This window comes from Pseudarthrobacter sp. Pseusp20 (assembly GCF_059492155.1).
This window is the reverse complement of the sequence record NZ_CP168521.1, coordinates 167269-281730: the sequence shown is the minus strand read 5'-3', so window position 1 is coordinate 281730 and position 114462 is coordinate 167269. Positions and strand designations below refer to the sequence as shown.

The window sequence follows — 114462 nt, the reverse complement described above, 5'->3', positions numbered from 1 at the left end:
GACGACTTCGCATGGACCAGGCTCACCACGCCGCCCCTGACGGTCATCGCCCAGCCGGTCTACAACATGGGCGTGGCGGCAGCCAAGGCACTGATCCGCCAGATGGAGGGGCTGCCGCCCGCCGCTCCGGCGCAGTTCACGGCCACCCTGGTGCGCCGCGGTTCAGTGGGCCCGCGCCGGACGGGCGACGATCCACAGCGGGAAAAGCTGGCGGCCTCGCTCAACTGATACGCGGGAACCTACTGCGAGGCGTCGAAACCGGCCAGCAGGCGCCGGGACGCGGTCTGCATATGCGATCGCATGGTGGCCGTGACGGCCTCCGCATCGCGGACCGCCAGAGCCTCATAGATCTCCGTGTGTTCCTTCAGCGCAGCTGGGAAGCCTGGACTTCCAGGCCGCCGCGCAGCTCAACGAGTTCACGCGTCCGCGGCGCACCCAGCATCAGTCCCCAACTGAGGGTCCGGGGCAGGAGTTCGGAGACGCCGTCCCTAAGATAGGTGTCGGAGCCGGGACGGACCACCACGATGCCCAGGATTTCCAAGGCGCCCCAGGGAGCCCAGGGCGGCACTGATCTTGGCCGTCGAGGCGGCAGATTCTACGGACACCTCCCAAGCGAAACAATCTGAAGTCCGGCGCCTCCCGTGACTCTGCCGAGGCCGTCATCCGCACCATCTACGCTCCCGTCATCGACGTGCACTGGGTCACCGTCAAGCAGCACGCCATCCTGGAGCCAACCCTGGTACGGCAAGGACAGCATCATCAAGGACGACTGGAAGAAGATCTTCGACGACTCCGAACTCGACGGCGTTATCGCCAAGCTGCTCAAGCTCGAGGCGGTCAAGCGCTAGGCACACCCGCAGCGGCGGCCTCCGTCCGGTTATTAGGCCGGGCGGACGCCGCCGTTTTTTCGTTGTCCGACGCGTCAGCGGACGCCTGCGCCTGCGAGGTTGAAGTAGGACCGGGCGTCCGGCGGCCGGATATCGGCCACCACGTCGCTGAAGATCCGCATGGGATGCGGCGTGAAAGGATGCTCCGCGATCGCGTCATAGTCGAGGTCGATGCCCAGCCCAACGCCTTCGGGGATCATGACATCGCCGTCTGCCGTCAGCTGAAGGCGCTCACTGGAGATGTCGCTGCGCCACGGCACGTCCGTGGCCATGATCTCCAGGTACCGGAAATTCGGCAGTGTGGCCCCGAGCTGCAGGGTTGCCGCAGTGCTGAGTGGCCCGCTGGGGTTGTGCGGTGCGAACGGCACATAATGGGCTGCCGCCAGAGTGGAAATGAATGACAGTTCCAGCAGCCCGCCGGCGTGCGTGACGTCCGGCTGGATGTAATCCACGGCGTTGCGGGCCAGGGCGGGAATGAAGGTGTTCCGGCCCATCCACCTCTCCCCCGCGGCAATGGGAACAGGGGACCTGCTGCGCACCTCCACGAGGGCGTCGATCCCGTCCGGCGGGCACGGTTCCTCGAAAAACACCGGCTGGAACCGTTCAAGTTCGCGGGCCACCCGGATGGCTGTGGGGACATCAAAGCGGCCATGGCCTTCTATGAACAGTTCAACGTCGTCGCCCACTGCCGCCCGCACTGCCTCAACAGGTTCAAGCATGCGCCCCAGGTCCCGCGGTTCCAGGAAAAGGTCCGCGGCCTCGAAAGGGTCCCACTTTAGGCCGCGGAAGCCTTGGCCGACCGTCCGTACAGCGGCCTCGGCGAAATCCTCCGGAGTGATGGCCCCGGAAAACCAGCCGTTGGCGTAGGCGCGGACCCGGTCGCGGACCTGTCCCCCCAGCATCCGGTGGACCGGGACGCCCAATGCCCGCGCCGAAACATCCCACATCGCCATCTCAAGGGCGCTCAGGGCTGTCATGGATACCGGACCGCCGCGCCAGTAGGCGTCGCGGTTGAGTTCATAAATGGTCTGGGTAATCCGCGTGGGGTCCTTGCCCCTGACGGCTTCGGCAAGGACAGCCACCGCCCCGAGGACAGCATGTTCCTGCCCTTCGAGGGTCGCCTCGGCGATACCGGTGAGCCCCTCGTCAGTTGTAAGCCGGACGAAGATGAGGTTCGTGCGGTAGAAGTCCACGACCACGGTGTCGAGATGGGTGATTTTCATGGTTGTCTTTCAGTCCGCGGGAGGGGCGGTGGATTCCCGCACGATTACCTGGGTTGCCAGTTCCACTCGGTGGGAATCGAGGACTTCGCCTTGCACCTGCCGCAGCAGCGACCTTAGGGCCGCGCGCCCCATCTCCTCCAGGGGCTGGGCCACGGAACTCAGCGATGGAACGGACTGCTCACCCTGGTTGGTGCCGTCGAAGCCGATGAGGCTGATGTCCTCGGGAACCCTGATTCCGTGGCGCCGCGCTTCGCTGAGGACGCCCAGGGCAATGGTGTCGCTTCCGGCGAAGATCGCCGTGGGGCGCGGGTCAAGCTTCAGCAGCTCTTTGAATCCATTGACCCCACTCTCCGTCCGGAACCGGCCGCCGGAAACAACGTACTGGGGGTCCACCTTGATCCCTTGTGCCATCAGGGCTGCCATGTATCCGTGCAGCCGCGCCTGGTTGCATTCAGCGCCCTCTATGCCGCCGATGTAGGCAATGCGGCGGTGTCCCAGTCCCAGCAGGTGCTCGGTGGCAGCTTTGCCGCCGGCCCAGTTGGTGGCCCCAACGCTGACGACGTCGGCGGAGGGCGGGTTAAGCGGGTCGATGACGACGACGGGGATGTGGCGGCGCCTGAACGCGTGCAGTTGCGCCTCGCTGAAGGCCGAGGTCACCACGATCATCCCGGCCCTGCCCTCTTCGAGCATCCGCTGCGCCCGGCGCTCGGGGGTGTGGCGGGCGGGGGTGGACTGGCCGGTCACGCTGACCAGGATTTCGACGTCGGCGGCGGCAGCGAACTGCAGGATGCCGTTGAGGACCTGGATGGTGTATGCGGAGTCGAGCACGTCGATCACTACTTCCACCACGGTCCCGCTTTCGGCGGCCGCCCGGCGCTGGACAGGCGACTGGTAGCCCGCCTGCTCCAGTGCGGCAAGGATCCGGGCCCTGGTTTCGGGGGCCACGTCCTCACGCCCGTTCACCACTTTGGACACCGTAGGCGCCGAAACCCCTGCCTGCCTGGCCACGGTAGCGAGCGTGGGTTTGGTCCGCTCCTGCAATTTGCTCGTCATCGGTTCGCAATCTTTCGAAAGTGGGGAAACGTTTTCATTGTGCAGAGTGGGGCCTTCTCCGGTCAAGAGCACCGGGACATAGGGAGTAGACAGAAAAGATCCTCTACGATCCCTTGACGCCGCCGATAATTAGGGCTTTAGTTTACAGCGTGACTTATATCACCGTTCGAAATGTTTCGAACGAACGGCGGAGCTGACGCCCCGTACCCCGACGCAAATTCACAATGGAGAAGCAATGAAGCAACCCCAGTCCTCCCGGCGGTCTTTTCTCGCCCTCGCTGCCCTCACTCCCTTTGCCGTTGCCGCGACCACTGCCTGCGGGACGTCCGGCCCCGGTGCCTCCAGCGGCGGCGGGGGCGCCAGCATGTGGTACCTGTCCGGCGAGCCGAACCAGACCACCATGCAGAAAGCCGTGGATGCCTTTAACTCGGCAAACTCCGCCGACAAGATCACGGTCACGTACTTCCAGAACGACGCCTACAAGACCAAGATCAAGACCGCCATCGGCGCCAACCAGGCACCCACGATCATCTACGGCTGGGGCGGCGGTGGCCTGAAGACCTACGCCGAGGCCAACCAGGTTGAGGACCTCACCAGCTGGTTCGACCAGAATCCGGACCTGAAGAAGAAGTTCTTCCCGTCCGTGTTCGGTGCAGCCACCGTCAACGGCAAGATCTACGCCCTGCCCAACCAGTACGTCGCCCCGATCGTGCTGTTCTACAACAAGGAACTGTTCCAGAAGGCAGGCGTCCAGCCGCCCAAGACCTGGGACGACATCATGTCCTTGGTCAAGACCTTCAACGGCATGGGCGTAGCCCCGTTCTCCCTGGGCGGCCAGTCGCGCTGGACCTCCATGATGTGGCTTGAATACCTCCTGGACCGCATCGGCGGGCCGGACGTCTTCAAGGCGATCTTCGAGGGCAAGCCCAATTCCTGGATGGACCCGGCCGTGATCGAGACCGGCACCAAGATCCAGGAGCTGGTCTCTGCTGACGGCTTCATCAAGGGCTTCTCCTCCATCACTGCCGACTCGCAGGCAGACCAGGCCCTCCTGTTCTCCGGCAAGGCAGCCATGATGCTGCACGGTTCCTGGACCTATGGCGCCATGAAGAAGGCCGGCCAGAACTTTGTGCAGGACGGAAAGCTGGGCTTCGTCCCCTTCCCCACGGTTGCCGGCGGCAAGGGCGACCCGAAGAACGGCGTCGGAAACCCCGCGGCGTACATGTCAATCTCTTCCAAGGCCAGCGACAAGGAAAAGGAATCCGCCAAGAAGTTCTTCAAGGACGGGATCCTGACCGATACCGTGGTCGACGCCTACATCAACTCCGGCTCCGTGCCGATTGTCAACGGCATCGAAGACAAGCTGAACACCTCCCCGGACAAGGAGTTCCTGAACTTCGTCTACGACATGGCCAAGAACGCACCCAACTTCCAGCAGTCCTGGGACCAGGCGCTGAGCCCCACCGCAGCTGAGGCCCTGCTGAACAACATCGACCAGCTGTTCCTGAAGTCGATCACGCCGCAGCAGTTCGCCGAGAACATGAACGGCACCCTAGGGAAATGAGCAACGCCGTCTCCACTGCCCCGCGGGCCGCCACGAGGGCGAAAGATTCCAAGCAGACCGAACAGCGCAGGGCCGCCCTGGCGTGGCTGACCCTGCCGGCACTGTTCTTCTTCCTGGTGTTCGCAGTCATCCCGCTGGCCGGGGTGCTCATCCTCAGCTTCAGCAGCTGGGACGGAATCGGTGCCATCGGGGCAGCTGGACTGGACAACTGGTTCTCTGTGCTGGCGGATCCGGGACTGTACAACGCCCTGGGCCTGACCTTCCTGATCATGATCGTTTCGTGGCTGGTCCAGACTCCCATCAGCCTGCTCCTGGGGGTGTTCACGGCGGGAAGCCAGCGCTACCGGGCTGCCCTTGCCGTCCTGTACTTCCTGCCCCTCTTGCTGTCCTCAGCCGCCGTCGCCATCGCCTTCAAGGCCCTTTTGGACCCGAATTTCGGCCTGGCAACCGGCCTGGGGCTGCCCTTCCTGGCACAGGACTGGCTGGGGGTACCCCAACTGGCCGTAGGCCTGGTCATCTTCGTCATCGCCTGGCAGTTCGTCCCGTTCCACACCCTCATCTACCAGGGCGGGGTGCGGCAGATCCCGAAGTCCCTTTACGAGGCAGCGCAGATCGACGGTGCCGGAACCATCAAGCAGTTCTTCCACATCACCCTGCCCCAGCTGAAATACACCATCATCACGTCCTCCACGCTGATGGTGGTGGGTTCGCTGACCTACTTCGACCTGATCTTCGTCCTCACGGGCGGCGGACCGGGAAACTCCACGCGGATCCTGGCCCTGGACATGTACCTGCGGGGCTTCCGGGCCAACCTCATGGGCCCGGCCAGCGTCATCGCCGTCATTCTCGTCATCATCGGCCTTGCACTGGCCTTGTTCCTCCAGCGTCTTGGCGGCAAGGACAAACAAGGCAGCCAATTGGAAGGTTTGTAGGGTGAGTACCGTCCTGAAAAGCAATTCGCAGGAGGCCCGGACCGGAACCACGGCCGGTTCCGCCGCACCCAAGCAGGGACTCGGCCAACGGCTGAGGCGGCTCAACATCCCCGGCGGCCTCGGTGGGTGGATCTGGCTGGCCATTATCATCCTCCCGATCTACTACGTGGTGATCACCAGCCTGAAGACGCAGGCGGGATACTTCGGCCAGAATCCCCTGGCCGTTCCCACCTCGCCCACGCTGGAGAACTACCAACTGGTCCTTGAGAAAGACTTCGCCACATATTTCATGAACAGCGTCATCGTCACGCTCGGTTCCGTAATTCCCACGGTGCTGATCTCGTTCATGGCCTCGTTCGCGATCGTCCGGGGCAGCGGAAGGTTCCTCAAGCTGGTCAACGGCATGTTCCTCATGGGGCTGGCCATCCCGCTCCAGGCGACGATCATCCCGATCTACCTGATGATCATCCGGCTCAACCTGTACGACAGCCTGCTGGCACTGATGCTGCCGTCCATTGCCTTTGCCATCCCCCTCACAGTGCTGATCCTGTCCAACTTCATCCGCGACGTCCCGAACGAATTGTTCGAGTCCATGCGGCTGGACGGCTGCAGCGAGTGGCAGACCATGTGGCGGCTCGCCCTGCCCCTGACCCGCCCGGCTATTGTGACCGTTGCCATCTACAACGGCCTGCATGTCTGGAACGGGTTCCTGCTCCCGCTGGTCCTGACCCAGAGCCCCAGCCTGCGCGTCCTGCCCCTGGGCCTGTGGAGCTTCCAGGGTGAATTCAGCGTCAATATCCCGGCCGTTCTCGCCTCGGTGATGCTCAGCACGCTGCCCATCCTGGTGCTTTACGTCATCGGCCGCCGCCAACTGCTGGCAGGCCTGACGGCCGGCTTCAGCAAGTAGAAAGGACACGTCCATGACCACCGCCAAACCCCTGCGGGTCGGCATGGTGGGCTACGCCTTCATGGGTGCCGCCCACTCCCACGCCTGGCGGACCGCGCCACGGTTCTTCGACCTGCCGCTGCAGCCACAGCTCACCGCGGTCGCCGGCAGGAATGCCGACGGCGTCCGCGCGGCAGCTGACAAGCTGGGCTGGGAGTCGGTGGAGACCGACTGGCGGCGCCTGATCGAGCGCGACGACATCGACCTCATCGACATCTGCACGCCCGGCAACACCCACGCAGAGATTGCCATCGCAGCCCTCGAGGCCGGAAAGCACGTGCTGTGCGAAAAGCCGCTGGCCAACTCCGTGGAGGAAGCCGAGCGGATGACACTGGCAGCGGAGACCGCCGCAAAGCATGGCGTCTTCTCCATGTGCGGCTTCAGCTACCGCCGCACCCCGGCACTGGCACTGGCCAAGCGGTTCGTGGAGCAAGGACGGATTGGCGACATCCGGCACGTCCGGGCCCAGTACCTGCAGGACTGGCTCTCCGACGCCAACGCCCCCATGACCTGGCGGCTGGACAAGGACAAGTCCGGTTCCGGCTCCCTGGGCGACATCGGCGCACACAGCATCGACGCCGCCCAGTGGGTCACGGGGCAGAACATCAGCGGGGTGTCGGCAATGCTGGAAACGTTTGTCCGGGAACGTCCGCTGGCAGGCGACCTGGTGGGCCTTGGGGGCCACGGCGACCTCAGCAGTGACACCCCCCGCGGGACCGTCACCGTTGATGATGCGGCCATCTTCAGCGCAAAGTTCGACGGCGGCGCCTCCGCGGGCGCGATCGGCGTCTTTGAGGCAACGCGCTACGCCCTGGGCCGGAAAAATGCCATGCGGCTGGAGGTCAACGGCACCAAGGGTTCCCTCGCCTTTGATTTCGAGGACATGAACGTCCTGTCCTTCTACGATTCGGCCGAATCGCCGGACGCCGGCTTCCGCCGGATTTTCGTCACCGAGCCCGAGCACCCGTACGTGGGGCATTGGTGGCCCACGGGCCACGGCCTGGGGTACGAGCACGGTTTCACCCACCAGGTGGTGGACCTGGTCACGGCCATCGGCGAGGGCCGCCAACCGGAACCGTCGTTCGGCGACGCCTTGCAGGTACAGCGGGTCCTCGCCGCAGTGGAGTCCAGCGCCGCGAATTCCAGCCAGTGGCAAAAAGTCTGAGCGACCTACAGCTTCAAGAAACCAAGGAACACCCAATGACACGACCAATCACGCTGTTCACCGGCCAGTGGGCCGACCGGCCCTTCGAGGAAGTGGCCCGGCTTGCCGGCGAGTGGGGCTTTGACGGGCTGGAAATCGCCTGCTGGGGCGACCACCTGGACCCCCGCCGGGCTGCGGAGGACGACAACTACCTCCAGGGCCGGCTGGACATCCTCGAGAAGAACAACCTCAAGGTCTTCGCCATCGCCAACCACCTCACGGGCCAGGCCGTCTGCGATGACCCTATCGATGAGCGCCACCAGGGCATCCTGTCCGCGGAAGTCTGGGGCAATGGCGAGCCTGAAGGGGTGCGCCGGCGGGCGGCGGAGGCCATGAAGGACACCGCGCGGGCGGCCGCACGGCTTGGCGTCAAGACCGTGACGGGGTTCACCGGTTCGTCCATCTGGAAGGCCGTCGCCATGTTCCCGCCGGCCTCGCAGGCAATGATCGACGCCGGTTACCAGGACTTCGCGGACCGGTGGAACCCCATCCTGGACGTCTTCGACGAGGCAGGTGTCCGGTTCGCACTCGAGGTCCACCCGTCTGAAATCGCCTACGACTACTGGACGGCGAAACGGACCCTTGAGGCTATTGGCCACAGGGCGAACTTTGGCCTGAACTTCGACCCCTCCCACTTCATCTGGCAGGACCTGGATCCCGTGATGTTCCTGCAGGACTTCGCGGACAAGATCTTCCATGTGCATGTAAAGGAATCCGTCCGGCAGCTGGATGGCCGCAACGGCCGCCTGGGTTCGCACCTCGCCTGGGCGGATCCCCGGCGGGGCTGGGACTTCGTCACGGCAGGACACGGTGACGTGCAGTGGAACCGGATCTTCCGGACCCTGAATGCCATTGGCTACGACGGCCCCACCAGCATCGAATGGGAGGATGCCGGAATGGACCGCCTCATCGGCGCCCCGCAGGCCCTTGCCATGGTCCAGGAACTGGCCCGCATCGCCCCGCCCGCAGCGGCGTTCGACGCCGCCTTCGCCAGCCGCTGACCCCCTGCTCTTTCCGGCCCGCAAGGCCGGTAGCCAAACAAAGGAAATTCAATGACAGAACGAAAGAATGCACTGGTGGTCCGCGGCGGCTGGGACGGCCACCAGCCCTACGAGGCCACCGAGCTCTTCATTCCCTATCTCAAAGACAACGGCTATGACGTCCGGGTGGAGGAATCCCCCAAGGTCTACGCCGACGCCGCCTACATGGCCGGTGTGGACCTGATCATGCAGTGCATGACCATGTCCACCATCGAAAAGGACGAGTTCGCCGGACTGCGGGCCGCCGTGGAGAACGGCACCGGCCTGGCCGGCTGGCACGGTGGAATCGCCGATTCCTACCGGAACACCTCCGACTACCTGCACCTGATCGGCGGCCAGTTCGCCTGCCACCCTGGCAAGCACCCAGATGAGTGCATCGGCGAGCAGTCGGACAACTACGTGCCCTATACCGTCAACATGCTGCCCGCGGCCGCCGAACACCCCATCACCCGGGGCATCCAGGACTTCGACCTGGTCACCGAGCAGTACTGGGTCCTCTCCGACGACTACATCGATGTCCTGGCCACCACCACCCAGAAGGTCCGTGAATGGGACCCGTGGAACCGTGAAGTGACCTCCCCCGCCATCTGGACCCGCCAGTGGGGCAAGGGCCGCATCTTCGTCGCCACCCCCGGCCATCGGGTCGAAATCCTCCAGGACACCAATGTCCGCACCATCATCGAAAGGGGCCTGCTGTGGGCAAGCCGTTGAAAGTCGGAATCATTGGCTGCGGAGCCATCATCGCGCAGTACCTGGCGAACTTCCGCAAACTCAGCCAGATCGACCTGGTGGCCGTGGCGGACCTGGACCCCGCACGTGCCCAGGCCGTGGCGGATGGCTACGAAGGTGTCCGCGCCATCTCCGTGGAGGAACTCCTCGCCGCGGACGACGTCGAACTTGTCCTGAACCTGACCATCCCCGCCGCCCACGCCGAGGTGGCACTGAAGGCCATCGCCGCCGGAAAGAGCGTCTACGGCGAGAAGCCCCTTGCTGCCACGACTGAGGAGGCGCGCCAGGTGCTGGACGCGGCACGCGAGGCCGGCGTCGCCGTCGGCTGCGCTCCTGACACCGTACTGGGCACCGGCATCCAGACCGCCCGCAAGGCGATCGACGACGGGCTGGTCGGCGCCCCCATCTCGGCGTCGGCAACCATGGTGACCCCAGGCCACGAGCGCTGGCACCCGAACCCGGACTTCTACTACCAGCCCGGCGGCGGCCCGCTGCTGGACATGGGCCCCTACTACGTCACCGCCCTGGTGACCCTGCTGGGTCCGGTCGTCTCCGTGATGGGCGCGGCCAGCCACACCCGGAATGAGCGCACCATCGGCTCGGGGCCGCGCCAGGGCGAGAAAGTGCCGGTCACCATCGACTCCCACGTGACCGGCGTCCTGGTCCACGCCTCCGGTGCGCTGTCCACCCTCTTCATGAGCTTCGATGCCGTGAAGTCGAAGTCGCCCAACATCGAGATCCATGGCGAGCGCGGTTCCCTGGTGGTGCCGGATCCGAACCACTTTGACGGCGACGTCCAACTGTTCTCCCTCGGCGCCGAGGACTGGGAGACCCTTCCCGCCTCCGCAGGGTACGTCGACGCCGGACGCGGGTTCGGCATCGCGGACCTTGCCGCCACCCCGCAAGGCAAGGAGCCCAGGGCGGGTGGCGCACTTGCCTTCCACGTCCTGGAAGTCATGGAATCCGTCCTCAAAGCCGCACGCAGCGGCATGACGGTCGGCATCCGGAGCACGGTGGAGCGGCCGGAAAGCGTGGCCCTCACCGTCCTGGCCGAACAGGCGGATGCGCTCCAGTCCCAGTAGCCGGCTGTCCGGAACCGTGCCGCTTTGGGCAGTAAAGCTACCGCAGCCCGTCGCTGCGGGCGGCGCGGTTCCGGCCCAGCGATTTGGCCCGGTACAGGGCGGCATCCGCTGCGGCGATAAGTTGATCAACATCGGAGGTCACGCCGTCGTAGGTGGAAATGCCGTAACTCGCGGTGGGCATCTCCATGCCGGCCGGCGTGTCCGCGCCGGCCATGCGCCTGCTGATCTCCTCGGCAATCGTCTCGGCCCGTTCGGCGCTTGCTCCGGGAACCAGGATGACGAACTCTTCCCCGCCGTACCTCCCCGTCAGATCTGTGGAGCGCACGGTGGCAGCGCAGGCGTCGGCGAAGGCCTGCAGCGCCAGGTCGCCGGCGGCATGCCCATAGGTGTCGTTGACAGTCTTGAAGTGGTCAAGGTCGGCAAGGATCAGGGCTCCCGAGCCGCCGGTGATGGTGCGGTCGGCCAACTGCTCGGTGGCCAGGTCCAGGAAGGCCTTGCGGTTCAGGAGCCCGGTGAGGTCGTCGCGGCTGGCCACCACGCGCAGGGCACGCGTCTGCTGTTCGGTGCTCAAGGCCGCCATGCTGAAGGACACCACCACCAGCAGGACCATGGTCACCAGGGTGGTGATGGCGGACCCAAAAACGGTGACGAAGACAGGCCCGTTCTGGCCCTCCACCAGGAACGCCAGCCAACGGAAGAAGTAGAAGACACTGAGCCCTCCTGCCGCCACAGCCATGGGGATCCGGACCCGCGAATACCCGGGCTCAAGGCGCCAGAGCTCACGGGACGCCAATCCGACGGTCAGGCTCATGGCGGCGAGGAACACCGTGCCGCCGGACCAGGTGTTGGTGGCGGGTTGGTCCAGCAGGGAGGCCACCAGGGTGACCAAGGGAATGCCGGTAAAGGCCCACCTGGGAGGCCGTACGGTCCGCAGGGAGCGCGCCCCGGCCCACACTGCAACGCCGCCGTGCACCAGCAGGGTGTTTCCCAGGGGGTTGGCCCACACCTGATGCACTGTGCCGTCAAACAGGAAGCAGCCTGATCCGGCCAGGAAGAACAGCAGGGCACCGCACCACCAGGCGCTGTATGGCGAACGCGTCAGCCGGTAGGCGGAAAAGTAGAAGAGAACCACCAGGACCAGGGCCATGAGGCCGAAAGCGATGCGCAGGGTCGCCGTGTCCAGAACCATGTGCCAGAAGTCCCCCCAGAAGGCCCGATGTTGCCCAGCACAGTATGGCATCCACGCACACCGTACAGAAGCGTCCGTACCCCTGAAGGACAGCCGTCAAACTCACCTAGGGTGGCAGGTACCACCCAGGCAATGAAAGGCCCGCCCATGCTCCTCCTTTTCGGCTTCAAGACCGTCCACCAGGCCCTGCCGGGCCGGACGGCAACCTGCCAGCACTGCGGCGCCTTCGTCCACCATGCCCTGGACGAACAGGCCACCAAGTTCACGCTGTTCTTCATCCCTGTCCTCACGGTGTCCCGGAAATACCTGATCACCTGCACCAACTGCGGCTACGCTTCGTCCATCAGCGGACGGCAGAAGCGGGCGCAGGAACTTCGGCGGTAGCACGCGGCAATCCCCTGCGGAAGATGCCAACCTCTAGCCTCCGGCGTTGGCGGCCGCTAAAGTGGGAGACGGTCCCGCCCCGCCGCTTCCGGCAGGAGGACGGGAAACCGCACAAGGGAATGGAGGTGGTTTTGATGACTGCAGTTGCCGCGCGCCCTGGGCGCCCCGCATCCATCACACCCACCATCCCTCCCGGCTGCCTTCGCGGTTCCTGACGCTGCGCGTCCAGCCGCACTGCACCGGGGACAGCCCAAGGAACCACAGTGCATACTTCTTCAGGCAACCCCCTGGACACCACCAACACCACAGAAACAGACAGCGCTGCTGGCACTCGTCCGCTGCCCGGCCCCTCCGCATACGGCTACACGCCCGCCGTTGCCGGCTATTTCGATCAGCATCCCTGTCCGCCGGCAACTGAACGGGGCCGGGTGGTCCGCGTGGACCGCACCCTGCTGCTCGTTGCGGTCCATGACGGTCTCCTCCACCTGCCCTACCCGCTCTCGGGCGAGCCGGCCGTCACCGGAGACTGGGTCTGGATCGGCCCCAACCGGGGCGGCGACCGGCAAATCCTGGCCGTCCTCCCCCGCCGCTCGGAACTCAGCCGCAAACGTGCCTTCGAGGATTCGTCCGCCGCGCAGGTCCTGGCCGCGAACGTGGACACCGTGGGCGTGGTGGTGCCCGTGGACCGGCCCCTCACACACAACCGGTTGGAACGCACCCTCGTCGCCGCATGGGATTCCGGCGCCACCCCCCTGGTGATCATCACCAAGGCGGACCTGGCCGAGGTGGCGGACGACGTCGTCGGAAAAGTTATCCTTCAGGCGGCGGGCGTGGAGGTGGTCACCACATCCGCCGAAAACGGCGACGGTATCGACGAACTGATGGCACGGATTCCGCCGGGCGGAACCATCGTGCTGCTGGGACCGTCCGGTGCTGGCAAATCCACCTTGATCAATGCCCTGGTGGGCCGCGACGTCCAGCAGACCGCCGAAGTGCGGTCCGGAGACTTCAAGGGCAAGCACACCACCACCGTCCGCGAGCTGGTTCCGCTGTCCAACGGGACGGTGCTGATGGACACTCCCGGCGTGCGCGGATTTGGCCTGTTCGATGCCGGGGACGGCCTGGACGGGATGTTCGGCGACGTCGAGGAACTGGCTGCCGGCTGCCGGTTCGCTGACTGCTCACACGGGAGCGAGCCTGGCTGCGCTGTCCGCGAAGCAATCGACACCGGCGTCCTGGCCGCGCGCCGCTGGAACTCGTATCTGAAGATGCAGCGGGAACTGGCGGCGCTGGCGCGCCGCTCCGATGTCGCCGCCCAGCGCGCCTACCACCGGGAGTGGCACCAGAAGGTGGTTTCGGCGGGGAAGTCGCAACGCTGGGCTGAGCGCGAGGCCTCCGAACGCGGAAGCCGGAACGGAGACAAGGACCGGAAGCGCAAGCGGTAGGAGAACGCCTATTCCGTGTCATGGGTGGGGAGTAGGGTTCGGTCATGGACATCATCCTGGTACCCGGTTTCTGGTTGGACGCCTCGTCATGGGAGGGGGTAACACCTGCCCTGGAAGCAGCCGGGCACCGCCCCCATCCCCTCACGCTTCCCGGCAAGGACTCGGTGGATGCCAGCCGCGCAGGCATCAGCCTGCAGGACCATATCAATGCGGTGGTGGAGGTCCTGGACGGGCTGCCGGGCAGGGTGGTCCTGGTGGGCCACTCCGGCGGCGGGGCAATCATTCACGGGGTAGTGGATGCGCGGCCGGACAGGGTGGAACGCGCCATCTACGTGGACAGCGGGCCGCTGGCTGACGGCAGCGCCATCTACGTGGACAGCGGGCCGCTGGCTGACGGCAGCGTCATCAACGACCAGTTGCCTGCCCACGGGGACGATGTCCCGCTGCCGCCCTGGCAGAGTTTTGACGACGCCGAACCGGTGGACCTCAACGACCGGCTGCGCCAGTCATTCCGCGCCCGCGCCATTCCCGAACCCCGCGGCGTGGCGTACGGCAGGCAGCGCCTGCATGACGGGCGCCGCTACGACGTTCCCGCCACCGTCATCTCGTGCGGGTTCCCCTCGGCCATGCTCCGGGAGTGGATCGCGGCAAACCATCCCTTCGTGGCGGAACTGGCCAAGGTGCGGGACGTGGAATTCATCGACCTGCCCACCGGGCACTGGCCGCAGTTCACCAAACCGGACCAACTGGCCCAGGCCATCCTGTCGGCGGTGGACCGGACAGGCAGGGACTGAAACGAAATACTCTTGCGCGCTGCCAGTACGGTCCCCATAATAAATGAATGGCATTCATTTATTCGACCGCAGTCCGGGACAGCGCCGCCCCTGACCATGTATCCACCGGCACCGCAGGCCACATGCCCGCAGAGTGGGAGGCCCACCAGCGCACATGGATGGCGTTTCCACCACCCAACGACACCTTCGGCCCCATAGGCAGCCCCACCCTTGACCGGGCCCGGGCCGCCTGGACCACGGTGGCCCAGACCATCGCCCGGCACGAGCCCGTGACGGTGGTGGCTGACCCCAGGGACGCCACGGCCGCACGGGAATGGCTCGGCAGCGGCATCGACGTCGTGGAGGTCCCGCTCGATGACGCCTGGCTGCGGGACAGCGGCCCCACGTTCGTGCACCAGCCCAACGGCGCACTGGCAGCCGTCGACTGGATCTTCAATGGATGGGGGGCCCAGGAGTGGGCGGCGTGGGCCAAGGACCAGGACGTTGCCCGGACTGTTGCAATAGGCACCGGAGTTCCCGTCTGGCCGAGCCCCTTGGTGAATGAGGGCGGCGGGTTCCATGTGGACGGCGAAGGGACCGTCCTGCTTACCGAAACGGTTCAATTGGATCCCCGCCGCAATCCCGGCGCCACCAAGGAATCGGTTGAAGCAGAAGTCCACGCCGCCCTGGGCACCACCAAAGCCATCTGGCTTCCACGCGGACTGACCCGGGATTACGACGAATTCGGCACCCGGGGACACGTGGACATCGTGGCAGCCTTCGCCGGCGCCGGCACCATCCTGCTGCACCGCCAGGACGATCCCGCCCACCCCGACCATGCCGTCTACCTGCAGCTGAAGGCCGTCCTCGCGGGCCAGCTGGATGCCAAAGGCCGGCCGCTGCGCATTATCGACGTCCCGGCACCCACGGTGTTGCGCGATGCTGATGGCTGGGTGGATTGGTCCTACATCAACCACTACGTCGGCAACGACGTGGTGGTGCTGTGCAGCTTTGACGATCCCAACGACACCATCGCCGCGGGGATCCTGGAACGCGCGTATCCGGGCAGGGCCGTGGAACTGGTGGATGCCAGGGACATCTTCGCTTTCGGCGGCGGCATCCACTGCATCACGCAGCAGCAGCCGGCTGCCAAGGATGGAGGCACACTGTGAAGCTCGCCGAAACGGAGGTTCCGCTGCCGGTGGGGCAGACGTTCGATGTCGTGGAGGCCGGCATCGCACAGCTGCGCGCCGCCCTCGACTCCGGCCAGGTCACCAGCGAGGAACTGGTCCGTCTCTACCTTGACCGCATCGAGAAGTATGACTCGCACGGCATACGCCTCAGCGCCCTCGTCGTGATGAACCCGGATGCAGTTGCCGAAGCACAGGCGTCAGACCGGCGCCGCGCTGCCGGCTTCACCCTGGGACCCCTCGACGGTATCCCCTACACGGCTAAGGACAGCTACCAGGTAAAGGGGCTTACCGTAGCCGCGGGCTCACCGGCCTTCAAGGACCTGGTGGCACAGCGGGATGCCTTCACCATCGAACGGCTGCGGGCAGGCGGGGCGGTCCTGATCGGGCTCACCAACATGCCGCCCATGGCCAACGGAGGTATGCAGCGCGGCGTATATGGCCGGGCAGAGAGCCCCTATAACGCGGAATACCTCACCGCCGCCTTCGCCTCCGGATCATCCAACGGCTCCGGTACCGCCACGGCCGCCAGCTTCGCGGCATTCGGCCTCGCCGAGGAAACCTGGTCCTCGGGGCGGGCACCGGCGTCGAACAATGCCCTGTGCGCCTACACACCCTCGCGCGGCATCATCTCCGTACGTGGCAACTGGCCCCTGGTACCCACCATGGACGTGGTGGTGCCGCACACCCGCACCATGGCGGACCTGCTGGAGGTCCTGGATGTGGTGGTGGCGGATGACGCCGAGGCCCGCGGGGATTTCTGGCGCGTCCAGCCGTGGATCCCGCTGCCCAAGGCATCCGCCGTCCGCCCGCCGTCGTACGTTGGCCTCGCGGTCCGGGACGCTTCGGCGGCCGCGGGCGTGCTTGCGGGACAAAGGCTTGGCATCCCCCGGATGTACATCAATGCCGATCCCGCCGCCGGTACGGCCGAAGCACCTGGCATCGGCGGTCCCACGGGGCAACGGATCGAGACGCGCGGGTCCATCCTGGACCTCTGGAACGCGGCGCGGCGTGCTCTGGAAGCCGCGGGCGCGGAAGTGGTGGAAGTGGACTTCCCCGTGGTGTCCAACTATGAGGGCGACCGGCCCGGTTCGCCCACCATCGCCACCCGCGGACTAGTGTCGCCGGAGTATCTGCGGCGGGAGATCGTGGACCTGTCGGCCTGGGCGTGGCATGACTTCCTCGACGCCAACGGCGACCCGCGGCTGAACCGCCTTGCCGACGTCGACGGTTCCGCGATCTTCCCCGCCCCCCAGGGCGCGCTGCCGGACCGCTACGACGGGTTCGACGACGACATCGCCGACTATCCTTCCTGGATCCGCGACAACGGGGTTCCCGTCCTGGCCGACATTCCGCACCTGCCCGAAGGCCTGGCGGGACTTGAGGAAACCCGCCGGGTGGACCTGGAGGAATGGATGGACCGGCTGGGACTGGATGCCGTGGTGTTCCCGGCGGCGGCCGACGTGGCACCTGCCGACGCGGATACCAATGAACGCTCGGCGGACATCGCTTGGCGCAATGGCGTCTGGGTGGCCAATGGAAACCTGGTACCCCGCCACCTCGGCATCCCGACTGTCACGGTTCCGATGGGCATCGCTGCGGATATCGCGATGCCCGTTGGCCTCACCATCGCCGGCCGCGCCTACAGTGACACCCACGTGCTGCGGCTGGCCGCGGCCTTCGAAGCCACCGGGAGCCGCCGCGTTCCACCGCCGCGCACCACGCCCACAGGAAAAGCCTCAGGAAAGGGCACGGTAAACACGAACAGCGACTGACCATTCCCGCCCGATGCGGATATTCTGGACGCAGTGATTCTCCTTCATTGCCTTTGATGTCCAGCCGTCCGCAGTTCCCGTCATTCCCGGCAGGAACGGTGATTCCGCGTGCCACGGAGGGGAACCCCACCATGGGTTCCCCTCCGTCCCGCGCCCCTACCGGAACCACCCTCGGGAGCAATCATGAAACCCACCAACCCTCCTTCCGCCGCCACCCCCACCGGCCCGGCCGCCCTCAGGCCTGACTGTTCGCAGTGCTTTGCCCTGTGCTGCACGGCTTTCGGGTTCACCCGCTCGGCCGACTTCGCCATCGACAAACCGCCCGCCACGCCATGCCCCAACCTGGCGCCGGACTTCTCCTGCACCATCCATGACCGGCTCCGGCCCCGCGGGTTTGCGGGCTGCACGGTTTTCGACTGCTTCGGCGCAGGCCAGGCAGTCAGCCAGCGGCTGTTCAGGGGCATCAGCTGGCGGGAAGACCCGGAATCGGCGCCGGACATGTTCGGCGCCTTTAAAGTCCTGCGCCAATTGCACGAAATGCTGTGGCTCCTGGCCCAGGCTGGGGCGAAAGCCTACGGCCCGGATACCGCGGAGGATGTCCGCCGCTTGCAGGCGAAGGTCAGGGCAGTTGCAGCGGGCGCCCTTGAGGAGGTCCTCGCAGCCGACATCGCATCCCTGCACCTCCAGGTGGGCGGCGCACTCCGCGAGGTCAGTGAGGAGGTCCGCGCGGGCTACTTCGGCGCCGGCCCCTCCGGCGACGATCCGCGCCTGGTCCGCCTGGCGCCGGGCGCCGACCTCGCGGGAGCAAACCTGCGCGGCCTGCCGCTGTGCGCTGCGGACCTTCGCGGTGCCTGCCTGATCGCCGCGGACCTCCGGGGCGCCGACCTGACGGCAGCGGACCTCCTTGGTGCCGACCTGCGGGATGCAAAGCTCGACGACGCCGACCTCACCGGGGCGCTCTTCCTCACCCAGGCGCAAATCACCGCGGCCCACGGCAGCGCTTCCACCCTCCTCCCCGCCGGGCTTGAGCAGCCCGGGCACTGGCATGCTGCCACTCCTGCGGCCCCCGCCCGTCCCGTGGAAGCGCCTTGACAGCGAAGATTGTTAGCGCTGACAGTTGGAGGAAACCGATGTCAAACGAAAGCCACCCGATGAAGAACTGGGCAGGAAACCTCGAATACTCCTCCGCGGACGTGCGGAGGCCGGAATCCGTAGCGGAGCTGGCGGACATCGTGGCGGACTCGCCGCGGGTCAAGGCCCTGGGCTCCCGGCACTCCTTTAACCGGGTGGGCGACACTGACGGCGTCCACATCCTCCTCGATGCCCTGCCGCAGCAGGTGGAACTGGATGCCGGGCGGGGAACCGTGCGGGTCAGCGGCGGGGTGAGCTACGGGGCACTGTGCCGGACCTTGGAGGAGTCCGGGGTTGCCATCCACAACCTGGCCTCGCTGCCGCACATTTCGGTAGCCGGTGCGGTCCAGACCGGCACGCACGGCTCCGGGGTGGACAACCCGTCCCTCGCCGGCGCCGTGGAATCCATCGACCTGGTGCGGGCCTCGGGCGAGCAGGTGACACTTACCCGGGCGGACGGCGATGAGTTCCTTGCCAGCGTGGTGGGCATCGGCGCCCTGGGCATCGTCACCGGACTGGAACTGGCGGTACGTCCCAGCTTCACAGTGCGCCAGCGTGTCCTGGAGGACCTTCCCTGGGACAACGCCCTGTCGGATTTCACCGCCATCGTCTCCAGCGCCTACAGCGTGAGCCTGTTTACGGACTACGCCGGCGACCGGATCAACCAGGTCTGGCTCAAAGCACTCGACGGGGAGCAACCACCCGCCAACCTGTTTGGTGCCACCGCCGCCCTCCGTCCCCGGCACCCGCTGCCGGACATGTCCGCCGAGAATTGCACTGCACAGCTGGACGAACCCGGGCCTTGGCTGGACCGGCTGCCGCACTTCCGGCACGAGTTCACTCCCAGCAACGGGGACGAACTGCAAAGCGAATTCATCCTTCCCCTGGAGCACGCCCCCGCCGCCCTCCAGGCAGTCCGCGGGCTGGCCGGCCAACTTGCACCCCTGCTCTTCGTCTCGGAGATCCGCACCGGAGCCGCCGACGAGTTCTGGCTCAGCCCTTTCTACCGCCAGCAGAGCGTTGCCCTGCACTTCACCTGGAAACCGCTGCAGCCGGAGGTGGAAGCCTTCCTCCCATTCCTGGAAGACGCCCTCCGGCCCTTCGGGGCGCGCCCGCACTGGGGCAAACTGTTCACAGCGGACGCCCATGACTGGGAAAAGCTGTACCCGCGCTTCGCCGACTTCCGTTCCTTTGCTGCCGGGCACGACCCGGAGGGCAAGTTCCGGAACGGACTCCTGGACAGCATCCTCGGCGTCCCGGCCCGCCGGTAGGCACCGCCGGTACGCTTGAGGCATGACCTTCCGCGCCGCCGTCGTTACTGCCGCCTCCCTGTCCACCGCCCTGTTGCTGCTGACCGGATGTGGCGGGGTGGAGGAGGCTGCGGGCAATGCCGCCAGCGATGCCGCATCCAAAGTTGCCTCCGCCGCCGCACAGGAAGTCAACCGGCAAATCTGCGCGGTGGTGCAGGACGGCCTGGTCAGCGTGGAGGACCGACAGGCGCTGGCCGGGCTCGTCTCGGCGGCACGCACGGCAGGGGTACCGGCGGAAATTACGACGCCGTTGGGCCAGATCGCCGAAGCCGGAGACCAGGTGCCGGCAGACTCAGTCCGGGCCTTGAAGGACGCCTGCCAGGCCTGACGGACGGGCTGACTGTCGGGGGGCCGGAAGACCCTTCAGCCGCCTCTTCCCCGGTGCTAGCGTGAAGTGACGAACCAATAAGCCTGTGACACCACGTCACGCGCGAAGGAGATCGTCATGGCAGAACGCGGCAATACCACCCACGGTTCCGGCCTGAAGGCATACGCGGACCTGTACCGCCTGCCCGGCCCCTGGTGCACAGCCTACGTGGATGCCGGAACCGGAACAGTGGACAGCCTGGAAGCCGGCGACGTCCGGGCCGGAAACACCCGCGCCCAGCTCGAGGCCCAGGGAGCAACGTCCGCTGACATCGACGCCATGGAACAGGCCCTCACGCCCGCAACGGGGATGCCCTCCCCCGTGTCCAGGTTCGTGCTGGTCCACGGCGGGAAAGCCGAACTCAACGAGGTGCTCCCGGGCCGGCTGGTCTTGCCGGAGAGGATGGTCGTCGAGCCCGTCCCGGACCTGCTCCCGCTGCTGAAACACCAGCCCGAAGAGTTTCCGTACGTTGTGGCCGAGGTCAGCCGCGAACATGGGGAAATCCGGTTGTACCGTGCCGGGGCGGGGGCCCCTGCCAGCGTCCGGGAGGTGGAGGGCGAGTCCGAACACATTCACAAATTCCATGGCGGCGGCTGGTCGGAGCTGCGGTTCCAGCACCACACCGAGGACGTGTGGCGCCGGAACGCCGACGAAGTGGCGGGCGAAATAGACAGGGTGGCCAGTGCGGGCGGCGCCCGGCTGATTGTTCTCGCCGGCGATATCCGCGCCCGCGGGCTGGTCAGGGAAAGCCTCTCCGAGGCCGGCAGGGCACTGTTGTCGGAGGTCGATTCCCACACGCACACTGCCGGGGCGGACAGCGCCAACCTGGAGGACCAGGTCAGCCAGCGGGTGGCGGAGGTCTGGGCTGAAGAACAGCAGGCGGTCATGGACAGGCTGGCAGTCCAGGAGGGCCAGGCAAATCCGGAAGCGGCCCACGGGGCGGGAGCTGTGGTCCACGCGCTCCAGCAGGGACAGGTTGAGGTCCTGATCCTTGATGACGCCGCCCTGTCCCGGCGGACCATGCTGGCCTTGGATGCCGAACCGTGGATCGCCACGGCCAAAGAGGAAGCCCTGGCGGCAGGAATACTTGGCGAAGTTCCGGCCCCTGCCGCCCTGTTGCGGGCAGCTGCCCTGACTGACGCCCGCGTTCTCCTGGTCCCTGGACCTGTCCTGCCGGAGGGCGTGGATGTGGCGGCACTGCTCCGCTGGTCCCCGGGCCCGGGCGTCCCGTCGTCGTAATCAGCCTATGCAGCCCACCTGGTGCAAGGGGGACTGCTGGAGGAGGAACGGGAAGCCGAAGGTTGGACAAAACAGTGGCCGGTCCGAAAGGTCCGGCCACTGCTTTTTAGACTTCCCGTCAATTCTGGCGGGGCTGGTCCCATCCCCGCAGGCCGCCTGCACGCCCGGCCTGCGGCCGGTGACCGTGCGCGGCCCGGTGTTCGGGAGGGGCAAACGGAACCACGCCGGTGTCGTGGCTGAGCGGTGCGGCGCGGACAAACTTTGTCAGCTCCTCGCGGAGTGCCTTCCATGCGATGTCCGGATCGTCAGGATAGGCCTTGACCTCTGCCTCCCGCGCCGCTTCAACGGCGGCAACACCGGCATCGGTGAGTTCCACTTTCAGCTGCCTTCGGTCTGTGGCATGGCGCATCCTGGTGATGAGTCCTGTGGATTCAAGCCGGGTCAGGACACGGCCCAACGTCTGGCTTTGGACCCTGATCGCGTCGGCAAGCTGTTCCTGGTTCAGTGGGCCCCCCATCAGGCCTTCCAATGCAATAACAGCGGCACGGGTGAGGCCAAGGGGGGCCAGTGCATCGTCCTGCCGCCGCTGGATCAGCCGTGCCGCCAGAGTGATCAGGCGGTAGCTGCTCCGGGCGTCCGGATCGAGATTGCTGGTCATCGGCCGCAGCCTTCCTGTAGGTGGCGAAAGTGCTGGTCACCATGCGTCGCTACACCCCTACAATAAGCATGCTTAGCAACACATTCGCAAGTAGGCTTACTAACCGCCCACCTTCACGCCCTTGCATAGGCGCAGCCATTGGAAGCCGAACACCACTACCCCTTGCAATCGAAATGGGAAGTGTGCTTAGTATCTAATTAGTAACCTTGCTTACTAAGTTGCCAGCACTGCTGGTTCTTGTTCGCCAGCTAACCCTTTCTGAAAGAGAGCGATGATGACAGAGAACCAATGGCCCCAGACTCCACATACCCCCGCCGCCCCCGGTGTTGCCGATCCGTACGGCGCAACGGAAACAGCGCCCCAGCATGACTCTTACACGGGGGTTTCAACCGATTCCTCCAAGTCGCAGGCAGCCAAGGAAGAGGCTTCCAACGTTGCTGGTGAAGCCGCATCAGCCGCCCAGAATGTAGCGGAGACCGCCAAGGGCGAGGCCGCGAATGTGGCCCACGAGGCCAAGCTCAATGCCCAGGACCTGCTCCACCAGGCCAAGTCGGGCCTGACCACCCAGGCCGGCACGCAGCAGCAGAAGGCCGCCGAGGGCATCCGCAACATTTCCAGCCAGCTGCACAGCATGGCCAGCGCCCCGGACCAGCAGGGCATGGCCAGCGACCTTGTCCGGCAGGCAGCCGAGCGGACGTCTTCCATCGCGTCCTGGCTGGAGAACCGGGAACCCGGTGACCTCCTGACCGAGGTCCAGCGGTACGCCCGCAACAATCCCGGCACGTTCCTGCTCCTCGCCGCCGGCGCCGGTGTCCTTGCCGGACGCCTCACCCGCGGCCTCACCGCAGGCGCCCCCGACTCGCAGGGGCAGGTCCAGGCTTCGGGCCAGCACCGCGCGGCGCAGACACCCCCGGCAGTGCAGTCACCGGTAGCGCCGCTGCGGCAGGAGACCGTGTACGCCGCGGGTAACGATGACCTCTTCAATGAGCCCACCGTCACAGGCGCAACCCCGGTATCCACCAGCACGCTTCCCTCGGGTACCGCGGAGGAAACCCCGCTCCGGTTCGACGACGACCCCTACCGGGCCGAAAACGGCGTGTACACCGGTGACGAGGCGTTCGGCACCGAGGGAACCTCCGGGACTGGCCGCCGCGGCACGGGTGGCCTGTAATGAGTAGCCAGATTCCGGAAATGCCGCCGAGTGCGGCGCATGTGAAAGCGGACAACGCGTCCCTGGGCGAGCTGCTGGGCGACGTAACCCGGGACCTGTCCACCCTGATGCGCCAGGAAGTGGAACTGGCCAAGGCCGAACTCAAACAATCCACCTCCCGCGCAGGGAAAGGCGCCGGCATGCTCGCCGGCGCCGGCGTCGGCGGACACTTCGTCCTGCTCTTCCTCTCCCTGGCCCTGATGTGGGCCCTGGGCGCCATCATGCCCCTGGGCTGGTCCGCACTGATCGTCGCCGTCATCTGGGCCATCATCGCCGCCGTCCTGGCCTCCATCGGCCGCAACGAACTCAAGCAGATCAAAGGCCTGCCCCAAACCGGGGAAACCCTCTCAGAAATTCCCCCAACCCTAAAACCAGGTGAGGTAAACCGATGAGCGAAAACCCTGACGTCATCCGCGCAGACATAGAAGCCACCCGGGCACGCCTGGGCACCAACGTGGACGCCGTGGCAGACAAGGTCACCCCGTCCAACATCGTCCACCGCCAAACCGACAAGGTCAAAGACGCCGTCACCGGCGTCAAGGAGAAAATCATGGGCGCCGCAGACAACGCCACCACCAATGTCCACGACACCACCGCCACCGGCGCCGGGCACACCACCAACGCCATGCACACCGCCGGCGACAGCCTCCACCAGGCAGGCGACACCGTCTCAGCAAAACTCAGCGACGCCGGCCACGCCGTCTCCGCCGCCCCGGACCAGGTCAAAGCCAAAACCGCCGGCAACCCCCTCGCCGCCGGCCTGATCGCCTTCGGCGCCGGACTCCTGGTCTCCTCGCTGATCCCGGCAAGCCAGAAGGAACGCGAAGCCGCGGACCAGCTCAAAACCGCAGCCCAGCCCCTGGCAACCCAGGTCACCGACGCCGCCAAAACCATGGCCCAGGACCTCAAGGAACCAGCCCAGGAAGCCATGGAAAACGTCAAGGCCACCGCCACCGACGCCGCCCAAAACGTCAAACTCGAAGGCCAACAAGCCGCCACCGACGTCAAAGACCGCGCCACCGACGCCAAAGACCACGTCCAAAACACGTAACCCGCGTGGGTATCCACGTACCAAAGCAAAGCCGGCTCCGCATCCCGCGGGCCGGCTTTGCCGTTGCCGGGCCTGGACTCCTGCCTAGCGCTTGCCCTTCTTTCGGGACCCTTTCCCCCGGCCCTTGTCCGGGTTGGGGGCGTATCTCTGGGCTACCTTGGGCGCCTTTTTGGCGCCGGTGCCGCGGCGGTCCGGCTTCGGATCCTTCTTGACCTTGACCGGCTGGGCCGAGGGCTGGCGTGAGCTTTGGGCAGTGCGTCCGCGCACGATGCCGATGAACTCCTCCAGCACCTCATCCGTGGCCTCCGTCGGCCAGGCCAGCGCGATCTCAGTTCCGTCCGCGCCGGTGAGCCTGCGCGCCACCGTGTCCTTGACGTTGAAGTGGCGGGCCACCGACATGGGGAGGACCACCAGGCCGGCGCCGGCGGCAACCACCTGGAGCGCGGCCTCCGGTCCGCCCAGGGCAGCAACATCGAGGAATGACTCCTGCGCCAGGTCGGCCAGGGCCACTTCCTCGAACACTGAAATCTCGTGCCCCTTCGGCGCCACCACCACCGGCTGTTCCTCGTAGAGCGGTATGACGCTGAGCCCTTCCCGCTCGATGGGAAGGCGGACAAAACCCATGTCCGCCGCGCCGTCCCGCAGCTTCCCAAGCTGCGCGCCGTCGTCGACCATGAATGCCTCAAGGGGAATATGCGGCATCCGCTCTTCCCAGCGGCGGATCCATTTGCCCGGCGTCACGCCGGCCACGTATGCGATGCGCAGCACCCGGGGTGCCGCCTGGTCGGCCGGCCCGTCAGGGGCGGATTGGGCATCAGGCGAGGGGGTATTGTCGGAGGGCACGTCTTCACAGTACCCGCCGCCCGGATACCCTTGAAGCATGACCTCTGCAAACTCCCAGTCCATGAAGCCGGCCACCGTTGCCAAGAAACTTGGCATCTATCTCCCGGCCACGCCGCAGGAGTTCCAGGATTCAACCATCACCCGCGAGGAGTTCGCCGAACTGCAGGCCAACCCGCCGGAATGGCTCGCCGAGCTCCGCCGCAACGGCCCGCACCCCCGCCCCGTGGTGGCACAGAAGCTGAACGTGTCCATCAGCGGCCTAACCCGCGGCGGCGTGGAGGAAGCACTGACGACGGCGGAAATCACCGCGCTGCTGCAGGCTCCGCCGCAGTGGCTGGTCACCGAACGTGCCACCCACGCGGCTGTCCGCGCCGAGGCCCAGCGGGTCAAGGAAGAGGCCGCGAAGAAGCAGGCGAAGAAGGACCGCACCCAGGCCCGTTAGCCCTCAGTCCTGGTGGATCTGGATGTAGTTTCCGCAGCCGTCGTCGAACACTGCACTGGTCCCGAACGGATCCGTGGTGGGCGGGGTCTTGAAGCTGACTCCGGCGGCCACCAGCCTGTCGTATTCCGCCTGCACATCGGGAACCCCGAAGACTATCGCGGGTAGGCCCGCCTCGCGCACGGCTTTCATGTAGTTCGCGCCGATTGGGTTGTCGCTGGGCTCGAGGAGGAGTCCTACTGAACTGTCGTCCGCTCCCGGGTCTTTGATGATGTAGAGGTTGTACTCCGGCATGGCCATGAGCGTGTCAAAGCCGAGCGTTCCCGTATAGAAGGCATGGGCGGCGGCGGGGTCCTGGACGTGGATGCTGCACATTTTGAGTCGCATGCCTTCACCGTACCGCTCAGCTCCTGACGGTTTGCAGTGCCTTGGACCAGGAAATGACCTGATCAAGCAGCGGCTGCAGCGCCTCTTCCGCCCCTTCTGACGGTGTGAAGGTGGTGTATTCCTGGAAATCCGCGGCGAACGGCCACTCCGCGTAGCCGTAATCCAGCGTGTTCTTGAGGGCGCCCGGAACGGAATGGTTGTATTCGGCGGTGACAAAAATGAACCCGTCGAACCCCTTTACCGCCGCGGCCCACCGTTTCGTGTGGTCCTGCTGGTACTTGCCCAAAGAGGGCGGCAACGGCTCATCAAGCAAGGGCAGGGCGAAATCGGCAACGTCCAGCATCCCGAACTCGGCGCCGCCGTGCTCCTGTGCGTGCTTGAGGACCCACTCGGCTACCTGCCTACTGCGCCGCCCCGGCCGCGTACTGCCGACAACCACGGCGATCCTGACCATTGCCTTCCTCCTTGGCCTGCGGATGGCACCTTTGTAACTCAGGTGAAGGCATCCCCATGTCCTTTTATTCCGGCCGCTCCGGTTATTCCGGCTGCTCCGGGAGGTTGTGGCACGCCTTCTCCGCCATTGACGCTGCGCCCGGGAGACGGTGCAATGGAAGGACCAGCCCGGCCTCTTCCGGCCGGGGGCTGGGCGCTGGAGGTGCAGGATGTCAGTTGTGGCGGAGTCTCTGATGCAGGGGCTGCTTCAAGGTGCGTGGGCGGTCCTGCTGTGCGGTCCCGTGCTGGTGGCCAGCGTGGCCGCCACGGTCTTTGTTGTCCGACGCCGGGCTTTGGCTTCCGGAGGCAGCGCACCAGCCGGCAACGCACTGGCCGGCCGCGCAGCGGAGGCTCCGGACCAGCTGTTTTGGGACCTGTTCCTGGGTGCCTGTGTCGCCCTTCCCGCGTTGATTATCCCCGCCCTGGTCTCGCCGTGGGCTGGACTGCTGTTGACAGGGGCAGCTGCCGCTGCCGGCATCGCCGCCTACCGTGGCAGCCCCCGGTTCCTGGCCTGGCGCACCGTCCGCCGGGAAGGGCGGCGGCAGCGTTCGGCCCACCAGGCCGCCAGCGCGCATCACGACGAGCTCATGGTCCGGTGGCGGCGCTACGAACTTGATCCGGCGTACAGCATCGACTACCCGGCACTGACTGACGTGCGGCTGCCCGAAACGTCGGCACTGATCAAGGCGATGCGGACGGCGGACCAGTTGCGGACGGCCGCGCACAAGGGTTACCCGGACGCCGTCGGAAGGCTGGCTGCGTCATTGGCAGCGGCGGAACGGGCGGCGGGAATCCCGGCCGCGCTGCCTGCGGAGCAGGCCACCTGAGGTTAACTGCTGTGTCGCCGGCGGTGGATCAGCGGAGAGCCCGGCGGTAGCATCCCAGGATGAAGCCTGAGGAACTGCCTGTCCACGATCAGTATGGCCGCCTGCTGGAGGACCGCGGAGTCTGGCGGCAGGCCACCACACTGGAAGCGGCCGGCGAACTGACTGCCCGGTGGCTGGAGGGCGGGAGTTCTTACCAGCCTGGACACTTTGCGCCGGGCTCCGACGACGAGACCAAACCCATCGCCACAGACTTGGCAGAGCTGAACCGTCACGGGTTGTTCACCAAGGAATCCCAGCCCGGCATCCGTAACGGGGCCGCGGCCCAACGGGAGTACGTCACCGGATTCTGCAGCGCCGCCACCGCCGGTGAACTGCTGGCGCTGTCCACCCGCACCGAACTGGTGACCGTGGCACATGCACCGGGCGAGGCAAGCAGTGCAGCCATCCCGGTAACCCTTGCCGGATCGGAAGTCACCACCGTGCTCGGCTCCAGCGAGAACCCCGTTGAGGAGGAACAGATCCGGGACTGGGCAGAGGAAACCAATGATGCCCTGGCCCTGCTCCTGGCCGACTCCTGGTACGTGGAAATCCTGGATCCGGTCTGGGGAAGGAACGGCGTACTGTTTCCGGCGGTCTTGCAGGCACTGAAAGGGGCGGAGCAGCCCTAGCCGCTCCGCCCCGTTCGCTTACCCGGCGCTCCCGGGAACTACAGCTCCACGGTGCCGCTTTCACCGACACTCATCCGGCTGTTGGTGACCTTTGCCTTCACCCACTGCAGCACCGTGGCGGCCGTGCCGCCGGGGCTGGTCCAGTACTCGGCAGAATCCGAATCGACGCGCAGCAGGCACACCTCGGGGGTATCCGGGCCATCAGGGAACCAGGCTTCAACCGCCTGGTTCCACAGTTCACGGATTTTTGCTCGGTCTGTGACCACTTCGGCGGTCCCGGCCACGGAAACCCATTCGGTCTTCCTGCCAAAGGCGACGTTCACGCGCGGATCAGCCCGGACATGCGCAACCTGGGAAGTGCCAAGGCCGGTGAAGAACCACATGTCGCCGTCGTCCTTTACCTCCTGGACGGCCAGCGGCCGGCTGACGAGGGCGCCTTCTTCGTTGATGGTGGTGACCATCCCGATCCTGGAATCGTTGATGATCTCAGTAACCTTGCTGATGCTCTGGGCGTCAGTCATGCCTCACCTCGTTCGTCGAAAGTCGGGGACGCTCCCCGCCGCCAGCCTATTAGTAAGCATGCTTATTTACCAGCCGGCGGCCACCGGCACCTTTGCCACCTCGGCGATGCGTGCAGCGGTAATCCGGCCCATGCGGACCGCGCCGTCCACGTGCTGGTAGCCCTCGGCAGCAAGGTCGGACGATGACCAGTAGATGGGGCCCACGGGTGCATGCTGGTCCTTGCCGTAACGGTGCAGTCCGCCCAGGTCGTAGCTGGCGGCGTAGGCGCCGCGGGTCCACTCCTCCGAGCCCCAGTCGGACTCGTAGTAGACCTCCGGCGCCAGGGCCTCGTCGCCAAGGTAGCCGGCGATCGATTCCAGGATGGCCTTCCGGCGTTCTTCGGCGCTGAGTTCGAAGACGGCGTCCGCCTTCTCATCCGACACGAAGCCCACCAGGGTGCCGCGCGGATCGCCGTGGTTGGTGTTGTCGTAGACCTCCTGGACCAGGGCGTCCGCCCCGAAGCAGGTGCCGGAGAGTCCCTTGTCCCGCCAGAAGGGCGTGCTGTAGACGGCGTGCACCTTGATCACCAGGCCCAGGGACTGGTGCTGGTGCATCTGGTGCTGGCGGCGCGGCAGCGGCGGGTTGAAGGAGACGCGGGAGTAGAGGTTCGGCGGTACGGCCATGATCACAAACCGGGCGTTGACCGTGGCCCGGTCGGATTCAACGGTGACCCGGTGGCCGCCGTCGGAATCCGGCTCCCAGTTGACGGTGCGCACCGGGGAGTTAAGGATTACGTCGTCACCCAGCTGCTGCGCCTGCAGCAGCGAGACCTGCTGCATTCCGCCCACCACGCGGCGGTCCAGGATGAAATCCTCGTCCGTCAGGTGGGTGAACGAACCTGCGGAGGCTGCCATCAGGACGGCCTGCAGGGCAGAGAAGGCGTGGGCCGGCTTGGTCAGCATGCCGCCGGCGATAAAGAGGCCAATGTTCTTGCATGCTTCCTCGTTGCCCGAGTTCTGCCGGAGCCAGTGATGGAAGGAAATGGTGTCCAGTTCACGCGCCTTGGGATGCGCCCAGGGCTCTGTGGGGCCGATTTCCGCCGCAAGGCCGTCCAGCAGAGCCACCAGGCGGTCCATTTCGACGGCGGTGTCCGGATCCACCGGGAACGTGTCACCCGTATAGCGCACGGGTGCGCCGTCCGCGCCGATGTAGATGGACTCCCCTTCGCGGTAGCGCGGGTACGTTTCCAGGTTCAGCTCCTGGAGCAGGTCCAGGAGTACGGTCTGGTCCGGGGAAACCCACTGGCCGCCGATTTCGAGCATGGCACCGTCCACCGTGTCGGTCCAGGTGCGGCCGCCCACGCGGTCACGGGCCTCGAGCACGGCGACCGTGAGGCCGGCCTTTTTCAGTTCGCGGGCGGCGGTGAGTCCGGACGGCCCGGCTCCGACGACCACGACGTCGCGGTTCAGGTTCAGCATGATGTCCTCTCTGGGCCCCTTAGTGACGGGGACCACTAAATGAATGCCATTCATTTATGAGAACTATAGCGGGTGCCTGCCGGGAGGGGAAGTGCCGGGTGGAATAATGCAGGGGACATCGACGAAAGGGCAGCAATGCCGGCAGTATCAGCCGCACAGGGACGCTCCACCAGCAACGGCGGAGCACAAAGGAGGCGGGCAGGCAGGCCGTCTGCGGCCGTGCTGGCCAAGTCCGGAATTACCGAAGCCGCACTGGAACTGATCAGCCGCAAGGGATATGACGGGCTGACCATGGCCGCCCTGGCAAAGGTGCTGGACGTCGCTCCCTCCGCCCTCTACAACCATGTGGCATCAAAGCAGGACGTCCTGCTGCTGGTGGAGGACCACCTGATGTCCCTGGTGGACGTTACGGGTTTCGGCGGCGGGAGCTGGGAGGACGCCGTCCGGACCTGGGCGTGGAGCTACCGGGATGTCTTCGCCGAGCACACACCGCTGATTCCCGTGATCGCCGTCCTGCCCGTGACGGACGCGCCGCAGACCCTTGCCATGTACGAAACCGTGAGCAAGGGGTTCCTCGACGCCGGCTTCCCCCAGGAGCGCATCATCCCCGCCATCGTGGCGCTGGAGTCCTTCATCTTCGGCTCCGCTTACGACGTCACCGCTCCGGAGGACATTTTCGATTCCGGCTCCATGGCCGGCTCCACCCCCAACTTCTCCGCCGCGGTGCGCAGTTCGGCAGCCGGCCGGGAGCGTGGCCGACCTGCCGACACCGCCTTCAGCCTGGGGCTTGATGCGCTGATCTCCGGGCTGGGGGCTCTGCGAACACAGGACGCCACATCCGGTTCATAGCGCTGGCAGCCGTGCCGCAAAAGCCCTGAATCAGGCTTCTCCGTCCACGGCCACCACGATCTTGCCCCGGGTATGGCCCTCCATGTTCAGGCGGAAAGCCTCCGCGGACTGAGCCAACGGAAGAACCTTGGCAACCTCTACCCTGATGTTGTTCCGGTCCACCAACCCGGCGAGCTCCTGCAGGTCTGCTCCCACCGGACTGACCCACATCCAGGTGCCGCCGTGCTCCTCCACTTCGCTGTCGGCGATGGATGCATGCCTGCCCCCTTCAGCCAGTACGGCCAGCGTCGCCTCAAGATTGCCTCCAGCGAAGTCGGCAACGACCTCCACGCCGGCGGGACGCAATGCACGAACACGCTCCACGAGTCCTTCCCCATAGGCAACCGGCTCGGCCCCCAAGGAGCGGAGGAATTCATGGTTCTTTTCGGAGGCCGTTGCAATGACCTTCGCACCCAGTGCCACCGCAATCTGGATGCCCAGCGACCCCACTCCACCGGCGCCACCGTGGATAAGGACAGTCTCACCGGACGCGAGGCCCAGGCGGTTCAGGACCTGGTAAGCAGTCAGTCCGGCCAGCGGAAGCCCCGCCGATTCGTTCCATCCCAGAGACTCGGGCTTGCGGGCCAGCAGCCGTTCCGGCAATGCGATGTACTCGGCAAAACTTCCGCCATGGACATAGTCTTTCCGGCCGTAGGCAATGACCTCGTCACCGGGCTGGAACGCCCGGGCGTCGATCCCCACCGACTCGACGACCCCCGCCACGTCCCATCCCGGGATCGCGGGAAACTGCAGGTCCATTGCCGCATCCAGGTAACCGGCCATGATCTTCCAGTCCACGGGGTTCACCGAGGCTGCCTTCACTTTGACCAGGACCATCCCCGGCCCCACCTTCGGCATCGGCCTCTCGGTCAATTCAAGGACGTCCGGGCTTCCGTATTCGCTGTAGGTAATTGCCTGCATGCCTGCGACAACGGCGCAGCGGTCCGCCACTATTCCTGCTCCGGCCCGGGAGTGTCGCACCACACCTCCGGCGGATGTACTTGTAATACAAGTCTGATACTTATATCCTAAGCAGGTGGGGCGAAGGAGCCCTATCCCGCCTCCAGGAGAACTTATGAGCACCGTTGATCTGATCCGGCACGTCAAACTGTCCACCGCCCGCCTTCCCCTCGCCGTTCCCATCAGCGACGCCAAGGTCTTCACCGGGCGGCAGAAGCCCATGACCGAGGTGGTCTTCCTGTTCGCGGAGATCACCACGGAGCTGGGCCACTCCGGCATCGGCTTCAGCTACTCCAAGCGCGCGGGGGGTCCGGCGCAGTACGCCCACGCCAAGGAAGTCGCCGAAGGCCTCATCGGCGAGGACCCCAACGACATCGCGAAGATCTACACCAAGCTACTGTGGGCAGGTGCCTCGGTGGGCCGGTCCGGCGTCGCCACCCAGGCTCTCGCCGCCGTCGACATTGCTTTGTACGACCTCAAGGCCAAGCGCGCAGGCCTGCCGCTGGCGAAGTTCCTGGGCTCATACCGCGACTCCGTCCGGACGTACAACACTTCCGGCGGCTTCCTGAGTGCCACCCTGGACGAAGTTAAGGCCCGGGCCACGCAGTCCGTCGAGGAAGGCATCGGTGGCATCAAAATCAAGGTTGGCCTTCCCGACAGCAAGGAAGACCTCCGCCGCGTGGCAGGGATCCGCGAACACATCGGCTGGGACGTGCCGCTCATGGTGGACGCAAACCAGCAATGGGACCGTGCCACCGCCTTGCGGATGGGCCGCCGCCTCGAGGAATTCGACCTGGTCTGGATCGAGGAGCCCTTGGACGCCTACGACTTCGAAGGCCATGCCCATCTGGCACAGGTCCTGGACACGCCCATTGCCACCGGCGAGATGCTGGCGTCCGTGGCCGAGCACAAGGGCTTGATCACCGCCAATGGCTGCGACATCATCCAGCCCGACGCCCCGCGCGTGGGCGGCATCACCCAGTTCCTGCGCCTCGCCGCCCTCGCAGACGAACGCGGGCTGGGCCTGGCACCGCACTTCGCCATGGAAATCCACCTCCACCTCGCGGCGGCCTACCCCCGTGAACCCTGGGTGGAGCACTTCGACTGGCTGGACCCGCTGTTCAACGAACGGCTGGAAACCAAAGACGGCCGCATGATCGTTCCGGACCGCCCGGGCCTTGGCATCACGCTCAGCGATCAGGCCCGTGCCTGGACCACCGAGCGCGTAGAGTTCGGCGCGTAATCTTGAGCCATGAGCCGGAACCTCACCGCGGACCTTGCCGCTGACCTTCGCAACCGCATCGTCGACGGCGTGATCCAGCCGGGCGAGAAGCTGCCCAGCGAGAACACGCTCATCAACGACTTTGGCGTCAGCCGCACGGTCGTCCGCGCCGCCCTCACCCGGCTCCAGGCCGAAGGGCTTGTCGAAACCGAGCGGGGGCGGGGAAGCTTCGCCCTCACTCCCCCCACCGACGTGCCCCCGGCAGTGCCGGGTGGCCGCCCGGTGGCCACCACGGAGGACCGGCTGCACCTGCTGGCATTCCGGATGGGAGTGGAGGCCGAAGCCGCCGCACTGGCGGCGCGGAACCGCACGGACCGCCAGTTGCGGGCCGTCAGTGCCGCACTGGAATCCTTCACCAAAAGCGCAGGCCACCCTGCCCACGCCATGAAGTCGGATTTCGAGTTCCACCGCGCTGTGGCGGCGGCATCCGGCAACCCCTATTACTCAGATTGCCTGGCGGCGCTGGGGCAAACCATGATCGCCATGCCGCGCACCCGCCTGATGACCGGCGTCGAACACTACGCCCTGGACCATTTCGACCAGGTGGTGCTGGAGCACCGGTCCATCCGGGACGCCATCGCAGATGGTGACGAGGCTGCGGCCGCGGCAGCCATGCGCTGCCACCTGGCCAACTCACGACGCCGGTTCAAGGCATCGGCGCGCCCGTCCAGTCAGGAGGACGCAGCCAGGACCGCCGGGTCCTAAGCCTGTTCGCGGATCCAGGCCCTCGAGGGCCGGATCTGCGAACAAGCCCCTGACGTTTCCAGACCCAGCCCGGTGTTAAATAGGTAAGGGCCCCAATCGTGTGATTGGGGCCCTTACCATTTGCGTGCGCGAGGGGGGATTTGAACCCCCACGCCCTTTCGGACACTGGCACCTGAAGCCAGCGCGTCTGCCGTTCCGCCACTCGCGCGCAACTTCTTCCACTCAGCCGGTCCGGTTTCCCGTTTCCGCGCCTCGTAAAAGCAGCGAAATCAAGCATAACGGACAGATGCCGCAAATTACCAATTGGCCGTCGGCACCCTTTCCCCATGCCCTTAAAGGCGGCATAACAGAGGGGCCTCACCGGCCGGAGACGGAGGGCCGGAGCCGCCGCCGGTTTGCGCGGGTTGGGACCGGACCAGTCACAGATCTGAACTTTTGCCGGCGCCCGGCCGTTGTGGATTAAGGTCATTCGCAGGGGTGCCCAGTAGTATCGGATGTAGGAGTGGCCGCTGCCGGCGGGCATGCCGCGCAGTGCCGGACCGCCCTGCAGGTGCTGGTCAGCAACAACTACTGCCCCGGAACCGGGGGGAAAGGAGAAGAACCATGGGTCTGCTGGACAAGGTTGAACGTGGCATTGAAAAGGCCGTCCGCGGTGTCTTCTCCACCGGTTCCAAGGCCCAGGTCGAACCTGTGGAGATCGCCAGCAGGCTCCGCCGCGAGGTGGACCATAAAGCGATCACCATTGCGGCCGGACGTACGCTGGTGCCCAACGTCTTCGACGTCCAGCTCAGCGATGAGGACTTCGGACGCGCACAGGAGTGGGGCACGCCGCTGGCCGAAGAACTCTGCGACGTGGTCATCAACCACGTCCGGAGCCAGGGCTACACCCTCCAGGGGCCCGTCCGGATCTCCTTCCGCCGCGAAACGGCACTCCGCCCCGGTGATTTCGAAATTGCCTCCTCCACCGAAAAGTCCCAAGGCTCCGGCGGCGCCACGCCGCCCCGGCCGAACGTGCCGGCAGCTCCCAGCCGGCCGCCCGTGAGGCTGCAGCCTGTGCTGGACATCGAGGGCCAGCGTTATTCGCTGAACGCCCCGTCCATCGTCCTGGGCAGGTCGTCCGAGGCGGACATCCACATTGATGACACAGGCGTATCGCGGCGCCACCTGGAAATCCGAACGGCCAACGGCGCCACCAGCGCCGTGGACCTGGGATCCACCAACGGCAGCTACGTCAACGGGCAGAAGGTCTCCGGAAGCATCGAACTCACAGACGGCTCCACCATCACGATGGGACGGACAAAGATCATCTTCCGCCTGCTTCCTGCCAACCCGGGTGGCCACGCATGAGCGACCTGACCATCACCGCGCTGCGGTTCGGCTTCCTGCTGCTCCTCTGGGTACTCATCTTCAGCATCGTCTCCGCCATGCGCCGGGACCTCATGTTGGGCCGGAAGGCCGCATCCGGCGTGCCCACCGCCCGCCAGGTCCGCCGGAACCCGGAACTTGCCGAGACCCCGCAGCCCGTAAAGCAGCAGGCCCGGCAACTGGTGGTGGTCGAAGGCCCGCTCAAGGGCAGGACCCTGCCCCTGGCGGCCAGCCCCATCCTGCTGGGCCGCGCCCAGGAAGCCACCCTGGTGCTGGAAGACGACTACGCTTCCGGCCGCCACGCCCGGCTCTTCCCGCAGGGCAGCCGTTGGTTCATCGAAGACCTTGGCTCCACCAACGGAACCTACCTGGGAGACCAGCAACTGACCCGTGCCCTGCCCGTGGAGCCAGGGGTCCCCGTGAGAATCGGCAAGACGGTCATTGAATTGAGGCCGTGACCGTGGCCGAGGCTGAAAACCCCGCAACCGGCTCCAGCCCGGCGCAGCGGCCCCTCATCATGCGCTTCGCGGCGCGGTCCGACGTCGGCCGGATCCGTTCGAAGAATGACGATTCCGCCTACGCGGGCCGTCACCTCGCCGTCGTCGCCGACGGCATGGGCGGCCACGCGGGCGGTGACGTTGCCTCAGCCGCGACCGTCCTGGACATGATCCACCTGGACAGCCCCGACCACGGCGATGAGGCCGGGACGATCCTTGCCGACGAAATCCAGACCGCCAACTCACTGCTCTCCGAACTGGTGCACATCAACCCCAAGCTGGCCGGCATGGGCACCACCGTGACGGCCCTCCTGCTGGCAGACGGCAAGCTGCACTTCGCGCACATCGGCGACTCCCGGGCCTACCGGCTCCGCGACGGTGAATTCAAGCAGGTCAGCGTGGACCACACCTTCGTTCAGCGGCTCATCGACGAAGGCCGGCTCAGGCCTGAGGAAGCGGAAACGCACCCGCACAAGAATGTCCTCATGCGGGTCCTGGGCGACGTCGATGCCAGCCCCGAACTCGATCTGGACACCCTGGACGCCCGTCCCGGCGACCGGTGGCTGCTGTGCTCCGACGGGCTGAACTACGTCGCCGCGCACGCCGTGGAGCGGACGGTCCGGGAAACCCACAACCTGCACGAATGCGCTGACACCCTCGTTGAACTGACTCTTGAGGCCGGTTCGCCGGATAACGTCACCGTGGTCATGGTGGACATCGTGGAGGAAACGCCCGACGACGTCAGCACGGCCGCCGTCGAAATCGTTCCGCCGGTGCAGGGCGGCAAGTCCGCTGCCGCGGCAGCTGGCGGGCAAGGCGCCACCGCCGCGTCCCCTGTTCCGGCCGGCGGGACGGAACCGGCCAAGTCCGGTTCAGCCACTGACGATGCCGGGCAGGAACGGGCGCCCGAAAAGAAGACGGCCGTCGGCGGCACCAGGGATCCGGAGGCCGGCTCCTCCGAGGCCGGCAGTACAGACCCCCACCTGGGCGAACATCTTTCCGCTGAAGTCCTCCGCGAAGAACTTGCCTCCCGCCCGCATGAACTGGTGGGTGCTGCCGCTGCCGCCGCCGAATCGGGCTCCATCCCCACCGTGGCCGGACGTACCGTGGCACGGCGGGCAGCCACGCTCCTCACCCATAAGGCAGAACCGGCCGTCGATCCCGAGGACACTTTGCCGACGCTGCGTCCGCGCCGCTGGGTGGCCTGGTCCGTTGCAGCCGCCGTGCTGGTTGTCGTTGCCGTCGGCCTGTGGCTGGGGTACGCCTGGACCCAGACCCGCTACTACGTCGGCGAGTTCGATTCCCGGGTGGCCATCTACAACGGGGTCTCCCAACGGTTGGGACCCATCCAGCTGTCCTCCCTTGAGGCTGTGACGGACATCCGCATGGACTCGCTCCCGCCGTTCTCGCAGCAACGGGTCCGCCAGACCGTGCCCGCCAATGACCTCTATGACGCGCAGCGGATCGTCAAGAACCTGGAGCTCACGGGAACAACCTCCCCCGAGGAGGAGTGCCCCAGGCCATCTACCTCCGCCGCTGCGCCTGCCCCGTCGGCAAGCACAGGCACGTCGGCAAGTGCAGCGCCGCCCGCCAGCGCAGCCGCCCCGCCGCCCGCACCAGATGCCGCCGCGCCCGCACCCTCCGCGGCTTCTCCGTCCCCCACTCCGACTATCACCTGCGAGGCGGCCAAATGAGCCAGGTAAGCACTTTGCCAAAGCCCCGCCGCAACGTTGAACTTGCCCTCCTGCTCCTGGCCCTCGCCGTTGGCATCGGCGCCAACATGATGGTGGGCGTGGACCAGGAGAAGGCCTTCGATTCCGACTTCTGGTTCCAGTCCAGCCTGCTGGCGGCGGCAGCCCTGGCCTTCCACGGTGTCCTGCGCTTCCGCGCAAAGTATGCCGATCCGGTAATACTTCCGATTGTCGTCGCCCTTAACGGCTTGGGTCTTGCGATGATCCACCGCCTGGATGCTCCGGGCGAGGACACGGGAAACAACCAGCTCCGGTGGACCCTCATCGCCATGGCGGTGGCCATCGCCGTCGTGTTCTTCCTGAAGGACCACCGCATCCTGCGCCGGTTCACCTTCATTTCCCTGGCTGCGTCCGCCCTGCTGCTGATCCTGCCCCTGGTCCCGGGAATCAGCGCCGGCGAAATCCTCGGCGCACGGGTGTGGATCAGGTTTGGCCCCATGACGTTCCAGCCGGGCGAAGTAGCCAAGATTACGCTCGCCATATTCTTCGCCGGGTATCTTTCCTCCAACCGTGACCTCATCCTGCTGGCAGGCCGCAAGATCGGCCCCCTGCAGTTTCCCCGGTTCAAGGACATGGGCCCCATGATCACCGCGTGGCTGGTCAGCATCGGTGTCCTGATCTTCCAGCGGGACCTTGGTTCCTCCCTGCTCTTCTTCGGGCTTTTCATCGTCATGATCTACGTGGCAACCAGCCGCATCAGCTGGGTCGTGATTGGCCTGGCCCTGATCCTCGGCGGCGGTTTCGTGGCCGCCCAGGTGTTCTCCCACGTCCAGCAGCGCGTCTACGGCTGGCTCAACGCCTTCTCCCCCGATGTCTACGAGAACGGCAGCCGGCAGGTCATCGAGGGCCTGTTCGGCATGGCCAACGGCGGCCTGGTGGGCACCGGCCTTGGCCAGGGCCGCCCGGACCTGGTCCCGTTCGCCAACAGCGACATGATCATCGCCTCCCTGGGCGAGGAACTGGGCCTCATCGGCCTGTTCGCCGTCGTCCTGCTGTACCTGCTGCTGATCACCCGCGGATTCCGCGCCGCCCTGGGCACACGGGACGCGTTCGGAAAGCTGCTCGCCTGCGGCCTTTCCTTCGCGGTGGCGCTTCAGTGCTTCGTGGTCATCGGCGGGGTCACCCGGCTCATTCCACTGACCGGGCTTACCACGCCGTTCCTGGCGGCCGGCGGTTCGTCCCTTCTGGCCAACTGGATCATTGTGGGACTGCTCCTGATGATCTCGCATGCGGCCCGCGGGCCGGTGGACACTACACCGTTGCCGCCGGCCGGGACGGCAGCGGCAACAGGCATTGACACTCCAACCGAGGCGGTGAAGCAGGCATGAACCAGGCAATCCGGCATTCATGGGTAGCCGCAGTGGCCATGTTTGCACTGCTGTTCGGGGCCATCAGCTACGTGCAGGTGGTAGGCGCCGACGACCTCAAGACCAACCCCCTGAACCAGCGTGCCATCCTGCAGAACTACTGCAACGACCGCGGCGCCATCATCGTTGGGGGCACCCCCGTTGCCGAGTCGGTGGAAACCGGTTCGGAGACCTGCAAGTTCCAGCGCACCTACCCGCAGCCGGAACTGTATGCGGGAATCACCGGCTACTTCTCGAAGAACTATGGCGCCACCGGCCTGGAACAGGCCATGGGCGCCGAACTGGCAGGGAACTCGGACCAGCTCTTCCTTGACCGGGTGGGCCAGCTCTTCCTGGGCAACCAGCCCAAGGGCGCGTCCGTGGAACTCACCATCGACCCCCAGATCCAGAAGCTTGCCTACAGCCTGATCCCGGACGGACAGCGCGGCTCGATTGTGGTGACCAACCCCAAGACCGGCGCCATCCTGGCCATGGTGTCCAAGCCGTCCTACAACCCCAACGTTGTGGCCACCCAGGACGCTGCCGCGGAGCGCGCCGGCATGAACGAGCTGGTCAAGGTTCCGGGCATCAACCTGAACCAGAACGTCAGCGGCCCCACCGGCGAGCTGCTCGCACCGGGATCGGTCTTCAAGCTCGTGGACACCGCGGCGGCGCTTGCCTCCGGCAAGTACAACAAGGACAGTGTCCTCCCCAACCCGGCGGAGATGCCCTTTGACGGCATCCAGTACAAACTGCCCAACTACGCGGGCGGCAACTGCTACACCAGGGACACCGCCAGCTTCGCCTTCGCGCTGCAGCAGTCCTGCAATACCCCCTTCGCCAGCATTGCCCTGGATCTTGGCCGCGACGCCATCGCCGACCAGGCCAAGAAGTTCGGCTTCGGCGAGGACGTCGGCGGCCAGCTGAAGCTGGGCCACGCGCTGGGCAATGGTTTCCCCGGAAACCTGGACGCACCCGGCCTTGCCCAGTCGGCAATCGGACAGAAGGATGTCCGCGCCACGCCGCTGCAGATCAACATGATGACCTCCGCCATCGCCAACGGCGGCAAGCAGATGCAGCCTAACCTCATCAAGACCCTGCGCTCTCCGGACCTTCGTGTCATCGACGAACCGCAGCCGCAGCAACTGCGCACCTCCACCACCCCGCAGATCGCCAGCCAGATCACCGAGTGGATGGCAAGCGCAGTCAGCGAGGGCATTGCCAAGGGCGCAGCGGTCCCCGGCGTCCAGGTGGCGGGCAAGACAGGAACCGCAGAGCTCGGGAACGGAACCAATAACTCCTGGTTCACCGGCTTCGCGCCCGCAAACAATCCGCAGGTGAGTGTCACGATCGTCATGGAGGGCGTGAACATCACCACCGGCGCACAGCTGACCAGTCCTAACGCGAAGAAGATTTTTGAGGCGGTGTTGAATAAGTGAGGCCTACAACCGGAATCACCCTCGGCGGCAGATTCCAGCTGACCACGCGGATTGCGATCGGCGGCATGGGGGAAGTCTGGAAAGCCAAAGACCTCGTCCTGGGCCGCATCGTCGCCATCAAGGTGCTGAAGGAGGAGTACACGGGGGACCCCGGATTCCTCCAGCGCTTCCGTGCGGAGGCCCGCCACACTGCCCTGCTGAACCATGTGGGGATCGCCAACGTCTTTGACTACGGCGAAGAAGAAGGCTCGGCCTACCTGGTCATGGAACTGGTCCCGGGCCAGCCCCTGAGCAGCATCATCGAGCACGAACAAGTGCTGTCGCCGGACCGCACGCTGTCCATCATTGCGCAGACCGCCCGCGCCCTGGCCGTCGCCCACGCCCAGGGCCTGGTCCACCGCGACGTCAAGCCCGGCAACCTCCTGATCACCCCGGACGGACGGGTCAAAGTCACGGACTTCGGCATCGCCCGACTCGCCGACCAGGTGCCCCTCACGCAGACCGGCCAGGTCATGGGAACGGCGCAGTACCTGGCACCCGAGCAGGCGACCGGCCAGACCGCCACGGGATCCTCGGACATCTACTCGCTCGGCGTTATCGGCTACGAGTGCCTCAGCGGGCACCGTCCTTTCTCCGGCGAATCGCAGATCGCCATTGCCCTGGCCCAGGTGAACGACGCTCCGCCGCCTCTTTCGGAGACCTTGCCGGCCCCGGTCCGGGCCCTCCTGATGTCAATGCTGGCCAAGGACCCCAAGGACCGTCCCGCCAACGCCATCAAGCTGGCCGAGGCTGCGGAGGCCATCCGCAACGGCGACATCAGCGCAGCACGCGCCGCCGTTCCCGGCATGCTTCTTTTCGACGCCGACACAGGGCCCATCACGGCCCCCGTTGACACTGCCACTGCCCCCACCGGAGTCATTGGCGCCCAGCATGACTCCACTCCGGCTGCCACATCAGCCCTTCCAGTGCTGGGTGCCGGCGCGGCGGGCGCCGCGGCCGGGCTGGCTGCGGGCGCCGCGGGCGCTTCCGCCGACGGGGATGTTCCCAAGGGGCCACTGGCCCGGGCCGATGCGCTGGCTGCCGAGCGGAACTGGGACCAGGAGGAGGAAACGTACGACGACGGTCCCTCCGATGAGCCCCGGCGCAAGGGACGCAGTCCATGGACCTGGCCCCTGGTCGCCCTGATCCTGCTGCTCCTGTTTGCGCTGGTGGGTTTCCTGCTGAACCAAATGGGACTCTTCTCGCCCTCCGGCAACCCGACATCCGGCATCACCACCAGCAGCGCGCCGCCGTCGTCGGCAACGCCCACGCGGACCACTGCGTCAGCCACGCCGACGCAGACGCGCAGCACACCGACGCCGACGCCTACTTCCGAGCCCACCCAGGACACTGTCAACGTGATCCCGGCCGCCTACCTCGGCAAGGACTACCGCCAGGTCCAGACTGCCCTTGCCAACCTGGGACTCCAGGTGACGGTCCTGCCGCAGGAGAGCCGGACGGCCGCCCCCGGCACCGTCCTGGAGCTCAATCCGACCGGCGTGGTGCCCAAGGGTTCGCTGATTACCGTCATCTACGCGACCGCTCCATCACCCGCGCCCACGACGGCGGCACCCACGCCTGCTCCCACCACGTCCTCACCCGTGGCGGGCCCCACGCCCCTCTCGCCCCTGCCAACCTGTGCGGCCGGCCAGACGCCCGGAACGCCTGCGACCTGCACGCCGTAAACGTCGGGACCACCAGTGAATGAGTCACCACGCACACCGTTGCACCGGGAGGACAGCCTGCCGGTGGACAACCGGCGTGTCCTGAGCGGCCGCTACGAACTGGGCAGCCTCATTGGCCGGGGCGGCATGGCGGATGTCTACCGGGGAACCGACACCCGCCTGGGCAGGACTGTTGCCATCAAACTGCTCAGGCCGGATATGGCCCGCGACCCGCAGTTCCAGGCACGGTTCAAGCGTGAGGCACAGGCGGTGGCGGCCCTGAACCACCCCTCGATCGTGGCCATCTTCGATACCGGTGAACACCTGGTCCACGACGGCACCGGCGAGGACGTCCGCGTGCCCTATATCGTGATGGAGTACGTCGAGGGGAAGACCCTGCGCGATCTGATCCGCGCCCATGAGGTCAGCATCGACCAGGCCATCGAGTACTGCCTGGGGGTCCTGGGCGCCCTGGAATACAGCCACAAGGCCGGAATCGTGCATCGGGACATCAAGCCCGCCAATGTGATGTATTGCCCGGGCAGCAATTCCGTCAAGGTGATGGACTTCGGCATTGCCCGCGCGATTGCCGATTCCTCCGCCACTATGACCCAGACCCAGGCAGTGGTGGGAACAGCGCAGTACCTGTCACCGGAACAGGCCCGGGGCGAAACCGTCGACGCCCGCAGTGACCTTTATTCCGCCGCATGCCTGCTCTACGAAATGCTGACCTCGCGCCCTCCGTTCGTCGGGGACAGCCCGGTGTCCGTGGCTTACCAGCACGTGCGGGAAATTCCGGAGCCCGCCAGCAGCCTGAATCCGGATGTGTCACCGGCCCTGGACACCGTACTGGCCAAGGCCCTGCAAAAGAACCGGGCCGACAGGTTCCAGGATGCCGCAGCCTTCCGGCGCGCCCTGAGGGCGGCAAAGGCCGGGGTCCCTGTCCCTGCCGTGCCTGTGTCCGAGGCGCCCACCGATCCCAACGACCACGTTCCCGAAGCGTCCCCGCCAACGGAGGCGTTCGCCGCATCGGGGACCAACTTCCTTGATGACGCGCCCACCGGCCGCCTGGCAGCCCCCTCCCTCCATGACGACGGAGCAGCAGGTCCGCTGGAACTTGCGGATGAGCAGGAGATGGACGGGTACAGGCCGGGCGGATACAGGGCAGACGATTACGGGTCGGCTGCGCCGCTCCCGCTTGGCTTCCCTCCGGAACGTGAGCGGACCACCCGGCAAAAGTCCCGCCGTCGTGCGTGGATCGCCACCCTGGTGATCTTCACCCTGCTGGTACTGGCAGGCGGTGGCCTGTGGCTCTACCAAACGGTCAACCGCCCAGCCCCCGCTGCACCCAAAGTGTCAATCCCCTCGGTGTCGTCGATGACGGAGACCGCGGCGCTTCAGGCACTGTACAACGCCGGCCTGCGCCCCAGGATCGCGCGGGCGGTGAATGACACAGTGCCCAAGGGAACCGCCATTGGGACTGATCCCGCGGCGGGCGGGTCACTGGAGCCGGGGGCGGAGGTCATCCTCAACATCTCCGAGGGCCCCAGTTCGGTTAAGGTCCCGGACAGCATCCCCGGCAAGACCGAGGCAGCCGCCCGGGATATCCTGCGGCAGGTGGGACTGGTGGGCGCGCCGTCAACCAGCACGGCCAACAGCGCCACCGTTCCGGCAGGAATAGTGATCACCTCCAATCCGGCGCCCGGGCAAAGCGTTGGCGTCGGCACCAGCGTGGAACTCATCGTTTCCACGGGCAAGGTGGTTGTCCCCGAACTGCGCGGCCTGGCCCGTGATGAGGCCGAGGCGGCCCTGAAGGGGCTTGGCCTGGTGCCGTCGGTGATGGAGGCGGAGAATTCCCAGGTAGAGCCGGGCAAGGTGACGGACCAGAGCGACCCCGCCAACGCCGCCGTCGACCAGGGAAAGACCATCGGCATCGTTGTGGCCAAGGCTCCGCCCCCACCGGCTCCGACCGAAACGGCGACGCCGACGCCCACTCCCACTCCCACGCCGAAGCCCACCAGGAAGGGCTGACGTCCTCCCTGGACCTGTTTTCGGTTGGTGGAGGGCGCCGGCCTAGTGCTGGATGAGGGGGCTCAGTTTCGCCGCCCGCGCGGCTGCGCCTTTCATGCCCAGGGACTCCAGCCAGTTGCCGAGCATCTGGTAGCCGCCTTCGGTAAGGACCGATTCGGGATGGAACTGCACACCGCAGAGCGGCGCGGTCCGGTGCTGCAGCCCCATGACCACGCCGGATGCGGTCTGCGCGGTGACTTCCAGGACGTCAGGAATGGACTCCCGGACCGCGGCCAGGGAATGGTAGCGGGTGGCCGTGATGGGGGAGGGGAGCCCGGCGAAAACGCTGGTGCCGATGTGCTCCACCTGGGACGTCTTGCCGTGCATGAGTTCCGGGGCGTGCGTCACCTTGCCGCCGAAGGCCTCGGCCAGTGCCTGGTGGCCCAGGCATACGCCGAACATGGGGACGCTGTTTTCGCCACACCACTTGATCAGCTCGATGCAGATGCCCGCTTCAGCAGGATTACCCGGACCCGGGGAGATGAGGACGCCGTCGCGGGTGCTGGCAAGCTCAATCGCCTCCGCCAGCGTCACGTCGTCATTCCGGACAACTGTGGTCTCGGCGCCCAGCTCCTGGAGGTAGCCCACCAGGGTGTAGACAAAGCTGTCGTAGTTATCCACTACAAGGATCTTGGTTGTGGTCATGGCTGGTCTGTGGAACCAATCGTCGAGTCGGTGAATTGGGTGAAATGGGACATCCAGGGAAACAGGAACTGGACCATCAATACCAGGGCAATGAAGATCAGAACCAGCGAGATGAAGATCCGGAGCCAGAGCGGTCCGGGCAGGTGGCGGAAAATCCAGGCGTACACAGTCAGTTCCTTCCGGTGGCTGCCGCAACCTGCGCCGCGATTTCGGCCGGCGGGCCCGCTGCAGCCGGACGCCAGCTGTCCAGGAGGGCGTAGGCGATGATGCGTTCTTCCGCCCCGAAGCGGGGGTTGCAGCTGGTCATGGTGAGGTAGCTTTCGGTGGGCGTGGCGCCGGGCTGGGTGGGCACCGGTTCCAGGACGTCCGTGCGCGAAGGCATCACAATCTGGTTGTTCCGGAAGACGTAGACGTAATAACCGTCCTTGGTCTGGACGTAGATCTTGTCGCCGGGCACCAGGGTGTGGATGTTATCCAGCACTGCACCGTGCGTCTGGCGGTGCCCAGCCACCGCAAAGTTGCCTACCGCACCGGGCATGGCCGTGTTGCCGTAGTGCCCAAGGCCCAGGGTGTCCAGGACATCCTGGCTGGTCCCCTCGACAATGGGGCGGGTGTAGCCGGGGCCGAACCGGGGGATGTACATGATGCCGATCGTTCCCGCGTGGCCGGGGGCGGTACCCACCACGGGCTTGCCAAAATCCTCACCGGCGGCGGGTGCCGCGGCGGGCGCAGTTGGTGCGGGAGCGGGGGCGGCAGTGCCCAGGTCCTGGGCGAATTCCTTGATGACCTGGCTCTGCCTGGCATCGGACTCGACGTTGGTCCACCACAGCTGCCATGCCACAAAGAGAAGGAGGATAACGCCGGCGGTTATCAACAGCTCGCCCAGAACCTGGATGGTGCCGCGCAGCAGGGCACGACGGGGGGCGGGCGCAGTGGCGGGCCCCGCCTTCTCCTGCAATACCACGCGTTCTCCTCCGGGCGTTTACCCTGGGCACCGGCTGCCCATCAACTGCGGCTAGAATTGGCTGCTAGTAAGAATCCAGATTTGACCAAGATCGCGCAGACCGCTGGAAATTTCCTTCTTGCAGGATACCAAGCCCGGGGCGCCGGTCTTGCCCCATCCCGCCAAGGAGAGCCAGTGCCCGAGTCAAAGCCTCGCAAGAAGACCGCCAGCACCGCCCAGCCGGCTTCCCCCCAGGCTTACAAGCCCAATCCCGTCTGGTTCAAGCCGGTCATGTTTGGACTCATGATTATTGGCCTCTTCTGGATCATCACGTTCTACATCAGCGAGGGACGCTTCCCTGTGCAGGCCTGGCAGTCGTGGAACATCGTTGCCGGCTTTGGCATTGCCATCGTCGGCTTCCTGATGACTACCCGCTGGCGCTCCTGAGCGGCGTCCCGCGACTGTTCCGGGGAGGACTGCCGTGGCTCCCGAATCCGCCGGCGTAGTTATCGGCGAGGATGGCCTCGCGCGGCCGGCGTGGGCCGCGACGGACCCGCTCATGCGGAACTACTACGACCAGGAATGGGGCATGCCCGTCACCGACGAGCAGGGCCTGTATGAACGCATCTGCCTGGAGGGCTTCCAGGCCGGGCTTTCATGGGCCACCATCCTGCGCAAACGCCCCGCGTTCCGCGCCGCCTTTGCCGGCTTCGATCCGGAGGCTGTGGCCCTGTTCAGCAACGCGGACGTGGAGCGGCTGTTGCAGGATCCGGGCATCATCAGAAACAGGCTGAAGATCCTTGCCACGGTTAAGAACGCACAGGCCACCCTGGAGCTTCGGAACGACGGCGGCCTGGTGGACTTTGTCTGGGGCTTCCGGCCGGACAGCACCCCGGAGCCCCGGGTTGCCGCGGAGATTCCCACCCAGTCTGCAGAGTCCATTGCCTTGTCCAAGGCACTTAGGAAGCGCGGCTTTTCCTTCGTGGGACCCACCACCATGTTCGCCCTGATGGAGGCGGTGGGAATCGTGGACACCCACCTCCTGGCGAGCCATCGGCGGGGATCTTCCGGCGTCTGGCAGGTGTGAGGCCGGTCGGGGCAGAACCGGTCCGCGGCACACCGTTATCCCCAATTGTTGGGAAAGTTATCCACAGTGTGGAAAAGCCTCCCTGGCAGCTCCAGATGTGGCAGCCGGCCCCCGGGGCCGTGCTGATAAGGCTAAGTCTGCCGGGCAGATGCGGTTATTAACAGTGTGGAATACCTGTGGATAATCCCTACGTGCCCGGTGGATACCCGCGGGGTCCGGGGGTCCGGGGGTCCGGGGGTCCGGGAGGCTACAGGCGGTCCCGCTTGACGGGATGGTGGCTGGTAATGGAAACCCGGTTGAACGCGTTCATCGTCACCGCAACCCAGCTCACGGCCGAAAATTCCTCTGCCGTGAGGCATTCGCGGGCGGCCGCCTCCGCATGCTCCTGCGTCCGCTGGTCCGGGAGTTCAGTGATGCTCTCCACCAACGCCAGGGCCGCCCGCTCCTTGCCGGTGAACAAGGCCGTGTCACGCCACGCGGGCAATACTGCCAGCCGCTGCGGGGTTTCCCCTGCCTCGCCCGCCTTCCGCACGTGTAGGTCCAGGCAGTAGGCGCATCCGTTGATCTGGGAGATCCGGACGTTGAGGAGTTCCAGCAGGCCGCGCCCGATTCCAGCCTCCTCTGCTGCTTCCTGCACCCTGAGGCCCAGGCCGCTGATTGACTTCCAGAGAGCGGGGTGCTGTTTGTCCAGGTATAGATGCTCGGTGACGCTCACGGGGGTCCTTGTCGATAGAACGGCTTGGCAGGCAACCATCATAGGCAGGACGCGGAGGGCCCGCCGGGGATGTTATCCACTTACCAACAGCGCAATACCCACAAGTTATCCACAACTGTGGGTAAGCCCGTGGAAATCCTCCCGCCGCCGGGCGCTGCGCCTACTCCCGCGGGTTTTCCAACGCGGAAACTACACCTCTGTCAGTTATTAACACTGTGTATAAGGGTGTCGATAACGCCCCTCCGGGGTGGTGCACTGGGCCAACATGACGCTGCCGGTGCGTAGTTGTCCACAAAATCCCGTGGAATCCCCTGCTTATCCACTTACACACAGCAATATCCCCACAGGTTATCCACAGATGTGGAGAAAGTGGCGCAGCCTTCCAGCCCATCCCCGGACGCAGGCCATAAACGGGAGGACGCGCATATGAACTACAGCTGTGTAAGTTACCAACATTGTGGATAAGCCCTGTGGAAAACAACTCTGCCCCCGACACCATTGGTGGCGGGGGCAGAGTGCCGTTGCGGTTTGGGCGGGATCCTAGAGAGTTACCCGCACCCAGCTCACAGCGATGAGCAGGGCCAGCACGGCCGCCAGCCCCAAGGCCTGGATGACACCCTGGCGGCGTCCGCGCGGAGTGTAGGCGAGGACGGCCGCACACAGTCCGCCCGTAATGAGGCCGCCCAGGTGGGCCTGCCAGGCGATGTGGGGGATCAGGAAGCCAATGACGCCGTTAATGGCAATCAGGACCCACAGCTGGCGGGTGTCGCCGCCGCGCTGCCGTTGAACCAACAGCATGGCGCCGAAAAGGCCGAAGATGGCTCCGGAAGCACCTACCAGCCCCACGAGCCCTTGGCCGGGCACCAACACGGGATTGAGCAGCAGGTAGCCGACTGAACCACCAACCGCTGAAATCAGGTACAGCGCCAGGAACCGGACGCGGCCCAGAACGGGTTCGAGGGCCTGGCCGAAAATCCAGAGCGTATACATGTTAAGGAGGATGTGCAGCAGCGAATCCGGGGAATGGAGGAAGGCTGATGTCAGCATCCGCCAAGGCTCGAAAGCACCGTACTGCGGGGCAACAAAAATGTTGTTATAGGCGAACTGCTTGTATACGAAGTCGCCCGGGATGAGCATCTGCAGTGCGTAAACAACAACGCAGGCCGCGATGATGCCGAACGTCGCCAATGGCTTGCCGGTGGCAACGGCGCCGCCATAGACGGTCCGCACTTCCGGCGTCGAACGTCCTGTTTCGTTGACGCAGTCAACGCATTGGAATCCGACGGCGGCCGCCCGCTGGCAGTCAGGGCATGCCGGGCGCCCGCAGCGCTGGCAGCGCACGTAGGACGGCCGGTCCGGGTGCCGGGGACAGACCGGGACCTGGGCGGACGGCTCGGCCGACGGAATTCCGTAACTCATGCTGGGGTGTTACAGCTGCTCGATGTCGATGCTGTTGATGGTGACGTCTTCAACCGGGCGGTCGCCCATGCCGGTGCGGACACCCTCAATGGCGTCGACGACCTTCCTGGATTCCTCGTCAGCCACTTCACCGAAGATGGTGTGCTTGCCCTGGAGCCAGTCAGTGGGAATGGTGGTGATGAAGAACTGTGAACCGTTGGTGCCCTTGCCCATCTGGATTCCCGCGTTGGCCATGGCGAGCTTGTAGGGCTGGTTGAAGCTCAGCTCCGGGTGGATTTCGTCGTCGAAGCGGTAGCCGGGGCCACCGGTTCCACGGCCCAGGGGGTCGCCCGCCTGGATCATGAAGTCCTTGATGATGCGGTGGAAGATGGTTCCGTTGTAAAGCGGGGTGCCGGCCTTGTCCTCGCCGGTTTCCGGGTGGGTCCATGCCTGTTCACCCGTGGCAAGGCCAACGAAGTTCTTGACAGTCTTGGGCGCGTGGTTGCCGAAGAGGTTAACCACGATGTCGCCGAGGCTGGTGTGGATGGTTGCTTTTGCAGTTGCGATGGCAGTCATAGGCCCCATTCTCCCATGTCGGTTATTTGCGGCCACGGCTGCGGGGGCAGTTCCGCGCTGGGTGAAATCCCCCTAAAATCCGCAGAGTGAATAGCCCGGGGTGATCTGGGCACGTAGGCTAGCGACAGAACCGTCACATTAATCGGGAGGTAGTTGTGAAGAAATCGGATCGTATTACCCGTGACCTTGAGCAGTCGGTCACCAGTGCGGTGGAAAATGCCAAGGATTGGGCGGCGCCGCGGGTGGAAGCTGCAGTGGACTGGGCTGTTCCCCGTCTCCAGCACGGCCTGGATACCGCTTCTCCCAAGATCCAGGAAGGCCTGAAGACGGCCGCGCACTCCCTGGCCGACGGTGTTGCCACCGTGACTCCCCGGATCCAGGACGGTCTGGCCCAGCTGGCCCCCAAGATCAATGACGTCGTCGAAGGCGCCTCACCCAGGCTGCACGAGGCTTTGGACAAAGCCACGCCCGTTGTCCTGAATGCCCGCGACCGGGTGGTGGTGGAATACCTGCCCAAGCTTTCGGACCAGATCGGCGTGGCATCCGGTGCAGTCCACCGCACCCTGGAAAACACTCCGGCACGGGTGGATGCCGTGGCACAGAAGCTGGGCGATGTGGGAATCATCCACGCCCTCCAGGAACAGGCCCAGGCAACCGGTGCACAGCTGAAGGCAGCCGCAGCAGGTGCCGGCCGTGCCGCTGAACTCCAGCTGGCCCAGCCCGAAAAGCCCAAGAAGCGCGGCTGGCTGGTCTTCGGAGTTGTTGCTGCTGCCGTTGCCGCCGGTGTCGCCGCGTGGAAGGCATCCAAGCCTGTGGAGGACCCCTGGAAGACTCCTTCACCGGTCACGCCGACTCCTGCCCCGGTGCCCGCCACCACTGTCAGTGATGTCAAGGAAAGCACGGCAAACGCTGCCGGCGGCGCTGCCTCTGCTGCCGGATCTGCCTCAGCCGCCGCAGCGGAGAAGGCAGGTGAGGCAGCGGATACGGCCACTGAAAAGTCCGCAGACGCCGCTGACAAGGCCAAGCACGTGGCCGCCGACACCTCGGAGGCTGCCAAGAGCACAGCCGATGACGCAAAGCCGGCCACGGAGACTGACAAGGGCAGCAGCCAGGCCTAGTTTTCCCGCAACGCACCAAGGGGCTCCGTTTCACCGCGGGGCCCCTTTTGCGTACCAGAGCCATTCCTCCCGCCGATTTTGCTGACTGCCCTCCACAGACTCCCGGGCCGCCGCAGAAGCGCGGCCACCGCATAAGGCAGGCGGTGGCCCGGGTGCTAGATTTGTAGTGATGCCAGCCAATCGACCCTCTGGGGATGCCTTGAACGACGCAGCCGAACAGCTCCGCGTGTCCATCGTCATCCCGGCCTACAACGAGGAAAGCGTGATCAGGCAGTGCCTCATCGCTGCCATCTACCAGTCCGTTCCCGCCCACGAGATCATCGTGGTGGACAACCTTTCCAAAGACCGCACTGCCGACATTGTCCGCCAGATGCAGCTTGAGTACCCGGAAAGTCCCATCATCCTGCTGAGCCAGGACCGGGAGCAGGGACTGATCCCCACCCGGAACTTCGGTCTGGACAGCGCCACCGGGGACATCCTGGGTCGCATTGACGCGGACTCCATCGTGGAACCGGACTGGGTTGAGCAGGTCCAGAAGGCTTTCGCTGACTGGTCCGTCCAGGCTGCCACGGGCCCTGTGGTGTACTACGACATGCCGATGCGCCGCTTTGGGCTCAAGGCCGACGACAAAATGCGCCAGCTGATGCTCAAGCTGGCCAAGCACCAGTACCATTTCCTGTTCGGCTCCAATATGGCCCTGCGTGCCAGTGCCTGGGAGACCATCCGCTCCGAGACCTGCCGCGACGAAAAGGACGAAATGCACGAGGACATCGATTTGTCCCTGCACCTGGCCGATCATGAGCTTCCGGTGCGGTACTGGCCGCAAATGGTGTCCGGGATGTCGGCACGCCGGCTGGAGGATTCCCCGCGCGACTACCGCTACTACGTCACCCGTTTTGACCGGACCTATAAAGCCCACAATGTCAGGAAGATGGCGTTGAAGGCCCCCATGGTGGTCTTCTTCTCGGTATATTTCCCGGCCAAGCTCCTCCGGGCCATCCACACGGTCAACACAGCCCAGCCCGTGCGCCGCGGCGGGCAGTAGCTCAGTCCGTCCCCAACTCCGCGAGCCGGTCCGGCGGCGGGGCCGTTCCGCGCCGCGTTGCCATTGCGGCCCTCTGGCCCAGGACCACGACGGCGAGTCCAGCCAGGATCAGGCCGAGTCCGGCGTACGTGCCGGCCGGCAGGGTCTCGTGCAGGAACACGGCAGCCAGCAGGGCTGCGCCGGGGATCTCCAGGAGGATGATCATGGAGACGATGAGCGGGCTCATGGTGGCCAGCAGGTGGTTGAATGCGGTGTGGCCCACCAGCTGCGCACAGACGGTGATGGCTGCGATTCCCAGCCAGCCTGCGGGCTCGAACCCGGCCAGGGGTTGGCCGGCGAACAGCGCCAGTACTGCCACGAGGGCGGCGCACATCCCGTAGCAAAGCGTGGTGTAGGTTCCGGTGGTCATGCTTTGCCGCGCCTTGCCCCCGGCCAGGGTGTAGAGGCCTGCCAGTGCGCCACCGGCCACCGCCAGCAGGTCTCCCGTGAGTGCCTGCGGTGAGGTTCCGAGGTCGAAGCCGGTGATGGCAACGACCCCGCCGAAGGCGATGCCCAGACCGGCCAGGACCTGCCAGCGGTGCCGGGTGCCGCGGAAGAGCTGGAAGACCGCAATCCAGGCCGACTGCAGGCAGACCAGGGCTGTTGCGGCGGCTACGGAGGTGAGCTGCAGGGAAGTGATGAAGCAGGCAAAGTGCAGTGCGAGGGCGACCGCGGCCAGGGACGACCAGCCGAACTCGCGGCGGGAAATCCTGCCGAACTGGCGGGGCTCCCGGACCAGGGTGGGCGTGGCCATGACGGCCGCTCCGATGGCGTTCCGCCAAAAGGCAATGGCCAGGGCGCTGACGCTGGTTGCGCCAAGTGTGGCCGCTATCAGGGGGCCCGATGAGGCGACGCCGAGAACGCCGAGGGCCGCGATGATCAGATTCACGGCAACCCCCTGAAGCTCGTCCCTGACAGAGATGGAAAGCGAAAAGTCCCGGCCAGCGTTTCCGCTGACCGGGACTTCCTTATGGTGGAGGCACGGGGACTCGAACCCCGAACCCCCTGCTTGCAAAGCAGGTGCGCTACCAATTGCGCCATGCCCCCATAAGAAGCAACCCGTCAATCATACCCTAGAACCGTGGAGCCGCTGACAGGCTCCCGGTGCGGGCTCCCGGGCTAGTCCACCGTATCGGTTGACTTGCTCCAGACTGTTTTCCGGGCTTCGGATTCCTGTGCTTTCCGGTAGACCAGGATGCCTGCGATTGCCGCTGCCAGTACAAGCAACTTCTTCACATGCTCCCCGTTCCAGCCAGGTAATGGATGAATCCATCCCTGACCCTTGTTTGAAACCTGCACAGGTTCCGTGGGCGTACCAGGACTTGAACCTGGGACCTCTTCGTTATCAGCGAAGCGCTCTAACCGCCTGAGCTATACGCCCCGATCCCTCATCGGGCCGAGACATGACTTTACAGCACACCCCGGCCCGATCTCAAATCGGGCCTTTCCGCCGGTTTTGGGCCGGCGGAAATGGCTTCCTAGTCGTCGGTGAGGGTAACGCCAATGCCGCCCACCAGGGTGGCAGAAATGTTGTAGAGGACAGCTGACAGCATGGACAGCGCCGTCAACAGGACGACGTTGACCACGGCAATGATGGTGGCGAACGAGGCGACCTGTCCCAGTGAGGCCACCTTCTTCAGTTCGAAGCCGCCGCTTTCAGAACCTGCGAGCGTACCGAGCAGGCTGTCCACCTGGTCGAAGATCCCGGTCAGGTCCAGAACAGTCCAGAGGACAATGGCGGCCACCACGGTAACGATTCCCAGTGCCACGGAGAGCAGGAACGCCATCTTCAAGACGGACCACGGGTCCACCTTGCTGATCAGAAGACGGGCCCGGCGGACCTTGGCCTTCGGCGCCGGCTTGACCAGGCCGGGCGTCCCCTGGCCCGGGGCCCCTTGGGCGGGACGCTGCCCCGCCGGTGCCGGGCGCTGCCCCTGAGGGCCCTGGAAGGGGCGTTGGCCGGGCTGCGCGGGACGGTCTCCCTGCTGCGGCCGCTGGCCCGGGACAGCAGGTCGCTGGCCGGGAGCGCCGGCAGGGGCTGCCGGCCGCTGCTGCGGACGTACGGGGGCGTTCACGCGGGGAGCCCCTGCAGGCCGGTTCCCGTCGGGAACAGTACTGTTCGGCTTGGGAAATGAGTCGGAATTACTCACTCGTTACCTCCGTGTTGTCTTCGTTCGGCTCAGCGTCGCCCGAGGCGTCCTCTGACTCAACGGCCGGTGATTCTTCTGCCACTGCTGGCTCGGCGGATTCCCCAGCGGTCCCGCCATCTTCAGCCAACGTTACGTCATCCCCCGAGGATTCCTCGTCCTCAAGACCGCGTTCGCTGTTGCGTGCCACCTCAATGATCCGGTCGTTCTTGTCCGGCTTGGCGAAGATGACGCCCATGGTGTCACGGCCCTTGGCCGGGACACCGGCAACGGAGGAGCGGACAACCTTGCCGCCCTCCATGACCACCAGGACTTCATCCTCCTCCTGGACAATGAGCGCCCCCACGAGGTGCCCGCGTTCTTCCTGGTACTTGCCCACCTTGATGCCCAGGCCCCCGCGGCCCTGGAGGCGGTATTCCTCCACGGCCGTACGCTTGGCGTAGCCGCCCTCAGTTACGACGAACACGAATGAGCCGTCGGTGACCACGTCGGCAGCCAGGAGTTCATCGTCCTCACGGAACTTCATGCCGGTCACACCCGAGGTGGCACGTCCCATGGGGCGCAGCGCGTCGTCCGTAGCGGTGAAGCGGATGGACTGGCCCTTGCGGGACACCAGGAAGAGGTCGTCGGTTTCCGACACAAGCTGGGCGGAGACCAGTTCATCGCCGTCGCGCAGGTTGATGGCGATTACGCCTGCGGAACGGTTGGTGTCATAGTCCTCCAGCCTGGTCTTCTTCACCAGGCCCCTCTTGGTGGCCAGGACCAGGTACGGCGCCTGCTGGTAGTCCTTCAGGTCAAGGACCTGGGCAATGTGCTCATCCGGCTGGAATGCCAGCAGGTTGGCCACGTGCTGGCCCTTGGCATCCCGGCCCGCTTCCATCAACTCGTATGCCTTGGCACGGTAGACCCGGCCCAGGTTGGTGAAGAACAACAGCCAGTGGTGGGTGGTGGTCACGAAGAAGTGTTCCACTACATCGTCACCCCGAAGCTGGGCACCCTTGATACCCTTGCCACCGCGCTGCTGCGACCGGTAGTTGTCGCTGCGGGTGCGCTTGACGTAGCCGCCGCGGGTGATGGTGACCACCATCTCCTCTTCGGGGATGAGGTCCTCCATGGACATGTCGCCATCAAAGCCCATCAGGATCTTGGTCCGGCGGTCGTCACCGTGCTTGTCAACGATTTCGCCCAGTTCGACGCTGATGATCTCGCGCTGGCGCTGCTCGGAGCCCAGGATCGCGTTGTACTCCTCGATCAGGGCTTCAAGTTCGGCGTGCCGGTCCTGGATCTTTTGGCGTTCCAGGGCGGCCAGGCGCCGCAGCTGCATGTCCAGGATGGCCCGGGCCTGCAGCTCGTCGATATCCAGCAGTTCCATCAATCCGTCGCGTGCGGCTTCGGTGGTGTTGGAGGCACGGATCAGGGCAATGACCTCGTCCAGCATGTCCAGTGCCTTAAGGAGGGCACGGAGGATGTGGGCTTCCTCTTCCGCCTTGCGCAGGCGGTAACGGGTACGGCGCGCAATGACGTCCATTTGGTGGGTTACCCAGTGCCGGATGAACGCATCGAGGCTGAGTGTCCGCGGAACGCCGTCCACGATGGCGAGCATGTTGGCGGAGAAGTTGCTCTGCAGCTCTGTGTGTTTGTAAAGGTTGTTGAGCACCACCTTGGGCACTGCATCGCGCTTGAGGACGATCACCAGGCGCTGGCCGGTGCGGCCGGAGGTTTCGTCCCGGAGGTCGGCGATGCCTGAGATCTTGCCGTCCTTGACCAGTTCGGCGATCTTGATGGCCAGGTTGTCAGGGTTGGCCTGGTACGGGAGCTCCGTGACCACCAGGCAGGTGCGGCCCTGCAGTTCCTCAACCGCAACCACTGCGCGCATGGTGACCGAACCGCGGCCGGTCCGGTAGGCGTCCTCGATGCCCTTGTGGCCCAGGATGGTGGCGCCGGTTGGGAAGTCGGGGCCCTTGACCCGCACCAGCAGTTCCTCGAGCAGTTCTTCCCGGGTGGCGCCGGGGTTGGCCAGGTACCACTGCACGCCGTCGGCAACTTCCCGGAGGTTGTGCGGCGGGATGTTGGTGGCCATGCCAACGGCAATGCCCGAGGAGCCATTCACCAGCAGGTTGGGGAACCTTGCCGGCAGGATGGTGGGTTCCTGGTTCTTGCCGTCGTAGTTGTCCTGGAAGTCGACGGTTTCCTCGTCGATATCCCGGACCATTTCCATGGCGAGCGGTGCCATCTTGGTTTCGGTGTACCGGGGTGCCGCTGCGCCGTCGTTGCCGGGCGAACCGAAGTTGCCCTGGCCAAGGGCCAGCGGGTAGCGCATGGTCCAGTCCTGGATGAGGCGGACCAGGGCGTCGTAGATGGCGGTGTCGCCATGCGGGTGGTACTGGCCCATGACCTCGCCCACCACGCGGGCGCACTTGTTGAAGGACCGGTCGGGGCGGTAGCCGCCGTCGAACATCGCGTACAGGACTCGGCGGTGCACGGGCTTGAGGCCGTCGCGGACGTCCGGAAGGGCACGGCCCACGATGACGGCCATGGCGTAGTCCAGGTAGGAACGCTGCATTTCGGTCTGCAGGTCCACCTGTTCCACACGGTCGATCAGCACGTCGCCTTCAAGAACGGTGTCCGGAGTCCCGGCCTCGGGGGCGGGAATCTCGGGGGTTTCGTCGCTCATTCTTTATTTTCCGTTTCAGGTATATGTCTGGTTCCGAATACTTTGGAGCGGGTCCTTAGATGTCCAGGAACCTGACGTCCTTGGCGTTCTGCTGGATGAAGTTGCGGCGTGATTCCACGTCCTCGCCCATGAGGACGGAGAAGATCTGGTCGGCGGCAAGGGCATCGTCCATGGTCACCTGCAGCAGCGTGCGGTGGTCGGGATCCATGGTGGTGTCCCACAGCTCGGTGTAGTCCATCTCGCCCAGGCCCTTGTAGCGCTGGATGCCGTTATCCTTGGGGATGCGGCGACCGGCGGCCTGTCCCGCCACCAGCTTGGCGTCGCGTTCGCGGTCGCTGTAGACGTAGTCATGCGGCGCGTTGGACCATTTGATCCGGTACAGCGGCGGCTGCGCCAGGTACACGTAGCCGTTCTCGATCAGGGGACGCATGTAGCGGAACAGCAGGGTCATCAGCAGGGTGGTGATGTGCTGGCCATCCACGTCGGCATCTGCCATGAGCACAATCTTGTGGTACCGCAGCTTGGCGAGGTCGAAGTCCTCACCGATGCCGGTTCCGAAGGCGGTGATCATGGACTGGACCTCCGCGTTGCCCAGGGCTTTGTCCAGGCGCGCGCGTTCCACGTTCAGGATCTTGCCGCGCAGCGGCAGGATGGCCTGTGTCTCGGGGTTGCGGCCGCGCTTGGCGGAACCACCGGCGGAGTCACCCTCCACGATGTAGACCTCGCACTTTTCCGGATCCTTGGAGGAGCAGTCGGAAAGCTTGCCAGGCATGCCAAAGGACTCCAGCGGGCTCTTGCGCCGGGCGTTGTCCCGGGCCTTGCGCGCTGCCATCCTTGCCTGGGCGGCGGAGATCGCCTTGCGGATGACGTCGCGGGCGGGGCCTGGGTTGCGCTCCAGCCAGTCGCCCAGGCCGTCGGTGACAACGCGCTGGACGAAGCCCTTGACCTCGGAGTTGCCCAGCTTGGTTTTGGTCTGGCCTTCGAACTGGGGTTCAGCCAGTTTGACGGAGATGACGGCGGTGAGGCCCTCACGGATGTCGTCACCCGTGAGGTTGTCTTCCTTCTCCTTGATGATGCCCTTCTCCCGGGCGTACCGGTTGATGAGGGATGTCAGGGCAGCGCGGAAACCTTCTTCGTGGGTGCCGCCCTCGTGGGTGTTGATGGTGTTGGCGTAGGTGTGCACGCTCTCGGAGTACGCGCTGGTCCACTGCATGGCCATTTCCAGGGCGATGCGGCGTTCCGTATCCTCGGTTTCGAAGGCGATGACGTCTTCGTGGACAACCTCCACCTTCTTGCCCGAGTTCAGGTGCTTGACGTAGTCCAGCAGGCCTTCGTCGTACTGGTACACCACTGTGCGGTGCTCTGCGCTGACCTCGCCCTCGGTGCTGAGGTCGTCGAGGTCCAGGTCGCCGTCCGAGTCGTCGGCTGCCGTGCGCTCGTCCGTCAAGGTGATACGCAGGCCCTTGTTCAGGAAGGCCATCTGCTGGAAACGGGCGCGGAGCGTCTCGAAATCGAACTCGGTGGATTCAAAGATCGCAGGATCGGGGTAGAAGGTCTGGGTGGTGCCGGTGGCGTCCGTCTCCTCGCCCTTCACCAGGCTGCCCTGGGGCTTGCCGCCGTCGGCAAACGACATCCGCCATACGTGCCCCTGGCGCCGCACTTCGGTGTCCACGCGGCTGGAGAGGGCGTTGACCACGGAAATGCCGACACCGTGCAGGCCACCGGAGACGGCATAACCGCCGCCGCCGAACTTGCCGCCGGCGTGCAGGATGGTCATGACCACCTCGACGGTGGGCTTATGTTCAGTGGGGTGCATGTCCACGGGAATGCCGCGGCCGTCGTCCACCACCTTCACGCCGCCGTCGGCCTGAAGGACCACCTCGATATGGCTGCAGTAGCCGGCCAGCGCCTCATCCACTGAGTTGTCCACCACTTCATAGACCAGGTGGTGCAGGCCGCGGGGCCCTGTGGAGCCGATGTACATGCCGGGACGCTTGCGGACAGCTTCCAGGCCTTCAAGCACAGTGATATCGCTGGCGCCGTATTCCCTTTGGGTGCTGGGCGCAGCCGGGGTATCAGGGGTGCGGCCATCCTCGACTGCTGTATCTGCTGCCAGAATATCTGTATTGTCGTTAGCCACAGGCGCTGCGACTCCTCTGTTCTCGATGATGGCCGGCCGGTTTCTTTTCCCAAGGAAAAGCCACCCGCCAACAGGCACAAACTTATGGCGCCGGTGACTTGCTGACGGTTGGTGCTCCACGCTCCGCACGCGGATAGCGCGCGGAGAACGGACTGGTGTCAACGTTTCATCCGCGCCCAGTTATCTGCATCGATTCTACCGCGAACAGGTCCAGATCCCTGCATTCGGAGGGCCTTCGCCGCCAGTGAACATGGCCCTCCGAGGCTCTGGGTCCCGCCTAGGGCGGCCCCGCGGTACGCCCTCCGGGTGCCTATACACGCTGCGGTCCTTACAGCGCCCTACACGCCCTCGGGCGCAGTTTCAAGAGCTGGGTGCCGGCTATCCGTACGTGTCCCGCGGCCCACGGCCGTTGACGCTGCGTCCACCCTTGCGCCAGCTGGGTGCCGAGGGGCCGAGTACCTGGATGCTGGTCACCACGCCGTCGCCCAGTTCCCGGCGGAATTTATCGAGGAGGCTGCTGCTCAAAAGCCGCAGCTGCGTGGCCCAGGCAGTGGAATCACACCGCACGTGGAGTGTGGTGTCGGTAAAGCTTTCGGGAGTGCAGTGGGCCGAGATTTCCGGCCCCACCAGTGTGGCCCACTCCGCCATGACGGAACCGACGGCCACCGGTGACGTCCAGCCGCGCTCTGCCACCAGCCGGCCAACAACTTTTCCCAGGCCCAGGGGGTCGCGGCCCGTGGAGTGGAACTGGCTGAAGCCGCGCGTGTCACGGATACCGCCCTTGGCCTTCTGCGAACCAGGCCGGGCCACCCTGCGCCGGACTTCACCGCGCGCGGCCGCGGCTTCGCGCATCCGGTTCAGCGCAGCCTGCGGGGCATCGATGTTGTCAGGCTCGCGGCCGGGCTGCGGCCCCCCGCCCTGCTCAGTGCTCATCGATACCTCCCGGGATGACCTTCACCCGCCGCCCGGACAGCTCTTCCGGAATATCGGCGTCGACGGCGGCGGTCACCAGGACCTGTTCCGCGCCGGAGACTATTGCCGCCAGTTTACGCCGCCGCTGGACATCAAGTTCGGCAAACACATCGTCCAGGATGAGGATGGGCGCCGAGCCTCCGGTCCGGGCATCGTCCAGCATCACGTAGTACGAGGCCAGCCGGAGCGACAGGCACATGGACCATGTTTCCCCATGCGAGGCATACCCCTTGGCCGGCGCCTGGCCCAGCATCAGCTCCAGTTCGTCACGGTGCGGCCCAACCAGCGATATGCCCCGTTCCAGTTCCTTCTTCCGCGACTCCGCAAAGGCTTGGACATACCGTTCCGTGAGTTGTTCCACCGAGAGAAGTCGCAGGTCATCCTGCCCGTCCGAAGTACCCCCGGCAGCGGCGCGCTGCACGCCGCCGGCCGGGACGCCGTCGTCGTCCATTTGGTTCTGGAGCGTTGAACGGTAGGTGGCGTCGGCGGGCTTGGTGGCGTCCGTGAGCTCAGCATAGGCGCGGGCCAGGTGCGGGCGGAGCCGTTCCACCAGCTCCAGCCGGGCGTGCAACAGTTCCGCGCCGGCGCGGGCCATGTGCTGGTCCCATACGTCGAGGGTGGATTCATGCGCTGCGGTGAATTTTCCGGCGCGGGCCGATTTCAGCAGGGCATTGCGCTGTTTCAGGACACGGTCGTAGTCACTGCGGGTGGCGGCATGATGCGGAATAAGGCTGGCCAGCAGCTCATCAAGGAAGCGGCGGCGGTTGGACGGATCGCCCTTGACCAATGCCAGGTCTTCCGGCGCGAACAGGACGGTCTGGCAGATGCCGAGAAGATCGCGGGCACGGACCGGGTTGCTGCGGTTGATGCGGCCACGGTTGGCGCGGCCGGCATTGATTTCCAGCTCTAGGACCGTGACCTGGGTTCCGCGGACCAGCCGGGCACGCACCAGGGCACGCTCCGTGCCGAACCGCAGCAGCGGCGCATCGGAACCCACCCGGTGCGAGCTGAGCGTGGCCAGGTAGCCGATGGCCTCCATGAGGTTGGTCTTGCCGATGCCGTTGTATCCCACCAGGACGGTGACGCCCGGGCCCAGGGCAAGGTCAACCTGGGCGTAACTGCGGAAGTCGGTCAGTGAAAGGTGTTCCAGGTACACGCGGTTTTCGGCAATTCTGGGAACGCTGCTGGTTCCCGGTGGGTGCTACTTGGCGGGACGGGTTGCGTGGCCGCCAAACTGGTGGCGGAGCGCGGAAACCATCTTCATGGCAGGAGAGGTGTCTTCGCGCGATGCGAACCGGGCGAACAGCGCGGCGGTGATGGCCGGAGCGGGCACTGCGTTGGCAATGGCCTCTTCCACGGTCCAGCGGCCCTCGCCCGAGTCCTCTACGTAGTCGTCGATCGAGGACAGTCCCGGGTCCTCGTCAAGTGCCTTGACCATGAGGTCCAGCAGCCACGAGCGGACCACCGTTCCCTTCTGCCATGCCCGGAAGGTGCCGGGCAGGTCGGTGACGATGTCCTTGGCCGCGAGCAGTTCGTAGCCTTCGGCATATGCCTGCATCAGGCCGTACTCGATTCCGTTGTGGACCATCTTGGCGTAATGGCCGGCACCGATGCCGCCCACGTGGACGAAACTGTCCGCCCGTTCGCCCTCGGGGCGCAGGGCGTCAAAGACGGGCAGTGCGCGTTCGATGTCGGCGGCGTCACCGCCGGCCATCAGTCCATAGCCGTTCTGCAGGCCCCAGACTCCGCCCGAGACGCCGCAGTCCGCAAAGCGGATCCCCTTGGCGGCAAGCAGTTCGCCGTGTTTCTGGTCTTCGGTGAACCGGGAGTTCCCGCCGTCGATGACCAGGTCGCCCTGTTCCAGTTTTTCACTGAGTTCGCTGATTACCGCGTCCGTGATGGCCCCCGACGGCACCATCACCCAAATAATCCTGGGCACCGGGACGGCAGCGATCAGGTCATCGACGCTGGCGGCATCAGTGACGTCCGGGTTCCGGTCATAGCCGGTGACCTCCACGCCACTTTTGCGCAGCCGCTCGCGCATGTTGAATCCCATTTTGCCAAGGCCAATCAGTCCAATGTGCATTATGCGGGTTCTCTTTTCTGCGCTGGTGGGGGATGGGTAGCCCAACTGCGTGCGCCCACGCCGCCAGGGTTCCGTGGCTGAGCTTGCGAAGGCTGGGAGCCGATGGGGACTAGTTGGGAAGGCGGACCGGCATCACCAGGTAGCGGTAGTCATCCTGGTCCTCGCCGTCGGCGTCTGCCTGGGCCGTGATCATGGCCGGCTTGGGCGCCGTGGTGAAGGAGAAACGGACGAACTTGGTCTCGATGACGCTGAGGCCTTCAATCAGGTAATGCGGGTTGAAGGCAACCGTGATGTCGTCACCGGAAAGCTGGGCCTCCAGCTCCTCGGAGGCCTGGGCGTCCTCACCGGTGCCGGCGTCCAGGTTCAGCAGGCCTGAGGTGAAAGCAAGCCGGACCGGGGTGTTGCGTTCGGCCACGAGCGAGACGCGCCGGACGGCCTCCACCAGTTCCTGCGTCTGGACGGTGGCGTGGATGGGCGTGGACTCCGGGAACAGCGAACGGATTTTCGGGTAGTCACCGTCCACCAGCAGTGACGTTGTGGTGCGGCCGCCGCTTTCGAAGCCGATAAGCCGGCTGTCGTCGTCGGACAGGGCCAGGTTGATGTCACCGCTGTTGCCCAGCGTCTTGGCCACCTCGTTGAGGGTCTTGGCCTTGACCAGGGCACTGGTGGAGATGCCCGGGGTAACCGGCTTCCACGGTACTTCGCGCATGGCGAGCCGGTACCGGTCCGTTGCCAGAAGCGTTATCAGGTCGTCTTCGATCTCCATCCGCACGCCGGTGAGGATGGGGAGGGTGTCGTCCTTGCTCGCAGCGATGATGACCTGGGAAACGGCCTGGGCAAAGGCGTCGCCCGGAACGGTTCCACTGATGGCCGGCAGGGCAGGCAGCGGGGGGTACTCGGCTTCGGGCATGGTGGCCAGGTGGAAGCTGCTTCGGCGGCAGGTGAGCGTGACTTTGTTGCCATCCGTTTCGACATCCACCGGAGCGGAAGGCAGGCTGCGGCAGATGTCGGCGAGCAGGCGGCCCGACACGAGGATGGTTCCTTCATCCCTGATGTCCGCCGTGATTTCAAGCCGTGCCGAGGTCTCGTAGTCGAAGCTGGAGAGGCTGACCGTTCCCGCTTCAGCCTTCAACAGCAGGCCGGAGAGGACAGGCACCGGCGGCCGCGGAGACAACGAGCGGGCTGTCCAGGTGACGGCTTCTGCCAGGACGTCCCGATCGACTCTGAACTTCACGGAAGGGTGCCGCCTTTCATTGCTGCTGCCAGGTAAACCCGGGAATTTCGCAGGGAAACTCCGGAAGAAGTGGGGCGCACCCTGGCTGGTGCATGGTTCGTCGAGCTCGCAACCACGCAGAAACCCAGGGATGGGAGCGCTGCTGACAGCTTAGCCGGAAGATCCTCGATTAACCCATCCCCCGGTGTACAGCCCGGCCCGCTTTGGGGCCGGCAGGCCCCTCGGCGGGCGTTCGGATCGATCTTGTTGTTTGAGGGAATTCAATTTTTTGGGATTCGTAGTGTTAATAACTGCTGTGGAAACTGTGGATAACCCTGTCCTGCCCCACCGTTCCGCGGTTAAGGCCTGTTCACGGACTGTGCGTTAACTGGGTTTTAAACAGGGTGTGGATGGGGACAACGTGAAGGCCGGTTTTTAACGATCCACAGACGGCTTAAGGGTTTTAAGCCCATTAACCGCGCTTGTCCCCTGAACTATCCACAGGCTTATCCACATGCCCCTGTTAATAAGGTATGGAGTGCCGGGGGCGGTGTGGATTCAGGAGTCGCGCTGTTGCTGTTTGATCCGGTTGGTCAGCTCTGTCACCTGGTTGTAAATCACACGGCGTTCGGCCATCAGTTCGCGGATCTTCCGGTCGGCGTGGATGACCGTCGTATGATCGCGGCCGCCAAGTTCCTGCCCGATCTTGGGAAGCGACATGTCAGTCAGCTCCCGGCAGAGGTACATGGCGATCTGCCGGGCGGTGACCAGCGTCCGGGTCCGGGACTTGCTGCACAGTTCTTCCATGCTGAGCTTGAAGTAGTCCGCCGTCTGTTGGAGGATCTGGGCGGACGTGATCTCCTGCGCGCCGTCGTCGGTAATCAGGTCCTTCAGGACCATTTCGGCAAGTGCCACGTCCACGGGCTGGCGGTTCAGGCTTGCGAAGGCCGTTACCCGGATCAGGGCACCTTCAAGCTCGCGGATATTGCTGGAAATCTTGGAAGCGATGTACTCCAGGGCATCATCCGGTGCCGACAATCCCTCGCTCAGTGCCTTCTTGCGGAGGATGGCGATACGGGTTTCGAGTTCCGGCGGCTGGATGTCCGTCAGCAGGCCCCACTCGAACCGGGACTTCATGCGGTCCTCGAACCCTGCCAGCAGCTTGGGCGGCTGGTCCGAGGTGATGACTACCTGCTTGTTGTTGTTGTGGAGCGAGTTGAATGTGTGGAAGAACTCCTCCAGCGTCCGGTCCTTGCCCGCCAGGAACTGGATGTCGTCGATGAGCAGCACGTCCACGTTCCGGTACGTGGTCTTGAAGCTGGCGCCCTCGTCGTCACGGATGGAGTTGATGAAGTCGTTGGTGAACTCTTCGGAGTTGACGTAGCGGACACGGATCCCGCTGTAGAGCCGCCGGGCGTAGTGGCCGATTGCGTGCAGGAGGTGGGTCTTGCCCAGTCCGGAGTCACCGTAGATGAAGAGCGGGTTGTACGCCTTGGCAGGAGCTTCGGCGACAGCGACGGCGGCTGCGTGGGCAAAGCGGTTCGAGGAACCGATCACGAAGGTGTCGAAGACGTACTTGGGGTTCAACCGGCCGAATTCATGCGACGTGCTGGGCAGCATGGGCTGCGGCTTCTGCTCGATGAGCTGGTCAGGTGCGTAGGCGGGCTCGACGACGGGCTCAGGCTCCTCATGGATGGGAACCAGATCCGTGTCGACGTCGATGGCGCAGCGGATGTCCTCGGAGAAGACGTTGTGCAGGGCATCGTCCAGGGCGTCCTTGACCTGGGTCTGCAGCACTTCCCGGGTGAGTTCATTGGGCACGGCCACCAGGAGGGTGGAACCGATGAGCCCCTGCGCCTGGGCAAGGATGACAAAGCCCCTCTGGCGGGGTGATACGCGGTGGTCCTGTTCCAGCAGGCTGACAACCCGGCGCCAGGAACTTCCGACAGTATTGGCGTGGTTGGCTTCGTCTACTGTCATCAATCGGTTCCCTCAAAACTTGCTTTGCCTGCATTGCCTGCAGCCCAAGTCCGGAACCAGGGTGCTGGCCCCACTTAATCCACAGGGTTATGCACAGTCCGTGGATAATCGGCTACTGGGACACTCTAGGGGATGAAAAGCCTAGAAGATAGCTGGCTATCCGGCTGTGGATAATTACACTGTTGTGGTTCCCGGAACGCCCCTGTGAGCCACTTCATCCACAGGCTGTTGGGGATACTTAGGCACAGCTGGGGACAGCCGCCAAGGCGCCTTCCGGTTTGACTCCGGCCTGCAGATTGCCCTAACGTTGTGAAGTCCTTTGTGTCCGCTTTTTGGCCCCATCTGAACTCTCCAGGCGCAGTGCGTCCGGACAGCCGGGGGAAGCGTGCATATACAAAACTTAGCGTCGGCCAGTTCTTCCCCATACTGATCGGGTGGGCGCACCTTTGATCCACTGGAGTAACTAACGTGAGCAAGCGGACTTTTCAGCCGAATAACCGCCGTCGAGCCAAGAAGCACGGCTTCCGCCTTCGTATGCGTACCCGTGCCGGCCGTGCCATCCTGGCAGCCCGTCGTGGCAAGGGCCGCACCGAACTGTCGGCCTAGATAACTGGCTTGTCGGTAGACATCCCTTTGCGAGTTTAAGGTGCTGGCCGCCCGCAACCGCTTGAGGACCTCAACCGATTTTTCAACAACCGTACGTTCCGGTGTCCGCAATGGGCGCCGGAACGTAGTGTTATATGCGGCAGCCATTGCTGCCGACGAACCCAGCCGGATCGGGTTCATTGTTTCCAAGGGTGTAGGGAACGCTGTGGTCAGGAACCTCGTTAAGAGGAGACTGAGAGAAGCAGCTGCTGCCTCGTTGCGAGAGCACGGTACAGGACTGGCTATTGTGGTGCGGGCGCTTCCGGCGTCCGCGTCCGCCAGTTGGGACCAGCTGCTGTCGGACTACAACGCTGCATTGGAATCCACGCTGAACCGGCTGGCTGGCCGCCCTCCACGGGCTGCCGCGACAGGTTCGGCCGGTACAACACAGGAGGGGACAACGCGTGTCTAACGCCACCGCCGTCGTCGCCCGTTTCCGCAACGTGCCTGCCGCCGTCGGCAAGTTCCTCTGGAACCTGCCCCGCAACGTCCTCATTCTTCTGCTGATGGCCTACCGCAAGGTGGTTTCTCCCTTGTACGGGCCGGTCTGCCGATTCTTCCCTTCCTGCTCGGCCTACGCCCTTGAAGCGGTCACTGTCCATGGCGCCGTCAAGGGGAGCTGGCTCGCGGTCCGGCGCCTTGGCCACTGCCATCCATGGAATGCCGGCGGAGTGGACCACGTCCCCGCCGGCCACAGGGAATGGCCCGCAGGCCAGACCCCCACAATTGTTGTGCTGAACAATCCGGACAGGTACCTGGTTGCTCGGACTGATGAAGAAGGCCGCAGTGCGGCCTGACGAATAGGGATAAGTATGGACTTCTTTGGAACAATCATGGCCCCGTTCAAGTGGCTGGTTTCCATCATCATGATCGGATTCCACGATGGCTTGAGCGCCATCGGGATGCCTGCTGCGAACGGCTGGACCTGGACTTTGTCCATCATCGGACTCGTGCTGGTGATCCGTGCCGCCCTGATCCCGGTATTCGTCAAGCAGATCAAGGCCCAGCGCGGCATGCAGCTGCTGCAGCCCGACCTGAAGAAGCTCCAGGACAAGTACAAGGGCAAGACCGACCAGCTGTCCCGCCAGGCCATGGCCCAGGAACAGATGGCCATGTACAAGAAGCATGGGACCAACCCGTTCTCGGCCTGCCTGCCCATGCTGATCCAGATGCCGTTCTTCTTTGCACTGTTCCAGGTGCTCTCCGGTATCTCCGCCGCAAAGGACCAGGGCGCCGGCATTGGTGCCATGAGCCATGAGCAGGTTGTGGAATTCGACGCGTCGAGCATTTTTGGTGCTCCGCTGTCTGCCTCCCTGCTGCATGGCGGGGGTGGCGGCAACCAGGTTGCTGTGTGGATCCTTTCCATCGTGATGATCCTGGCCATGACGGCCTCGCAGTTCATTACCCAGAAGCAGATCATGGCCAAGAACATGTCCGAAGAGGCCATGGCCAGCCCGTTCATGCGGCAGCAGAAGATGATGCTTTACATCCTGCCCATCGTCTTCGGTGTGGGCGGCATCAACTTCCCCATCGGTGTGCTCATCTACTGGACCACCACCAACCTGTGGACCATGGGCCAGCAGTTCTTCGTCATCCGCCGCATGCCGACGCCGGGATCCCCCGCAGCCAAGGCCCTCGCCGAACGCCGTGCCGCCAAGGGCCTCCCCGCCCTTTCCGTCCTCACCGGCAAGCGGGATGAAGAAACCGACGCCGCCGCGGCCGCCGCACTTGAGACCAAGGGACAGCGCGTCCAGCCCCAGCGCAAGAACAGGAAGAAGAAGTAATGTCAGCCGAGAGCACCGAACACGCCCTTTCTGAAGAGATTGAAGATCAGGACGAGTCCGTGAACCAGGATGCTTCGTCCGCCAAGGTCTCTGCCGTCAGCCGCCTCGAGGAGGAGGGGGACGTGGCTGCCGACTACCTTGAGGAACTGCTGGACATCGCCGACATCGACGGCGACATTGACATCGAGGTCCGCAACGGCCGGACGTACATTTCCATCGTTGCCGACGAGGAAGCCGAGGGGCTGGAGAGCCTTGTCGGCGAGGACGGCGAGGTCCTCGAGGCCCTCCAGGAGCTCACCCGGCTGGCGGTCCTGTCCGCCACGGAAAACCGCTCCCGGCTTGTCCTGGACATCAATGGCTACCGGCAGGAACGCACCGGCCATCTGCAGAAGATCGCCGAAGACGCAGCGGCTTCCGTGAAGGAGACCGGCAAGTCCGTCGCCCTGGAACCGATGAGCGCCTACGAACGCAAGATCGTGCACGACGCCGTGGCCGACCTCGGCCTGGTCAGCGAGTCCGAGGGCGAAGGCGCCGGACGCCACATTGTTGTTTCCGCAGACTAGAGAATGCTGACCCGATAACCATGGTTGACATCACGGCAGCAGAGCTTCGCGCTGCTGAGAAGATCTTCGGCGACCGCCTGGACCTGGCAAAGCGCTACGTGGAGCATCTCGCAACGTCCGGCACCGAGCGGGGCCTGATCGGGCCGCGCGAGGTTCCCCGGCTGTGGAGCCGGCACGTGCTCAATTGTGCCGTCATCGAAAGCGAGATCGCCCAGGGAAGCCACGTTGCCGACGTCGGAAGCGGCGCCGGACTGCCCGGCCTGTGCCTTGCCATTGCGCGCCCCGACCTTGAGCTCACGCTCATTGAACCCCTGGAGCGCCGCGTGATCTGGCTCCAGGAAGTGGTTGATGACCTGGGCCTGGACAACGTCACGGTGATGCGCACCCGCGCCGAGCTCGCCGTGGGGCAGGTGGAGGCTGACGTGGTGACAGCCCGTGCGGTATCGGCGTTGACCAACCTCGCCGGCCTGACCATCCCGCTGCTGGGTGGCCACGGTGAAGTGGTGGCCATCAAGGGCCGCAGCGCCGGCGAGGAGATCGAGAAGGCTGCCAAGACCATCCGCAAGTTGGGTGGTATTGAGACTTCCGTGCTGACGGTGGGCGACAACCTCCTTGAGGAACCCACCACGGTGGTCCGCATCGTTGTAAACAAGCCCCAAAAGAAGTCCTAATGCGGGCCCGCTGACGGCTGTCAGCGGGTCGGAGCAGTTAGGCTAGACAACGGCAGCAAAATTGGCTGAACGAGAGTGAGTGTGCCCCAGTGACCAGTAGTGAAGCCTCCGCACAACGGATCCCGCCGTTTGTGTCCTTGGGGTCGGCACGTTCTGTCGCTGGGTCCGGGCTTGCCGGTATAGCAATGGCACCCGGAAGAGGTGGTAATCACCCTAAAACGGTTGGTGCCGCGTCCGCCGGCAGTGCGGTTTCACGTGAAACAACCACTTCAGGTCGTTCGAACGTCATTGACGCCATCGATGATTCAAGTCCCATCGCCCGCGAGCTTGCCCACGAGACGAAGCGCCGTGAGCGCCTGATGGGACGTCAGCTCCCGCGTCCTGACAAGACCCGCATCTTCACGGTTTCCAACCAGAAGGGCGGGGTGGGCAAGACCACCACCACCGTGAATATTGCCGCGGCCCTGGCGGCTGCCGGACTGAACGTCCTGGTCATTGATATCGACCCCCAGGGCAACGCTTCCACCGCACTGGGAATTGAGCACCATGCCGACGTGGACAGCATCTATGACGTCCTGATCAATGACGTCCCGCTGGCGGATGTGGTTGCCCCGTGCCCGGACATTGGAAAGCTCATCTGTGCCCCGGCCACCATCCATCTTGCGGGTGCCGAGATTGAACTGGTTTCGCTTGTTGCCCGCGAACAGCGGTTGCGGCGTGCCATCGATGTCTACGCGAAGACCCGCGAGAAGAACGGTGAAGAACGCCTGGACTACGTGTTCATTGACTGCCCGCCCAGCCTGGGCCTGCTGACGGTCAACGCCTTTTGCGCCGCCAGCGAGGTTCTTATCCCCATCCAGTGCGAATACTACGCGCTGGAGGGCCTGAGCCAGCTCCTCAAGAACATCGAGATGATCCAGAAGCACCTCAACGCGGAACTCGTTGTTTCAACCATCCTCCTGACGATGTACGACGGCCGCACCAACCTCGCTGCCCAGGTGGCCGCAGAGGTACGCCAGCATTTCCCGGACCAGGTGCTCGCGGCTGTGGTTCCACGGTCCGTGCGGATTTCCGAAGCTCCCAGCTACCAGCAGACAGTCATGACGTATGATCCGTCCTCGAGTGGCGCACTGTCCTACCTGGAAGCCGCCGCTGAAATAGCCGAACGCTAAAATCTTCAATACCGCAACGCACGGAGCCAGGCTGGTCCGGGGCTCTACCACTGGAGGGATTTACCCATGAGCGAGAAGCGACGGGGCCTAGGCCGCGGTCTTGGCGCGCTGATTCCGAGTTCCGCCGCAACCAATGGGTCGGGCAACGGTGGGACGGTATCCCGGCCTGTGGATCTGTTCTTTCCCGAAGGACGGAAGAAAACCGAGTCGGTAGAAGAACCCGCAGCCGAAGCCCCCGCGAAAACGCAGGACAAGGAAGCCACGGCTCCCGGCCAGCGCACCGCGGCAGGCAACGCAGCGGCTGCCACGACGGCGCCGGACAAAGACGGCGCCGGCAGGAAGTCTGCTTCCTCAAGTCCGGAAGTTCCGGCGAAAAAGACGGCTGCCGGGAAGACTTCCGCGGCCAGCTCCAATGAGTCCCCGGAATCCTCCCCCGCCGCTGAAACCTCGGCAGTCCCCGAGGTTGTGGACAGCCCTGCCGAAGACGGTCCAGTGCCGGCCGAGACCGCCGGTGCAGACTTCCGGGAGGAATCCGGTGTTGAGCTGGTGGAAGTTCCCGGTGCCCGCTTTGCGGAAATCCCGGTGTCCGACATCCATCCGAACCGCAAGCAGCCCCGAAATGTCTTCGATGAGGATGACATGGCTGAGCTGGTGCACTCGGTGCGCGAAATCGGCGTCCTCCAGCCAATTGTGGTCCGCACCTCAACCGAATCCGGTAGCGAGCCCTATGAATTGGTCATGGGTGAGCGCCGCTGGCGCGCCGTACAGGCAGCGGGCCTGGAAACCATCCCCGCCATTATCCGTGACACAACGGACGATGACCTGCTCCGGGATGCGCTGCTTGAAAACCTGCACCGCAGCCAGCTGAACCCCCTCGAAGAAGCGGCGGCCTACCAGCAGCTCCTCGAAGACTTCGGCACCACCCACGAGCAGCTGGCGGATCGCATCGGCCGCTCCCGGCCCCAGGTATCCAACACGCTCCGCCTGTTGAAGCTGCCCCCGCTGGTTCAGCGGCGAGTTGCGGCGGGTGTGCTGTCCGCCGGCCATGCCAGGGCGCTTCTCTCCCTTCCCGATGCTGCAGCCATGGAACGGCTTGCGCAGAAAATTGTCGCAGAGGGAATGTCTGTCCGTGCTACTGAAGAAGCGGTTACGCTCTACCAGGATCCGGCCAAGCCCGCCAAGAACAATATCCCGCGTCCCGGAGCACGGCACGAACGCCTGGACTACCTGGCATCCTCGCTGTCGGACCGCCTTGATACCAACGTCAAAATCTCCCTTGGTGTCAGGAAGGGTAAGGTCAGTATCGAGTTCGCCAGCGTCGAAGACCTGAACAGGATCATGGATGTCTTGGCTCCAGGTTCAACCAACTGATTCAAAGTTAGAAGGCCCGGTTCGTTGCGAATCGGGCCTTTTTGTTTTGGTGATCATTGCCCGTGGTTCCCATGGTTGGTTGATGAGGCTGTTTTCAGGCCCTTGTGTCGTTCAACCCTCCCCCAGCTAGTCCCCGAACCCTGCCTATTCCTGGTTGTTCCTGGCTGGCTTCCGCGGGGTTGCCGGCGTACATCGTGCGGCTGCACTTGTTCTGTCAGATTGGTGGCGTGCACGGGGCCGATTTAGTGCCGCTGGGAGGCCGGACAGCAGCCCCAACTCCATCTATGTACGTGCGCAGCGGTAAGTTGCAGATCCGCCATACTGGGTCCACGCTAGACGCGGGCGTCGGTGCCGGCGTCACAAAACGGTGTTCCTGACCTTTATGCGTCGGCCAGTTGTGGTGTGGTCTCTGGTGGGTCAAGGACTCATGGGCTGGTTACCCTCGTTCTTGTTTCACGTGAAACAAGGGTGAGTCCCGCCGCCTTCTGCGGTGCAATCGCTCCGCAAATCACCCCGCAAAGACGCTTAGTGCGATGCTGCGGTGATCTGTGGCTTGCCGCCAAAGTCCGATAACTGCACGCTCGGCCACACTCCACCCTTCTGCTGGACGCTCGCGTGGAGGACTTGCCAGATCTTGGTGAATGTAGTGCCATTGCTGGAGCATTTTGCTCTGCATGGGGTTTCCGCCCGAGTTGAAATGATCGGCATACGCGGCTGGTAACCGAGAATCCGGGCGCTTCGATGAACGCCCCCATTCGTGGAAGACCCAGGTTCTTGACCTTTCCCGCTTCAGCGGCATATCGGCGTCAGGTTCGGTAACTGCGGGAACATGTCCAGTGCCATATCGGAGCGCGTCCGGTCCCGACACCAAGTGTGCGCAGAGAATCTCGTAGACGTCCTCGACGTGGACGACCTGGGCCGACTGTCATAGCACTATAGCCATGGAACTTCTTCAATCCTGGTGATACCCCGGAGCCATGGGGCAGGCGAAAGTTCACTATGCAAGGCTCCCCCGTATCTAGAAATGCTTTCGCCTCCACGTGCGCGGGGATACCGTCACGCGGCTGCTCGCGGGCGTCAGTCAAGCCTGGCGTTTCACGTGAAACAACCAGCTGCCATGGGGTTCGGCTGCCCGCTGAGGCAGCGGCTAGGACGTGGATTCTTGGTACTGATGATGCTGGAGCCTTGCGGGAAGGCTACGCTCCGCGTTTCACGTGAAACATGCGCGCTTGCTATGGGCACCAGGCCCCGACTGGAAGGCGTCATCCGTCAGCCCAGCAGTAATGCCGGCCCCACCAGAGTAGAGCGGACTCTATGGCCTTCGCCTCGCGTGCTCGCTCCCACACCTCTGTTCGATGCCTGCTTGACCTCCGGTCTTATCGGGGGCGCCATAATTGTCTCCTGGCCACTGATTGTCTCTTCGTGACGAGTCCGCCTTTTTTCGCAGCTGAGCCATATGTGGTGCTGTTCTCTGGAACGTGGGGCCGCCGCTGAGTGGGTGGGCGCCGATCACTGAGTGCGGGGCTGGGATTCATCTGGATGTTGATGGCTCGCGGATTGCAGATGCGTGACCTCGTAATGGAAGGGGCACAGTCGTGGCCACGTACCGGCAATGTCCTACTGGTATGCGCGCTACTTTGCACCAGCCACTGTACCGGGAGGCGCGGCCGAAAGGGTGGTCTGCTTCGAAGCTCTTGAGGACCAGGAGAGGGGCTGGATAGGGTCATCACGGTACTGGCTTCTTGCGCTTCCAGAGGTGACTAACCAAAAGCCCCATCGCGGGTGGCACATATCCCTGTCCTGTTGGCCGGCAGGAGGTCCCATGGCTCCCTTGGCGCAGTTGCCGGCGGAGCAGAGATGCCACGGGTTTGTGTGACCAATTTCATCGGTGGATATCCCTGTGGATAACGGTGTGGATAACTCTGGCGGCAGGTGTGGGTAAGACTCCATGTGCTAAACCGTCAGTCGGGGGTCCAAGACGACCGTTCCCGCCGCGCGCGCCATCCGGCTCGGAGCGTGGGTATGCGTTTCACGTGAAACGATCCTCAATGTCGTCTGCAGCCCCCGCGTACGCTGAGAGATAGCACCCGACTGGTTGATTGGTGGCTTTCGTGGACGCACCTCCCCATCTCGGAACCGTTCGGCCTGCATTTTCACACCGATATCCGCTCGGACAATTCCTGATCTGCCGGCAGTAAAGTCTGCCATGTGATGGGGACCAGGTTTGCCGAAGCTGCAGCGGCTGTGGATAAGTATGTGGATACTTACGCGATTGGCATGTGGAAAACTCTGTGTACAGCTCTGCGCGCACGGTGGAGGTGACGGGTTGCAGGGCGGCTCGGCCGGAGGCGCGACTGCGTGGAGCTTCCGACCGGGACAGGGACATGCCCCTGCTCCAATTCACAGTGGATATCGTTTCGTGGGGCGCTGAACGGGAGGCTTCGATCCACATGTCCACGCTGGCCCATCCGCCTGGCGGTCTAGCTGCTGCTGCATTGGTATGTGCCGCCGCTGGAGCCCCCCAGGCCGTGGTGTCGAAACGCACACACAGTGTGAATGCGTCGCGAACCAGGTGAGATTGACGCGCTTGGCCCTTAGTGCGATCCTTGTTGCCTTTGCCGACCGCGAGCTGGGGGCGGACGGTCGCATCGATCAGTGCGCGACCGTCCAGTAAGTGATTGCGGCACCTCGGTAACCGAGGTCGGATAAGCGCTTGGATAAACGAAGCAAGGGGTTCAACGTACCGATACTCATGCCACGTTGCGCTGTAGGGTTTCCGTTACTCCTTCACTGGCGCGCGGCTACCCTTACTGCCCGTCTCCGGTCTGAGTCGCGGGCCGAGCGTTGAGATGTTTCACGTGAAACGCAGCGCACTCTCCTGTGCTGTCATGTTTCACGTGAAACACTTCTGCGCTCCGCCGGAGCCCTGGACGCCACGATATGGCTAACGACCTGCCATAGAATTTCCAAGTCTTCTGGACTACCTGAGACCTTTACGGCCTACTGCAGGACCAGGGTGCACAGACAGTAGCCCGGACACGCGCAACAACAGATGCAGCGACCTCGCTGGGCCAGCATCTCTAAACGTCAGATTCGGTACATGCCCACTGCACCTCACATCATGCCCGACTTTCTGTGTTCGGGCCAGGATCGGCTGTGCCTATAGTTTGGGAGCGGTGAACTATCACCGTTCTCCTTCACCCTGCCTCAAGATGACGAATTCCCAGCCACACTGCGCCGGCTCCGGCCGGGTTGAAATTTCGTCCCCTCGTGACGCTCCAAAGCGACCTGGAAGTGCTGGGAGGACCGCACCTTCACCCTCCCCGCACGTCAGGGTCTCCGGCTGCACGTAATGAATTCTCCGATCGAACAAGCTTCGCGGCCTCGGGAATAGTTCGATAGTTGTGCTCTGCCTGGAATATAGGAGGTCGGAACCAGAAATGACCCACCGGATCGCGGCAAGCGTGATTCATCGCCGCTCACCGCGTTGGGGGCAGCTAAAGCTCCACACCGGCGCCCCATTTCTCGGGCGGTCAAGCGAGGCGAACACGGCTCGCACGCTCTCAAGAAGGGGGGACGCACAAATTCATTGCCACGCTAGTTACGGTCGCCTAGTCCTATTTACCCGGGGCAGCATGGGCTCAAGTTCGGAACCCAGTCCACCCAGACGGATGTTTCACGTGAAACGCGACCTACCAGTAGCTGGAGGCAGTAACCCGTCGTGCGGCCCGAATGGTCGGTTCACAGTCCCGCACGAAGTACGTCGCCAGCGAAAATGCCCTGATAGTGCAGAGTAGGCGTTTCATGCCCTCCCAAACAAATGTTTCACGTGAAACCCTGTCTGACCCGTCCCATCTCAATGGTCGCAGACAAAAAAATTGGCCACCGCCCCGGGGCGATGGCCAACTTTGTGCAGATCCCACTTCCTGCCTACCGCAGGGAGGGGTGCTCAGGAGAGAACGTCTGCGAATTCCTTTTCGAAGAACTGCTTTGGCTTGGCACCGATAACTGTGCTCTTCACTTCGCCACCCTGGAAAAGGTAAACGGCAGGAATGGAAGTGATTCCATACTCAGCGGCGATGGCAGGGTTGTCGTCTACGTTGACCTTGACGACGTCAACCTTTTCAGCATACTCCACGGAAATCTCATCCAGGATAGGTCCGAGCTTACGGCAGGGCCCGCACCATTCGGCCCAGAAGTCCACGATTACCGGCTTTTCGGCGGACAGAACGTCGGAGCCGAAACTTGCGTCAGTTACATCTTTAGCGTTGCTCATAACCTTATCTTTCTCTTCGGATAACAGTGGGGGCAGATTATGCCGTCAGTTCGGCCAGGTAGTGCTCGACGTCTATTGCCGCGACACAGCCGGAACCGGAGGCAGTGATGGCCTGGCGGTAGGTAGGGTCAACAACGTCTCCGGCGGCGAAGACGCCGGGAAGGCTGGTACGGGAGCTTCGACCCTCCACGGCGATGGTTCCCTCAGGCGTCAGCGCGAGGACATCCTTGACGAGGTCCGTACGGGGATCGTTGCCGATAGCGACGAAGACACCTGTCACTGCGAGGTCTGACAAAGATCCGTCCAACAGGTTCTTCAACCGAATACCCGTCACTTTGTCCGTTCCCAGGACATCGTCCACGGTGCTGTTCCACACAAAGTTGATCTTGTCGTGTGCCAGTGCCCGGTCCGCCATGATCTTTGAGGCTTTCAGCGAATCGCGGCGGTGAACAACCGTTACTGATTTCGCAAACTTGGTGAGGAACAGGGCCTCCTCCATGGCGGAATCGCCACCGCCGATTACGGCGATGTCTTGATCCTTGAAAAAGAAACCGTCACAGGTTGCGCACCAGCTGACACCGTGCCCGGACAGGCGCTTCTCGTTAGGCAGGCCAAGTTCCCTGTATGCGGAACCAGTGGAGAGAATGACCGCCTTCGCCTTGAAGGTCTCCCCCGTGGCGATGGTCACCGTCTTGATGGCGCCCTCAAGTTCGAGCGTGGTTACATCCTCGAACTGGATCTCGGTACCAAAGCGTGCCGCCTGCTTCTCGAAGTTCTCCATGAGGTCCGGCCCCATAATCCCTTCCGGAAAGCCGGGATAGTTTTCAACGTCGGTGGTGTTCATCAACTCACCGCCGGCGGTCACTGAACCCGCCAGCAGCAGAGGCTTGAGGTTCGCCCTGGCTGTGTAGACGGCGGCCGTGTAGCCCGCCGGGCCGGAGCCCACAATGATGACGTCGCGAACGCCGGACGCCGTCTTCTCTTCGATGGTCACTGGACCGTGAACCTCTTCCTTGTTCGACTCGCCTCCCCGTGGAGGCCGGCCACATGGCACAACTGTGTCCGCGTGCTGAATATTCCAGCGCCCGGGCAAGGTGAACCATCGGGGAAGTCAGAGGACCAGCCGTCGCAGGGCGCTCTTTCCAGACTACATTCCCGCTGCGGGTGCCGGTGGGCGGCAGTAACAGCGCCGGTAACACCCGCAGGCGGAAAGACGCCTACTGGACCTTGATTTCAGCCAGCCGGAGACCGTAGCCGTAGCGGGTCTTGGGAGCCGCCAGCTTGGGAAGGGAATTGATGGAGACAATCACGTACTGTGCCTGCACCGGTTCCGGAAGGGGCATGTTCAGGTCTGTGGACGTGAAGCTGTTGGTTCCTACTGCCTTGGCTCCGTCCATGGTGGGCCGGTCATTGGTGTAGACCGTGATGTTGCCCCCCGATCCCCCGAGCTGGGAGAGCGTGATGGAGGAGACAGTGGCAGCGCTCTTCAGCTTCACAACGAGGGGGACGCCCTGCGGGGCCAGGCCACCCCAGTTTTCCGTGGCGAATTCCATATCGGACCAGTAGCTGGCGGCATTGCCGTCGTAGGCCTTGACCAGATCGCCATCGAAGGTGGCGGCGAAGTCGAAGTTCCCCTGCCGGCTGACGCTCTCGATGGCCGGCGGAACGGCGGGCGGCGCCGACGGTGCTGCCTGAGTGGCAGGCGCTGATGCCTGGGAGTTGGTGGTTGCGGGGCCAGCTGTCGGCTTGGCCTGAGGCCCCGGCGTAAAGAGGCTGCCCAGGTTGGTCACGGCGAAGATCAGGCCGGCGATCAGCACAACGGCCAGGAGCCCGCCCACCAGCCAGCGCATGGATCGGGGCTGGTTTTCGGACTCATCACGATCGTCGTCGTCATCCTCGGCACGGTCCGCGAAGGCGACGCCGGCGGCAGCGGGCGCAGCCGCACGTGCAAAGAGGGCTGCCTTCCCCTTGACTGGATGCGATTCCTGCGGGGATTCGTGGGTCTCCTCGTAGTGGTCCTGATCCCCTGACTGCGCATAGTCGTCGTCGGACCACAGGGAAACCTTGGGCGTCCGGTCCTCAGCGGTTGGCTGGACCTGCTGCCGTAGGGTGCTTGCGGCAGCGGTATCGTTGGGTCCTGTGTCCGCCTCCGCAGCGCTGGCGCGTCCGGACGGGGACTGGGCATTGGTTGCCACCGGCTGCGCTGCAGTGGCATCCGGATCCGTCCGGGAGGACCCGTTTCCCTTGTTCGAAGCAGCACCTGCAGCCCCACCGGCCGCTGCAGCAGCAGCCGCTGCGGCCGCACCAGCGCCCGGAGCGGCCCCGGCAGCGCGCACTGGTGCGGCGGGCTGCTGGGCAGCGGGACGAACGGACGGCCTGGGCGGTACGGCCGGCGCTGAACGGTATGGATCAACCTGGCTGGGGTGCGAATCGGCGTAGTTGATGTATCCGGCGTCGACGTGGTCTTCCTCGTCGTACGGCTCCGGCTCGTGCGACCGCGGCTGGCCGAAGATTTCACTGCCCAGCGTGTCCGTGAAGAATGGCTCCACGTACGGCGGATTGGGCGCAACCACCAAGTCCAGCAGGTCGGCGGCGGATGTGTGGTTGGTGATGAGGTAGGTGGCGTCCTCGGTGACGCCAAGGTCCAGGACCTGAACGGTGCCGGGACGTTCGCCGGTGGCGACTTCGCGGGCGCTCTGCGCAACCTGTTCGGTGTTCTCCGGGCCGGCAACCAGGATGCTGACCGGGCGGTTGAGGACCTGGTCCACACCGTCCAGCACCAGATCGTGGTCGTGCGAGGCCAACACTGTGGCGGTGACCTTGTAGCGGCCGCCCAGTACTGATCCGACGTCGATCGGGTTGGACACGTGTTCCTCCTAGACTGTCCGGGATTGCCGGTCTGATGACGCAACCGCCGTTCGGGTGCCGCGCACGGCAAACCCGTAATGCAACTACCCCTGTACCTGTTCGATCCTAGCCGATCCGCCCCAAACGGCTGCGGAGAAGACGTGCGCCAGACCGGACGGAATTTACTTTTTCCGCTTGCGCCTGGTCTTGAAATACGGGTTCTCGCCGGGCTTCCCCTGGTAGGTGCGGCGGCCGGGAAGCGGGATCTGTTCCCTGAGCAGGCCGCCGCGGGCGGTGCCGGGCTGGTCCTCCCCCGGCAGGTAGGCGTCCTCGGCACCCTGGGCCGTGCCGCCGTCGTACATCTGCGGACGGTGCGTCCCACGCTGCGGGTCCGGGCCGGCACGGAAGGAGACGGCGTCGAATTCACCGGAGATACGGGGGATAAGGCCGGTATCAACGGACGTGGTGGCCCGCTCCGGGCGGTGACCGCGCTCCCCGTCCACAGCTTCAGCGGGAGGGGACGACGGCGCGTCCCCGGCATCCGGAGCAGGGGCCTGGCTGCCGCGGCCAAACCTGCCCAGCAGGGGCCGGAGCATGTCGGTGAGCTCTGAGACCCGGAACAGCTTGAGAAGGACGAAGTACACCACCAGCATGACGGGTCCCACCACAATGACGGTGACCAGGGCAGTGATCCGGTTCTGCCATGCGAAACCGTCCGGATTGTAGCTGCCCATGAGCCACAGGGCGCCCGCACCGGCGATTGCCGAACCGAGGGCCGCGTACCCCATGCGGATGTAGGAGTTGGCGATCCGTGGGCCGTCGAGGTGGCCCAGCATGCGCCGCAGGAAGAACGCGCTGATGACCACCGAGAGGATGTTGCCCACCATGTAGAGGACGGCAATGGCGTAGATGATCTGGCCCACCGGCAGGAACTGGATGGCAAACGCCCCCGCCACGTACACCACGGCGAGCAGCAGCTGGACATAGAACGGCGTGCGGGCGTCCTCGTTGGCGTAGAACACGCGGGACATCATGAAGTTGGCACTCATGAACGGAGTGCTGAGGGCCAGGATGGTGAGCGTCTGGGCCAGCATGACGCCGTCCTGCCGCAGTCCGCCGGAGAAGAACATGCCCAGCGGACCGGCCAGGGCAAACAGTGCCAGCGCCCCGAACACAGTGGCCACGGCCATGGTCCGCAGGCCGTGGGAGAGGGCATCGCGCAGTTCAGCCCGGTTGCCGTCCTGCGATGCCCGCGTCATCCGGTTGAAGAGCACGGTGGCCAGCGACAGGGCAATGATCGAGTGCGGCAGCAGGTACAGCTGGCTGGCCACTTCAAGGACCGCGTTGCCGGGCAGGGTGTATGCCGACGGGTCCCCCGCCTGCTGCAGGCGGATGCGTTCGGCGCCGGGAATGGTGGCGATGCGCATGACGTACAGGAAGGCGAGCTGCCCGACGGCGGCCGTCAGGAGCGTCCATACGCTCAGCCTGGCTGCGTGGCCCAGCCCCACGCCGCGCCAGCCAAACCGTGGCCGGAGGCCGAGCTTCAGCCGGAAGACCGGGACCAGCAGGATGGCTGTCTGGGACAGCACGCCGATGGTGGAGAATCCTGCCACCAGGAGCGTTTGCGTTGATCCCCAGTTGTCCAGGTTGTGCGGGTTGACCTCGTTGCTGCCGAAAATCCAGATGAACATGCCCAGGCCGGCGATGGCCACCAGGTTGTTCATGATGGGCGCCCACATGGCAGGACCAAAGGCGCCGTTGGCGTTCAGGACCTGGGTGAGCAGGGCGTAAAGGCCGTAGAAGAAGATCTGCGGCAGGCACCAGAACGCGAAGGTGACCGCCAGGGCCTTTTGCTGGGGTGAATAGCCCTGGGTGGTCAGTTCGATCACGCCGGGAGCTGCCAGGGTGACCAGGGCCGTCAGGCCGAACAGGAGCAGGACAGCCAGCGTCAGCAGCCGGCTGATGTAGTCCGCTCCCCTGTCCGGAGCCTTGCTGGCCTTGATGATCTGCGGGACCAGGACCGCGTTGAACACGCCGCCGGCCACCAGGAGGAAGATCAGGTTGGGCAGGTTGTTGGCGTTGATGAACGTGTCATTGACCGTTGAGCCCAGGCCCAAGGCGGTACCGAGCATCCAGGTCTTGCCGAAGCCCAGGAAACGCGAAACCAGCGTTCCGGCGGCCATGATGGCGCTGGAACGGGTTTCGCTGGGGCCAGCGGCCACGGGCTGGGCCAGGTCCGGAGCGGCCGGCTCCGGGGGCACGCCGTCGGGTGCCACGTCATCGGGCCGGCCGGACCGGTCGGAAGGAAAGTTGGTAGCTGACATCGACTTCATCGTCTCACCCACCGGCACTTAACACCGCAATGGCGACGGCGGCGTCCGGGCTTAGAGGTGTCCTGGCAGGACGTCACGGGCGAGGTCGGCGATGCGGCGTTCGTTGGGGAATGACAGCTTCCGGGCAAGTTCCTGGATGGGGACCCACGCCACGTCCACGGCTTCCTGGTCGGGATCGTTCTCGATGGTGAGTTCGCCGCCGGTGGCCCGCAGGAGGTAGTGGTGCACGGTCTTGTGGACCCGGTGGCCGCTGACGGTGAACCAGTAGTCGATGCTGCCAAGCGGCGCCAGGATGGTGCCCTCGATGCCGGTTTCCTCGGCAATCTCACGGACCGCGGCCTCTTCGTTGTTTTCCTTGCCCTCCGGATGGCCCTTGGGCAGGCACCACTCGAGGCGGCCACCCCTGTTAAGGCGGGCGATGATCGCCACCCTCAATTCGGCGTCGGACGTATCCACCACGACACCGCCGGCCGAGACTTCCTCGACCGTAGGCAGCGACGCCGGTGCCGATTGCTGGGCAGGGGCAACGTGCGCCCCGATTGCCGACGGCAATGGTGCGTTCGTCCTCCTGCCTGGAGCGCTCGGTACTGGATGGGCCATGGAGTCCACTCTAACGACTGTTGCCCTTCCGTGATGACCGGAACATGACACCAACATGGACAGGATATGACGCACTTTCCGGCGGCGAAGGTCAATTGGCCCGGATCGTGACGCTTTTTGGACTGCCGCGGCGCTGGTTTCTGCCAAGCTTAAGGAACTATGTCGCACGCACATCACAAGATTGATTCCCACACTGTCGACTTCAAGGTGGACCCGGTGGTCCTGGAGCTCGGCCGGCGCTTCGTGGACGCCGGCCACGAGCTGTCCCTGGTGGGTGGTCCGGTGCGTGACCTGTTCCTTGGGCGGACCTCCCCCGACCTTGACTTCACCACCGACGCCACGCCGGACCAGACCGTGGCCCTGATCAAAAAGTGGGCGGACAACTTCTGGGAAATCGGGCGCGCCTTCGGCACCATTGGCATGCGCAAGGCCGGCTTCCAGATTGAGATCACCACGTACCGGGCCGAGGCGTACGATCCCGATTCGCGCAAGCCCGTGGTGGCGTTCGGTTCCTCGCTGACTGATGACCTGCTGCGCCGCGACTTCACCATTAACGCCATGGCGTTGAAGCTGCCCTCCATGGAGCTGGTGGACCCCTTCGGCGGCGTCCGCGACCTCCACGCCTCCGTGCTGGCCACCCCCGGCGCGCCGGAAGCTTCCTTCTCCGACGACCCCCTGCGGATGATGCGGGCCGCCAGGTTCGCCGCGCAGCTGGGCGTCTCGGTCCACGATGACGTGCGGGACGCAATGACAGGCATGGCGGACCGGATCAAAATCATCTCCGCCGAGCGCGTGCGGGATGAACTGGTCAAGCTGATTTGCGGTGCCCGGCCACGGACGGGCATCGACCTCCTGGTGGAAACCGGGCTGGCCGAGCATGTACTGCCCGAGGTTTCCGCCCTCCGCCTCGAATCCGACGAGCACCACCGGCATAAGGACGTCTACCAGCACTCGCTCCAGGTCCTGGAGCAGGCAGCCGAGCTCGAAACCGACGCGGAGGGTCCGGTGCCCGGACCGGACTTCGTGCTGCGCTTCGCTGCATTGATGCACGACGTCGGGAAGCCGGCTACGCGCCGCTTCGAACCGGGCGGCGCGGTGAGCTTCCGGCACCACGACATGGTGGGTGCCAAGCTCACCTCCAAGAGGATGAAGGCGCTGCGGTTCGACAATGACACCATCAAGGCCGTGGCACGCCTGGTGGAGCTCCACATGCGCTTCTACGGCTACGGCGACGCCGGCTGGAGCGACTCGGCCGTCCGCCGGTACGTGACCGATGCTGGTCCGCTGCTGGAGCGCCTGCACCGCCTGACCCGCTCCGACGTCACCACCCGGAACCAGCGCAAGGCCGAGCGCCTGGCCTTCGCCTACGACGACCTCGAAGCCCGCATCGCCGCACTCCGGGAACAGGAGTCCCTGGACGCAGTTCGCCCGGACCTGGACGGGGCCAGGATCATGGCCGTGCTGGGACTCAAACCGGGGCCTGTGGTGGGCCGCGCCTACAAGTTCCTCCTGAATGAACGGATGGAACACGGACCACTGCCCACCGCGGAAGCTGAGGCGCGCCTGCTCCGGTGGTGGGCCGAACAGCCTGAATCAGCACCTGCCGGACCCGGCCCTGGAGTCTCTTCCGCCGCCGTCGAACCTTCACCCGTTGAGGAGTCCAAGTGACCAACCCCGCCTTTGCCCCGCGCCCCCAGCTCTGGATCCTCCGCCACGGCGAAACCGAATGGTCAAAGAGCGGGCAGTACACCGGCCTCACCGACCTCCCCCTCACGGTGGAAGGCGAGCAGCAGGCCGTGGAGGCCCGCAAGGTGCTGGACGGCGTCGACTTCGACCTGGTGCTCACGTCCCCGCTGCGGCGGGCACGGCGGACAGCCGAACTCGCCGGCTTCCCCGATGCCCGGCATGAACCGCTCGCGGTCGAATGGAACTATGGCGACTACGAGGGCATCAGTTCGGACCTGATCCGCAAGGACAACCCCGACTACCTGATCTGGACCCACGGCGTGCCCAACGGGGAGACACTCGACGAGGTTGCCGCCAGGGCGGACAAGATCATCGGCCGGATCCTGGAATCCGGGATGGACAATGTGCTGATCGTGGCGCACGGGCACTTCTCCCGGATCCTCACCGCGCGCTGGCTGGAATTGCCGCCCACGGAAGGCCGGCATTTCATCCTGGGCACGGCGAAGGTCTGCACGCTTGGATGGGATAAGAAGACCCCCGCCATTGTCCGCTGGGGCCTCTAAATACCCCTATTTAAAAGTTTTCTTCTTTTCTCCGGAAATTGCTGGTCTTCCGCGAATTCCTGGGGTACCTTTATTCCTGACCCCACGGCAATCTGCCGGGGTCAAAGACCGCATTGCAATCCACGCAGCGGACAGTAGAAAAGGAGGTTGGGATAATGATGACTTTGACTGGCGAATGGAATGCCTCCATCAATGCATTCCCGGCCTTTGCTGATCCTGTGCGCGTGGCTTCGGTCAACTCGGGTTACCGCCGGCCGGCGGACCTCCCGGGCCTGCTGCGACGCCGCTAGGCGCCAGCCACCTGGCCGCGGGCCACGGTGCCAGTACCGTCAAGGCCCATGCGGGACTCCATGTCCAGGACGGGCCGTCCAGGTCGGACCACCGTGCTTCTCCGCTGACTTCCGGGAACTGCTGCTGCCCAGGCCTCCCCTTCGCAGCCGCATAGTCCCGCATTTGCCACAGCTCTCCCACCGGCATTGCGGTTCACTCCCGGCTCCCGGTAGTCCGCGCTGCCACTGCGCTCCTGCGCAATTCCACTAATTCCCTCGGTGAATTCCTTGCGCCCAAATTTCCGCGCTTTTGCGCACTGAAAAGGGGTGCTAATTCGCCATGCACTTTTGTGCCTTATAACCGAAGAAAGGAGGTGGCTACCTTGATGCAAAAAATCATGGGACTCCTGTCCCGGCCCCTGCAGCGCCGCAGTTCCTTTAACAGCGCCCTGCTGGAGCAGCACCGGAACGACGTTTTCGTGCTCATGCACCAGCAAATAGGTGGCCTGCGCTGACGGGCCGGCCCCCAAACCCCCGGCAGGGGGCCGGCTGTAAGCTCGAAGCCATGCACGAGACCCAGTCGCCGGACAGCGGACGACGGCCCCGAATCGTAGTGCCCAGCCGCAGCGATGCCCTGCTGCGGAATTTCACCGAGGTGATCGGCGGCCCGCTGGGATCCAGGACAGATCCCGGCGTGGTCTCCCCCGGTATCTACTCGGTGGAACGGGTGCTCATTGTCCTCACGGCCCTGGCAGCCCTGGTGGGGGTCCTGCTGAAGGGCTATTGCAGGGCCAACGGCTGGGAGACGCCCACGCAGTTCTATGCCACGTGTTACTCGGATTTCCCCGAATTGTTCCGCAACCGCGGCATGGCCGCGGGAATCTTTCCCATCCTGGGCAGCGGCAGCCAGTTCGAATACCCGGTGCTCCTTGGGCTGATCGCGGGTGTGACGGCCTGGCTGGTACCCGGCGGAGAGGCCGGTGCCCGCGCCCTGGCCTACTTTGACATCAACGCGGTGCTGCTGGCGGCGGTGGCCATGGCCACCGTGCTGGTGACAGCACGCATGCCCGGCCGCCGTCCGTGGGATGCGGCCATGGTGGCGGTGGCCCCGGGGATCGTGCTGGCCGGAACCATCAACTGGGACCTTTGGGCCGCATGCCTGCTTGCCCTGGGGATGTACTTCTTTGCCCGGCAACGGCTTGTGCCCGCCGGGGTCATGATTGGCCTCGCCACGGCCACCAAGCTGTATCCGCTGCTGGTGCTGGGCGCCATCCTGCTGCTTGCAGTACGCACGGGAAGATGGCGCCCGCTGCTGGTGGCCGGCGGCAGCGCGGCCGCCACCTGGCTGGCAGTGAACCTGCCGTTCGCGGCTGCCAACCCTTCCGGGTGGGCCTTCTTCTTCCAGTACAGCGCTGAGCGGGGCGCCGGGTACAGCTCAGCCTGGTTTGCCTACAACCTGGTGGCGGACAGGCTGGGCTGGTCCGGGCTTGGCGCCGGTGCCGTCAGCATGTTTTCCACCGGGTTCTTTGCCGTGGCCTGTGCAGGCATTGCCGCTGTTGCGTTGACGGCCCCCCGCCGTCCCCGCATGGCGCAGCTCGCCTTCCTGATCGTGGCGGCCTTCATCCTTAGCAGCAAGGTGTATTCGCCCCAATACGTGGTGTGGCTCATTCCGCTGCTGGCCCTGGCCCGGCCGCGGTGGCGCGACTTCCTGGTCTGGCAGGGCATCGAAGCCCTGCATTGGGCTGCGATATGGATGTACCTTGGACAGGTGACCAGCGCAGGTTCCTCCCAGCACAACCTGGACATGCCCTACTACGTCCTGGCGGTGGCCGCGCATATGGCCGCGGTGGCCTATCTCATGGCACGCGTCGTCTGGGATATTTACGATCCCGCCTATGATCCCATCCGCCGCCACCACCTGGACGACCCCCACGGCGGCCCCTTCTCCAACGCGCCGGACCGGATCCGGCTCAAGCTGCCGGCTTCATTCCGCGCGGCGAAGGCGGGGTCCCGTGCCTGATGTGGCAGTAGTAGGGTCCGGCCCCAACGGACTCTCCGCGGCCGCGGTGATGGCGCGGGCCGGCCTGTCAGTGGAGGTCTTCGAGGCCGCAGCGACGATTGGCGGCGGAACCCGGACCACGGAGTTGATGCAGCCCGGGCACTTCCATGATGTCTGCTCCGCCGTGCACCCAATGGCTGTGGCGTCCCCTTTCTTCCGCGCTTTCGAGTTGCCCCGAAGGGTGGACCTCATCACCCCGGACGTGTCCTTCGGTTCCCCGCTGGAAGGTGGCCGGGCAGCCCTGGCCTATCAATCGATGGACAGGACCGTTGAAGGACTGGGCCGGGACGGACCCGCGTACCGCCGGCTCATGGAGCCACTGGTCCGCCACATTGACGACGTCATGGACTTCACCCAAAACCAACTCCTCCGGATCCCCCGGAACCCCCTGGTGGCCGGCGTCTACGGCCTGCGGACCCTGGAACAAGGGACCGGGCTGTGGAACCTTCGGTTCCGGGAGGAACTGGCGCCGGCCCTCCTCAGCGGTGTGGCCGCCCATGCCATCTCCCACCTGCCCTCCCTCGCCGCCTCCGGAGCCGGGCTGATGCTTGGTGCCCTGGGACACGCCGTGGGATGGCCCATCCCCCGCGGCGGTTCCGCATCCATCGCGGCAGCCCTCGCGGACGACATCCGCGCCCACGGAGGAGTCATCCACACCGGAACCCCGATTGACCGGTTGGAACAGCTTCCTGCCACCCGCGCCACGCTGCTGGACGTGGCACCCCGAGGGTTGCTGGACATGGCAGGGGAATCACTTCCCGGACATTACCGGCGGGCCCTGGAACGCTTCCGTTACGGCAATGGCTCGTGCAAGGTGGACTTCATCCTGTCCGGGCCGGTGCCGTGGCAGGCCAGCGGACTTTCCGACGCCGGCACCGTGCACGTGGGCGGCACGCGGGCCGAGCTGGCACGCTCGGAAAACGAAGTCAGTGCCGGACGCCATCCTGAACGGCCATATGTGCTCGTGGCCCAGCCGTCCCGCTTCGACGCAGGCCGCGCCCCTGCAGGCCGGCACACACTGTGGACGTACTGCCATGTTCCCTCCGGCTCGACGAAGGACATGACCAGCCAGGTTGCCGCGCAGCTGGAACGGTTCGCCCCGGGATTCCGCGATCTTGTGGTGGAATCACACGTCATCACCGCAGCGGAGTTGGCCGAATACAACCGGAACTACATTGGGGGCGATTTCAGCGCCGGCATTATGGACGTCCGGGGTCTGGTCCAGAAGCCGGTGGTGTCCCCCATCCCGTGGCGGACGCCGCTGCTGGGCGTCTACCTGTGTTCGTCGTCGACACCGCCGGGTCCCGGGGTGACGGGCATGCCCGGGCTGCATGCCGCAACGTCCGCCCTGAAGGACGTCTTCAAACTGCCGGTGCCGGACCTGGGGCTCTCATAACGCTCCATGACCCGGGACTGAACACGCGTGGCGCTGATGTCAGCCGGCCCGGGGGATAATGGCGCGATGGGGAAAACAACAAAACTTTCGCTTGCCATAACTGCGCTCATTATCGGAACCTCGCTGGTGGCCTGCGATGACGGAAAGTCCGGCGCCGAAGCCGCGGCACGGCAGCTGGCCGGCGCAGTCTCGGCGCTTGATGTAGGGTCCGTGGCTTTCGACGGCAAGGACGCCGCCGCAGCGAACGACCAGCTGCACCAGGTCTTCGCGGCCCTGGACCCGCAAAAGCCCGAGGTCCAGGCAGGCGGACTCACGCTGGACGGGGACAAGGCCTCCGCACCCCTGAACTACACCTGGAAGTTCGGCGACGCGGAATGGAAGTACACCATCGCAGCGAACTTCAGGAAGTCCGGCGATAAATGGCTCACCGTCTGGGATCCGGCCATCCTGGCACCGGGCCTCGGGGACAGCGAAATCGTGACCAAAGGATCCCAGACCCCCCAGCGCGCAGACATCCTGGGCGCCGGAGACGTCCCGCTGGTGACCTACCGCCCCGTGGTGAATGTGGGCATCGACAAGCCCCAGTTGGGCAGCGCAGACCCCGCCGATTCCGCCGGCAAACTGGCTGCCCTGGTGGGAGTGGACCCTGCCGCCTACGTGCAGCAGGTCAAGGCAGCAGGTGCCCAGGCCTTTGTTTCCGCCATCACCCTCCGCGAAGAGGGCCGTACCATCACCGATGCACAGATCCAGGCCATTCCCGGCGCCCGCGGCATCCCGGCATCCATCCCCCTGGCCCCGAGCAGGACGTTTGCCCGGGCCGTGCTCGGGTCGGTAGGGGAAGCGACGGCGGAACAAATCGAGGCGTCCGATGGCGCCCTGGCCCCCGGGGACGTCACGGGCATCGGAGGGCTCCAGCAGCAGTATGACGAACAGCTCCGCGGATCGGACGCCGTTGTCATCCGCGCGCAACGGGCCGACCTCACGCGCGAACAGATCCAATCCGCCGGCACCGACCCCCGCCGCGTCCTCTTCCAGGTGGAGCCCAAGCCCGGGACGCCGCTGAAGACCACCCTCGATCCGCGGCTGCAGACGCTGGCTGAGGGCATCCTGGAGCCGGTGGGGCCGGCGTCAGCCATCGTGGCCCTCCGACCCTCCACCGGAGCCGTGCTGGCAGCGGCTTCCGGGCCGGGCAGCAACGGCTACAACACGGCAATGCTGGGACAGTACGCCCCGGGATCGATCTTCAAGATGGTGGATTCCCTGGCCATGTTCCGGAACGGGATGACGCCCGACTCCACCATCCAGTGCACCCCCACGCTCACGGTGGACGGGCGGACCTTCAAAAACTCGGAAGGCTACCCCGAGACCTCTTTGGGCGCGGTGACCCTGCGGGACGCCTTTGCCCACTCCTGCAACACTGCCTTCATCTCCCAGCGTGACTCTGTGTCGCAGGGCCAGCTTGAAGCCGCTGCCACGTCCATGGGAGTGGCGGTGGAGGCGCCGAAACTTGGCGCCGAAGCCTTCCTGGGCTCCGTTCCAGGGCAGGCGCAGGGCACCGAACACGCAGCGTCCATGATTGGCCAGGGCAAGGTATTGCTCTCCCCGTTGGCCGCAGCAATCATGGCCGGCTCCGTGGCCAAGGGCGCCCCCGTCGCCGCGCAGCTGGTCCTCAACCCCGACGCCGGTGCGCCCGCTGCCGGAACAACGGCAGGTTCCACTGCCCCCGCGGCCGACCGGTCCGCAACCGCCGCTGCCGAGGCACCCTCCACCGCCTCGGACAAGCCGATCACGGCTGCGGAGGCGGCGTCGCTGGCAGACATGATGCGCGCCGTCGTCACGTCCGGCCACGCAGGGTTCCTGTCCAGCGTCCCCGGGGCACCGGTAGGGGCGAAGACCGGAACCGCCGAATTCGGCACCGAGACTCCGCCAAAGACGCACGCCTGGATCGTGGCCGTCCACGGGGACCTGGCCGTAGCCGTCTTCGTGGAGGACGGCGGCCTGGGCGCCACCACCTCCGGCCCGCTGCTGAAGCAGTTCCTCACCGCCGCCGGCTAGGGGACCCCGCCAGGCAAGGGACCGGCGTGGGAGGATTGACGGTGTGGCCCATATTGACGTTTCCGGCATCGACTACTTCCTCTCCGACGGCACCCAGCTCCTGAACGGAGTGACCTTCAAGGTCCCTGACGGCACCAAGACCGCCCTCATCGGGCCCAACGGCACGGGGAAGACCACGCTGTTCCGGATCATCGCCGGAGACCTGGTCCCGGACGAGGGCGTCATTGGGCGGTCCGGAAACATGGGCATCATGCGCCAGTTCGTGGGGCAGGTGCGGGACGGCTCCACCGTCCGGGACCTCCTGGTGTCCGCCGCTCCCCCGGCCCTGGCAGCCGCTGCCCGCGAGGTGGATGACGCCGAGCTGGCCATGATGGAGGACGACGACGAGCCCACCCAGATGCGGTACGCCCAGGCCATCGTGGACTGGGGGGACGCCGGCGGCTACGACGTCGAGACCGTCTGGGACGAGGTCTGCATGGCCGCGCTGGGGCTGCCCTTTGACCGCGCACAGCACCGCCCGGCGTCGACCCTTTCCGGAGGCGAGCAGAAGCGCCTGGTGCTGGAAGCACTGTTCGCCGGCCCGGACGATCTCCTCCTTTTGGACGAGCCGGACAACTACCTTGACGTGCCGGGCAAGCGCTGGCTCGAGGAGAAGCTCAATGACTCCAGGAAAACCGTCTTATTCATCAGCCACGACCGCGAGCTGCTGAACAACGCCGCCGGGCGCATTGTCACCCTTGAGCCGGGTGTCAACGGGGCCGCCGCGTGGATCCACGGCGGCGGGTTCGAATCGTACGTGGAGGCCCGGGCGGACCGGAACGCCCGGTTCGAGGAATTGCGCAAGCGCTGGGACGAGGAGCACATCAAGCTCAAGGAACTCGTCAACATGTACAAGAACAAGGCCGCGTTCCGCTCCGACATGGCCAACCGCTACCATGCCGCCCAGACCCGGCTGGCAAAGTTCCTTGAAGTGGGGCCGCCCGAGGCGCTGCCCATCGAGCAGAACGTGCAAATGAGGCTCAAAGGCGGACGGACCGCCAAGCGCGCCATCGTGGCGGAGAAGCTGGAACTCACCGGGCTCATGAAGCCCTTTTCCACGGAAGTGTGGTTCGGCGACCGCGTGGGCGTGCTGGGCTCCAATGGTTCCGGCAAGTCGCACTTCCTGCGGCTGCTGGCCACTGGCGGCACTGACCCCGAACGCGAACACCTGCCCGTGTCCGATGTTGACATCGCCGAGGTACCGCACGAAGGCACCGTCAAGCTCGGTGCCAGGATCCGGCCGGGATTCTTTGCCCAGACCCATGTCCGTCCCGACCTGCTGGGAAAGACCCTGCTGGAAATCCTGCACCGCGGCGATGAACACCGTTCCGGGCTGGGCCGGGAGGCCGCCGCGGGTGCCCTGGACGGCTACGGCCTGGCGGGACAGTCGGAACAGAAGTATGAGTCACTCTCCGGCGGCCAGCAGGCGCGGTTCCAGATCCTCCTGCTTCAGCTCAGTGGTGCCACCCTGCTGCTGCTGGACGAGCCCACGGACAACCTGGACCTGCACTCCGCTGAAGCGCTGGAGCGGGCCATTGACCACTTCGAGGGAACTGTCCTGGCGGTCACCCACGACCGCTGGTTTGCCCGGACCTTCGACCGGTTCCTGGTATTCGGCTCCGACGGGAAGGTGTACGAGTCGGCGGAGCCGGTGTGGGACGAACAGAGGGTGGCGCACAGCCGCTGAGCTGTCCCGGCCACCACATGAGCAAATGATCATGAGTTGATATCATTTGCTCATGAAAACGGACGAGCGGCACAGGACCATTGCCGAAATCCTCCGGCGGCAGCCGGAGGTGAGCGTCGAGGACCTGATGCAGGCCTGCGCCGCCTCTGGCGCAACCATCCGCCGGGACCTTGAAGTACTGGCCGGCCACGGTGTGCTCCGCAGGGTCCACGGCGGCGCCAGGAGCCTGATAGGCCACGGCCGCAACCCGGGCTACGGACAGCGGGAGCTGGAGGACCGGGATGCCAAGAAGCGCATCGCAGCTGCCGTGGCCGGCCTGCTGGCCGACGGCGAACACGTCTGGCTGGACAGCGGCAGCACGGCAACCGAAGTGGCGCGGGCAGCGGCCGGCCGGCAGGTGACCCTGATGCCCATGTCCCTGCAGGCCCTCAATGCGGCTGCAGGCGGTGACGGTGCCGCAGGCTCCCGCCCCGCCCTGCTGCTGCCGGGTGGAAGCGTGGTGCCCGGTGAACTCTGTTTCCGCGGACCGCTGGCCGAGTCCAACATCAGGTCCCTGCGTTTTGACACCGCGGTGGTCACGCCCTGCGCAGTGGACTTCCGCGACGGCCTGCTGGCCCACGACCTCGACGATGCCGCGGTGAAGAAGGCCGGCCTGGAAGCTGCGGCACGAGTGGTGGTGGCCGCCTCCGCGGGAAAGTGGCAGGCCAGCGCCCGGGTGCTCGTCGCCGGCCTGGAAAAAGTGGATGTCATCGTGACGGACCGGCAATTCAGCGCCCAGGACCATGCCGACCTTAAAAAATACTCTGTGGAAGTAGTGTACGTATGAGCTCCAGTACAGGTAAGGAACAGCAGGCAGGCTTGAGAGCCGCCGCCGCAGCCACGTTCGTGGTCTTCGGGATCAACGGACTCGTGTTCGCAAGCTGGGCGGCCAGGATCCCTGCCGTTACGCAGACGCTGCACATCACGTCGGGGCAAATGGGCACGCTGCTGCTGTGCACTGCCGTAGGCTCACTGCTGGCACTTCCCACCGCCGGCCTGGTGGTCGGCAGGATTGGCACCGCCAACACGGTTCGCTTTGCGGGCTTGCTGGCGGCGGCCGCAGGTGTGGGAATCGCCCTGTCGCTTTCGGCCACGTCCATTCCCGGAACAGCGGTTTCGCTGTTCTTCTTTGGCATTGGCATTGGCCTTTGGGATGTGGCACAGAACATCGAAGGGGCCGACGTGGAGCACAAGCTCCGTCGCACCATCATGCCCCAGTTCCACGCGGCCTTCAGCGGCGGCGCATTCGTTGGCGCCCTGGTGGGTGCAGGGCTTTCCACCCTGGGTGTGGACCTGCCGCTGCATCTCATGGCGATTGCAGCCGTGGTGGTGCTGGTGGCATTGACCGTGCCACGCTACTTCCTTCCCCACATCTCCACCGCCCCCGTGGAGGGGGAGCCGAAACCCGCCAAGGGACCGTCCGCGTGGCGGGACAGCAGGACACTGCTCATCGGCGTCGTGGTCCTGGGCGCCACCCTCACCGAGGGAGCGGGCAACGACTGGATCGCCAAGGCCTCAGTGGACGGGCTCGCGGCCTCCGAATCCACCGGCGCCCTCATGTTCGCCCTCTTCGTCCTGGCCATGACCGCCATGCGGTTCCTGGGCGGCCGAGTCATTGACGCATACGGACGGGTGGCAGTCCTGCGGGCCAGCATGGCCGCAGCGGCCGCGGGCCTGGGCCTTTTTGTGCTGGCGCCCAATATCTGGCTGGCCGGCATCGGTGCCGCCCTGTGGGGCGTCGGCGCCGCCCTGGCTTTCCCCATGGGCATGTCCGCTGCGTCCGATGACCCGCGGCACTCAGCCGCACGCGTTTCCGTTGTATCCACTTTGGGGTATATATCATTCCTTGCTGGACCACCGCTGCTGGGCTACCTCGGTGACCTCACCGGTATCCACACCGCGCTGCTGGCCATCATGGCACCCATCTTGGTGGCGCTGCTTCTTGCCGGTGCCGCGAGGCCCCTTAACGCGGTCGAGGAAGCCGCCGGGCAGGAAGCCGCCAAGCGGGACTAGACCTTGGGTTAGGGTGATCACATGCAAAGCGCCAGGCCGCGGGGGAGAAGCTGGATCAGCCGCCTCGATAGATACCTTCTCAAGCATGTATCCAACCTGCCCGGCGGCAACCACGATGTATTCTTCCGCCGGCTTTCCGCCTCGGCCAACCACGGAAAGCTCTGGATGGGAGCGGCGGCCGTCCTGGCGTTGTTTCCCGGCAAGACGCGGAGGGCAGCACTGCATGGGCTGATCGCCCAGGGGGTGGCCTCCGCCGTGACCAACGTGGTGTTCAAGACGCTGCTCCCCCGGACCCGCCCGCTCCCCGAACATCTTCCGGTGTTCCGCTTCGTGCATCCACAGCCCACCAGTTCCTCCATGCCATCGGGGCATTCGGCGTCTGCGATAGCGTTCGCAGTCGGGGCAGGCCTGGTCCGCCCGGCCGTAGGTGCTGCCCTGGCTCCCGCAGCCGTGGGAGTCGCCTATTCGCGGGTTCACACCGGCGCCCACTGGCCGTCGGACGTCCTCTTCGGTTCGGCCCTTGGTGCCGGTGCTGCGTTGGTGACCCGCCATTGGTGGCCGGTTCGTCCGCCGATTCCGCAGACGACCAGGGCATGGACCAGTGCGCCTGAGTTGCCGGGGGGCGAGGGTCTGAGCATTGTGGTCAACACCTTGGGCGGATCCTTCAAGGAGGAGACGGCGTCAGCACTCAAGGAAGTATTTCCCAAAGCGCATATAAACACCGTGCAGCCGGACGAGGACCTGGTGCAACGGATCGCCGCCACCGCCGACTTCCCTGGCACCCGCGCCCTGGGCGTGTGGGGCGGTGACGGAACGGTCGGCGCAGCTGCCGCCGCCGCCGTCGCACGTTCGATTCCCCTGCTGGTCCTGCCCGGCGGCACCCTGAACCACTTTGCGCGCGACGCGGGGACGGGAAGCCTGAAGGATGCAGTGGATGCGGCCAGCAAAGGTGAAGCGGCCCTGGCGGACATCGGGGTGGTGACGGCGGAACGGGGCCTGGCGGGAAGCCCGGAGGTCTCCGAAATGGTCATGCTGAACACCTCCAGCGTCGGCCTTTATCCGAACTTTGTCCGCCGCCGGGAACACCTGCAACCGGCGCTCGGGAAGCCGCTGGCAGGGGTGGTGGCCATGTTCAGGACCTTTGCGGCGGGCACCCCAACCACCCTGTCCGTGGACGGCGTTGTGCGCAAGGTGTGGATTGCCTATCTGGGCAGGGGGCGTTATTACCCCCGGGACCATGCGCCCTTGTTCCGGCCGGTGATGGATGACGGCGTGCTGGACGTCCGGATGATCACGGCTGACGAATCCTTTGCCCGGCTGCGGCTGCTGTGGTCCGTGCTGACGGGAACAGTGGCAAGCTCCCGCATCACCCACCTGCGGGAGGCCACCGAGGTAAGGATCGACGCCGGAGGCGCACCCATGGCGCTGGCGGTGGATGGCGAAGCGCTGGCCGGCGTGCGCAGCGTCGCGTACCGGATCCAGCCGAAGGCACTGACGTATTACTCCCCGCGCCGCTGACCACGTGGACGTGGGGGAAGTAACTACCCTGATTCTCCCCTGAATCAACCCTGATTCCGGGAAAAAGCTGCCCGGGCATCGGTAGCGTAAGGCATGAACACCCACCGAAAGTCGTCTGCAGCCGCGCGCTGCCGTGCAAAGGATTCTTCATGATCGAGGCAAACGGGCTGACCAAGGTCTACGGCGCCAAAACCGCCGTGGCCGGCGTCAGCTTTACCGTCAGGGCAGGGCAAGTGACCGGCTTCCTGGGCCCCAACGGGGCAGGAAAATCCACCACCATGCGGATGATCATGGGACTGGACCGGCCGACGTCGGGCTCGGTCACCGTGAACGGCCTGCCGTACGTCCGGCACAAGGCACCCCTGCGCGAAGTGGGTGCCCTTCTCGATGCCAAGGCGGTCCACACCAGCCGCAGTGCCTACAACCACCTGCTGGCCATGGCGGCCACGCACAGCATCCCCAAATCCCGGGTGCACGAGGTGATTGAAATGACGGGGCTGGAGGCCGTGGCACGCAAGAAGGCCGGCGGCTTCTCCCTGGGGATGGGCCAGCGGCTGGGCATAGCGGCAGCCTTGCTGGGGGACCCGCAGACCCTCATCCTGGATGAACCCGTCAACGGCCTGGACCCGGAAGGTGTGGTCTGGGTGCGGAACCTGGTCCGCTACCTCGCAGGGCAGGGACGCACGGTGTTCCTTTCCAGCCACCTGATGAGCGAGATGGCCCAGACCGCCGACCACCTGATCGTCATTGGGCGCGGCCGCGTGATTGCCGACGCACCCATCCGTGACATCATCACCGGCAAGGGGCAGGCACGGGTCCGGGTGCGTACCGACGAACCCGACCGTCTCTACCAGCTGCTCGCCGGACGGGGCGCGTCCATCGACGTCCCGGAGCGGGAACTGCTCGAAGTAACGGGCCTGGAGCCCAGGACCATCGCGGCGGCCGCCCTGGAAAACCACGTCATGGTCTACGAACTGACGCCGCTCGTCGCCAGCCTCGAGGAGGCGTACATGGAACTGACCAAGGACGACGTCGAATACCACTCCCTGCCCGCCGCGGAGGTAAGCAAGTAATGAGCGTAACCACCACCGAACCCACGTCTTCGCCTGACCCCGCATCCTCCGCCGGGGGCCGCAGCCCCCGTGCCGGTGGACGGGCCCTGCCCGGCCCCACGTTCTTCCGGGTGCTCAACTCGGAAGTCATCAAGTTCCGCAGCCTCCTTTCCACGCTGATCCTGCTCGCTTCCACGGCGGTGGTCATGGTCGGGTTCGGCGCGCTGTCCGCGTGGGGGACGGGCCAGTTCGCCGACGCGGCCACAAGGGATCCGCAGGCCGCGGCGCGGATGGCATCGCAGGGCGGCGATCTTGCCGTCAGCGTGCCCACCTCCGGCATCGCCTTCGCCCAGCTGATCCTGGGGTCCCTTGGTGTGCTCCTGATGAGTTCGGAATTCACCACCGGGATGGCCCGGTCCACCTTCGCGGCCGTGCCCAGGCGGCTTCCCGCGTTCGCTGCAAAGCTCGTGGTGGTCATGGTGACGTCATTCGTGGTTACCGCCGTCTCCACCTGGGTGGCAGGACTGGTGGCCGTGCCCATCCTGGACAACTATGGCCTCACGCTGGACCTTGGCAGTTCCCAGTCGGTGAAGCTCCTTCTGGTCAATAGCATCTATGTGGCCGCCGTCGCCGCCATCGGCATGGCCCTGGGCACTCTCATCAGGAATTCCGCCGGCGGCATCATGAGCCTGGTGGGCATCTTCTTCGTGGCACCCATCGCCTTCCAGCTCATTCCCGGGGACTTCTTCAAGGAGGCCCGCAAGTACCTGCCAGGCAATACCGTTGATCCGCTGACGGCGGCCCAGCATGTTCCGGACACCCTGGAAGCCTGGCAGGCGGCACTCGTCCTTGGCGCCTGGGTCATTATCCCCGTCCTGCTTGCGGCAGTCCTGTTGAAGCGGCGGGACGTTTAGCGGCCAACCACTGCTGACGCCCCCGGCGAGAGGGACGGCGCGTGGTTTCCGGCACATTACAAAAGTGCATGGCGGGAAACTTTCTTTGCCCGTGGTGGTTCCTGCTTGGAGGCACGTCCTGTTGGGAGCAACCAGGTCTGTTGGAGTGCACAAAGCAAGGTGCATAATGGCCGACCTAGGGTGAAACGACGATGTGGTGCATCACACGGTCCCCCGGTGGTCCACCAAGGCACGTCGCTCAACCCATGCTATTTTCCCAACAGGACGGCGCTTCCATGCATGCTGACCAGCAACTTTCAAAGTCCCTGAAACCCAGGCACCTGTCCATGATCGCCATCGCCGGCGTCATTGGTGCAGGCCTCTTTGTCGGCTCGGGTGCCGCCATCCAGCAGGCCGGCCCGGGTATCCTCGTCGCCTATGCTGCCGCGGGACTGGTGGTCATCCTGGTCATGCGCATGCTGGGGGAGATGGCCGCGGCAAACCCGGAAACGGGCTCATTCTCGACCTATGCGGACAAGGCACTGGGCCGTTGGGCAGGGTTCAGCATCGGCTGGCTCTACGCGTGGTTCTGGATCATCGTCCTGGGCATCGAGGCCACTGCAGGCGCGGCCATCATGCACCGGTGGGTGCCGGGCATTGACCAGTGGGTCTGGGCCCTTGTCCTCATGGTGCTGCTGACGCTCACCAACCTCGGCTCGGTGAAGTCCTACGGCGAGTTCGAGTTCTGGTTCGCGTCCATCAAGGTGGCGGCGATCGTCCTCTTCCTGGTCTTCGGTGCCGCCGCCATCCTGGGGCTCATCCCCGGTGTCCCAGCCCCCGGCCTGAGCAACCTGATCAACAACGGCGGCTTCATGCCCAACGGTCCGGGCGCTGTCCTGGCCGGAATCCTCGTGGTGGTCTTCTCCTTCTTCGGCGCCGAAATCGCCACCATCGCCGCCGGCGAATCAGAAAACCCCGTGGATGCCGTGAAGAAGGCCGTGAAGTCCACCGTATGGCGCATCCTGGTCTTCTACATCGGCTCCATCGCCGTGGTGGTCACCCTGCTTCCGTGGAACTCGGCCTCGGTGGCCAAGAGCCCCTACGTAGCGGTCATCGAACTGTTCGGCATCCCGGGCGCCGGAACCATCATGGACGTGGTGGTGCTGACCTCTGTGCTGTCCTGCCTGAACTCCGGCCTCTACACCGCCAGCCGCATGCTGTTCTCACTCTCCACCCGCGGTGACGCACCGCGGGCATGGACCCGTATCTCCCGCCGCGGCGTACCCGCTGCCGCCGTACTCGCCTCCACCGTGGTCGGCTTCGTCACCGTGGGCCTGAACTACATTGCCCCGGACACGGTGTTCCTCTTCCTGGTCAACACCTCCGGAGCCATCGCATTGTTCGTCTGGCTGGTCATTTCCGCCTCGCAGCTGGTCCTCCGCAAGCGCATGGGAGCCGCAGCAAAGGACCTGCAGCTGAAGATGTGGCTTTTCCCCTACCTCACGTGGGCAGCGATCATCAGCATCGTGGCCCTGCTGATCGGCATGGTGATCGTGGAGTCCACCCGGGAGTCCCTGCTGCTTTCGATTGCACTGGCAGCCGTTGTGGTGGCGGTGGGCGTGCTGCGCTACCGGCGGAAGGGCGTGGCCGCCGCGGGCCAGCCGGACGTGGCAACCGAGGCTGCGCCGGCACCTGTCGAGTAGGCGCGGCGCTAGACTCGGGACCATGCCTTTGCCTCCCTCTGCTGCAGACCACATCCAGGACCTTGGCGCCTATGTCAGCGCATCGCCGTCGAGCTTCCACGCTGCGCATGAGGGGGGCCGGCGCCTGGAGGAAGCCGGGTTCACCCGCCTGGATGAGCTGCAGCCGTGGGAGGCCGGGCCCGGTTCCTTCTTCATCATCCGCGACGGCGCCCTGATCGCCTGGGTGGTCCCCGAAGACGCGGGACCCGCCACGGGTTTCAACATCCTGGGCGCGCACACCGATTCGCCGTCGTTCAAGCTCAAGCCCAAGCCCACCACGGGTGCGCACGGCTGGCTCCAGGCCGGGGTGGAAATCTACGGCGGCCCCCTGCTGAATTCCTGGCTGGACCGGGAGCTGCGGCTGGCGGGCCGGCTGGTGATGCTCGATGGCACCGAGCACCTCACGGCCACCGGGCCGCTGCTCCGCTTCCCGCAGCTGGCCATCCACCTGGACCGGGCCGTGAACGATGGCCTCACCCTGGACAAACAGCGCCACATGAACCCCGTCTGGGGGCTGGGAAGTCCTTCAGACTCCGACCTGCTGGGCGTGCTGGCGGCGTCGGTTGCCGGCGCATCCGTCGATCCGGGGCAGATTGGCGGGTACGACGTCGTCATTGCGGACACGCAGGCGCCTGCGGTTTTCGGGGGCAAGGGGGAGTTCTTCGCATCAGGGCGGCTGGACAACCTTTCCGCCACGCATGCCGGACTGGCAGCGCTGACCGCCCATGCGGAGTCCGCAGCCGCCGGCGGCCCGATTGCGGTCCTTGCCGCCTTCGACCACGAGGAAATCGGCTCCAACTCCCGCTCAGGGGCCTGCGGGCCTATCCTCGAGGACGTGCTGGTGCGCATCTCCGACGGCCTGGGCGCGACGGTGAGCCAACGGCGGCAGGCCTTGTCGGCGTCGTTCTGCCTCTCTGCCGATGCCGGCCACGCCGTGCACCCCAACTATCCCGAGCGGCACGACCCCGCCAACCATCCCGTGCTGAACGGCGGGCCGCTGCTGAAGATCAATGCCAACCAGCGCTACGCCACGGACGCGTTCGGCGCCGCATTCTGGGCGCGGCTCTGCGGCGAAGCAGGCGTTCCCTACCAGGAATTCGTGTCCAACAACGTGGTGCCCTGCGGTTCCACCATCGGGCCGCTCACCGCGACCCGGCTGGGCATCCGGACCGTGGACGTGGGCGTGCCCCTGCTGTCCATGCACTCGGCCCGGGAGCTGTGCGGAATTGAGGATCCACACCGCCTGGCCGCGGTGACGGAGCTGTTCTTCCGGACGGCGGCCTTGCCGGCGGGGGCACACCCCTAACGGATCCAGCCGTAGTTGAACCCACCATGGTCAATTTGGTGGGCAGGCACCCCTACCCACGTTTCGCCGTCGGGAACATTGCTGAGAACGGCCGCGCCCATGCCGATGGTCGCGTAGTCTCCCACGGATGTCCTCTCCCGGACGCTCGAATTCAATCCGAGGTAGGCGCCCTTGCCTATCCTGGCGCCGCCGCCCAGTGAGACGCCCGCGGCGAAGGTCGCAAAGTCGGAGACATCGTCGTCGTACGAGAACGTGACGGAGGGCATGGCAACCACGTGGGATCCCAGGCTCACGGCGGCAGTGAGGGTTACGTTGCGCAGCAGGATGCTGCCGCGGCCCACACGGCAGCCTTCCGGGTACTGGACGGAAGGATCCACCGCACTGGCGTACCTCGACTCGCCGATCCCCAGGGTGCCCAGATGCGACACCACCGCTTCGCGTTCCCTGCTGGACGCAATGCACACCAGGAGGAAGGCGTGCATGTAGTTGACTGCATCATCAATGCTGCCAAGGACGGGGGCACCATCGACGGTGACGCCGGCCATCTCCCTGTCATCATCGAGCAGCCCAACCACGTCATACTGGCCGCTGCCGCGGACCATGGCCAGGACTTCACGCGCCAGGCCGCTGGCACCTATCAGGATCAGTTCGCTCACGTGACGGCTCCGGCAGCAGCCTGCCGGGGTGTCGTTACTGGAATCCGGTCCATGCTGTACCTTTCCCGGCGCGTGACGTCCTCTGAACGTGGGACAAGGCTATTCGCCAAGGGCACACTTTCCGGCTGGACACCGAAGGCTATGTGGTTCGGAACAGGGACTATGTGGAAACTGCGGGGACCTGTGGATCACAGGACGGGCAGGACGTACGGCTCCGCAGCCGGAGTTGCCTTGCCGGCGGCCAGGGCAGTCAGCTGTGCGCGGGACTCAACGCCGAGCTTGCGGTAGATGGCCGTGAGGCGTACTTCGACGGTGCGGACCGAAACATACAATGTGCCGGCTATTTCCTTGTTGCGCATCCCCCGGGACACCATCATCGCCAGCGCCCTCTCATGGTCCGTGAGCAAGAGCATTGACGGGTTGCCCTGCGGGCGGGCGGCCTCCCACCGTTCGTCCAGCAGGAGGGCGTCCACGTGCTGCGTCCAGGCATCAGCCCCGGCCTCGTCAAACATCACCTTGGCCCGGAGCAAGGCCTCCCGCGCGTGGCGCAGCCTGCCGAAGCCATGCAAACGTTCCGCATAGCACATCCGGGTCCTGCCCCGCTCAAGTCTGTGACCGTTCCTGTCTTCAAGCGCCTGCTTGAAGAGCTGCAGGGACTGCTCGCCGTCCGCAAGCATGGCGCGGCTCCGGGCAACCACCATGACCAGCCACGGAGAGCGCAACCCCGCCGAACGGCTTTCCAGGCGTTGAAGAGCCTGGGTGGCTTCACGGTGCCGGCCAAGACGGACCAGTACCTCCACCAGGTCGGCCTCACAGCGCAGCAGGGTGGGGTTGCCCAGCCCCAGACCGATTTCCGCGGCCCTGGACAACTGGACAACGGACTCCGCCAGGTCACCCCGCAGGAGTGCGAAGTGGCCATGGCAGGCCGCCAGCTGTGCCGTGAGCCCAGGGTGGTTTCCCGATCGCAGATAGTCCAGGGCATTGGCGGCCTGGTTACGCGCGAGTTCGTCATCGCCCAACGAGTAGGCACGCCAAACCCGGAACAGGTGCCGGGCTCCCCGGTGGTACTCCAGGTCAGGTTGGCAGAGCTCGAGTTCGTCGATCAGCCTGACCGCCGCTGCCACATTCCCGGCGCGGATCTCATTGTCTACTGCCGTGAGGGCTGCTGTTTCCCGCCAGTTGGCGTGGTCCGGTTCTGTGGAGCTGCGGAGCATCGCGAAGGCTTCACGGGCGCTTTCGTACTGTTCCGCATAGGTGAGCGCCCGGCCGCGCAGCAGGAGGCGGGCCGGCCGGGCGCTGCGGACCTGCCCGGGGCGGCGGGAGGGGTTTGCCCTTCCGCCGCTGATCGATTCGACCAGCAGTTCGGCATGGTCGGCGATGGCCAGGCACTGCAAGGACGCGGAGCCGCGGAACGCGCCGCCCTGGCGCAGCAGCTCAACTGCCTCTTTCAGTTCCCACCGCTCGGCATAATAGACGGCGGCGATGGCCAGCAGGGCAGCGGAATACCCCGGATCGTGCTGGCCAAACTCCTTTACCAGCCGCTGCAGCATGCTGCAGCGCACCGCAACGCCCTGGACGAAATCGATCTCGAAGGAGAGGCCGGTCAACCGCAGAATCAAGTTGGGGTCGCGGGTGACCCCTTGCGCCCACTCCAGGTACCGGCGCGCATGCACCAGATCACCGCGGGTGAAGAGCAGCTCGGCCAGCCCGGTGAGGCGTGCCGCCGTCTCCGCTTCGCCCGGGTTGATGGCGAGGGCCCGCTCGATGCACTCCACCGCGAAGGACACCTCGCCCCTCCGGACCAGGTGCACCGCGTGACGGAGAAGGTGGAAGGGAGTTTCGTGCTCCAAGACCACCGCGAAGCTCAAGTGCCAGCTGCGGGCATGCCGATCGGTGCCCCGTGCTGCTTCAGCCAGGGCGCGGTGGGTTGCGGTGCGGACGTCAGGTGGCATGGCCGCGTGCACATGGCCCCGCAGCATCTGGTCCGCTATCCACAGGTGTTGTCCGGATCGCTGCACCAGTCCGGCAGCCACCAATTCATCTGCGTGGAGCCACGCTTCATGGTCGATTTTCCCGATAGTGGTGATGTCACTGCGGAACGAGAGCGCAAGCAGGTCCAGGACCATGCTCGCGCCGGGGGTCAGAGCGGCCACCGCTGATGCGTGTCCAGCGTCAAGGCTGCTCGTGGAGGACAGCGGGATGGGCAGTGCGCACTTGCCGCCGGCGTGCCTCTCCACCAGCCCGCTGTACAGTTCGACGGCGGCAAGCGGGTTGCCGCCGGTGGCTGCGGCAACCGCGTGGGCCACCGCCGTCGTGGTCTGTTTGGTTGGCATGCTTTCCAGCATCCGCATGGTGTCACCCTGGCTCAGCGCACCCAGGCGCAGGGCGGGGAGGCCGGTGAAGGGGCTTCCGGGGACCTCGTCCCGCATGCCCGCAAACAGGACAATTTCCGTGCCGGCCAGTCGCCGTGCCAGGAATCCAATGACTGCTTGACTGGCCGGATCCAGGCTGTCGGCGTCGTCAATCGCAATGATGGTCCGCGTTGACGACCGGCGCTGCAGTCCGCTGAGCAGCATGCCGGACACAGCGGGAACGGTCAGGGCACCGGCGTTGCCACCCCGGAGGGCGTCGACGGACCCGTTCAGGACCGGGTCATCCATCTCATTCAGCAGCGCAGTCAGCCCGGAAAAGGGCCAGCCCGATTCAGCGGCGCTGGCGGCCAGGAACACGGACCGGTATTCGCAGAGAGAGGAAATTTCGGACAACAGGGCTGACTTGCCTATGCCCCGGCCGCCGACGATGGCCAAGGCTGTTTCCTTGGGGCCACGGATCGCAGAAAGAATCCGGTCAATTTCTTTGTTTCGGCCCACAAGCGGCATGGGGTCCCCAATCATCGAAGAAGGAGACCGCATTTTGTACTGCCGGTTCAAATGGTGGCCGCGCTCCCCAACGCGTAGGCCGCTACAAGCGAATATAACGCGCCACTAAACATGGCACCACACAAATTTGCGCTGGATTGCATCAAGATTAGATCCACAATTGCTCAAGGTCCCGGCCGCGTGGCTGAAGGCCGGCCCGGCGAACGCTGGGGCCTTGCAGGGCCTGGCGATTGCGGTATTGGCGGCAGTATCGGCGCCACCCCATCGCATGAACCACGAAGGGCGGCATGATAACCCCCGTACTTAAAAACGCGCGGCAGACAATAACCCCTATACCTAATATCACCCTGCACCCGTAATCCCCGTACTTGCCTTATCGCAGTAAATATGACTTCAGAAACTGAGTACTCGCTACTGGTGACACTCGAAAGGGGTGGAAATAGGCTTTCTCCACGGCCAGAGTCAAAGGCTAACGAGAGCTGGGGCCCGAGACCAGACCCATGACCGGATAAAGCGTCAAAGACGCGCTCGGCTTCCAAGCGGGCGGGTTCGTTGTTAACTATCCGCAAACGTCATGAAGTGGTGAGGTATTTGTCCATTTCCATCCAGCTCCCAATTACTCTTGCGATGCAGGGCACGGAGCCCGGTAAGGCCTCCGTCAGCGTCGTCATTCCAACACTGAACGAAGCCAGGAACATTCCGTGGGTCCTGCGCAGGATGCCGTCCTACGTTGATGAGGTCATCATCGTGGACGGCCGGTCCACCGACAACACTGTGGGAGTAGCCCAGGCGGTCCGCGACAATCTCGTCATCGTCAATGAGCCCCGCAAGGGGAAAGGTGTGGCCCTACGCTCAGGGTTCGCTGCCGCCTCAGGCGACATTATTGTCATGCTTGACGCGGACGGCAGCATGGACCCGCAGGAGATCGGGTGGTTCGTTTCCCCGCTGCAACATGACTACGACTTCGTCAAGGGCTCCCGGCATGTCACCGGTGGGGGCTCCGAGGACCTCACGCGCCTGCGGAAAGCCGGCAACCAGGCGCTGACCAAGTTGGCCAACGCGGTGCTGCACAGCAATTACTCCGATCTCTGCTACGGATATATTGCGTTTCGGCGTGAATGCCTTGAGATCCTGCAACTCGAATCAGACGGATTCGAAATCGAAACTGAACTGATCGTCCGGGCAGCACGGGCTGGCCTCCGGATTGCGGAAGTCCCCAGCATTGAGCTTGACCGGATTTCGGGAGCCTCCAACCTGCAGACCTTCCGTGATGGGTGGCGGGTCCTGCGGAAGCTGGCCCACGAATGCACCATGTGGGAGGCACCCACGGCCGGCGCCCGGCCCGAAGCCCTGCGCCGGGTCAAGTACGCCTACGCCAACGTCAGCGTTCCGCGGACGCCAACCGACCCGCAGAGCATCCTTGCATTGGTTCAGGGGGCTTAGCATGCTGGATCGAATTGTCCGTCCAAGTGTGTCGATCGTGATTTGTGCCTACACCGAACGCCGTTGGGAGCTTTTGCTGGACGTGATCGAGTCCGTCCGCGCCCAAACTGTCGCCCCCCAGGAGATCCTGGTGGTCGTGGACCATAATGAGGACCTCTACGGTCGGCTCCTCGAAATTGTCGACGACGTGACAGTGGTGGAGAGCGAAGGCCCTCCGGGGCTTTCAGGGGCACGCAACACGGGCGTCGGACTCGCAGAGGGGGACATCGTGGCCTTCCTGGATGATGATGCGGTGGCGACGCCAAACTGGCTGGAACGCCTGCTTGTCCTCTACGACGATCCCGACGTGCTGGCCGTTGGCGGCCGCGTCGAACCTGTATGGGACCAGGGCCGCCCAGGCTACTTCGGTGAAGAACTCGACTGGATCGTTGGATGCAGCCACCGCGGAATGCCGACGGTTGCCTCCGAAGTCCGGAACCTCATTGGGGCAAACATGTCCTTCAGGCTCGACGTCCTCCGGCAGGTTGGTGGCTTCAACATCGCGCTGGGCAGGCAAGGCAATTTGCCGCTTGGCTGCGAGGAGACCGAGATCTGCATCCGCTCCACCATGGGCGCACCCGGTTCCCGGATCGTTTACGAACCTGCTGCCTTGGTCCGGCATCACGTCCCGCAGGAACGTGGGACTGTGCGCTACATGCTTTCCAGGTCCTGGTCGGAGGGCCTCTCCAAGGCACAGGTCAGCCACGTCGTGGGGCACAAACGGGCCCTCGGTCCCGAACGGCGGTATGTCCGCAGCACACTGCCGCGCGCCGTGTTCTCTGGAATCCGCGATTGGAGTCGGGGCGACAATCCCATGGGACTGGGACGGGCAGGATCCGTCCTTGCGGTATTGGCCTTCACCTCCGCCGGCTACCTCCGCGGCCGCCGGCTGGCGCACAGCTCCACAACCCAGTTGGGCAGTGAAATTCCCCAAGGCGCAGTCTGGCGGGAAGTCCAGTGAGGGTGAACACCTAGCCAGGACGCTGCCCGTCCCGTCCATGGGAAAGACCTCTTAACGTTGGTGGCAACCAAACAGAGCCAACGACTAAGAGGTCTTTCCTAATGTGGAGGTTGAATCGAACCCGGCACAAGCGCTGCGTTCAGGGGCTGCGGCAGTGGGGTCAGCCGGCGTCCGGGTGCCAGTACCGCAATCCGCCGCTGGTGCCCCCGTCGTCGGCGACATCGATCAGCGCGTAGGGAAAGACCTGGCGGTCCAACTGATCCGGACCTTGGCCGCGGACGTCCGACGACCAGGTGCCGGTGTTGATGTACCGGGTTGGAGAACCTTCCAGCCGTGATTCAAGGGCGCGGTGCGTGTGGGCCGAGATGTACCAGGCCACTTCGGAACCGTGCGCTTCAAGAATGCCCGCCACCCGGGCTGCCGCCGCAGGAGCTTGCCCGCCACTGATATTGCGTCCAGTGGCAGCAAGCACCATGCGGGTCGCGGTAAGGGGAAGCGCTGACACCGTCCGGAACCGGGACAGGCGTGCAAGTTCCCGCACTGCCGTCCCGTTGAGCGCGAGCCGCTGCGACTCGGTCTGGAGCAGCTCGTCATAGGCCGGGCCGCGGACGCGCCGTTCCGCCCGTTCCGAGGCCAAACAGGCCTGGGCAACAGCTCCGGCACGACTGAGGCGCGACCGCGTGGGATGGGCATGCCAGGCGGCGAGGGGCGGCAGATCCAGCCCGTCAGTGCCGTTGACGGCGGTGCGCAGCACCTCGGGTATCCGGTGCAGCGCGTGATGCAGGTGTCCATGCTCGGCCATCAGCACGGAGGGGACATAGAGGAACCACGGGTGCACCCGGACCCGCGTGGGATCATCGGGTGCCAGCAGCGCCGCCAGCCGTGCGGCCACCGATGGGCGGGCCAACTCCACATCATGGTTCCCGCATACGAAGTGCAGCTGCACCCCGCGCGCCACGCACGCCTCGAGGGCCCGGAGAGTGGCCGGGTGCCGTTCGAAGATGGAGTCAAGCCGGGCCAGGCTCTCGTTCTCGGACAGGCCTGTGAGTTCAAAAGTGTCACCAACGAAGACAAGGTGTTGCTGCATGCCCGGGGCGGCGGGCACCTCGCGGTGGAGGAACCCCGGCAGTACCCTGCCGGGGTTCCGGGGATCGTCGTCAGTGACGTCCAGATGGAGGTCGCTGACGAGCAACCATCGCGCCCCGCGCCCCAGGTTCACGTAAGCAGTCCAAGGACGCGGGGGAAGAGAAGGAGCAGGAAGGCTGCCCACATGACGCCGACGACGATCCTGCTGTTCCTGGACTGGCTGTGGGGAACCGGCGCTGCTGCCGGTTGCCCAGTGCTTGATCCAGTGCTTGGTGCGGTGGTTGACCTGCCGGGTCCAAGCCGCCGGACCTCGAGGGTTACGAGGGTGATGAGCAGCACGGCAGCTGCCAGCACTCCTGCCAGATCCATCATGATGCGACCTCCTGACGTGCCCGCGCCAAGCATGCGAGGACAGTAATGACGGCCATTGTCACGACGCATGCCTGCCACGACCACAGCGTGAGGTAGAACATGGCCGTGGACACTGCGGTGAGTGTGGCCAGGCCCAGTCCCAGGACGAGCAGCACGCCAAGCGGGACGTCGGTAATCGGGATAAGCCGGGCCAGTGCCTGGCCCGGGAGCAGGATAAGGATGGCTATGGCGGCGACCGTCTGCAGCGGTGTCGGCAACCCGACCAGCGTGACCAGGGCCAGTACCACCGCGGCAACCCCCAGCGCCAGGGTGGGCCGGCTCACTCCGCGGCCGGTCATGGCCCCACCCGGTATACGCGTGCGTCGGCATTGCTGTACGCGAGCTCCACGCCGACCTGCGTATCAAGCCAGTCCTCGAGCTCCCCGAGGCCCGTGGCGGTGGTCTGGCCCTGGATGATCAGGCTCGACTCCGATGAGCGCAGGAGCAGCAGGTAGGCGCCGGCGGCATTGTGCCTGGCGTAACCGTAGATGAGGGGGCCGCAGGTTTCGGCCGACAGGTCGGCGGGACAGAGGTCCTCAATGGTCCGGTATCGGTGCTCCAGGTAGTCCTGGTTGCGCCACGGTGTGGGATGGTCAGCCGAGATAATCGAAGAGCCGGGCGGCGCCATGTGGTCCACGGCGGCGATGGCGGCCATCTCGTCATCGGTAAAGACGTCATATTGCGCGTTGCCAAAACGGCCTGTCACGGTCATGACGGCGAACAGGATGCAGGTGAGGACAAGGGCTCCCGCAGCACGGAAGGAAGGCCGGTATCCCACGTTTCCGGGAAGCAGGACCGATGACGCCTGCATCGCAACGAAGGGGAGCGCGAACAGTGACACGCGGATGAGCATTTCCCCGCCGTAGGACTGCGCGGGAAAGAGCAGGAACGGGGCGACGGCCAGGAGGAGCACGCGGATGTCAAGGCGCCCCCTGCGCCAGTCGCGGAACGTTCCAACGGCGGCGAGGGCCCAGAGCAGGAGGGTGAGGCCCATTCGGACCTGCACCACGAGCAGATGTCCAGGGGTCCCGTTGGTGCGGTCGACGACATTTGCTTCGATGGCGGTCTGCAGGCCCGCGTCCGCCAGCGGCGGATGGCCTGCGAGGTACGTGCTTGCAGGAAAAACAAGCCAGAGCACCAGTACGACGCCGGCGATCAGGGGCAGCCTGCTGGGCCAGAGACGTCCGCTCAGGGTAAGGGCGGTGAGGGCGATCAGCACCATGAACGGCGTGAGCTGGTGGCTCGCGCAAATGACCACGATCAGCAGGAGGGTTACCGCCAGGGCGCCAATCCGGCGCCCCGGATGGGGTTCGGCCGGGGACCGGCCCCGCCACCATGCTGCCAGGTCGGCGCGCCGGAACCCGCGGAAGTGGGAAGGCTCCGTTGCCAGCGGCCCCAGTGCCAGGGCCACCACAACCAGGTAGAGGAAGAAGCCGAAGGCCTGGGGGGAGAGGTAGTCCTGGTCCTGCCAGTTGCCGAGGCAGAAGAGCCAGAGCACCAGCCAGCGCCGGCGCGGATCGCTGATCAGGTACCGTGTCACCACGGCCACGGCGACGAGCCACAGGCCCACGTTGAACACCGGTGCCCACAGGGCAACGCTCACGGGGTCGAGGCCGGCCGTTCCGAGCACGGTCGCCAGGAGGGCAAAGAATCCCGGCCAGTTGAAGTACGCATCGATGTTGGGATCGATGGCCACATTGCGCGACATCGCGTCGGCGATGCCCAGGTGGCGGAACGCCACTTCACCGCGCGGTACGTCCGTCACGAAGACAGCGGCGCCGAAGAGTATGAGCACCAGTACCACGAGGAGCCACAGCATCACCGGGCTGCGTGCAGGGCCCGCGGCATCCCCGCGCAGTGCCACGACGAAGGCGATGTTGAGAATCAGGACCCCCACCCAGAACGGGTAGGGCAGCACACCGACCAGTCCAAGGTCGCTGTTCACAGGAAGTGCCACGGTGGAGGCGGCCCACGCTGCAAGTGCGAGCGACACCGCCCCCGCTGCGGCGCACCAGACATCCCTGGTTTTCCAGCGCGCCTGGGGACGGTGGATGGCCTCCTTGAGCGTGCTGGTCATGATGCCTCCTTTTTGGTGCGGTGGAGAATTGCGATGAGCCGCAGTCCGATGACCAGGGCCCCGGCGGAGAGCACTACCAGCCACGCAAGGGCCATGGCGCTGGAGCCACTGTCGGCGCCCAGGAGCGCCGAGACGCAGAGCGCGGCGCCAAGTGTCACCCCGACGATGATCGACTCTGTATAGCGGCCGAGCACCCGGCAGACGGAGTTGTAGGCCTGCAGCACTGCATAGGCCACCACTCCCGCGGCCAACAACCGCAGGGTGCCGGTGGATGCATTGGCGTACCTGTCGCCGAGCAGATGGAGCAGCGGGTGGGCAAAGACGATGAGGACCATCGCAGCTAGGCCACCGACTATGAGGGACCAGCGGAAACTTGCCCAGGTGGTGGCCGCCAGGCGGCCCGGTTCACGGACTCCCTCGGAGAATTGGACAATGCCTATAAGCATCGGAGCTGTGTAGGCAGCCCAGGCCATCATCCATGCGGGATACCAGTAGGCCGCCACCTCCGGCGATACCAAGTGCGCAAGCAGGAGCGGCAGCACCAGTCCCGGGGCGCGTTCGGTGAGGGTGAGGAGCTGGTTTGGAATGCCCATTTTCAGCAATGAACGTCCGCGCCCGGGATGCAGGGACGGCCGTGGCCGATAGCCCACCAATCTCCGCAGCTGGACGCCACCGATGATGCACGAGACGGCCGAACCGAGGGTCCAGCAGGCCATCAGCACATCGGCCGTAGCCGCGTGGGCCGCCTGCAACGCCACCAACGCCGTGGCCCCAAGGGAGACCATGCCGCCCAGTGTGTACCTCAGTGTTGCGCTGCTGCCGCGTCCCAACGCGACGAGCGCCTGGTCCAGCACCGTGCACATGGTTCCCGTGACGGCAGCCACCACGAACGTCAACCAGAAGAGAACCGACATCGGGGCCGTGTTCGGCGCCACGAACAACTCCAGCACGAGGTAGCCCAGGGCCAGCACGGTCCCTGCCACCCCCACGATGCCAAACGCCGCGTCCAGCACCCGGGCCGGCGGCTCCCCCCGCCCCACCGAGACGATGACGGCCGAACCGGTGCCCAGCACCGCAAGCTGGGTGCAGATCATCACCGCCGAAACCGCAGCAGTGGTCAACCCAACCTCACGGTCTATCGCCGCGTGCGCGGCGACGACCCAGAATGCGAAACCCGTGCCCGTCTGCGCAGCCTTGGCCAGGACGAGTCCAAGCGAGCTGCGCAGGGGGGAATGCCGGACGACGGGTGGGGCCTCCGTTGGAGCGATCTCCCGTTCAGCCGTCACGACCTAAACCCCTCGCCATACCCGCGTAGTTGTACCAGCAGAAGGCGATGTAATAGCGAAGCCATTTAGGCTGGCCGGAGGCGAGGCTCAAAGCGCTTCCCCGAACGGCGGCGGCGGCGGGCAGGAGCGCCAATCGTGCGCCGCCCCAGCCGTGCTTCCGGACCATCCGGCCCAGTCCCGTACCGTCCATGAGGAACTGGTCAAGCGCGAAGTCGAAGTCGTCGGCGGCAAACCGGTGTTCGACCATGACCCGCTGCGACACCCCGGTCTTCATCCCTGACTGCCGCATCCGCCACCGCAGTTCGATGTCCTCGCCCGACTTGAATGCGTCGTCGAAACCGAGGCCCAACATCAGGTCCCGGTCTACGAGCGTGGCGACGAGTCCGAACCAGTTGCGGCTGCGTCCGGTGCGATGGTGATGTGCCAGCGCCTGGCCCCAGTAGCCGGGTCCTGCGACGCTTTCAAGGCCTGCCTGGAGGGCGTCATATCCGTCTTCCACCAACTCAATGAGCAGGTCTGCGACGCCGGTGGCTCCGAACACGACGTCGGCATCCACCAGCAGGACCCACCGGGTGGTGCTGTTCTGGACGCCAAGCGTGCGGGCCCAGGGCAGGCCGCGGCCCTCGTCACTAAGGATCCGGGCGCCGGCAGCGCGGGCAATTTCGACCGTGCGGTCGGTGGACAACCCGTCCACCACGATGATTTCCGCGACACCGGACTGACGCAAGGCTTCCAGACAGCGCGGAAGCAGCTGCTCCGCGTTGCGGGCCGGAACGACCGCGGTGACGTCTGCTGTGCTGTAGCCCACCGTGCTCCCCCTTAGGCCTGCTCGTCGAGGATCGACGGCAGCAGCTCGTCCAGGTGCCGGACAATATCGTCCGATGCCTCGTCCGCGGAGTAGGCGGCCGGGACTTGGAACAGGTGGCAGGGGCGTCCGTCCAGGGCTTTGCTGAGAACGAGTCCTTTCGCCGCGAAGTGTTCGCGCCACGGGACCACGGAGCTTGCCGCGAGGCCGGTAACGACCCGCTGCGAGAAGCTCGCCATCTCGATATGGAAGTTGCCGATCATGCGGTCCACCATCCAGTCGGTGGTCCGTTCAACAACCCGTGACCGTGCGCCCTCGTAGCGCTCCACATATATGGCGGCCGCAAGCGGCGCTGAGGTGGTCACCTTCCGCCCGGGAAACGCTGCCTCCGGGGTGACCATGCGGTGCTCCGGCGACCACCGTCGGGAGAAGTCGGCCAGGCGTGGATAACGGATAACGAACGGGTGCACCACAGTGGTGAGGCGTCCGATGCTCCCGGAGAACCGGGAGGGGACGAGGGGCTTGCGCGCACCTTCAAACAGGTGCGGGTAGATTGCGCGGTGATGCGGCTTAATGAACATGGGCTTCGCGTATCCAAGCAGCGTTGCGTCCTCGGCGAGGAATGCCCAGTCGTCACCCATGAACGACCAGCCCTCACGCCGCATCAGCTTGGCGGCGGTGCTGGTCTTACCGGTCCCGCCGGCCGCGGGCAGCGCGATGGCGTGGCCCCGGTAGGCCATCGTTGCCGCGTGGATCATGGCCGCCCCGCGGGAGATCATGGCGGCATCGAGAACCGGTACCACGGAGGTCAAGAGCTCTCCGGGTCCGTGAATACGCCATTGCTCTGCACCCCTGACAACTTGGACCCGGTCAGCCTGGAAGCGCACACTGTTGTCCGTGTACGCCAGCTCATGCTCGACGAAGCCGGCATTCGGCATAGGCTCGGGGCGGTCATCAACAATAATGTCGGGCTGCCGATCCTCCGTGTCGGAGGCGAAACACGCCAACATGCTTTGAAGCTGCCTTGCCGTGGGGGCCATTGCGTCGACGCTGATCGTGACGCGGCCGTGAATGTCGAAGTGCAGTGCCTTCGCCCGCCTGGTGCTCATAGTCCTCCCCTGTCTGATTGGTGTCGGCCGAATACAGCTCCGGCCCGGGCCAATCCACCCAGTGCCCGTAGACGGATTCGAAACCCCGGCCGTAAAACTCCGCCGGCAGAATCGAGCGTAGGGTAGGCCGCCCGGGTAAACACCGGTAGTGAGTACTCGCCTTTTGCATCGCCTGCTACGTGGGGAATGGCGCGCTTTTCGCAGGGCTGGGGGTGGAGGGGCACGTCCGGGCGTGGCGTTAAGTACGTTGGGGGTTTGTCCCGTTCGGTGCGTCAGGTAGAGGGGGTACCTTGGGCGTAGACGCGAACCCAGTCCACCCGCATCTCGCCGTGACCGTTGGGAGTGCCGTCCGGAAACCAGTCCAGCTGCAACGTCTGGTGCATCGACCCCGGCGGCTGATGCGTGGGGTCGCTGTCCTCAAACCACTTCACGCCATCGACGTAGCCGATGATGCCGCCGGGGGACCAGTCAACTGCGTAGTTGTGGAACTGCGTGACGTCCAGGGGCTTGGAAACAGAGGTCTTAGCGTTCGAGCATCCGAAGTGGTGGAAGAAATTGGTGCGGTTCCAGTCACCAGTAGTCTCCGCATAGTCCACTTCACCGTCACAGGGCCAGTGCCCGCTGTCCGGCCACAGGATCGACACCATATGGTATTCATCGTCCCCGGAGCCCGCTGCCCGGACTTCCCAGCGGCCATACCTCTGGAGGCCAAACTTGGCACTCATTCCCGCGGTCGTGCCATCCGAGGTTCCGGTAATGACCAGCCTGGAACCATCCACCGTGACCTGCCGGGGACTGCGTATGCCGTTCCCTGCGTGCCCGTCACTGTCGTACACGGACCACTTCGCGGCGTCCGGTGCCCCGGCGTAATTGAACTCGTCGCCGGCGATCGGCGTGCCCCAGCCCAGCCTTGCCGCGGCAGAGGTCGCGGCAGAGTCCGTCATGGGTTGGGCTGAGCTGGCCGAGCAGCCGGACAGGAACAGTGCCGCCATCCCCAGGGCCATCGCGGGTCGACGCATGTGTCAGATAATAGGGGCTTCAGCGGCGGGGTGGATAGCAGCCGCGGTTTTTCCACATAGCGTGCCGCGCCGCTGCCTGGGCTGCGCACCACGGCACTAGCCTTGAGTCAAGCGCGAATCGCCTATCGGGTCCAAATGCACTAGGATATTGAAGTCTGTGCTGCGTCCTGCCTCCGTTCCGGGGCAAGGCATTGCACGGAATCGCAAATGAACCTCCTGTTACGGAAATGCCGTAACCGCTTAGCCCAAAGGAGGTGGGTTCACATATGCGTCCTTACGAATTGATGGTAATCATCGACCCCGAGGTCGAAGAGCGTACCGTTGAGCCGTCGCTTCAGAAGTTCCTGAACGTCATCACCAACGATGGTGGAACCATCGAAAAGGTTGACATCTGGGGCCGTCGCCGTCTGGCTTACGAAATCAAGAAGAAGTCCGAAGGTATCTACGCCGTGGTGAACTTCACCGCCAAGCCGGAAACCGCCAAGGAACTTGACCGCCAGCTGTCTCTTAACGAGACCATCATGCGCACCAAGATCACCCGCCCCGAAGAGCAGAAGGTTGTTGCTGAGTAATTCAGCACCACCTCTTCATTCTTTACCCCGCAGGACACGCACTCTTCACCCAGGATCGAACAAGGAGGCAGTAGATGGCAGGCGAGACCACCATTACGGTCATCGGTAATCTCACCAATGACCCGGAATTGCGGTTCACACCGTCCGGTTCGGCAGTAGCGAACTTCACCATCGCTTCCACCCCCCGCACCTTTGATCGCCAGTCCAACGAGTGGAAGGACGGGGAAACCCTGTTCCTCCGCGCCGCTGTCTGGCGTGAAGCAGCCGAGAACGTTGCTGAATCCCTGACCAAGGGGATGCGCGTCATCGTGACCGGCCGCCTGAAGAGCCGTTCCTACGAAACAAAAGAAGGCGAAAAGCGCACCGTTATCGAGCTTGAGGTCGACGAGATCGGCCCGAGCCTGCGCTACGCCAACGCCAAGGTTAACCGTACCCAGCGCTCCGGCGGACAGGGTGGGGGCGGCTTTGGCGGCGGCAACAGCGGCGGTGGTTTCGGCGGCGGCAACTCTGGTGGAAGCCAGGGCGCCAACGCCGGCGGAGGCTGGGGCGGCGGCAACCAGCAGGCTGCGCAGGACGATCCCTGGGCTACGCCCGGCGTGTCCAACGCAGGCGGCTGGGGCAACGGCCCCGATTCCGAACCTCCCTTCTAAAACCCAAACAACGGTCCGGCGCGGGGCCTCCCAGGGAGCCGAAAGGCACCCAGGGAACTGCCGCCGTCGGACCACCACCATCCCGTGGA

107 protein-coding genes, 3 tRNA genes and 1 pseudogene (1 of these 111 only partly in view) are annotated in these 114462 nt (G+C 65.1%); 65 read left to right on the top strand and 46 right to left on the bottom strand.

From position 1 onward, the window contains the following. Positions 1 to 228 carry the end of a LacI family DNA-binding transcriptional regulator gene (locus ACEN9K_RS01390; protein WP_495635055.1) on the top strand. Its footprint begins 879 nt before the window's first position, so 228 of the gene's 1107 nt are visible here — the last part of the coding sequence; its start codon lies off the left edge, out of view; it ends in the stop codon at positions 226 to 228. 11 nt (positions 229 to 239) lie between these two features. Here ACEN9K_RS01390 and ACEN9K_RS01385 read toward each other — a convergent pair whose 3' ends face one another. Both ACEN9K_RS01385 and ACEN9K_RS01380 read right to left on the bottom strand, forming a co-directional pair. Then, a complete protein-coding gene (locus ACEN9K_RS01385; protein ID WP_223995340.1) occupies positions 240 to 338 on the bottom strand; it encodes a hypothetical protein in 99 nt (32 codons plus the stop codon). Positions 339 to 364: 26 nt separating this feature from the next. Further along, the gene (locus ACEN9K_RS01380; protein WP_018770385.1) at positions 365 to 568 is read right to left on the bottom strand and encodes a hypothetical protein; all 204 of its coding nucleotides are present in this window, start codon (positions 566 to 568) and stop codon (positions 365 to 367) included. A 66-nt stretch (positions 569 to 634) separates the two neighbouring features. On the opposite strand from ACEN9K_RS01380, the pseudogene ACEN9K_RS01375 reads away from it, so the two are divergent. After that, positions 635 to 848, top strand: a pseudogene (locus tag ACEN9K_RS01375) (phosphogluconate dehydrogenase C-terminal domain-containing protein); the annotation flags it as partial. Between the two features lie 74 nt (positions 849 to 922). Here the strand turns inward: ACEN9K_RS01375 and ACEN9K_RS01370 are convergent. Further along, positions 923 to 2110, bottom strand: coding sequence for a mandelate racemase/muconate lactonizing enzyme family protein (locus ACEN9K_RS01370; protein WP_018770387.1), 1188 nt, complete (start codon positions 2108 to 2110; stop codon positions 923 to 925). A gap of 9 nt (positions 2111 to 2119) precedes the next feature. Then, entirely contained in the window at positions 2120 to 3163 is a 1044-nt protein-coding gene (locus ACEN9K_RS01365) for a LacI family DNA-binding transcriptional regulator (protein ID WP_018770388.1), read from the bottom strand. A gap of 235 nt (positions 3164 to 3398) precedes the next feature. Between ACEN9K_RS01365 and ACEN9K_RS01360 the strand changes: the two genes are divergently transcribed. Genes ACEN9K_RS01360 through ACEN9K_RS01330 form a run of 7 tightly spaced genes read left to right on the top strand, consistent with a single transcriptional unit; the run spans position 3399 to position 10660 of the window. Beyond that, the gene (locus ACEN9K_RS01360) at positions 3399 to 4727 is read left to right on the top strand and encodes an extracellular solute-binding protein (RefSeq protein ID WP_018770389.1); all 1329 of its coding nucleotides are present in this window, start codon (positions 3399 to 3401) and stop codon (positions 4725 to 4727) included. Next, positions 4724 to 5659: a carbohydrate ABC transporter permease gene (locus ACEN9K_RS01355; protein ID WP_018770390.1), complete on the top strand. Its 936-nt coding sequence runs from the start codon at positions 4724 to 4726 to the stop codon at positions 5657 to 5659. The genes ACEN9K_RS01360 and ACEN9K_RS01355 overlap by 4 nt, the downstream gene beginning before the upstream one ends. A gap of 1 nt (position 5660) precedes the next feature. After that, positions 5661 to 6566 (top strand): carbohydrate ABC transporter permease, encoded by a 906-nt coding sequence (locus tag ACEN9K_RS01350; protein WP_018770391.1) that lies wholly within the window; start codon positions 5661 to 5663, stop codon positions 6564 to 6566. Positions 6567 to 6579: 13 nt separating this feature from the next. Further along, positions 6580 to 7770 (top strand): Gfo/Idh/MocA family protein, encoded by a 1191-nt coding sequence (locus ACEN9K_RS01345; protein WP_018770392.1) that lies wholly within the window; start codon positions 6580 to 6582, stop codon positions 7768 to 7770. 35 nt (positions 7771 to 7805) lie between these two features. Further along, the gene (locus ACEN9K_RS01340) at positions 7806 to 8810 is read left to right on the top strand and encodes a sugar phosphate isomerase/epimerase family protein (protein WP_018770393.1); all 1005 of its coding nucleotides are present in this window, start codon (positions 7806 to 7808) and stop codon (positions 8808 to 8810) included. Positions 8811 to 8861: 51 nt separating this feature from the next. Further along, positions 8862 to 9560: a ThuA domain-containing protein gene (locus ACEN9K_RS01335; protein WP_018770394.1), complete on the top strand. Its 699-nt coding sequence runs from the start codon at positions 8862 to 8864 to the stop codon at positions 9558 to 9560. After that, positions 9545 to 10660 carry a Gfo/Idh/MocA family protein gene (locus tag ACEN9K_RS01330; protein ID WP_018770395.1) on the top strand — a complete coding sequence of 372 codons (1116 nt, stop codon included), beginning with the start codon at positions 9545 to 9547 and terminating at the stop codon, positions 10658 to 10660. The genes ACEN9K_RS01335 and ACEN9K_RS01330 overlap by 16 nt, the downstream gene beginning before the upstream one ends. 37 nt (positions 10661 to 10697) lie before the next feature. Here the strand turns inward: ACEN9K_RS01330 and ACEN9K_RS01325 are convergent, their stop codons facing one another. Next, positions 10698 to 11849 (bottom strand): GGDEF domain-containing protein, encoded by a 1152-nt coding sequence (locus ACEN9K_RS01325; protein ID WP_018770396.1) that lies wholly within the window; start codon positions 11847 to 11849, stop codon positions 10698 to 10700. Positions 11850 to 11960: 111 nt separating this feature from the next. Here ACEN9K_RS01325 and ACEN9K_RS01320 point away from each other — a divergent pair, with 111 nt between their 5' ends. The 9 genes from ACEN9K_RS01320 to ACEN9K_RS01280 all read left to right on the top strand — a co-directional run bounded on the left by ACEN9K_RS01320 (position 11961) and on the right by ACEN9K_RS01280 (position 21463). After that, positions 11961 to 12233 (top strand): zinc-ribbon domain-containing protein, encoded by a 273-nt coding sequence (locus tag ACEN9K_RS01320; protein ID WP_223993212.1) that lies wholly within the window; start codon positions 11961 to 11963, stop codon positions 12231 to 12233. A 263-nt stretch (positions 12234 to 12496) separates the two neighbouring features. Further along, positions 12497 to 13678 carry a ribosome small subunit-dependent GTPase A gene (rsgA, locus tag ACEN9K_RS01315; RefSeq protein WP_018770398.1) on the top strand — a complete coding sequence of 394 codons (1182 nt, stop codon included), beginning with the start codon at positions 12497 to 12499 and terminating at the stop codon, positions 13676 to 13678. Between the two features lie 44 nt (positions 13679 to 13722). Then, the gene (locus ACEN9K_RS01310; protein ID WP_495635054.1) at positions 13723 to 14472 is read left to right on the top strand and encodes an alpha/beta fold hydrolase; all 750 of its coding nucleotides are present in this window, start codon (positions 13723 to 13725) and stop codon (positions 14470 to 14472) included. A 47-nt stretch (positions 14473 to 14519) separates the two neighbouring features. Then, positions 14520 to 15623: an agmatine deiminase family protein gene (locus ACEN9K_RS01305; protein WP_018770400.1), complete on the top strand. Its 1104-nt coding sequence runs from the start codon at positions 14520 to 14522 to the stop codon at positions 15621 to 15623. Next, positions 15620 to 17416, top strand: a complete 1797-nt coding sequence (locus ACEN9K_RS01300; protein WP_223993210.1) for an amidase — start codon at positions 15620 to 15622, stop codon at positions 17414 to 17416. Before ACEN9K_RS01305 ends, ACEN9K_RS01300 begins: the two co-directional genes overlap by 4 nt. Before the next feature lie 183 nt (positions 17417 to 17599). Further along, positions 17600 to 18508, top strand: coding sequence for a pentapeptide repeat-containing protein (locus ACEN9K_RS01295; protein ID WP_223993208.1), 909 nt, complete (start codon positions 17600 to 17602; stop codon positions 18506 to 18508). A 59-nt stretch (positions 18509 to 18567) separates the two neighbouring features. Next, on the top strand, positions 18568 to 19818 hold the full coding sequence (locus tag ACEN9K_RS01290; protein ID WP_223995334.1) for a D-arabinono-1,4-lactone oxidase: 1251 nt from the start codon (positions 18568 to 18570) through the stop codon (positions 19816 to 19818). A gap of 22 nt (positions 19819 to 19840) precedes the next feature. Continuing rightward, complete coding sequence (locus ACEN9K_RS01285) at positions 19841 to 20185, top strand: hypothetical protein (protein WP_018770404.1); 345 nt, start codon at positions 19841 to 19843, stop codon at positions 20183 to 20185. Between the two features lie 117 nt (positions 20186 to 20302). Next, positions 20303 to 21463 (top strand): baeRF2 domain-containing protein, encoded by a 1161-nt coding sequence (locus ACEN9K_RS01280; protein ID WP_223993205.1) that lies wholly within the window; start codon positions 20303 to 20305, stop codon positions 21461 to 21463. A gap of 118 nt (positions 21464 to 21581) precedes the next feature. Here ACEN9K_RS01280 and ACEN9K_RS01275 read toward each other — a convergent pair whose 3' ends face one another. Next, on the bottom strand, positions 21582 to 22121 hold the full coding sequence (locus ACEN9K_RS01275; protein WP_018770406.1) for a MarR family winged helix-turn-helix transcriptional regulator: 540 nt from the start codon (positions 22119 to 22121) through the stop codon (positions 21582 to 21584). 274 nt (positions 22122 to 22395) lie between these two features. Between ACEN9K_RS01275 and ACEN9K_RS01270 the strand changes: the two genes are divergently transcribed. From ACEN9K_RS01270 to ACEN9K_RS01260, 3 genes are read left to right on the top strand one after another with little or no spacing between them, the layout of a single operon-like run. Further along, a complete protein-coding gene (locus ACEN9K_RS01270) occupies positions 22396 to 23292 on the top strand; it encodes a hypothetical protein (protein WP_223995326.1) in 897 nt (298 codons plus the stop codon). Next, on the top strand, positions 23292 to 23723 hold the full coding sequence (locus tag ACEN9K_RS01265; RefSeq protein ID WP_223993203.1) for a phage holin family protein: 432 nt from the start codon (positions 23292 to 23294) through the stop codon (positions 23721 to 23723). The genes ACEN9K_RS01270 and ACEN9K_RS01265 overlap by 1 nt, the downstream gene beginning before the upstream one ends. Continuing rightward, the gene (locus ACEN9K_RS01260) at positions 23720 to 24382 is read left to right on the top strand and encodes a DUF3618 domain-containing protein (RefSeq protein WP_223993201.1); all 663 of its coding nucleotides are present in this window, start codon (positions 23720 to 23722) and stop codon (positions 24380 to 24382) included. Before ACEN9K_RS01265 ends, ACEN9K_RS01260 begins: the two co-directional genes overlap by 4 nt. Positions 24383 to 24466: 84 nt before the next feature. Here the strand turns inward: ACEN9K_RS01260 and ACEN9K_RS01255 are convergent, their stop codons facing one another. Then, complete coding sequence (locus tag ACEN9K_RS01255; protein WP_018769914.1) at positions 24467 to 25300, bottom strand: LysR family substrate-binding domain-containing protein; 834 nt, start codon at positions 25298 to 25300, stop codon at positions 24467 to 24469. On the opposite strand from ACEN9K_RS01255, the gene ACEN9K_RS01250 reads away from it, so the two are divergent. Further along, a complete protein-coding gene (locus ACEN9K_RS01250; RefSeq protein WP_026265869.1) occupies positions 25263 to 25667 on the top strand; it encodes a DUF5997 family protein in 405 nt (134 codons plus the stop codon). The genes ACEN9K_RS01255 and ACEN9K_RS01250 overlap by 38 nt on opposite strands. 3 nt (positions 25668 to 25670) lie before the next feature. Here ACEN9K_RS01250 and ACEN9K_RS01245 read toward each other — a convergent pair whose 3' ends face one another. Both ACEN9K_RS01245 and ACEN9K_RS01240 read right to left on the bottom strand, forming a co-directional pair. Further along, entirely contained in the window at positions 25671 to 26051 is a 381-nt protein-coding gene (locus tag ACEN9K_RS01245) for a VOC family protein (RefSeq protein ID WP_026265868.1), read from the bottom strand. A 16-nt stretch (positions 26052 to 26067) separates the two neighbouring features. Further along, positions 26068 to 26505, bottom strand: a complete 438-nt coding sequence (locus tag ACEN9K_RS01240; protein WP_018769911.1) for an NADPH-dependent FMN reductase — start codon at positions 26503 to 26505, stop codon at positions 26068 to 26070. Positions 26506 to 26713: 208 nt separating this feature from the next. Here ACEN9K_RS01240 and ACEN9K_RS01235 point away from each other — a divergent pair, with 208 nt between their 5' ends. Then, the gene (locus tag ACEN9K_RS01235; RefSeq protein WP_051081377.1) at positions 26714 to 27370 is read left to right on the top strand and encodes a hypothetical protein; all 657 of its coding nucleotides are present in this window, start codon (positions 26714 to 26716) and stop codon (positions 27368 to 27370) included. Between the two features lie 59 nt (positions 27371 to 27429). Further along, positions 27430 to 28038: a DUF6919 domain-containing protein gene (locus ACEN9K_RS01230; RefSeq protein WP_018769909.1), complete on the top strand. Its 609-nt coding sequence runs from the start codon at positions 27430 to 27432 to the stop codon at positions 28036 to 28038. A gap of 38 nt (positions 28039 to 28076) precedes the next feature. On the opposite strand, the gene ACEN9K_RS01225 is transcribed toward ACEN9K_RS01230, so the two are convergent. Both ACEN9K_RS01225 and ACEN9K_RS01220 read right to left on the bottom strand, forming a co-directional pair. Then, positions 28077 to 28559, bottom strand: a complete 483-nt coding sequence (locus ACEN9K_RS01225) for a pyridoxamine 5'-phosphate oxidase family protein (protein ID WP_018769908.1) — start codon at positions 28557 to 28559, stop codon at positions 28077 to 28079. Between the two features lie 66 nt (positions 28560 to 28625). Then, complete coding sequence (locus ACEN9K_RS01220; RefSeq protein WP_018769907.1) at positions 28626 to 30017, bottom strand: flavin monoamine oxidase family protein; 1392 nt, start codon at positions 30015 to 30017, stop codon at positions 28626 to 28628. A gap of 135 nt (positions 30018 to 30152) precedes the next feature. Here ACEN9K_RS01220 and ACEN9K_RS01215 point away from each other — a divergent pair, with 135 nt between their 5' ends. Continuing rightward, positions 30153 to 30866 carry a TetR/AcrR family transcriptional regulator gene (locus tag ACEN9K_RS01215; RefSeq protein ID WP_026265867.1) on the top strand — a complete coding sequence of 238 codons (714 nt, stop codon included), beginning with the start codon at positions 30153 to 30155 and terminating at the stop codon, positions 30864 to 30866. Between the two features lie 30 nt (positions 30867 to 30896). Here ACEN9K_RS01215 and ACEN9K_RS01210 read toward each other — a convergent pair whose 3' ends face one another. Continuing rightward, on the bottom strand, positions 30897 to 31826 hold the full coding sequence (locus tag ACEN9K_RS01210; RefSeq protein WP_495635053.1) for an NADP-dependent oxidoreductase: 930 nt from the start codon (positions 31824 to 31826) through the stop codon (positions 30897 to 30899). 154 nt (positions 31827 to 31980) lie between these two features. Between ACEN9K_RS01210 and ACEN9K_RS01205 the strand changes: the two genes are divergently transcribed. Then, positions 31981 to 33108: an L-talarate/galactarate dehydratase gene (locus tag ACEN9K_RS01205; protein ID WP_495635052.1), complete on the top strand. Its 1128-nt coding sequence runs from the start codon at positions 31981 to 31983 to the stop codon at positions 33106 to 33108. Between the two features lie 9 nt (positions 33109 to 33117). Beyond that, positions 33118 to 33852: a FadR/GntR family transcriptional regulator gene (locus ACEN9K_RS01200; protein ID WP_495635051.1), complete on the top strand. Its 735-nt coding sequence runs from the start codon at positions 33118 to 33120 to the stop codon at positions 33850 to 33852. A 125-nt stretch (positions 33853 to 33977) separates the two neighbouring features. Here ACEN9K_RS01200 and ACEN9K_RS01195 read toward each other — a convergent pair. Further along, positions 33978 to 34060 (bottom strand) — tRNA-Leu (locus ACEN9K_RS01195). 395 nt (positions 34061 to 34455) lie between these two features. Between ACEN9K_RS01195 and ACEN9K_RS01190 the strand changes: the two genes are divergently transcribed. The 7 genes from ACEN9K_RS01190 to pknB are packed head-to-tail and all read left to right on the top strand — an operon-like array spanning position 34456 to position 43984. Then, a complete protein-coding gene (locus ACEN9K_RS01190) occupies positions 34456 to 35199 on the top strand; it encodes an FHA domain-containing protein (protein WP_018769902.1) in 744 nt (247 codons plus the stop codon). Next, positions 35196 to 35675, top strand: coding sequence for an FHA domain-containing protein FhaB/FipA (locus ACEN9K_RS01185; protein WP_018769901.1), 480 nt, complete (start codon positions 35196 to 35198; stop codon positions 35673 to 35675). Before ACEN9K_RS01190 ends, ACEN9K_RS01185 begins: the two co-directional genes overlap by 4 nt. 2 nt (positions 35676 to 35677) lie before the next feature. Beyond that, positions 35678 to 37408 carry a PP2C family protein-serine/threonine phosphatase gene (locus tag ACEN9K_RS01180; protein WP_495635665.1) on the top strand — a complete coding sequence of 577 codons (1731 nt, stop codon included), beginning with the start codon at positions 35678 to 35680 and terminating at the stop codon, positions 37406 to 37408. Next, positions 37405 to 38793, top strand: a complete 1389-nt coding sequence (locus ACEN9K_RS01175) for an FtsW/RodA/SpoVE family cell cycle protein (RefSeq protein WP_056392309.1) — start codon at positions 37405 to 37407, stop codon at positions 38791 to 38793. Before ACEN9K_RS01180 ends, ACEN9K_RS01175 begins: the two co-directional genes overlap by 4 nt. Continuing rightward, on the top strand, positions 38790 to 40250 hold the full coding sequence (locus ACEN9K_RS01170; protein ID WP_056392311.1) for a peptidoglycan D,D-transpeptidase FtsI family protein: 1461 nt from the start codon (positions 38790 to 38792) through the stop codon (positions 40248 to 40250). The genes ACEN9K_RS01175 and ACEN9K_RS01170 overlap by 4 nt, the downstream gene beginning before the upstream one ends. Beyond that, on the top strand, positions 40247 to 41974 hold the full coding sequence (locus tag ACEN9K_RS01165) for a protein kinase domain-containing protein (protein ID WP_056392312.1): 1728 nt from the start codon (positions 40247 to 40249) through the stop codon (positions 41972 to 41974). Before ACEN9K_RS01170 ends, ACEN9K_RS01165 begins: the two co-directional genes overlap by 4 nt. A 15-nt stretch (positions 41975 to 41989) precedes the next feature. Beyond that, entirely contained in the window at positions 41990 to 43984 is a 1995-nt protein-coding gene (pknB, locus tag ACEN9K_RS01160) for a Stk1 family PASTA domain-containing Ser/Thr kinase (RefSeq protein ID WP_043425018.1), read from the top strand. A 42-nt stretch (positions 43985 to 44026) separates the two neighbouring features. Here the strand turns inward: pknB and ACEN9K_RS01155 are convergent, their stop codons facing one another. Genes ACEN9K_RS01155 through ACEN9K_RS01145 form a run of 3 tightly spaced genes read right to left on the bottom strand, consistent with a single transcriptional unit; the run spans position 44027 to position 45632 of the window. Continuing rightward, entirely contained in the window at positions 44027 to 44668 is a 642-nt protein-coding gene (locus ACEN9K_RS01155; RefSeq protein WP_018769895.1) for an aminodeoxychorismate/anthranilate synthase component II, read from the bottom strand. Further along, a complete protein-coding gene (locus ACEN9K_RS01150) occupies positions 44665 to 44835 on the bottom strand; it encodes a hypothetical protein (RefSeq protein WP_018769894.1) in 171 nt (56 codons plus the stop codon). The genes ACEN9K_RS01155 and ACEN9K_RS01150 overlap by 4 nt, the downstream gene beginning before the upstream one ends. Before the next feature lie 2 nt (positions 44836 to 44837). After that, the gene (locus tag ACEN9K_RS01145) at positions 44838 to 45632 is read right to left on the bottom strand and encodes a class E sortase (RefSeq protein ID WP_018769893.1); all 795 of its coding nucleotides are present in this window, start codon (positions 45630 to 45632) and stop codon (positions 44838 to 44840) included. A 174-nt stretch (positions 45633 to 45806) separates the two neighbouring features. Here ACEN9K_RS01145 and ACEN9K_RS01140 point away from each other — a divergent pair, with 174 nt between their 5' ends. Further along, positions 45807 to 46058 (top strand): cell division protein CrgA, encoded by a 252-nt coding sequence (locus ACEN9K_RS01140; protein WP_018769892.1) that lies wholly within the window; start codon positions 45807 to 45809, stop codon positions 46056 to 46058. A 34-nt stretch (positions 46059 to 46092) separates the two neighbouring features. Beyond that, the gene (locus ACEN9K_RS01135) at positions 46093 to 46698 is read left to right on the top strand and encodes a DNA-3-methyladenine glycosylase I (RefSeq protein ID WP_018769891.1); all 606 of its coding nucleotides are present in this window, start codon (positions 46093 to 46095) and stop codon (positions 46696 to 46698) included. A 247-nt stretch (positions 46699 to 46945) separates the two neighbouring features. On the opposite strand, the gene ACEN9K_RS01130 is transcribed toward ACEN9K_RS01135, so the two are convergent. From ACEN9K_RS01130 to ACEN9K_RS01120, 3 genes are all read right to left on the bottom strand, one after another. Then, on the bottom strand, positions 46946 to 47413 hold the full coding sequence (locus ACEN9K_RS01130; RefSeq protein ID WP_018769890.1) for a carboxymuconolactone decarboxylase family protein: 468 nt from the start codon (positions 47411 to 47413) through the stop codon (positions 46946 to 46948). Positions 47414 to 47953: 540 nt separating this feature from the next. Continuing rightward, a complete protein-coding gene (locus ACEN9K_RS01125) occupies positions 47954 to 48832 on the bottom strand; it encodes a rhomboid family intramembrane serine protease (RefSeq protein WP_026265864.1) in 879 nt (292 codons plus the stop codon). A gap of 9 nt (positions 48833 to 48841) precedes the next feature. Continuing rightward, complete coding sequence (locus ACEN9K_RS01120; RefSeq protein WP_478222622.1) at positions 48842 to 49387, bottom strand: peptidylprolyl isomerase; 546 nt, start codon at positions 49385 to 49387, stop codon at positions 48842 to 48844. Positions 49388 to 49542: 155 nt separating this feature from the next. Between ACEN9K_RS01120 and ACEN9K_RS01115 the strand changes: the two genes are divergently transcribed. Beyond that, positions 49543 to 50505: a hypothetical protein gene (locus tag ACEN9K_RS01115; RefSeq protein WP_144601133.1), complete on the top strand. Its 963-nt coding sequence runs from the start codon at positions 49543 to 49545 to the stop codon at positions 50503 to 50505. A 169-nt stretch (positions 50506 to 50674) separates the two neighbouring features. Continuing rightward, the gene (locus ACEN9K_RS01110) at positions 50675 to 51550 is read left to right on the top strand and encodes a glycosyltransferase family 2 protein (RefSeq protein WP_026265863.1); all 876 of its coding nucleotides are present in this window, start codon (positions 50675 to 50677) and stop codon (positions 51548 to 51550) included. Position 51551: 1 nt separating this feature from the next. On the opposite strand, the gene ACEN9K_RS01105 is transcribed toward ACEN9K_RS01110, so the two are convergent. From ACEN9K_RS01105 to dnaA, 12 genes are all read right to left on the bottom strand, one after another. Then, the gene (locus ACEN9K_RS01105; RefSeq protein WP_478222624.1) at positions 51552 to 52478 is read right to left on the bottom strand and encodes a DMT family transporter; all 927 of its coding nucleotides are present in this window, start codon (positions 52476 to 52478) and stop codon (positions 51552 to 51554) included. 82 nt (positions 52479 to 52560) lie between these two features. After that, a tRNA-Ala gene (locus tag ACEN9K_RS01100) sits at positions 52561 to 52636 on the bottom strand. Between the two features lie 72 nt (positions 52637 to 52708). After that, positions 52709 to 52825: a DLW-39 family protein gene (locus ACEN9K_RS01095; RefSeq protein WP_018769884.1), complete on the bottom strand. Its 117-nt coding sequence runs from the start codon at positions 52823 to 52825 to the stop codon at positions 52709 to 52711. A gap of 71 nt (positions 52826 to 52896) precedes the next feature. Beyond that, positions 52897 to 52970 (bottom strand) — tRNA-Ile (locus ACEN9K_RS01090). A 97-nt stretch (positions 52971 to 53067) separates the two neighbouring features. Continuing rightward, positions 53068 to 53739 (bottom strand): DUF3566 domain-containing protein, encoded by a 672-nt coding sequence (locus ACEN9K_RS01085; protein WP_026265862.1) that lies wholly within the window; start codon positions 53737 to 53739, stop codon positions 53068 to 53070. Then, entirely contained in the window at positions 53732 to 56410 is a 2679-nt protein-coding gene (gene gyrA, locus ACEN9K_RS01080; RefSeq protein ID WP_018769882.1) for a DNA gyrase subunit A, read from the bottom strand. Before gyrA ends, ACEN9K_RS01085 begins: the two co-directional genes overlap by 8 nt. 55 nt (positions 56411 to 56465) lie before the next feature. Further along, entirely contained in the window at positions 56466 to 58550 is a 2085-nt protein-coding gene (gene gyrB, locus ACEN9K_RS01075) for a DNA topoisomerase (ATP-hydrolyzing) subunit B (RefSeq protein WP_026265861.1), read from the bottom strand. A 378-nt stretch (positions 58551 to 58928) separates the two neighbouring features. After that, a complete protein-coding gene (locus ACEN9K_RS01070) occupies positions 58929 to 59483 on the bottom strand; it encodes a DciA family protein (RefSeq protein WP_018769880.1) in 555 nt (184 codons plus the stop codon). After that, positions 59473 to 60678, bottom strand: coding sequence for a DNA replication/repair protein RecF (gene recF, locus ACEN9K_RS01065; RefSeq protein ID WP_478222625.1), 1206 nt, complete (start codon positions 60676 to 60678; stop codon positions 59473 to 59475). The genes ACEN9K_RS01070 and recF overlap by 11 nt, the downstream gene beginning before the upstream one ends. Positions 60679 to 60723: 45 nt before the next feature. Beyond that, positions 60724 to 61608 carry a phosphogluconate dehydrogenase (NAD(+)-dependent, decarboxylating) gene (gene gnd, locus ACEN9K_RS01060; RefSeq protein ID WP_488315375.1) on the bottom strand — a complete coding sequence of 295 codons (885 nt, stop codon included), beginning with the start codon at positions 61606 to 61608 and terminating at the stop codon, positions 60724 to 60726. Between the two features lie 109 nt (positions 61609 to 61717). Continuing rightward, positions 61718 to 62842 carry a DNA polymerase III subunit beta gene (gene dnaN / locus ACEN9K_RS01055; RefSeq protein ID WP_018769877.1) on the bottom strand — a complete coding sequence of 375 codons (1125 nt, stop codon included), beginning with the start codon at positions 62840 to 62842 and terminating at the stop codon, positions 61718 to 61720. 537 nt (positions 62843 to 63379) lie between these two features. Continuing rightward, positions 63380 to 64801: a chromosomal replication initiator protein DnaA gene (gene dnaA, locus ACEN9K_RS01050; RefSeq protein ID WP_018769876.1), complete on the bottom strand. Its 1422-nt coding sequence runs from the start codon at positions 64799 to 64801 to the stop codon at positions 63380 to 63382. A gap of 468 nt (positions 64802 to 65269) precedes the next feature. Between dnaA and rpmH the strand changes: the two genes are divergently transcribed. From rpmH to ACEN9K_RS01010, 8 genes are all read left to right on the top strand, one after another. Then, positions 65270 to 65407 (top strand): 50S ribosomal protein L34, encoded by a 138-nt coding sequence (rpmH, locus tag ACEN9K_RS01045; RefSeq protein ID WP_003800212.1) that lies wholly within the window; start codon positions 65270 to 65272, stop codon positions 65405 to 65407. Positions 65408 to 65447: 40 nt separating this feature from the next. Then, complete coding sequence (gene rnpA / locus ACEN9K_RS01040) at positions 65448 to 65858, top strand: ribonuclease P protein component (RefSeq protein ID WP_081620205.1); 411 nt, start codon at positions 65448 to 65450, stop codon at positions 65856 to 65858. Continuing rightward, positions 65851 to 66243, top strand: a complete 393-nt coding sequence (gene yidD, locus ACEN9K_RS01035) for a membrane protein insertion efficiency factor YidD (protein WP_018769875.1) — start codon at positions 65851 to 65853, stop codon at positions 66241 to 66243. Before rnpA ends, yidD begins: the two co-directional genes overlap by 8 nt. Before the next feature lie 15 nt (positions 66244 to 66258). Next, a complete protein-coding gene (gene yidC, locus ACEN9K_RS01030; RefSeq protein WP_018769874.1) occupies positions 66259 to 67230 on the top strand; it encodes a membrane protein insertase YidC in 972 nt (323 codons plus the stop codon). Then, complete coding sequence (locus ACEN9K_RS01025; protein WP_495635050.1) at positions 67230 to 67793, top strand: Jag family protein; 564 nt, start codon at positions 67230 to 67232, stop codon at positions 67791 to 67793. The genes yidC and ACEN9K_RS01025 overlap by 1 nt, the downstream gene beginning before the upstream one ends. 20 nt (positions 67794 to 67813) lie before the next feature. Next, on the top strand, positions 67814 to 68464 hold the full coding sequence (gene rsmG, locus ACEN9K_RS01020; RefSeq protein WP_056392334.1) for a 16S rRNA (guanine(527)-N(7))-methyltransferase RsmG: 651 nt from the start codon (positions 67814 to 67816) through the stop codon (positions 68462 to 68464). Positions 68465 to 68553: 89 nt separating this feature from the next. After that, positions 68554 to 69636, top strand: coding sequence for a ParA family protein (locus tag ACEN9K_RS01015; RefSeq protein WP_478222627.1), 1083 nt, complete (start codon positions 68554 to 68556; stop codon positions 69634 to 69636). 66 nt (positions 69637 to 69702) lie between these two features. After that, positions 69703 to 71007 (top strand): ParB/RepB/Spo0J family partition protein, encoded by a 1305-nt coding sequence (locus ACEN9K_RS01010; protein WP_478222628.1) that lies wholly within the window; start codon positions 69703 to 69705, stop codon positions 71005 to 71007. A gap of 3949 nt (positions 71008 to 74956) precedes the next feature. Here ACEN9K_RS01010 and trxA read toward each other — a convergent pair. The 5 genes from trxA to ACEN9K_RS00985 form a co-directional block, all read right to left on the bottom strand. Continuing rightward, entirely contained in the window at positions 74957 to 75283 is a 327-nt protein-coding gene (gene trxA / locus ACEN9K_RS01005) for a thioredoxin (RefSeq protein WP_495635049.1), read from the bottom strand. 37 nt (positions 75284 to 75320) lie between these two features. Next, a complete protein-coding gene (gene trxB / locus ACEN9K_RS01000; RefSeq protein WP_134164853.1) occupies positions 75321 to 76277 on the bottom strand; it encodes a thioredoxin-disulfide reductase in 957 nt (318 codons plus the stop codon). 223 nt (positions 76278 to 76500) lie between these two features. After that, positions 76501 to 78150 (bottom strand): discoidin domain-containing protein, encoded by a 1650-nt coding sequence (locus ACEN9K_RS00995; protein ID WP_144601137.1) that lies wholly within the window; start codon positions 78148 to 78150, stop codon positions 76501 to 76503. A 162-nt stretch (positions 78151 to 78312) separates the two neighbouring features. Beyond that, entirely contained in the window at positions 78313 to 80454 is a 2142-nt protein-coding gene (gene murJ / locus ACEN9K_RS00990; RefSeq protein ID WP_495635048.1) for a murein biosynthesis integral membrane protein MurJ, read from the bottom strand. A gap of 60 nt (positions 80455 to 80514) precedes the next feature. Beyond that, positions 80515 to 81015, bottom strand: coding sequence for an NUDIX hydrolase (locus ACEN9K_RS00985; RefSeq protein ID WP_495635047.1), 501 nt, complete (start codon positions 81013 to 81015; stop codon positions 80515 to 80517). 207 nt (positions 81016 to 81222) lie between these two features. Here ACEN9K_RS00985 and ACEN9K_RS00980 point away from each other — a divergent pair, with 207 nt between their 5' ends. The 15 genes from ACEN9K_RS00980 to ACEN9K_RS00910 all read left to right on the top strand — a co-directional run bounded on the left by ACEN9K_RS00980 (position 81223) and on the right by ACEN9K_RS00910 (position 99380). After that, positions 81223 to 82731, top strand: coding sequence for a CCA tRNA nucleotidyltransferase (locus tag ACEN9K_RS00980; protein ID WP_056392343.1), 1509 nt, complete (start codon positions 81223 to 81225; stop codon positions 82729 to 82731). Next, a complete protein-coding gene (locus ACEN9K_RS00975) occupies positions 82728 to 83312 on the top strand; it encodes a histidine phosphatase family protein (RefSeq protein WP_018769863.1) in 585 nt (194 codons plus the stop codon). Before ACEN9K_RS00980 ends, ACEN9K_RS00975 begins: the two co-directional genes overlap by 4 nt. A gap of 155 nt (positions 83313 to 83467) precedes the next feature. Then, positions 83468 to 83602 (top strand): hypothetical protein, encoded by a 135-nt coding sequence (locus tag ACEN9K_RS00970; RefSeq protein WP_018769862.1) that lies wholly within the window; start codon positions 83468 to 83470, stop codon positions 83600 to 83602. 362 nt (positions 83603 to 83964) lie between these two features. After that, positions 83965 to 84096 (top strand): hypothetical protein, encoded by a 132-nt coding sequence (locus ACEN9K_RS00965; RefSeq protein WP_261377430.1) that lies wholly within the window; start codon positions 83965 to 83967, stop codon positions 84094 to 84096. A 50-nt stretch (positions 84097 to 84146) separates the two neighbouring features. Next, on the top strand, positions 84147 to 85601 hold the full coding sequence (locus ACEN9K_RS00960; protein WP_056392345.1) for a glycosyltransferase family 87 protein: 1455 nt from the start codon (positions 84147 to 84149) through the stop codon (positions 85599 to 85601). Further along, positions 85594 to 87036: a phytoene desaturase family protein gene (locus tag ACEN9K_RS00955; protein WP_018769858.1), complete on the top strand. Its 1443-nt coding sequence runs from the start codon at positions 85594 to 85596 to the stop codon at positions 87034 to 87036. The genes ACEN9K_RS00960 and ACEN9K_RS00955 overlap by 8 nt, the downstream gene beginning before the upstream one ends. A 66-nt stretch (positions 87037 to 87102) precedes the next feature. After that, positions 87103 to 89091: a penicillin-binding transpeptidase domain-containing protein gene (locus ACEN9K_RS00950; RefSeq protein ID WP_018769857.1), complete on the top strand. Its 1989-nt coding sequence runs from the start codon at positions 87103 to 87105 to the stop codon at positions 89089 to 89091. A 43-nt stretch (positions 89092 to 89134) separates the two neighbouring features. Then, a complete protein-coding gene (locus ACEN9K_RS00945; protein WP_495635046.1) occupies positions 89135 to 90817 on the top strand; it encodes an ABC-F family ATP-binding cassette domain-containing protein in 1683 nt (560 codons plus the stop codon). Between the two features lie 52 nt (positions 90818 to 90869). Next, positions 90870 to 91643 carry a DeoR/GlpR family DNA-binding transcription regulator gene (locus tag ACEN9K_RS00940; RefSeq protein ID WP_018769855.1) on the top strand — a complete coding sequence of 258 codons (774 nt, stop codon included), beginning with the start codon at positions 90870 to 90872 and terminating at the stop codon, positions 91641 to 91643. Beyond that, the gene (locus tag ACEN9K_RS00935; protein ID WP_134164857.1) at positions 91640 to 92869 is read left to right on the top strand and encodes an MFS transporter; all 1230 of its coding nucleotides are present in this window, start codon (positions 91640 to 91642) and stop codon (positions 92867 to 92869) included. Before ACEN9K_RS00940 ends, ACEN9K_RS00935 begins: the two co-directional genes overlap by 4 nt. Before the next feature lie 21 nt (positions 92870 to 92890). Further along, on the top strand, positions 92891 to 94387 hold the full coding sequence (locus ACEN9K_RS00930; protein WP_134164858.1) for a bifunctional phosphatase PAP2/diacylglycerol kinase family protein: 1497 nt from the start codon (positions 92891 to 92893) through the stop codon (positions 94385 to 94387). A gap of 149 nt (positions 94388 to 94536) precedes the next feature. Beyond that, positions 94537 to 95460, top strand: coding sequence for an ABC transporter ATP-binding protein (locus tag ACEN9K_RS00925; RefSeq protein WP_018769852.1), 924 nt, complete (start codon positions 94537 to 94539; stop codon positions 95458 to 95460). Beyond that, positions 95460 to 96353 (top strand): ABC transporter permease, encoded by an 894-nt coding sequence (locus ACEN9K_RS00920; RefSeq protein WP_208324267.1) that lies wholly within the window; start codon positions 95460 to 95462, stop codon positions 96351 to 96353. The genes ACEN9K_RS00925 and ACEN9K_RS00920 overlap by 1 nt, the downstream gene beginning before the upstream one ends. Positions 96354 to 96628: 275 nt before the next feature. Then, on the top strand, positions 96629 to 98035 hold the full coding sequence (locus ACEN9K_RS00915; protein WP_018769850.1) for an amino acid permease: 1407 nt from the start codon (positions 96629 to 96631) through the stop codon (positions 98033 to 98035). 22 nt (positions 98036 to 98057) lie between these two features. After that, positions 98058 to 99380 carry a M18 family aminopeptidase gene (locus ACEN9K_RS00910; protein WP_056392357.1) on the top strand — a complete coding sequence of 441 codons (1323 nt, stop codon included), beginning with the start codon at positions 98058 to 98060 and terminating at the stop codon, positions 99378 to 99380. On the opposite strand, the gene ACEN9K_RS00905 is transcribed toward ACEN9K_RS00910, so the two are convergent. Next, on the bottom strand, positions 99377 to 100036 hold the full coding sequence (locus ACEN9K_RS00905; protein WP_018769848.1) for a PglD-related sugar-binding protein: 660 nt from the start codon (positions 100034 to 100036) through the stop codon (positions 99377 to 99379). The genes ACEN9K_RS00910 and ACEN9K_RS00905 overlap by 4 nt on opposite strands. A gap of 188 nt (positions 100037 to 100224) precedes the next feature. After that, the gene (locus tag ACEN9K_RS00900) at positions 100225 to 102915 is read right to left on the bottom strand and encodes an AAA family ATPase (protein WP_495635045.1); all 2691 of its coding nucleotides are present in this window, start codon (positions 102913 to 102915) and stop codon (positions 100225 to 100227) included. 627 nt (positions 102916 to 103542) lie between these two features. Between ACEN9K_RS00900 and ACEN9K_RS00895 the strand changes: the two genes are divergently transcribed. Both ACEN9K_RS00895 and ACEN9K_RS00890 read left to right on the top strand, forming a co-directional pair. Beyond that, positions 103543 to 104358 (top strand): glycosyltransferase family 2 protein, encoded by an 816-nt coding sequence (locus ACEN9K_RS00895; protein ID WP_018769846.1) that lies wholly within the window; start codon positions 103543 to 103545, stop codon positions 104356 to 104358. Positions 104359 to 104386: 28 nt separating this feature from the next. Next, entirely contained in the window at positions 104387 to 105358 is a 972-nt protein-coding gene (locus tag ACEN9K_RS00890; protein ID WP_018769845.1) for a glycosyltransferase family 2 protein, read from the top strand. 160 nt (positions 105359 to 105518) lie between these two features. Here ACEN9K_RS00890 and ACEN9K_RS00885 read toward each other — a convergent pair whose 3' ends face one another. From ACEN9K_RS00885 to ACEN9K_RS00850, 8 genes are all read right to left on the bottom strand, one after another. Beyond that, positions 105519 to 106577 (bottom strand): metallophosphoesterase family protein, encoded by a 1059-nt coding sequence (locus tag ACEN9K_RS00885; protein ID WP_056392361.1) that lies wholly within the window; start codon positions 106575 to 106577, stop codon positions 105519 to 105521. Next, positions 106574 to 106816 (bottom strand): hypothetical protein, encoded by a 243-nt coding sequence (locus tag ACEN9K_RS00880; protein WP_018769843.1) that lies wholly within the window; start codon positions 106814 to 106816, stop codon positions 106574 to 106576. Before ACEN9K_RS00880 ends, ACEN9K_RS00885 begins: the two co-directional genes overlap by 4 nt. Then, positions 106813 to 107154 carry a hypothetical protein gene (locus ACEN9K_RS00875; RefSeq protein ID WP_018769842.1) on the bottom strand — a complete coding sequence of 114 codons (342 nt, stop codon included), beginning with the start codon at positions 107152 to 107154 and terminating at the stop codon, positions 106813 to 106815. The genes ACEN9K_RS00880 and ACEN9K_RS00875 overlap by 4 nt, the downstream gene beginning before the upstream one ends. Then, positions 107151 to 108932 (bottom strand): glycosyltransferase, encoded by a 1782-nt coding sequence (locus ACEN9K_RS00870; protein ID WP_134164862.1) that lies wholly within the window; start codon positions 108930 to 108932, stop codon positions 107151 to 107153. Before ACEN9K_RS00870 ends, ACEN9K_RS00875 begins: the two co-directional genes overlap by 4 nt. After that, entirely contained in the window at positions 108929 to 110218 is a 1290-nt protein-coding gene (locus ACEN9K_RS00865) for a lipopolysaccharide biosynthesis protein (protein WP_018769840.1), read from the bottom strand. Before ACEN9K_RS00865 ends, ACEN9K_RS00870 begins: the two co-directional genes overlap by 4 nt. Then, positions 110208 to 111026: a glycosyltransferase family 2 protein gene (locus tag ACEN9K_RS00860; RefSeq protein ID WP_018769839.1), complete on the bottom strand. Its 819-nt coding sequence runs from the start codon at positions 111024 to 111026 to the stop codon at positions 110208 to 110210. Before ACEN9K_RS00860 ends, ACEN9K_RS00865 begins: the two co-directional genes overlap by 11 nt. 11 nt (positions 111027 to 111037) lie before the next feature. Further along, positions 111038 to 112132 (bottom strand): hypothetical protein, encoded by a 1095-nt coding sequence (locus ACEN9K_RS00855; RefSeq protein ID WP_018769838.1) that lies wholly within the window; start codon positions 112130 to 112132, stop codon positions 111038 to 111040. A gap of 272 nt (positions 112133 to 112404) precedes the next feature. After that, positions 112405 to 113151: a glycoside hydrolase family 16 protein gene (locus ACEN9K_RS00850; RefSeq protein ID WP_495635044.1), complete on the bottom strand. Its 747-nt coding sequence runs from the start codon at positions 113149 to 113151 to the stop codon at positions 112405 to 112407. A 266-nt stretch (positions 113152 to 113417) separates the two neighbouring features. Here ACEN9K_RS00850 and rpsF point away from each other — a divergent pair, with 266 nt between their 5' ends. Beyond that, entirely contained in the window at positions 113418 to 113723 is a 306-nt protein-coding gene (gene rpsF / locus ACEN9K_RS00845) for a 30S ribosomal protein S6 (RefSeq protein ID WP_013602900.1), read from the top strand. A gap of 74 nt (positions 113724 to 113797) precedes the next feature. Continuing rightward, positions 113798 to 114373, top strand: a complete 576-nt coding sequence (locus ACEN9K_RS00840) for a single-stranded DNA-binding protein (RefSeq protein WP_018769835.1) — start codon at positions 113798 to 113800, stop codon at positions 114371 to 114373. The last annotated feature ends 89 nt before the right edge of the window (positions 114374 to 114462 follow it).

Coding starts and splice junctions, on each gene's coding strand:
- ACEN9K_RS01285 (WP_018770404.1), top strand. CDS start 19,841: ATGACCTTCCGCGCCGCCGTCGTTACTGCCGCCTCCCTGTCCACCGCC.
- ACEN9K_RS00900 (WP_495635045.1), bottom strand. CDS start 102,915: ATGCCGCTTGTGGGCCGAAACAAAGAAATTGACCGGATTCTTTCTGCG.
- ACEN9K_RS01170 (WP_056392311.1), top strand. CDS start 38,790: ATGAACCAGGCAATCCGGCATTCATGGGTAGCCGCAGTGGCCATGTTT.
- ACEN9K_RS00980 (WP_056392343.1), top strand. CDS start 81,223: ATGTCGCACGCACATCACAAGATTGATTCCCACACTGTCGACTTCAAG.
- ACEN9K_RS01110 (WP_026265863.1), top strand. CDS start 50,675: ATGCCAGCCAATCGACCCTCTGGGGATGCCTTGAACGACGCAGCCGAA.
- ACEN9K_RS00910 (WP_056392357.1), top strand. CDS start 98,058: ATGCCTTTGCCTCCCTCTGCTGCAGACCACATCCAGGACCTTGGCGCC.
- ACEN9K_RS01260 (WP_223993201.1), top strand. CDS start 23,720: ATGAGCGAAAACCCTGACGTCATCCGCGCAGACATAGAAGCCACCCGG.
- gyrA (WP_018769882.1), bottom strand. CDS start 56,410: ATGAGCGACGAAACCCCCGAGATTCCCGCCCCCGAGGCCGGGACTCCG.
- ACEN9K_RS01335 (WP_018770394.1), top strand. CDS start 8,862: ATGACAGAACGAAAGAATGCACTGGTGGTCCGCGGCGGCTGGGACGGC.
- ACEN9K_RS01235 (WP_051081377.1), top strand. CDS start 26,714: ATGTCAGTTGTGGCGGAGTCTCTGATGCAGGGGCTGCTTCAAGGTGCG.
- ACEN9K_RS01370 (WP_018770387.1), bottom strand. CDS start 2,110: ATGAAAATCACCCATCTCGACACCGTGGTCGTGGACTTCTACCGCACG.
- ACEN9K_RS00960 (WP_056392345.1), top strand. CDS start 84,147: ATGCACGAGACCCAGTCGCCGGACAGCGGACGACGGCCCCGAATCGTA.
- ACEN9K_RS01200 (WP_495635051.1), top strand. CDS start 33,118: ATGAGCCGGAACCTCACCGCGGACCTTGCCGCTGACCTTCGCAACCGC.
- ACEN9K_RS01295 (WP_223993208.1), top strand. CDS start 17,600: ATGAAACCCACCAACCCTCCTTCCGCCGCCACCCCCACCGGCCCGGCC.
- murJ (WP_495635048.1), bottom strand. CDS start 80,454: ATGTCAGCTACCAACTTTCCTTCCGACCGGTCCGGCCGGCCCGATGAC.
- ACEN9K_RS01275 (WP_018770406.1), bottom strand. CDS start 22,121: ATGACCAGCAATCTCGATCCGGACGCCCGGAGCAGCTACCGCCTGATC.
- ACEN9K_RS00855 (WP_018769838.1), bottom strand. CDS start 112,132: ATGAGCACCAGGCGGGCGAAGGCACTGCACTTCGACATTCACGGCCGC.
- ACEN9K_RS01270 (WP_223995326.1), top strand. CDS start 22,396: ATGACAGAGAACCAATGGCCCCAGACTCCACATACCCCCGCCGCCCCC.
- ACEN9K_RS00870 (WP_134164862.1), bottom strand. CDS start 108,932: ATGACCAGCACGCTCAAGGAGGCCATCCACCGTCCCCAGGCGCGCTGG.
- ACEN9K_RS01205 (WP_495635052.1), top strand. CDS start 31,981: ATGAGCACCGTTGATCTGATCCGGCACGTCAAACTGTCCACCGCCCGC.
- ACEN9K_RS01265 (WP_223993203.1), top strand. CDS start 23,292: ATGAGTAGCCAGATTCCGGAAATGCCGCCGAGTGCGGCGCATGTGAAA.
- ACEN9K_RS00895 (WP_018769846.1), top strand. CDS start 103,543: ATGCAGGGCACGGAGCCCGGTAAGGCCTCCGTCAGCGTCGTCATTCCA.
- ACEN9K_RS00840 (WP_018769835.1), top strand. CDS start 113,798: ATGGCAGGCGAGACCACCATTACGGTCATCGGTAATCTCACCAATGAC.
- trxA (WP_495635049.1), bottom strand. CDS start 75,283: ATGAGCAACGCTAAAGATGTAACTGACGCAAGTTTCGGCTCCGACGTT.
- ACEN9K_RS00850 (WP_495635044.1), bottom strand. CDS start 113,151: ATGCGTCGACCCGCGATGGCCCTGGGGATGGCGGCACTGTTCCTGTCC.
- ACEN9K_RS01355 (WP_018770390.1), top strand. CDS start 4,724: ATGAGCAACGCCGTCTCCACTGCCCCGCGGGCCGCCACGAGGGCGAAA.
- ACEN9K_RS01305 (WP_018770400.1), top strand. CDS start 14,520: ATGGCATTCATTTATTCGACCGCAGTCCGGGACAGCGCCGCCCCTGAC.
- ACEN9K_RS01310 (WP_495635054.1), top strand. CDS start 13,723: ATGGACATCATCCTGGTACCCGGTTTCTGGTTGGACGCCTCGTCATGG.
- ACEN9K_RS01010 (WP_478222628.1), top strand. CDS start 69,703: ATGAGCGAGAAGCGACGGGGCCTAGGCCGCGGTCTTGGCGCGCTGATT.
- ACEN9K_RS01280 (WP_223993205.1), top strand. CDS start 20,303: ATGGCAGAACGCGGCAATACCACCCACGGTTCCGGCCTGAAGGCATAC.
- ACEN9K_RS01185 (WP_018769901.1), top strand. CDS start 35,196: ATGAGCGACCTGACCATCACCGCGCTGCGGTTCGGCTTCCTGCTGCTC.
- ACEN9K_RS01225 (WP_018769908.1), bottom strand. CDS start 28,559: ATGACTGACGCCCAGAGCATCAGCAAGGTTACTGAGATCATCAACGAT.
- ACEN9K_RS01360 (WP_018770389.1), top strand. CDS start 3,399: ATGAAGCAACCCCAGTCCTCCCGGCGGTCTTTTCTCGCCCTCGCTGCC.
- rpsF (WP_013602900.1), top strand. CDS start 113,418: ATGCGTCCTTACGAATTGATGGTAATCATCGACCCCGAGGTCGAAGAG.
- dnaA (WP_018769876.1), bottom strand. CDS start 64,801: ATGACAGTAGACGAAGCCAACCACGCCAATACTGTCGGAAGTTCCTGG.
- ACEN9K_RS01120 (WP_478222622.1), bottom strand. CDS start 49,387: ATGACTGCCATCGCAACTGCAAAAGCAACCATCCACACCAGCCTCGGC.
- ACEN9K_RS00930 (WP_134164858.1), top strand. CDS start 92,891: ATGCAAAGCGCCAGGCCGCGGGGGAGAAGCTGGATCAGCCGCCTCGAT.
- ACEN9K_RS01175 (WP_056392309.1), top strand. CDS start 37,405: ATGAGCCAGGTAAGCACTTTGCCAAAGCCCCGCCGCAACGTTGAACTT.
- ACEN9K_RS01365 (WP_018770388.1), bottom strand. CDS start 3,163: ATGACGAGCAAATTGCAGGAGCGGACCAAACCCACGCTCGCTACCGTG.
- ACEN9K_RS01190 (WP_018769902.1), top strand. CDS start 34,456: ATGGGTCTGCTGGACAAGGTTGAACGTGGCATTGAAAAGGCCGTCCGC.
- ACEN9K_RS01240 (WP_018769911.1), bottom strand. CDS start 26,505: ATGGTCAGGATCGCCGTGGTTGTCGGCAGTACGCGGCCGGGGCGGCGC.
- ACEN9K_RS01290 (WP_223995334.1), top strand. CDS start 18,568: ATGAAGAACTGGGCAGGAAACCTCGAATACTCCTCCGCGGACGTGCGG.
- ACEN9K_RS00970 (WP_018769862.1), top strand. CDS start 83,468: ATGATGACTTTGACTGGCGAATGGAATGCCTCCATCAATGCATTCCCG.
- ACEN9K_RS00875 (WP_018769842.1), bottom strand. CDS start 107,154: ATGACCGGCCGCGGAGTGAGCCGGCCCACCCTGGCGCTGGGGGTTGCC.
- ACEN9K_RS01345 (WP_018770392.1), top strand. CDS start 6,580: ATGACCACCGCCAAACCCCTGCGGGTCGGCATGGTGGGCTACGCCTTC.
- ACEN9K_RS01025 (WP_495635050.1), top strand. CDS start 67,230: ATGTCAGCCGAGAGCACCGAACACGCCCTTTCTGAAGAGATTGAAGAT.
- ACEN9K_RS00935 (WP_134164857.1), top strand. CDS start 91,640: ATGAGCTCCAGTACAGGTAAGGAACAGCAGGCAGGCTTGAGAGCCGCC.
- ACEN9K_RS00880 (WP_018769843.1), bottom strand. CDS start 106,816: ATGATGGATCTGGCAGGAGTGCTGGCAGCTGCCGTGCTGCTCATCACC.
- ACEN9K_RS00920 (WP_208324267.1), top strand. CDS start 95,460: ATGAGCGTAACCACCACCGAACCCACGTCTTCGCCTGACCCCGCATCC.
- ACEN9K_RS00925 (WP_018769852.1), top strand. CDS start 94,537: ATGATCGAGGCAAACGGGCTGACCAAGGTCTACGGCGCCAAAACCGCC.
- ACEN9K_RS01250 (WP_026265869.1), top strand. CDS start 25,263: ATGACCTCTGCAAACTCCCAGTCCATGAAGCCGGCCACCGTTGCCAAG.
- ACEN9K_RS01155 (WP_018769895.1), bottom strand. CDS start 44,668: ATGACCACAACCAAGATCCTTGTAGTGGATAACTACGACAGCTTTGTC.
- yidC (WP_018769874.1), top strand. CDS start 66,259: ATGGACTTCTTTGGAACAATCATGGCCCCGTTCAAGTGGCTGGTTTCC.
- ACEN9K_RS01325 (WP_018770396.1), bottom strand. CDS start 11,849: ATGGTTCTGGACACGGCGACCCTGCGCATCGCTTTCGGCCTCATGGCC.
- gnd (WP_488315375.1), bottom strand. CDS start 61,608: ATGCACATTGGACTGATTGGCCTTGGCAAAATGGGATTCAACATGCGC.
- ACEN9K_RS01245 (WP_026265868.1), bottom strand. CDS start 26,051: ATGCGACTCAAAATGTGCAGCATCCACGTCCAGGACCCCGCCGCCGCC.
- ACEN9K_RS01125 (WP_026265864.1), bottom strand. CDS start 48,832: ATGAGTTACGGAATTCCGTCGGCCGAGCCGTCCGCCCAGGTCCCGGTC.
- ACEN9K_RS00940 (WP_018769855.1), top strand. CDS start 90,870: ATGAAAACGGACGAGCGGCACAGGACCATTGCCGAAATCCTCCGGCGG.
- ACEN9K_RS01215 (WP_026265867.1), top strand. CDS start 30,153: ATGCCGGCAGTATCAGCCGCACAGGGACGCTCCACCAGCAACGGCGGA.
- ACEN9K_RS00915 (WP_018769850.1), top strand. CDS start 96,629: ATGCATGCTGACCAGCAACTTTCAAAGTCCCTGAAACCCAGGCACCTG.
- ACEN9K_RS01230 (WP_018769909.1), top strand. CDS start 27,430: ATGAAGCCTGAGGAACTGCCTGTCCACGATCAGTATGGCCGCCTGCTG.
- ACEN9K_RS01220 (WP_018769907.1), bottom strand. CDS start 30,017: ATGCTGAACCTGAACCGCGACGTCGTGGTCGTCGGAGCCGGGCCGTCC.
- ACEN9K_RS00950 (WP_018769857.1), top strand. CDS start 87,103: ATGGGGAAAACAACAAAACTTTCGCTTGCCATAACTGCGCTCATTATC.
- ACEN9K_RS01070 (WP_018769880.1), bottom strand. CDS start 59,483: ATGAGCACTGAGCAGGGCGGGGGGCCGCAGCCCGGCCGCGAGCCTGAC.
- rsmG (WP_056392334.1), top strand. CDS start 67,814: ATGGTTGACATCACGGCAGCAGAGCTTCGCGCTGCTGAGAAGATCTTC.
- ACEN9K_RS01210 (WP_495635053.1), bottom strand. CDS start 31,826: ATGCAGGCAATTACCTACAGCGAATACGGAAGCCCGGACGTCCTTGAA.
- ACEN9K_RS01340 (WP_018770393.1), top strand. CDS start 7,806: ATGACACGACCAATCACGCTGTTCACCGGCCAGTGGGCCGACCGGCCC.